Consider the following 107,767-nt stretch of genomic DNA (forward strand, 5'->3'; position numbering starts at 1 on the left):
CCGCCGACACATCCTAGCTTTCCCCCCAACCCCGAACCCAGCCCAAATCCCCCGGCCAGCCCCCGCTGCGTCCGGCCAAACCTGCTGCGTGAAACTCTTTTCCTCCGCCCACCCCTTCGTCACACTCGACGGGCGCAGCCCGTCTGAGTGCCTATCTCCCGCCCCATCCCCAGGCGCGCGCCTCTCGGCCCGGAGATAGGCCCTCAGATGCGCTGGCGCGCACCGAGGGTGACGACCCAATGATACCTCGGAAAAGCCGGCAGGGTCAGTTCCGGCTGATCCTGACCCGTCCCCCGCGCCCCCTCGGGAGGCTCGTCGCGAGCCCGAACCTCAAAAAAACCTGCAGGCCCCAATCCCCCTTAAACCATCGATCAAGGGTTCCCTCCCGCGCCTGATGCGGTATTCAGAAGAATACGGGCAGCCGGGGAGTATTCATGCGGTTTCTGATGGTAGCGATTGCGGCGGGCGTCTGCCTTCTGGGGGCCTGTGCCCAGCGCTCTGCCTGGACAGTCCCGGTCCAGCCTGTGGACGAAGCGGCCCTGGCGCGCGTGGCCCCGGCGGGCCGCCTGCCGGCCATGGCCCGGCCCAAGGCCTACCGCGTCGCCCTCGATCTGGACCCGCGCGAAACCCATTTCTCCGGCTATGTCGAGATTGATGTAGAGCTGGCCGCCGCCACCAATGGCATCTGGCTGCACGGCGATGATCTCGGCGTCTCCCGCGTCACGGCCACGGCCGGGGGCGAAACGGTCGAGGCGAGCTGGGCGGAAGTCCTTGATACCGGCGTCGTCTGGGTCGGCTTCCCCCGGCGCCTCGAAGCGCGCCGCGTCACGCTGGCGATCGACTATACCGCCGCCTTCGATACGGGCCTGGCCGGTCTTTTCCGCGTCGAATCCCAGGGCAACTGGTATGCCCTCGCCAAGTCCGAAAGCATTCAGGCGCGCCGCTTCCTGCCGGGCTTTGACGAGCCGGGCCTGAAGGCGCCCTTTGACGTGGCAATCACCGTGCCCGAAGGCATGCACGCCATCGCAAACACGCCGGAGGTCTCCCGCGCCCCGGCTCAGCCCGGCTTTGAAACCATCACTTTCGCGCCCACCCGTCCGCTCTCCACCTATCTGCTCTCCACCGCCGTCGGCAATTTCGACAAGGTGGATCGCGCGGCGCTTCCACCAAATGATGTGCGGCGTACGGAAATTCCGCTCACGGGCTATGCCCGCGCCGGGAAGGGGGAGGAGCTTGCCTTTGCGCTGGACCTGACGCCGGAAATGATGCGCGTCTTTGAAGAAATGCTGGGCCAGCCTTACCCCTATGAAAAGCTCGATATCATCGCCGCCCCGCAATGGCCCTCCGGCGCCACAGAGCTGGCCGCCGCCATCACCTATCGCGAAGGCCGCATTCTCGTGGGCCCCAATGCCGGGCCATCCCTGCTGCGCAGCGTCAAGGAAATCCATGCGCATGAGATTGCCCATATGTGGTTCGGCAATCTGGTCACGCCGCCCTGGTGGGATGATCTCTGGCTGAAGGAAGCTTTCGCCACCTGGAGTGAAACCGCCGTCCTGGAAATCATGGAGCCGCAGGGCAATCATGATCTGGCCGCCGTGGCCGATGGCATTCGCGCCATGTCGCTCGACAGCCTGCAAGGCGTGCGCGCCGTGGCAGAGCCGATCAGCCGCAATGAAGATGTGCGCAATGCCTATGATGCGATCACCTATTCCAAGGGCCAGTCGGTCATCCGGATGATCGACACCTATTTCGGCCCGGATGTGCTGCGCCCGGCGCTCGGGCGCTATATTGCGCAGTATGCAGATGGTGAGGCTGACAGCGCGCGCTTCTATTCCGCCATCGGCAAGGCCAGCGGCCAGCGCGCCATCGGCACTGTGTTCGAAAGCTTCGTCACCCAGCCCGGGGTTCCCCTGGTCACGGCGCGGCCCATGTGCGGCAGCGCCGCTGCCAAGATCGAATTCAGCCAGACGCGCTATCGCCCCATCGGCTCGGAAATTGCTCCCGGCGGCCTGTGGAACATTCCGGTCTGTGCCGCCTGGAAGGATGGCGCCAACACCGGCGAGGTCTGCACGCTCCTCAGCGCGCCTCAGCGCACGGTGGATGTGCGCGGCGCCATCTGCCCGGAAGTTGTCGTGCCCAATGCGAAAGGGGCAGGCTATTACCGGTTTGATCTGCCGGCGGTGTATTGGCATGCCCTGACGGATGATTTCGCCGCGCTTGAGCCGCGTGAGGCTCTGGCCGCCATCGACAGCGCCCAGGCCGCCTTCAATGCCGGGTCGATGGGCGGGGCAGAGTATCTCGGCCTTCTCGAAGCCAGCCTCTCCCATCCCCATGGCACGGTGCTGATCTTTGCGCTGAACGCCTGGGACGCGCTGCTCGCCCAGCTTGGCGAAGAGGCAGAGCCGGCAAAGGCCCGCGCGTCTGCCGCGCTCGCCCGGCGGGATGACCCTTCCGAGCTGGAAGCGGGGATGCGCCTGCGCGGTTTCCGGGCCGCGTCCCTGCAGGAGCCTGAGGCCCGCGCCGCCCTGGTCGCCGAGGCCGATGCGTTCCTCTCAGGCACGGGCGAACTCTCCAGCGACCTCTACACCTACGCCCTGCGCGCGGCGCTGGAGGAGGGGGGCACGGCGATGGTCGATAAGGTGCTCGCCGCCATCGCCCGCCTGGACGATGCCGTTTTCCTCCAGGCCGCTGCCGACAGCCTCGGCAGCGCCGCCTCGCCGGAGGATGCTGCCCGCGCGCTCGATCTCATCTATGAGGGCGGCATCAGCCAGCAGGTCACCTTCTCCCTCGCCCAGAGCCTGATGAACAACCCGGCCCATCGCGACAGGACCTGGGCCCGCCTCACCGGAGACTTCCCCGGCTTCACGGCCCGGGTGCCCTCCCAACTGCGCCGCAACACGCCGCGCCTGGCACGCGCCTTCTGCGACCCCGCCATGATCCCGGATCTGGAAGCCCTCTTCGCCGCCGGCAGCCGCGACCTTGCCGGGCATGAACGCGCGCTGGACGAAACGAAGGAATATCTGACGCTCTGCGCCGCGCAGAGAGAGAATGCCCGCGCGGTGATCCTGCCTGTCCTGGCGCGTCCCTGATCTGTCCGGAAATGTCCGGATTTGTCCGCTGGATGTCATCCCGTGTCCGCGCCATGACACGGGATGACGCCGGTTTGGCGCGGCTTCAGGCGTTCTTGATCGTCAGCCCGCCATCCACTGGAATGTGGACACCGTTGAGGAAACTCGCCGCCGGCAGCACGAGGGAAAGCGTCATGTGCGCCACCTCTTCGGGGATGCCATACCGGCGCAGCGGCACCCGGCGTTTGGCGTATATCTCCTTGTGTTCATCGGAGATTCCGGCGGTGATCCCGGTGATGATCGGGCCGGGGCAGATGCAGTTCACCGTGATGCCCTCGCGGCCCAGATCCACCGCCAGGCCGCGCGTCAGGCCGATCACGCCATGCTTGGCCGCCACGTAAGGGGAATTGCCCGGCGTTGCCCCCAGCCCTTCGGTGGACGCGATGTTGACAATCCGCCCCCAGCCATTCTTCCGCATATAGGGCAGGGCCGCCCGGATCGCCCGCTGGTGCGAGGTCAGCATGACATTGAGGGAGGGCCCCCAACTGTCCTCATAGCTTTCCTCTCCAACCTGGCCGGGGAGGGCGAACCCTGCATTGTTGACGAGGATATCCATGCCGCCAAAATGCGCGGCGGCCTCGTCCACCACCCGCTTGATCGCGGCGCCATCGCCCACATCCAGGGCCCAGCCTTTCACATGCTCGATGCCGGCCGCCTTGATTTCATTGACGACCTTGTCGACGTTTTCCTGGCGCAGGTCCGTCACCGCCACATTCGCGCCCTCGCGGGTAAAGAGATGGGCCGTCGCCCGCCCCATGCCGCTGGCCGCGCCGGTGATCAGCGCCGTCTTGCCTTTGATACTTCTGGATAATTCCTGATAAGGGGGTTGTTCGTTCATGCCTGTTTCCTCCGTTTTTTGATTGTGCCTGAAAAATTGAGAACCGGCCGGCCATCCTGGCCTGTCACCAGCCCGCGCACGAAGCTGAGAGATCCGCCCTTGCGCAGCGTATCCCCGCGCGCTTCCAGCCGTTCCCCCTCCAGCGCCCCGTCAAGGAATTCCGCGGTAAACGCCACCGTGACCCCGTAGGAGCCTTCCATGGCCTCATGGCCAATCGCGAACAGGGCAAAATCGGCAAAGGTCATCAGGCAGCCGCCATGCACAACGCCCCCGGCATTCATATGCTTGCGCGCCACCCGGAACGCCGCAACCGGGCCCTTCTCGTCGACCTTGAAATAGAACGGACCGGCCGTTTCATGCTCGAAGGGCTCCTCGGCCCATGTGGTCCAGCCTGCAAACTCACCGCTCTCGACAATCGTTGTGGACATGGGGCTCCATCTCTTTTTTTGACTGCGGCACCTTACCGTCAAGCGCCCCTTCGACAAGCGCCGCATTGGGGCATAGAGTGGGCGCCGAAGAGAAATGACGGGAGAAGAAACCCATGGCCTTTGACGCCGAAACCCGCGCCGCCCTGATCGAACAGGTGCGCCGCTTTGTGACCGAAACCTGCGTGCCGGTGGAGGCCCAGGTCTCAGAAGAAGACGCAGTTCCCCAGCATGTGGTTGACGCCATGAAGGAGCTTGGCCTGTTCGGCGTTGCGGTGCCGGAGGAATTCGGCGGGCTCGACCTCGACATGGAAACCGAATGTCTGGTTGCCATGGAACTGGGGCAAACCTCCCCGGCGTTCCGTTCCGTCGCCGGCACCAATATCGGCATCGGCAGCCAGGCCCTCGTCCTCTTCGGCACGCCCGAGCAGAAGCAGAAATGGCTGCCCGGTATCGCCTCCGGCGACCTGATCGCCAGCTTCGCGCTGACCGAGCCGGAAGCGGGCTCTGACGCCGCTGGCCTCAAGACCAAAGCCGTGCGCGACGGGGACCATTACATCCTCAACGGCACCAAGCGCTATATCACCAACGCCAACAAGGCCGACCTCTTCACCGTCATGGCACGGACAAATCAGGACGAGCCCGGCGCCAAGGGGGTCTCTGCCTTCATCGTGGAGCGCGGCACGCCTGGCCTCTCCGTCGGCAAGCCTGAGAAGAAGATGGGCCAGCAGGGCGCCCATATCTGCGACGTGATCTTCGAGAACGCCCGCGTGCCGGCCGCCAACATGATCGCCAAGGAAGGCGAGGGCTTCAAGGTGGCCATGAGCGTGCTGGACAAGGGCCGGCTGCACATCTCGGCGGTGGCGACCGGCGTTTCCAAACGCCTGATCCGCGAGATGGTGACCTACTCTCTGGAGCGCCGCCAGTTCGGCAAGCCGATCTTTGAGCATCAGATGCTGCAGGCGCTGATCGCCGACAGCCAGGCGGAAACCTATGCCGCCGAATGCATGATCCTGGACGCCGCGCGCCGCCGCGATGCGGGCGAGGACATCACCATGCTTGCTTCGTGCACGAAGCTTTTTGCGACTGAGGCCTGCGGGCGTGTGGCTGACCGCGCCGTGCAGATTTTCGGCGGGGCAGGCTATGTGGCCGATTACGGCATCGAGCGGTTTTACCGCGATGTGCGCATCTTCCGCCTCTATGAAGGCACCAGCCAGATTCAACAGATAATCATCGCGCGTGAACTGGCCCGCGCGGCCAAAGCGGGGAGCCTCTGATGTTTGAACATGACCTGACCGATCCGAGTGACGTTGGTTTGAATGCGGAGCGTCTGGATGCGATTCCGGACTTCTTCCAGAAAAACTATATCGACAGCGGCAAGGTCCCCTGCATGGCCACGCTGGTTTCGCGTGGGGGCGAGATTGCCCATGAGAGCTATATCGGCGCGACCGAGATGGGCGGCAGCCAGCCAATCAGTTCAGAAACGATCTTCCGCATCTATTCAATGACCAAGCCGGTCACCACACTGGCCATCATGATGTTGTTTGAGGAAGGCAGGCTGCGCCTCGAACATCCCGTCAGCCGCTACATTCCCGAATACAAGAATGTGAAGGTCTGGGCAGGCGGCTCGGCGGCAGCGCCGAAGCTGAAAGACCCTGACCGCGAGATGACGATCCTTGATCTGATCACGCACACGTCAGGTCTGACATACGGCTTCCTGATGCAGGATGAGACCGACGAGATCTATCGCCGTGAAAAGGTTGGCCATCCGAAACAGACCCTGCAGGAAATGGCGCGCCAGATGGCGGGCCTGCCGCTGGCCTTCTCGCCGGGAACCGAATGGCGCTACAGCCATTCCATCGACGTGCTCGGCGCGATCATCGAGATCATCACTGGCCAGGAGCTGGACGCCTTCTTCCGGGAACGGATCTTTGGTCCGCTGCAGATGAATGATACCGACTTCTGGGTGCCGGAAGACAAGATCGGCCGGCTGATGGCCTGTTACCAGAAAGACGCCAAGACCGGCGAGACCACGCTGGCTGATCCGGGCGGCGCGGCGTCCAAACTCTATGCCAAGCGGCCGGTTCAGCTGAATGGCGGCGGCGGGCTTGCCTCCACGGTGCGGGATTATCACCGTTTTGCCCTGATGCTGCTGCGCGGCGGCACTCTGGACGGCGCGCGGATCATCAGCCCCAAGACATGGGAATTCATGCGGCAGAACCATCTGCCCGGCGGGCAGACCATGCGCGGCATGGGGCGTTCGGCGTTCACCGAGGTGATGGCCGAGGGCGTGGGCTTCGGGCTGGGCGGATCGGTTGTCACCGACATCGTGCAGACCCGCCAGCCGGGCAGCGATGGCACGTTCAGCTGGGGCGGCCTTGCCTCCACCTTCTTCTGGATCGATCCGGAAGAGGAGCTGATCGCGGTTCAGGCCACCCAGTTGATGCCATCATCGACCTATCCGATGCGGATACAGCTTCAGCAACTTGTCTATGCGGCGATTGACTGGTGACATGAACGGGCTTCGGGTTCTAGTCTGCGCAACGGCAATACTGGCGACAGTATCGTCTGCTCAGGGGCAGGCACTCAGGGAACCAGGATTACTCTCTCGTTATCATCAGTTGATAGCGGAGTTTGATCGGCAGGGATTTGCAGCCTTCGAGAATGACTACCTTTCGGAGCTTGGGCCGCAGGGCGATCCTTGCCTTTTTGGTTGCAATTCGGGCTTCTCGGGGAATAGCCCTAATGTGCACGGTGACGGATACCGCGAATTCCTCATCCGCGCCGACCTTGTTACGCTTGCGCGAATGCTGCACTACCCGGAAAGCGCACTGATCAATCTGGAGCGGTCTACGGAACTTCTGCAAACGTATCACGAATCTTATCTTGCAAACGATCCATACGCCGAGTCATCGACCGGTCTTGATGAGCGCTTTTGGGATGCGGCATGGAAAGACTATGCAGGCTGCGTCGGCACTATCATTCCGCCGGTTCTTCCCGCAGCAGTCCTCCGCGGCGAAGTGCAGCAGTTGAGGTATCGCGTTTCTTTATCTCCTGAAGACAGGCTAAGACTTAACTTGATCGACCAGACACTTAGAAAGATGACGGCAGAAGATGACTGAGGCAAAGCCCGTTTCGGTTCGCGAGGCCATCCTGACGCTTACGGCGGCAAAAGGCGCCGGCAAGACCATCGCCCCAGAAGATGCCGCGAAAGCTATCAGCTCTGAACACTTCGTCCGGGTACTGAAGGATGTGCGTGCCGAAGCCATTCGCCTGCACAAGGCGGGCCTCATCACGATTTACCGCAAGGGTAAGCCGGTGGAAGACCTGGACACGTTCAAGGGTGTGTACCGCCTAGGGGTGCCGGTTTAGCCGCGCCGGGCGTTAGTGAGGATACATGCCGAAGCCGCCCGACCCATTTCACGAATTCGTGCTGGAACTGTTTTCCGGCGTTGGGCCGGTCAATATCCGGCGCATGTTCGGCGGGGCGGGCGTCTATCAGGATGGCGTGATGTTCGCGCTTCTTGCCGATGACCAGATATTCCTGAAGGTAGATCCGGCCCTGCGGGATGATCTGTCAGCGGAAGGGGGCGCGCCTTTTCTCTATCTGCGCTCAAGCGATGCCAGGCCGATAGACCTTGGCTATGTCAGCCTGCCGTCTTCAGCGATGGATGATCCGGATGAGGCCGCCCTCTGGGCGCGCCGGGCGCTGAGCGCGGCGCGGGCGGCAAAGGCCAAGAGCCCGCCGAAGAAGCGCAAGCCGAAATCGGCGTAAGCTCAGGCGACGGCTGGGCGCGGGGTGGGCTGTTCCAGAGAAAATGCGTAGTCGGATGATCCGTGGCGGCGCAGATGCTGCAGGCGCTGGAAGCCGTCTTCCAGGGTGAAGCGGTCGCCCTTGCGGGCCCACCACATGACGAAGCCGGGGCCGTCGCTGCGGTCGATCTCCTGGCCGAGGCGGCGCATGCCCGGCGGGTGGGTGCGGCCATTATAGGTAAAAGCTTTCAGATCTTCGAGCGAGCGCCAGACGGCCATGGTCGAGACTTCAGGCGAGCGCCAGTCTTCGGGGTAGGGGAAGGCGTCCTTGTACGTCCGCCAGCTCTGATCCGGGCAGCGCAGGCCGTGTTCGTGATAGTGAAGCCCTTCAAACTGATCGGCATCTGCAAAGATGCGCGGCAGAATGGACAGGAAGGTCAGAACATAAGGGTTTTCGAGCGTGAACGACCCGAGCGGGCGCACGCAGTTGAAGTGTATCAGCCGAAAATCCATCTTATCTCGTCCCCATGAGGTTCGATTTTTCGCGAACCCTATGGGGACAAGGTTGATTAATCTTTAAGGTGCAACCGATTTCAGTGGCGCAATCCTGGGTTACTTGCCTTTGAACTCTGCAGGCCGCTTTTGGAGGAAGGCGCTGACGCCTTCCTTGAAGTCGTCCGTGCGGCCGGCCGTGCGCTGGGCAACGCGCTCATTGTGCAGGGCGGCGCCGAAGTCTGCCTCGCTGGCGTCCCAGATGATCTTGCGGGTGAGGGCAAGGGCCACGGTCGGGCCGGCGGCGAGCTTGCCGGCAAATTCCAGCGCCGTTGGCAGCAGTTCGGCGTCATCGACGACCCGGTTGACGAGACCCCAGCTCAGCGCCTGATCAGCGGAAACCTTTTCGCCGAGAAGGGCCATTTCCATGGCGCGGACACGGCCGATGGTGCGGGCGAGCAGCCAGGTGGAGCCGCCATCGGGCACAAGGCCGATGCGGCGGAAGGCCTGGAGGAAGTAGGCGCTCTTGCCGGCGATCACGAGGTCGCCCATCAGACCGAGCGCGCAGCCGACCCCGGCGGCGGCACCATTCACCGCGGTGATGACCGGATGGGGATGCTCGCGAATGGCGGTGACCAGCGGATTGTAGAAAGCGTCCAGCGCCTTGCCGGCGTCGGGCTTGGAGCCGGGGAAAGCGATTTCGGGGCCAGAGCCCATGCCGCCGAGATTGGCGCCCGAGCAGAAGCCGCGGCCCTTGCCGGTGAAGATGGTGCAGCGGGCTTCATTGGCGGCCACTTCAAAGGCGTGCAGCAGCTCGATGGCGGTATCGACGCCGCAGGCATTCAGCGTCTTGTCATCATTGAAGGCGATGATCGCGGTGTCGCCATTGCGCTCATAGGAAATCTTTTCGTACGTCGCCATTGGCGTCTCCCTCTGTAAATCTGGTCTTGCTGGCAAGGTTCTAGAGGCAAGCTTTGCGTCCGTGAACGCCTCACGCCGGGTAAGCGGTTTTCGATGCCTCTTGGGGAAACGCTGAACAGGCGCTACAGTGTTCAACGACCATAAGGGATTGGGAGATATCAGCACATGGCCCTCGACGCCGCGCCGGCTTCCGGCATGAATGCACTGCTTGCCAAACAGAAGGCCGCGCATCTGCGCGACGGGATCCCGTCGGTGCAGAAACGGATCGAATGGCTCGACAAGTCTATTGACCTGTTGGCCACGCATGGCGCCGCGCTGAACGATGCGATGGCGGCTGATTTCGGCCACCGGTCGAAAGACCAGTCGAACCTGACCGACATTGCCGGCTCCATCGGCGCGTTGAAACATGCCAAGGCGCATGTGGCCAAATGGGTGAAGCCGGAGAAGCGCAAGGTGGAGTTTCCGCTGGGGCTGCTGGGCTCGAAGGCTGAGTTGCAGTTCCAGCCCAAGGGCGTGATCGGCGTGATCAGCCCGTGGAACTTCCCGGTGAACCTCACCTTCACGCCGCTGGCCGGCGTGTTTGCCGCTGGCAACCGCTGCATGATCAAGCCGTCCGAGTTCACCGAGGCGACTTCGGAGCTGATGAAAGAGCTGATCGCGAAATATTATGCGCCCGAAGAATGCGCCGTCGTCACCGGCGGGCCGGATGTGGGGGCGGAGTTCACCAAGCTTGCCTTCGATCACATCCTCTTCACGGGGGCGACCTCGGTGGCCAAGCATGTGATGCGGGCGGCGGCGGACAATCTGGTGCCGCTGACGCTGGAGCTGGGCGGCAAGAGCCCGGTGATCCTCGGCCGCTCGGCAGACCTGCAGAAGGCGGCAAACCGGATCATGGCCGGCAAGACGCTGAATGCCGGGCAGATTTGTCTGGCTCCGGACTATGCCTTCGTGCCGAAGGAGAAGACCCAGGACTTCGTGATGGCCGCGACCAAGGCGGTGGAGACGATGTATGCTTCCGGCCTGAAGGACAATGACGACTATACCTCCATCGTCAATCAACGCCATTTTGACCGGATTACCGGCTATGTCGAAGATGCCCGCGCCAAGGGCGCCCAGGTGATCGAACTCAACCCCAAGGGCGAGAACTTCTCCCAGCAGCCCCACCACAAGATCCCGCCGACGATCATTGTGGACCCGACCGATGATATGCGGGTGATGCAGGACGAGATTTTCGGGCCGATCCTGCCGATCAAATCCTATGGCGATGCCAAGGACGCGGTGGCCTATATCAACGCGCATGACCGCCCGCTGGGCCTCTATTATTTCGGTGAGGACGAGGGCGAGAAAAGCTTTGTGCTGAACAACACCACGTCGGGCGGGGTGACGGTGAATGATGTGATCTTCCATGTGGCGCAGGAAGAACTGCCCTTCGGTGGTATCGGCCCGTCGGGCATGGGTTCCTATCATGGCCGCGAGGGCTTCCTCGAATTCAGCCACAAGAAGGCGATCTATACCCAGACGAAGAGCGAATTGCTGGCCATGATGCGCCCGCCTTATGGCGACAAATACCGCGCGCAGGTGAAGGGCCGGATGAAGAAATAGGCTCTGGCCGGATTATTTCAGAAAGCGCCGGCGGGGCTCCGCCGGCGCTTTTGTTTTAGGGGGTAGTTGATGCGCTGACAGGAAGGTGTTTTGCGAGGAAGGCATCAAGTGCGCGCAGCATTTCGATCCGTGTCTCTGATCCTGACAGCCAGTGATCTTCACCCTTGAGGCGCACGAGAGTTACGTCTTTTCCGTATTTCTTCAGGGCGCGTTGCATTTTTTCGCTCTGCGCAATCGGCACAACAGTATCGTCTTCTCCGTGAACCATCAGTATAGGGATTTTGACCTGATCGGCAAAATTGATAGGAGAAACTTCGCGCATCCGTTTGGCGCGAGTGTCGCCATCGGCGATTACGCGCCGCCAGTAAGCGACGGCCCAATGGTCGTTTCCGTAGTTGCTGCGTGTATATAATACCATGTCATTCAAATCGGACACACCCGCGACAGCAACGCTGCATCGGTAGACATCTGGTGTCAGCGCCGCGCCGGCCAGCGCCGCATAGCCGCCATAGCTGGCGCCGACGATGCAGACCTTTTCAGGGTCGATGATGCCAAGCGAATTCAGCGCCGTAATACCGTCGGCGAGATCATCCTGCATCTTGCCACCCCATTCCCCGTTACCTGCCGTCTGGAATGCCATTCCGTAACCGCTGGAACCCCGGAAATTTGGCTGGAGGACGACATAGCCGCGGCTCGCCAGGAACTGGGCCATCCAGTCGAAGTTTGCGCTGTCATAAGAGGCGGGGCCTCCGTGCGGGAGAATGATCAGAGGACGTTTTACTTTCTCTTCTACCTCGACGCCCGGCGGCAGGGTGAGAACTGCTGGAATTCTCAGCCCATCGCGCGCGCTATATTCTATTCCGAGCGGGAACGAGACCTGTCCAAGCGGAATCTGGTCCCGTGACGTGGCGATGCGCTCAATCTTCTTGTTCGCCACGTCATGCACGATCCATGCCTCTCCGTAGGCGGGCGCGAAGACAAAGTAGAGCACGAACTTGCGATCCTGAGACCAGGAGTCGAGTTGGATGAATCCATCCGGAATTGAGGCGGAGACTTCCTTGAAACTTGCGCCAAGTTCCGGGTCAAGAAACTCGTAGGTGGGACGCATACCCGAATAGCGGACGCCGAGGACCCGGCGTTCGTCATCCTTGTAGATCATGTCGATGTCCCGGTTCGGGTGGTTGAGGATCGGGCCGGAGATCTGGCCATCAAAGCCAAGCACCATCAGGCCGCTGAAATTTTCCTCATCGTTCGTATAAACGAATACGAGGCCGGACCCGTCTGGCATGACCCCGGTAATGGAGAACGGCATCGTTTTGGCATCTTTCAGCTCAAAGATGGTTTTCCATCCTCCATCCCGGATTTGAACCTGATACTGGTTATTTTCGTTATTGTATCGTTCGCGCGCGATCACCTCGCCCTTGCCATCGGTAAACCAATCAATCGTGTCGTTGGTGCCTCTGTGTTTCGTTGATCCGCCGCCTGTCTCAAGGCTTACCTGGATAAGGTGGTTGTTCGGAACGGAAGCAAGGTTGCCAATGTAGGCCGGCATGAGGACGGTGCCCGGCGCGTCGCCTCTGCCAACAATGCGGCCGAGCCCGGTCTGCGAGGGGTAAAGGTTTCTGACACGGCTGAGCAGCGGGACGGGATTGCCGCCCAGGACGCCGATCGAGAATGCGCCGGAAAACTCGTTCCGGTGCCGCATACCGAAAGGCCGGGCCGTCGCGGAGACAAGCGCGATGACATGGTCCTCGTCATAAAAGGCAACTTCGCGGGCGCGGATAGTTTCAATGCCGAGCTGACGCAGCAACTCACCCGCTCGCGTCATGATGATCAGCCAGCTGTTCGCATTGGAATTGGCGACGACCGCAATCCGATCGCCGCTGGGGGAAAGTTCCGCGTCCGTGAAGAATGGCAGGGCGCCATATGCTTCCAAAGGTGGCGGTGGTTCGGCGCTGACAAAAGGGGCGGCGAGGAACAGCGCGCAGAAGCCCGCCAGCAGCTTTCGCATGAGAAGTGTCCCGGAATCGAAGGGAAATGTCGGATATGATGTTCTGTTTGAAGTGGATTTCCGGCCTCGTAAACAAAGAAACGTAAAGTGTTGTCCTGCGCCTCCAAAATTCGCGTGAAGCCCGGAGTTGGGGGGGCGGAATGAGCAGGAGCAGTGCAGCGCCATGGGACGCTTATACCTTCGCTACCGGAGGGGGCAGGCAGGAACACCCCTGTCGCGCGGCGGCGCAGTTATCGTGTCAGACTGTCTATTTTTTGAGCGTTTCAGGGACAGTTTGGGTCACTTCGGGGAGAGGTCAGGCGGTTTCCGGGGCGATGGTGCGTATGCCTTTGTCGCCCTTGTTGAGGATGGTGGTGACGGCGAGGTCTGCGGTGACGTTGCCGACGGTGCGGAAGATGTCGGGGATGACTTCCACGGCCAGGAGGAGGGGCAGAAGTTCGATCGGGGCGCCCATGGCGAAGCAGATGGGGGCGATCGAGACGAAGAAGCTGACCTGGCCGGGCAGGCCGACCGAGGAAATGGAGACAGCGAAGGCGACGAGGCCGGCGGCGATCATCTGGGCGGGCGACGGCGTGATGCCGGAGACATGGCAGATGAAGAGAACCACGGCGAGATTGGCCACCGGGCTGGTGAGGCGGAAGACGGCGACCGAGAGCGGCAGGACGAGGCCGGCGACATGTTCGGGCACGCCGAGATTGCGGCGGGCGGTTTCCACCATGACCGGCAGGGTGCCGATGGAGGACTGGGTGGAGAAGGCAACGACCTGCGCTTCGGCGACGGCGCGGGCAAAGCGCAGCGGACCCACGCCGCCGAAGAGCGCGGCGAGCGGATAGCAGAGCAGCACCACGGCGATACAGCCTGCCGACACCAGAACCACATAATGGAAAAGGGCGCCGGTGGCGCCGAGGCCACCCCGCAGGCCGAGCGTGAGCGCGAGAGCGAAGACGCCGAGGGGCGCGGCGAGCAGCACCCATTTGACGATGACGATCATCGCATCGGCCACCGCATCGAAGAACTTCACCAGCAGGACACGCTGTTCCTCCGGCAGGCGGGTGACGGCGAAGGCGAAGAAGAGGGCGAAGATCACCAGCGGCAGGATGGCATTGCTGGCTGCCGCCGCGAGCGGGTTGGATGGGATGAGCGAGGTGAGCCAGGCGGCAAAGTTGATCGTCTGGGGCGCGGCCACTTCACCCCCGGTGGCTCCGGCGATCAGGGCGCTGGCGCTTGCCTCATCCACCGGGAAGGCCGCGAGGGCCGCTTCGACGCCGATGAAGGTGAGCACGGTGGCCCCGGCCAGCAGCAGCGAGAACCAGAGGATGGCCCGCATGGCGAGGCGCCCGGCGGTCATGGCATCGGAGACGGCGGCCACGCCGACCACCAGCAGGGAGAAGACCAGCGGGATGACCGTCATCTGAAGGCAGCCGAGCCAGACCGAGCCGACGGCCTGGGCCGCTTCGGGCAGCCATTCGGGCACATCGCCCGTGCCCGCGACCAGCGCGCCGCCGACAAGGCCGAGCAGTAAGGCGGCGAGGACCTGTGCCGACAGCGATTTCAGAAAGGACATGGATTGGCTCCCGGCTTACCCTGCGTGTTTCTGAGCATCGCCGGGGCGAGGGCGCAAGCACTGATGGCCGGGAAGGGCGCGCGGGAGAAGGTATCTGACCCGATCAGGGGCGTGTGGGGGCAGGGTATCTCCCCTCTCCCCAGGGAGAGGGGGCTAGCAGGGAGTCAGCGGCGGCCGCGTTTCAGGTCTTCGGTGATCTGGATGTCGGCTTCCTGGCCGGAGATGCGGTGGCGGTAGACCTGAATGTTTTCGAGAACGCGCTGGATGTAATTGCGGGTCTCGGAGAAGGGGACGAACTCCACCCAGTCAACCGGGTCGATCTGGCCGGTGCGGGGGTCGCCATAATCGCGCACCCACTGGCTGGGGCGGGAGGGGCCGGCATTGTAGGCCGCAGCCGTCATGATGTAGCTGCCGCCGAACTGGCTGAGCAGCGTGTCGAGGTGCAGGCCGCCCAGGGTCATGTTATAGGCAGGGTCTGTGGTGAGCCAGGACTGCTCATAGGGCATGCCGCGCAGGCGGGCTTCAGCACGGGCGGTGGACGGCATGAACTGCATCAGGCCGAGGGCGCCGACGGGGCTGCGGGCGTTGGGGTTGAACTCGCTCTCCTGGCGCGTGATGGCGAGGATGAAGGCGCGCTCCACCTGCGGCTGGCGCGAGAGGGGATGCATCAGCACCGGATAGGCCGCTTCGGGCGCCAGTACGCCCTTGAAGAGACCGGCCTTGCCGGCGCGCACGGCCGTGTCGGGTTGGTCCATCTGGTGGTTGAGCTGGGCGAGCAGCTCGAACTCTGCGGGGGTGGAGAGCACGTCATCGAGATGGTGGGAGAAGGTGCGGTAGATGCCCATCTCGCCCGTGGCGCCGATCAGGCGCAGCGCGCGGACCATCGGGTTTGCCTCGAAGGCGGCGACTTCCTCCGGCGACGGAACAATTGCCGGGCCGAAATGGATATTGCGATCCCCGATACGCTCGGCCGAAAGCTGGCCGTAATAGGTGTATTTATGGGCGGCGGCGGCGCTGTAGGCGATCAGGGCCTGGTCTGACTGGCCGAGGGCGTCGCGGGCGCGGCCGGTCCAGTACTGGCCCCGGGTGAGGCTGACGGGTGAGGAGACGCCGTTGGTCATCGTCTCGAAATGCTTCACGCCGCGGGTGGCGTCGCCGTTCAGGCGCAGGGCGATCCAGCCGGCGAGCCATTCGGCCTCGGCAAAGTCCGAGCCGCTGGACATGCCATGGGGCGCGGTGAGGCTGTAGGCGCGGGCATAGTTGCGGGCTTTGAGATCATTGCGCACGGCGATGGCGCGTTCGCGCCAGAGACGGCTGCGCCCGGCAGCAGGCACATCCTTGCCGTTGATCTGGGTGAGCAGCGGGGCGACGGCATCGTCCATATTCTTGGCGCGGCGCCAGTTGGCGCGCTCATAGAGGAGGCCCGGATGGTTTTCGAGATTGGCCGGCACCGCGCGGATGGCGGCGTCGACATTGCTGGCGCGCTTCATCAGGGCGAGGCGGGCATCGGTGAGCTGGCGATAGTCGGCCGTGAGCTGGGGCTTGAGGGCTTCGGCATCCGAGCGCTGGCCGGTCCAGAGGAGGAAATCGACGCGGGCGCGGTGGTCGTCCTGGCTGAGGGACTGGCCCCAGCGGGCGAGCACCGTGCGCTGAAGCGAGGAGTCCAGCGTGTTGCCCCGCCAGACATCGCGGATCACCTCTTCGGCCTTCGCGCTCTGCCCGGTCTGGCGCAGGGCGTTGGCCAGGGCGACCTTGCCGGCGCCGGTGATGGGGCCGGACTCGGTCAGCCATTTGACCTTGGCTTCGGCCGATAGGGAGCTGTCGTCGATAATCTCCTCCGCGCGGCGGCGCATCTTGTCGGTCTGCGGCCAGGTGGAGAGGGTGGTGAGGGCGAAGTTCAACTCGTCGAACGTGGTGCCGGGCACGCCGTCTGCGGCGCGTTTCCAGAGGATGAGATCGCGCACGGTGGGGTCGGCAGCGTCATACTGGAGGCGGGTGGCCTCACTCCAGGCGCCGCGATTGATGGCGGTGAAGGCGGCCTGCAGCTGGGCAATGCTGGCCGGGCTGACGGGCTGGGCCGGCAGCAGGCTGGGCATGGCGGCAGGCAGGGGCGCGGGCGCGCCTGCGGGGGTGGCGAGCGGGGCAGCGCCCGGGCTGGCCGGAGCGGCGCCGGGCAGCTGAACGCCTGGGGTGAGCGCGCGCAGCACCGGGGCGGGCGTGGTTTCCTCGGCCAGAGCTGGCACCGGGGCCGGAGAATCGGCGCGCGGCTTCAGGCTGGGGCTTTCGGGCCGGGAGGCGGCCGACGTGCCCGTGAGCAGGAAAGAAATCGCCACAAAAACAGCGGAAATGCGGAGCATGGAACGGCTACCCGAGTTTATTTCTGCGCCAAAGCGTGACAAGTCAGCTTCCTGAGCCTAGCACGCAAATCCCAACCAATCCCTGAACGGCACGTTAAAATGTTTCACGGCTCAATCCCAGCCCTTGTAACACCCTTCAAGAACGGCGCGATCGACGAAACCGCCTTTGCGGCGCTGGTCGAACGCCAGATCGCGGGCGGATCGGCCGGCCTTGTGCCCGTCGGCACGACGGGGGAAACCTCGACGCTCTCCACCGAGGAGCACAAGCGGGTCGTCTCGCTTTGTGTTGAGGTGGCAGCAGGGCGCGTGCCGGTGATCGCCGGGGCGGGCTCCAACTCGACCGATGAGGCAATCGATCTGGTGGCCCATGCCAAGGCTGCCGGGGCGGATGCGGCCCTCGTCGTGTGTCCCTATTACAACAATCCCAATCAGGATGGGCTGTACGCTCACTTTCGCGCGATCAATGACGCGGTGGCCCTGCCGGTGGTGCTTTACAATGTGCCGAGCCGGACGGTGGTGGACCTGAAACCCGAAACCGTGGCGCGGCTGGCCGAGCTGCCCAACATCGTGGGCATCAAGGACGCCACCGGCGACATGGACCGGGTGACCTATCACTCCGCGCTGATCGGGGACCTGGAACAGTTCGTTCAGCTCTCGGGCGATGACCCGTCCGCGCTCGGCCATCTGGCCATGGGCGGGGCGGGGTGTATCTCTGTGACCGCGAATGTGGCGCCCGAAATGTGCGCGGCGATGCATGCGGCGTTCCAAGACGGAGACCTGGAAAGCGCCCGCGCCATCGAGCGGCGGCTGATCGCTCTGCACCGGGCAATGTTCTGCTCGCCCTCGCCGGGGCCGGCGAAATATGCGCTCTCCCGCCTGGGCCTCTGCGCGCCGGAGGTTCGCCTGCCGCTGACCGGGCCGGATGAAGCTGCGCGCGCGCAGATCGATGCCGCCATGGCGCTGGCGGGGATCAATACCTAAGTAGCGCGTATGGCGACCAAGAAGAACGAGCAGATCAAAGGGCGCACCGACGGGCTGGTGGCGGAGAACCGCCGCTCCCGGCGCGAGTATTCCGTGGAGGATACGCTGGAGGCCGGCATCATGCTGGTCGGCTCGGAAGTCAAATCCCTGCGCGAGGGGCGGGCGAACATTGCCGAAGCCTATGCCTCGGTGGAGCAGGGCGAGCTGTGGCTGATCAATGCCGAGATCCAGACCTATGGCGGGGCCAACCGGTTCAACCATGAACCGCGCCGGAAAAGGAAGCTGCTGGTTTCCCGGCGGGAACTGGTAAAGCTCAGCCAGGAAGTGGACCGGGCGGGGCGCACGATCGTGCCGCTGAAGCTCTATTTCAACGACAAGGGCCGGGCGAAACTGCTGATCGGCGTCGCCACAGGCCGCAAGGCGCATGACAAGCGCGAGCATGAGGCCAAGCGCGACTGGGCGCGCGACAAGGCGCGGATCATGAAGGCGGGGTAGGGCGAGGCCCTCACCTCCCACGCCCTTCGGGCGCGGGCCCCTCCTCTCCCGGAGGGAGAGGGGCTTTGGCGTGCCATCTTGAGGTAACAGTTTGGCCGGGTGCAACTTACCCCTCTCCCTCCGGGAGAGGAGGGGCCCATTGCGTAGCAATGGGAGGTGAGGGCCCTACAAGCTCAGATCAAACACCATCTTCATCGCGCCCTCTGTGCGCTTGTCGAAGATGTCGTAGGCGCGGGCGCCGTCTGAGAGCGGAAGATTGTGGGTGATGTATTTTTCCGGCTTGATGCGGCCGGACTGGACCAGCGGGATGAGTTCCGGCCATTCCTGGGGCACTGAACACGTCCCGATACGGAAGGTGAGGCCCATGCCGAAGGCTTTCGAGATGGGGAATTCCATCGTGCGATCCTGGGCAACGCCGATGACTGAGACCGTGGCGCGCTTGCCCGAGAGGCCGAGGGCGGCGCGGATGGTGGCGGTGTGGCCGACCGCTTCGATGACGCTGTCGCACATGCGGCCCTTTGTGGCCTCCTGAATGATCGCGCGGGCGTCCGCCGGGTCTGGTGTTTCGAGGCCGATGGCGCGGCCGGCGGCGCGGCGCTCTTCCACAAGGTCGATGCCGAAGACGCGCGAGGCGCCCATGATGAAGGCCGCTTCCGCCGCCAGAAGGCCAATCGGGCCGAGGCCGACGACGGCGACGGTGGCCCCGCGCTGGATATCGGCATTGCGGGCGCCGAACCAGGCGGTGGCGAGGGCGTCTGTCATCATCAGGGCTTGATCGAGGCTGACGCCGTCCGGGATTTTCTGGGCATTGAAATCGGCCGCGGGCACACGGACGAATTCGGCCTGGCAGCCTTGCAGCTTTGACGAGAGGCCGTAACAGCCGCTGGCATTATATTCACAGCGGTTGACGACCCCGGCAAGGCAGGCGCGGCACTGGCCGCAGCCGACGGCTGCCGAGATCATCACCTTGTCGCCCACCTTCAGCTGGCGCACACCCCGGCCAGCCTCAACCACTTCGCCGACCGCTTCATGGCCGACGCAATAGCCGGTATCCTCGGAGAAGGTTTCGCCATGATAGATGTGCAGGTCGCTGCCGCAGATGGCGCATTTGTCGACCTTGATGATCGCGTCGCGGTCATCATGCAGCTCAGGATCGTGCATCGTTTCATAGGCGATGTCGCGGGGGCCGCGATAGACGAGGGCTTTCATGGGAAACTTCTCCTTGAGCGGATGGGTCAGCGCGCCGGAAGGGCGTTGTATTCCTGGATCTTCATCTTGCCGAGCTGGGACATGTGGACCTCATCCGGGCCGTCCGCGATGCGCAGGAAGCGGTTAAGGGTGAAGAAGTCTGCCACCGGCGTATCGCCGCTGACACCCATGCCGCCATGGGCCTGGATGGCGCGGTCGCACACGGTTTGCGCCATTTGGGGCGCGATGACCTTGATGGCGGCGATGAGATCCTTGGCGATCTTGTTGCCATAGCGGTCCATCGCGTCGGCGGCTTTCAGCGTCAACAGGCGGGCCATCTCGATTTCGCAGAAGCTCTTGGCAACATCCTGGCGGATGGAGGATTGATCGGCCAGCTTGCGGCCGAAGGCGACACGGTTTTCCACGCGGCGGGCCATGATTTCCAGCGCGCGCTGGGCCTGGCCGATGGAGCGCATGCAATGGTGGATGCGGCCCGGCCCGAGGCGGCCTTGCGCGATTTCAAAGCCACGGCCTTCGCCGAGGATGAGGTTTTCCCTCGGCACGCGCACATTCTCAAAGCGCAGTTCGCACTCGCCGCCGGGGGAGTTCTTCGAGCCGAAGACCGTCTGCTGGCGGACGATGGTGATGCCGGGGGTAGAAGGTTCGACAAGAATTTGCGAGTGCTGGGCATGGCGCGGATTGTCGAGCAGGGTCTTGCCCATGACGATCCAGATCTTGCAGTTCGGGTTCATCGCGCCGGAGATCCACCATTTGCGGCCATTGAGGACGTAATGATCACCGTCCGGAATGATGGTGAGCTCAAGGTTTGTCGCGTCGGAGGAGGCTACCTGCGGCTCGGTCATCACATAGGCGGAACGGATGGTGCCTTCGAGCAGGGGCTTGAGCCAGCGTTCCTGCTGGGCGGGGGAGCCGAACTTGGCGAGGACTTCCATATTGCCGGTGTCAGGCGCCGAGCAGTTGAAGAATTCCGAAGAATGCGGCACGCGGCCCATGATTTCCGCCAGCGGAGCATATTCCAGATTGGTGAGACCGGGGCTGAACTCGCCATATTCATGCGGCAGGAAGAGATTCCAGAGGCCTTCGGCCTTGGCCTGATCCTTCAGCTTGTCGATACCCGGCCAGCGTTTCCAGAGATTTGCCGGATCGTCGTTCCAGTCCACCTGTTCCTGCTCGGAGGGGTAGACGTGCTTGTCGAAGAAGGCTTCGAGGCGGGCGATCAGGTCTTTGGTCTTGGTACTGTGTTCAAACTGCATGAGGTGGTCCTGTCTGCGTTTTCGTTTCTTGTGGGGAAGGGGTGTCAACTGATCCAGCGCAGGGCGCGTTCGAGCAGCCAGATAGTGCGGCGGTGGAGATCGTCACCGGTCTCCTTCGGGGCCTTGCCGGCGCAGGCGCGCGCATAGGTGCCCTCAAGGATGATGCCGAGCTTGTAGCAGGCGAGCACGCTGTACCAGTGGAGGCCGGAGAGATCTCGGGTGGTCTGCCCGGCATAATGGGCGACGAGTTCGTCCGCTGTCGGAAAACCTTCCCAGGGCTGGACAGCGACTGTGCCGGCGCTGGACCTGTCGGCCTCATCCGGCCAGGTGGCGAGGAGCCAGCCGAGATCGAGCAGCGGATCGCCGATGGTGGTCAGCTCCCAGTCCACGATGGCGGCAAGGCGGGGGGCATCGAAGCGGAACATGACATTGGCGAGGTGATAATCGCCATGGATGATGCCGGGCTGGAAGCTGCGGGGACGGTTTGCGTCCAGCCAGTCGCCCACGCGGTTCACGCCGGGAATGTCCTTGCGGCCATCCCATTCGGGGATTTCGGCATAGCTTTCCAGCTGCGCCTTCCAGCGGCCAACCTGACGCTCAAGATAATTGTCCACCTTGCCGAGGCCTTCGAGGCCCAGGGCGATATAGTCCTGCGCGCCGAGGGCGGCGATGCCATCGACGAGGGAGAGGCCCATCTGATGGCGCAGCTTCGGCGAGGTGGCGAAGGGCTCGGGCAGGCCCGTGGTGGCGTTATAGCCGTCGATGGGCTCCATCAGATAGAAGGCGGCGCCGAGGACGGTTTCATCCGGACACGCCGCAATCAGGCCGGGATGGGGGACGTTGGTACCTTTCAGGGCGGCGAGCATGCGCGCCTCGCGGCGCATCGTTTCGTTGGAATTGGCCCGCAGCACCGGTGGCGGGCGGCGCAGCACATAGGCGCGGCCGGCGCGGGTGAATTTCAGGAGGATGTTCTGCGTGCCGCCCGCGAGGCGGACATCATTTTCGATGGGCCCGCTGCCAAGGCCATGGCTGTCCATCCACGCCGCCAGCGCAGCGAGATCTACAGGATTGCTCACGATTTTCCTCCCGGCGATTATTCTTTTAAGTCAATTGGATAATATGGTTGACTGAAAGCACAGCTTTTTGCAAGCTTGCCGTATGGTCCGCCTGCACGAAAAAACCGAGAGTGAAGCCGTTGAGGCGCTGAAACGCGCGGCGATGAAGCTGTTTGCCGAGCGGGGTGTGGACGGGGTGACCGTGCGCGAGATTGCCGCCGCTGCGGGCCAGCGCAATCATGGCGCGGTGGGGTATCATTTCGGATCGAAGGCCGATCTTATCCGTGCGCTGATCGTGGACGGGGCCAGACTGATCAATGACCGGCGCCATGCGGCGCTGGACGCGCTGGAGGCGTCCGGCGAGGCGCTCACGCTGGAAGAGGTGCTGGGGATTATCGTGTATCCGTCCGTAGACCTCACGCCAGAGGGCGAAGAGGAATGCTATAACCGGTTCATCGTGCTGTTTGCGATGACGCACCGGGCGCTGTTCATGGAGGCCCTCGGCGGGCAATGGAACTCAGGCTTCAAGCGGTGCCTTGATCATCTGCGCGCGTTCATGGGGCATCTGCCCCGCGCCCGTCAGACCGAGCGGATCGTGTTTCTGGAGTCCTATCTCGGCTCTGTGCTGGCGGCGCGGGAAGCGCGGCTGGCCGATACAAGCCGGTCACACCCCACCTGGTCGCGGCCAGCGGTCCTGCAGCATCTGGTGGCGACGATGGCGGCGATCGTGCGGGCGCCCTGAGGGCGGGGGGATCTGCTTCAGGCGTGATCCGGGCCGATGCGGAACCAGTCACATATCTTCACCGCGAGCGCGTGGCCCTCGGCGCCGGAAATCTCCGTCAGCCAAGCGTCAAGGCGCAGGGCAAATTCGCTGAAGGTTTCCTCGACCCGTTCCAGCGCGGCGGCGAGTTCATCATAGGTGATCGGGAGGGTTTCATCCTCTGCCTCATTGTCTATGTCCGTATGCAGAAGGAGACCGCTGGGCAGGGGCTCGACACGGGGAGAGGGATCATGGCCGAGCCAGGGCGTGCCTTCGCCTTCCAGCGCCCAATACCACTCCCGCCAGCTTTCCAGGCCGCAGCAGCAGGACGGCTCGATCATGTAATCGCCCTTCAGGAGGATCAGGCCGCCGGGAAGGATCTGTTCCTCGCGGACAAGCAGGCCGGCTGCGATGGCGGGCAGGGTGGCGGGGGTTTCCTCATCGCGTTCCTTGCCATAGTCGAAGAGGGCGATGAGAAAAGCAGACAGCGCTTCCGGGGGCATGCTGCCATCAAGGAAATGAAACGGGGTGTGCCGGCCAGGATAGCTCTCGCCTTCATAGCAGGGGCGCAGCTGCAGGATCATGCCACCGCCTTGCGGGCCTCAGCGAAGACGGCTTCGAACATCTCTGCGGTGAGCCGGCCTGTGTTCGTGTTGTAACGCGAGCAGTGATAGGAGGAGAGCAGGGTGACGGGTTTGCCGTTTGCCGCGACCGCATACTTTGTTCCGTGGCCGAATGGATATTGAGCGACCTTCAGGCCGAGGGCGCGCAGGGTGGAATCATGGCTGATCTTGCCGAGGCAGAGGATGGCTTTCAGTTTCGGCAGGGAAGCGATGCGCGCCTCCAGAAACGGGCGGCATTGGTTGATCTCGGCGCCGACGGGCTTGTTTTCCGGGGGCACGCAGCGCACGGCGTTGGTGATCATCGCGCCGGTGAGTTTCAGACCGTCATTGGGATCGGCAGCAAAGGTGCCCTCTGAGAAACCGAACTTGTCGAGTGTGGCATAGAGCAGGTCTCCCGCCCAATCGCCCGTGAACGGACGGCCTGTGCGGTTGGCCCCTGTGACGCCGGGGGCGAGGCCGACGATGAGCAGTTCCGCATCGTCCTTGCCGAAGCTCGGGACCGCGCCGTTGAACCAAGTGGGTTCTTTCGCCTGTACGGCCTCGCGGTAGGCCACGAGGCGCGGGCAAAGGGGGCAGTCGCGAGGGGCTTCGGGGGCGGCAGTGATTTTTTTCATGGCCGCCTCTTAGCCCCTTCTCCCCTGAGGGAGAAGGGGTTGGGGTTGAGGGGGGAGAGGCAAAGGATAGAATGGAGACGTTCAGGACCCTCACCCCCAACCCCCTCTCCCTGTGAGGGAGAGGGGGCTTAGAGGCCGAGCTTTTCCTGCACGAGGCGCATCAGATGATCGGGGTGTAGGGCGTCTCCAGCGGGGATGCGGAGGATGGTCCAGCCGAGGCTTTCGAGCATCTTGTCACGTTCTTCATCGCGTTCCTGGACTTCGGGCCGCGCGTGAACGCCGCCATCAATCTCGATGACCAGCCGGGCGCGTGTGATGGCGAAATCTGCGATGACACCGTTGATCGGGTGCTGGCGGCGGACGGGGAAGCCGTGATCGCGCAAGGTGCGGAGCGTTTGCCAGGCGAAGTCTTCCGGCGCGTTGGAGGATTTGCGGAGGCGGCGGGCGCGTCGAATGGCGGGGTCGTCTGTCAAAGCCCCTTCTCCCCCTTGGGGAGAAGGGGTTGGGGATGAGGGGGGAGGCAGCGCACACAGTCTCGGGCGCCGCAAACCCTCACCCCCAACGCCGTCTCCCTTGAAAGAAAGAGGGGGCTCAAAGGGGTGGAGCCCTTAATACCCATCCGCGCTGCCGTCCTTGCGCATTTCGGTCGCGGCGATCCAGGCGCCGGAGCGGAAGTCGCGCATGATGGCCTGGTAGCCGCCATAGTTGGCTTCGCAGCAGGCGACTTCATAGCCGCGGGCTTCGAGCTCACCGGCGATGCCGGCGAAGCCGCGTTCCAGCATGACCTTGCCGGTGCCGGTGTTGCAATCGTCGCCGAGGGCGTTGGTGGGCTCGCAGCCGCCATCATGTTCCCAGCGGGCCGCGTCGCCCGCTTCCTGAAGGCCCATGCCGAAATCGATCAGGTTGGTGATGATCTGGACGTGGCCCTGCGGCTGGGTGGCGCCGCCCATCAGGCCGAAGCTGAGCCATGGCTCATAAGGGCAGGCGAGTTCCGGCGCGGTGGCGCGGACCTGGCAGCCAGGCAGGTCTTTCCGGAAGGCGAAAGCCGGGATGATGGTGTGGAAGGGCCGCTTGCCGGGGGCGAAGACGTTGGGATGATCCGGGTCGAGACTGAAAAGTTCGCCCCGGTCCTGGAACATGAAGCCCATGCCATCGGCCACGAGGCCGGAGCCCATGCCGCGATAGTTGGACTGGATCAGGGAGACCATCATGCCGTTCTTGTCGGTGACGGTAAGATAGGTGGTGTCACCCTGGCGCAGGACGGCGTCGGTGACTTCCGTGCCCGGAGCAACCTCCGGCATGGCGCGGGCGGGATCGATCAGCTCAGCCTTCCTGGAATTGTAGCCGGGGGCCACGAAGATTGACGGATCAACGCCGGAGAAGGCGGGGTCTGAATATCCGAGCGCCCGGTCTGCGAAGGCAAGGCGCTTGGCCTCGACCATGGCCGTGACCGTGTCTGCGGAGCCAAAGCCCATGGATTTCAGATCAAAGGTTTCCAGCATTTCCAGCATCTGGAGGGCGGCGACGCCTTGCGTGTTGGGGCCAAGCTCGCAGACCTTCACTTCGCCGCGATACTCGATACAGATCGGCTCCACCCATTCGCCCTTGTGGGCGGCGAAATCATCATAGTCGAGCTTGCTGCCGGCGCGGCCGAGATAGTTTGCCATGTTCCGGGCCATGACGCCCTTGTAGAATTCGTTGCGGCCTTTGGCGCCAATGGTTTCCAGCGTATTCGCCAGATCCGGATTCTGGAACAGGGAGTCGGCCACCGGGGCGGGGCTGAAATAGGTTTTCTTCGCGTTGGCGTATTCTTCCAGTTCGCCGCGCTCGAAAGCCGGCTCGAAACGGCTTTCGCCGCGCGACCAGTACCAGGCGATCATTTCCGGGATTGGGGCGCCGCTGCGGGCATAGCCGACCACGGGGGCGAGATTGTCCGCCATCGGACGCTTGCCGAACTTCTCATGCAGAGCGAACCAGCCATCGACCGCGCCGGGCACAGTGACGGTGATGGCGCCGTATTTGGGAAGTTTTTTTCCCTCTTCGAACTGATCGGCTTTGGCCTGGGCGTCAGCCAGTGTGGCATCCATCGCGGAGCGGCCCGATCCGTTATAGCCATAGAGTTTCTGCGTTTGCGGATCCCAGACGATGGCAAAGAGATCCCCGCCAATGCCGTTCCCGGTCGGCTCGACCAAGCCAAGCATGGCGTTGGCCGCGATGGCGGCGTCAACGGCCGAGCCGCCGGCTTTCAGCACGTCAATCGCGGTTTGCGTGGCCAGCGGGTGGGCCGTGGCGGCGGCGCCATTGGGGGCGACCACGGCAGACCGGGTGGCGATGGGGTGGCCGCTTTCGGGGCGCTGGCCGGTCATTGGAAAGGCGGCGTTGTCGAGTTGCGGCGCGGCGTCTGGCGCCGGGCTGACGGCCGCAGCGGCGACCGGCGCTTCCGGGGCGGGCGCTGGCGTCTGGGCACAGGCGGAAAGGGCGAAGGCGCAGGCGCCGCCGATGAGGGCGGGCAACAGGGCGGGTTTCATTCGAATCCTCCTCCGCCACGGCGGGCGTCTTTCGGGAAATAATGGCTGGCAAGGCGCCCGGCGATCTGTTCACCGGTGCGGGCAAAGCGGGCTTCTGCCTCGACCGCGCGGCCATCGCAGATGCGGAACTGGCCGCTGGTCTGAGAGTAGGTCTGGTTGAAGGCGGAAACGAGCGAGGCGCGCAGATTGCCAGGCTCGGGCGCTTCCACGGCCAGCAGGTCGGCCATATAGCGGCGCCAGTACTGGTCTTCATTGCCATTGCAGAGCACGCGGATGGCATGGGCCCCGCCCAAAACGCCTGCCAGATCGGCGGCATCGCGGAAATAATCTGGCCCCCGCACGGGCAGGTTTCCCTGCGGCAAGGCGGGCAGCGCGCTTGTGCTGGCCGCAAGGGCCAAGCTAAGCAGGCAGGCATGAAAACGCTTCTTCTTCATGCGCGGACTTTCGCGCGCATCGCGCCCCGGCTCAAGGGGCTGAACGCCGCTCTGAATATCGTGACGGTGGACGACGCCCAGCGCTTCCATGATGCCTGGACCTCCACAGCGCTGGAGACGCCGCCGGAGGTGCATCTGGCGTTTGGCAATATTGATGCCTTCTATTCCCCGTCTGTGCGGGACTTCATGACGGCGATCCTGAAAAGCCCGGACTTTGACTGGTTCCAGTCGGCCGCCGCCGGCATCGAAAACCCGGCCCTGGTGGCCATCGGCCAGAAGGCGAAGCGCTACACCACCAACCATACCCAAGCCGAAGCGATGGCCGAATGGGCCCTCTGGCAGGCGATGGATTTCTTCCGGGACGGGCCAGGCCACCGGGCAAACCAGGCCATCGCAAAATGGGAGCGCATCCGCGTGCGGGAGATGAACGGCTCGCGCTGGCTGATCGTCGGTTATGGCTCGATCGGCCAGGCGGTGGGCAAGCGGGTGAGCGCGCTGGGCGGGGTGGTGACGGGCATGCGGCGCACGCCGGGGCCGGCCGAGGGCGCCGCGCGGATTGCGCCGCCCGATGCGCTGCCAGCGGAGTTGCCAGGCGCGGATGTCGTGCTGCTCTGCCCGCCGCATACGCCGGAGACTGAGGGCATGGCGAACGCCGGCTTCTTTGCGGCGATGAACCCCGATGCCCTGTTCCTCAATCTGGGGCGCGGCGCGCTGGTGGATGAGGCGGCGCTGATGGCGGCGCTGGACGCGGGGCGGCCAGCTTTTGCCGCGCTGGATGTGACGCAGACTGAGCCCCTGCCGCCGGAAAATCCGCTGTGGCGACATCACAAGATCGTGATCACGCCGCATGACAGCTCCGATACGCCCGGAACCATTGCGCGCGGGGACGAGACTTTTCTTGCCAACCTGCGGCACTATCTGGACAATGAAACGTTGAAGCATCTTGTCGACCGGTCTGCCTTTGTGACCGGTTGATCCGGATACAGAGGAGTGACCCCAATGCGACATCTGAAGCTTGTTTCCGCCGCGGCCCTTGCGGCTGGCATGGCCCTTGCCGCCTGCGCAACGCCCGCAGAAAACTCAGCCGCCGGCGGGGAGGGGAGTTTTACCGTCACGGGCTCTGACCGGGTGAAGCTGAAGGCTACGCCGCTGGAAACCTTTGATGCGCCCTGGGCGATGACATTTCTTCCCGATGGCCGCGCGCTGGTGACCGAGAAGGCGGGCGCCTTCTGGCTGCTGAATAGCGATGGCACCAAGGCGGGCGAGATTACTGGCGGGCCGGACGTGCAGCCCTGGGGGCAGGGCGGGCTTGCCGATGTGATCCTGCATCCTGACTATGCCGAAACCGGCGAAATCTATCTTTCCTATTCGGCGCGCGAGCCGGAAGACATGGAACGCTCGAATGCCGTGGTAGAGCTTGCTAAGCTTAGACTGACAGAAACGGGCGGCGCGCTCAGTGAGCGGAAGATCATCTGGGAGCAGACGCCCAAACATACCGGCAGCGGGCATTATGCCCACCGGATGGTGGTCTCGCCGGACCGGCACCTCTTCATCACCTCGGGAGACCGGCAGCTGTTCACGCCCGCGCAGGATATGAACAGCAATATGGGCAAGATCGTCCGCCTCAATCTGGATGGCAGTGTGCCGGCGGATAATCCGTTTACCGATCAGGGCGGGGTGGCCGCGCAGGTCTGGACGCTGGGCCATCGCAACCCGCTGGGCATCGACTTTGACAGTTCCGGCCGCCTCTGGGCGCAGGAGATGGGCCCCCAGCATGGCGATGAGCTGAACCTCATCGTGCGCGGCGAGAATTACGGCTATCCGGAAGTTTCCAATGGCGACCATTATGACGGCACCAGAATTCCCGATCATGACACACGTCCGGAGTTTGCGGCGCCCGCCGTTTACTGGGTGCCGGCGATCAGCCCGGCAGGGCTCGTCATCTATTATGGCGGCGTGTTCCCGGACTGGAACGGCAATGCCTTCCTCGGCGGGCTTTCCTCTCAGGCGCTGATCCGCGTGGAGATCGATGAGGAGACCGCAAGCGCTTCGGAAGGTGGGCGGTATAGCTGGAACAAGCGTATCCGCGAGGTCGAAGAAGGGCCGGACGGGGCGATCTATGTGCTGGAAGATGGCGATAATGGCCGTCTGATCCGCCTGACGCCTGCCGGCAACTAGCCGGGCGGTTGCCATTCGGCGCGACTTTGCGCAGACATGGGCGGACCAGTTCCAGGGGCCGCCCATGATCCGCACCTTCACCAATATCGATGGCCGCTTCGTCCAGTCCGGCGATACGCTTGAGCATCTGGATGGAGCCGTCTGGGTGGATATCCTGCGGCCGAGCAGGGACGAAGAGAGCGCCGTTGAGCGCGCGCTTGGCATTGATGTGCCAACCATTGAGGAAATGAGCGAGATTGAAGTGTCCAGCCGTCTCTACACGGAGGATGGTGCTCCCTTCATGACCACCATGATGCTATCGCACACCGATGGGGACAATGTGCTGCTCTCTCCCATCACCTTCATTCTGAAGGGGGAGCAGCTGGTGACCGTGCGCTATGCCGAGCCGCGTTCCATCGATGCTTTTATTGCGCGCTGCCAGAAAAACGCGACCTATACCGCCGACGGCGTGGTGACCGGACTTCTGGAAGGGCTGATCGAGCGGATCGGGGATGTGCTTGAGCGGACGGGGCACGAGCTGGACGATCTCTCCGACAATATTTTCGCTATCCCGCAGCCCCAAGCGAAAGAGGCTGCGCCAGCGAGGAACCCTGCGAAGCCGGAAAAGCGCAAGCCGCGCAATTACCAGTCCGTACTCGAACATATTGGCCGCAAGGGGGATCTCTTGTCCAAGGTGCGCGAAAGCCTGGTGTCCTTTCAGCGGTTGCTGGCCTTCGGGGCCGAAATTGCCGCCAGCCGCAAGCCGGGCAAGGAATATGAAGGCCGCATCCGAACCCTGTCGCGCGATGTGCAGTCGCTGAGCGATCACACAACTTTCCTGACACAGAAGATCAACTTTCTGCTCGATGCCACGCTCGGCATGATCAATATCGAGCAGACGGGCATTATCAAGATTTTCTCGGTGGCGGCAGTCGTGTTCCTGCCGCCGACGCTGATTGCGTCGATCTACGGCATGAACTTCGCGCACATGCCGGAGCTTTCCTGGCCTTATGGCTATCCGATGGCGATTGGCCTGATGATCCTCTCGGCCATCGTGCCTTACCAGTTCTTCAAATGGCGCGGCTGGCTTTAGGCCCGCCGCGCCCTGAAGAGATCAGGCTGTCGTCTTCATGCGGAGCGCTGACATGCGGTCGATGGCGGCTTCGGCGTCGCGCATGATGTCGGCAACGATTTCGGCAACAGGCTTCACTTCCTTCACGCCGCCGGCCGACTGGCCCATGGCGAAGCAGGACTTGTCCATCGAGAGTTTCGCTTCGTCCGTAATCCCCCCGATGCCGCCGATAACACCGGTCTTGGTGGAGTGGATCGCCTGGAAGGGGAAGGGCTTAATGTCCTGCGGGCGGCTTTCCCAGTCATTGATATAGTCGTTCGTGCGGCAGCGCATCGGCTTGCCCGAATAGCAGCGGGTGCGGGTGGTGTCGGTGTCGTCTGCGGTGACGACGGCGTCTTTGTACATGTTGGCGGCGTGCGCTTCGGCCGAGGCGATGAAGCGGGTGCCCATCCAGACGCCCTGGGCGCCCAGCGCGAGGGAGGCGGCAAGGCCGCGGCCATCATAGATGCCGCCTGCGGCAATGACCGGGATCTTCACCGCTTCGACGGCCTGGGCAACGAGCGGCAGGGTGCCGACGAGACCGGTATGGCCGCCGCCTTCACCGCCCTGCAGGATCACGGCGTCGCATCCGGCCTGCTCGGCCTTGATGGCATGTTTGACAGCGCCGCCAACGACCATGACTTTCAGGCCCGCCTTTTTCAGGCGTTCCATGATCGGCATCGGCACGCCGAGGCCGGCGACGAAGGAATCGGCCCCGCCATTGATGATGACATCAACCGATTCTTCGAGGCTTTCGGGGCTGGCGGCCAGAAGGTCGACGCCGAACGGCTTGTCGGTCAGCTGGCGCACCTTTTTCATCTGCCCGGCAATGAAATCCGGCGAGGTGCCGGCCATGCCGAGCACGCCATATCCGCCTGCATTGCACATGGCCGCGCAGACTTCCGCATAGGAAACCCCGCCCATACCGGCGAGCATGATTGGATGCTGAACTTTCAGCAGATCAGTAAGGCGTGTCTTGATGGCCATCTTCTTAGTCCCTTTACCGGAGCGAATGCTTGGGTTGAGGGCTAAACCGCCGCCCCAGCGTCAACGCAAGAGCAGAAGCGAAGTGCCAATCTTGCCTTTTTTGCCGCCACTTTGCCGCAATCTGGCCGTGATCGCCCGCCAGAGTTTTGGACGTTGGCCGGGTTGATCCGGGTAACGGGTGTCATCAGACAATAAACTTTAAGAGGGGAAGCTCTTATGAAGAAACTTTTCGCAGGTGTTGCCGCTGCAGCTTTTGTCGCCGGTGTGGCCTTTGCCGCCGAACCGCCGGTTGAAGCCGAAGCAGCCGCAGAAGCCGCTGAAGTTGCTGAAGAGGCTGCTGAGGAAACTGCTGAAGTGGCTGAAGAAGCCGCCGATGAAGCTGAAGAAGCTGCTGATGTTGCCGAAGAGGCGGCCGAAGAAGCTGAAGAAGCCGCTGACGAGACTGCTGAATAAGCAGGCAAAGATTGCGATAATCGCCCCTTCCCGTAGCGGGAGGGGGCTTTTCCGTAACCAACCCGCGAAAGACCTTTCCGATCTGAAGAATGAACTTTCAGTAACGGGACAATGGTGCTAAAGCACCGGCCGTTCGCAAGAACACAACAGGGGTACTACCACATGAAAAATCTGTTCCTGATCGGCGCTGCTGCGCTCGTTCTGGCCGCTTGCGGCGCAACCGAAGAAGCTGCTCCGGCAGCTGAGCCGGCGACCGTCGAAGAAGCTGCTGCTGAAGCTGGCGAAGCCACTGAAGAAGCAGTCGTCGAAGCATACGAAGCAACTGAAGAAGCTGCTGTCGAAGCTGCTGACGCTGTCGAAGGCGCTGCTGAAGAAGCTGCTGAAGCGACCGAAGAAGCTGTCGAAGAAGTTGCTCCGCAGTAACCTGCGGGCCGGCTTGATCGGCTAAAAAGATAAGGCCGCTTCCCTCGGGAGGCGGCCTTTTTCTTTTGTGGTTAATTCCCATACGGATCGCCTGGCGGCGCGAGGATAGCCCCCGCGCCGGAAAGGCGAATCAGAACTTGGCGTAGCCGCCGTCGATGACCAGCGTGTCGCCCGAATGGTATTTCGAGGCGTCGGAGGCAAGGTAAACGGCCATCCCGCCAAAGTCTGCCGGCTCGCCCCAGCGGCGAATGGGGACGCGGGAAATCACTTTCGTCTGGAACACATCATTGCCCTGGGCGCCTTCCGTCATATCTGTGGCAATCCAGCCGGGAAGGATGGAATTGGCGCGGATTCCGTAGCGGCCATATTCGACGGCGCAGGCGTTCATCATGGCGATTAGGCCGCCTTTGGTGTGGGCATAGGCCTGGTTGCGGCCAGCGCCTTCGATGCCGGCGAGGGAGGCGGTGCCGACGAGGCTGCCGCCGAGGTCGCCAGCCTTGGCGCGGGCGACCATCGACTTGGCCGCTTCGCGCAGGGTGAAGAAGGCGCCGACGGAATTGATGCGGGCGTTATATTCCCAGGTCTCCAGCGTCATCGTCTCGAAGGAGGCCGCGCCCCGGCCGACGCCGGCGTTGGCAATGCAGCAATCGATGCGGCCGAACTCTTCCTCGGCTTCTTTCATGGCCTTGATAACCTGGGACTCTTCGCCGACATCGACGGCCCAGGCCTTGACCTTGCCAGTGCCGAGACCGGTGGCGGATTTGACGGCGGCGTCATTGTCGGCGGTCTTGCGGCCCCAGATCACCACATCGGCGTTCGAGGCGGCCAGGGCCTCCACCATGCCGAGGCCGATGCCCTTGTTGCCGCCGGTGACGACGCAAACCTTGCCGCTCAAATCGAAGGGTTTGTAGACCATGAACCTGATTCCTCCCTGGTATCTTCTGGATGACTGGAGCGTACAGACAGACCTGACGCAGGGGCGGGTCAAGAGTTTGGAAGGGTCATTTTCGAAAGAATAACGGCTTGCGTGATTTCAGTATCCATCTGATCGGCCAGAAAAAGACATATAGGCAAGCCTCTAGCCAGTTCGACTTCCCAGCGCCGGGAACCTTTGTGAGGAGTAGGTTCGCTATGTCCTCAGATTCTATGATGAGCAAGGACGGGGCATGCCTCAACTGTGCTTCCGCCTCTACAATATCTGTAAACTGAGAAGCCTTGGGAGCGCCGACCACGGGGCCCCGCAGGAATGCCTTTTCCGGCCGACTCAACGCTATAAAATCGATGCTCCCTTCTGGGCTCATTTGAAGACTTTCGACCCAGCCCCTGTATATAATTACTCCGCCATCGAGTGTCGTAGTGGTTATCACGGTCGCATAAGCTCCGGGTGGGAGAAAGCCGGTCAGGAGCCGTTCCAATGGAAGCCGGACTCCAAACCCAAACCATGAAAACCAATTGCGAAGGGGGCCATAAATCAACCCAAACAGAAGTGAGATGCCCGCGCCCCCAGTCAGTGCAATCGCAAACTCTGTCACGAACCCGCTATTCAGGATCGCACCTAGCGAGCCATCCCAACCTCTTGCCCAAACCATCATGTCACGTGACTGGTCAGGAAGCGTAAGCTGGATCGACCACAAAACGATGAATGCAAGTGGTATTGAAAAAAGTACGATTTCTCCTAGCGCAGCGAATATATCCCGCGCTTGCCTTTGATTGACGCGACTAATGACTCTCTTGCCGACGCCAAACAAAAGTCCGGGTGTGCTGAGCAGTAGAACAGCAACAACAAAGCTGCTCACGTCAACAACCCTCTTCCCGAAACTACAAGGTTAAGCGGCTTCCCGCTCCAAGCGTAGCCTCTCGATCGCGTCCTTTACCTTTTCAGGCTTAATCTTTCCTGGCCACAATTGCTGTTTGCGAATGTACTCAATGGCCAAAATAAGGTGACCGAGGTTTCCATCGGCAGCTTTCAAAAGCTCTGGCCCATTTGGGACATGGAAATTTCCGAACATTACTGCCTCCTATGAGTAAAACATGGTGGAACAAACCGTGGACGTCAAGGGGAAATAAATGGGGGATAAGGACCGCAAAAAACTCCAACGATTCCTCCAACCGATGGCGCAAAAACTCCAACGGTGAACCAATGGGGCGGCGTTTTTCAGAGGCCGGCGGCCATCACGCGGGCCTTTTCGATCACCCGGCGGGTCTCGTCCCAGAGGGGCAGGGCGGCGAGGCGGTCTGGTGAGATCCATTCGGCGTGGGCGGCATCATCGCCCGCGAACGGATCGCCCGAGACCCAGACGGCGGCAAAATCAAATAATACATAATGACGCGCGACCTCGCCCGAGCGGCGGGAGGTGAAGAGGGCATCGACCACATCGACCAGGCCAATGAGGCGGGCGTCCACCCCGGTTTCTTCTTTCAACTCGCGCAGGGCGGCGGCCTCGGTACGTTCGCCAAACTCGATACGGCCCCCGGGGAGCGACCAGTCTCCGGCGAGCGGGGGCGTGCCGCGCCGGATGAGCAGCACGTCGTCTCCCCGGAAGCAGACGGTGCCGACGGCGGGGGTGGGGCGGCCGGGCGCGGGCGCGGAGGGCGGGGCGGTCATGACTTCTCCAGAAGCGCAACGGCTTCGACATGGGCCGACCAGAGGAACTGGTCGATGGGATGAACGCGCAGAAGGCGATAGCCGCCATCGGCCAGCGTGCGCAGATCGCGCGCCAGGGTGGCCGGGTCGCAGGAGACATAGGCCACGCGCGGCACGGCGGATTTTGCGATTTCGGCACACTGGGCGGCCGCGCCAGCGCGAGCTGGGTCCAGCACCAGGGCGTCAAACCGGGCAAGTTCCGGCGCGGAGACGGGGTTGCGGAAGAGATCGCGCACTTCGGCAGTGACCGGATGCAAGCCCGGCGCAGCGCTGGCGGCGGCGCGCAGGGCGCCGATGGCCGCGCGCCCGCTTTCGGCGGCATAGACCGGCATATGCTCAGCCAGGCGCAGGGCAAATGTTCCGCAACCGGAGAAAAGGTCTGCGCTGTGCTTTGCGCCGCTGAGATGAGCGAGGACGAGGCGGGCCATCTCAGCCTCAGCCTCGGCGCTGGCCTGAAGGAAGCCGCCGGGCGGGGGCAGGAGGCTGGCGGCGCCCACGGGAATGCGCGGGGCGCGCTCGGTCAGCACGTCTGCGCCCTCCAGCGACACGCGGGCAAAGCCGGCACGCAGGGCCGCGCTGCTCGCCTCGGCGCGGGCGAGGGGTTTGGCCTCTTTCGAAATGCCGGTGATGTGGAGGTCCAGGCCCGTGGCGGTGTCGGTGACGAGGACGCTCAATTCTTCCTTGCCGGTGAAGAGGAGGGCGAGGATGTCTTTCAGCTTCGGGATAGCGGAGACAATCGGCGGGCGCAGGACGGGGCATTCTTCCAGCGCGATCAGATCATGGCTTTTGCGGCCATGGAAACCGAGAGCGACGGCCTTGCCAGATTTGCGCGCGGCGAAGGCGGCGCGGCGGCGGGAGGCAGGCGGGGTGACCCATGTGCCGGCCACCTCTGCCTCCAGCCCGCGAGCCTTCAGGGAGCGGATGATCAGATCGCGCTTGAAAGCGGCATAGGGCGCGGGCGCCATATGCTGAAGCGTGCAGCCGCCGCAGCGGGTGAAATGGCGGCAGGCCGGGGCGATCCGGTCTGGCGAGGGGGTGAGGACCCGTTCGAGTTTCAGCCGGTCGCCTTCGCCGCGGACCTCCACTCGCTCTCCGGGCAGGGTAAAGGGCACCGACACCCAGCGTTCCTGCTCGCGCGCGCGGCCATCGCCCTGGGCACCGGCATGATCAATGGTCAGCGTGCGGGCGGGGCTGGCGGACATCCGGTTTCCTGGAAGGGTGGGGGGTGGTGATTGTCAGCTTCCTCCGTTAGCAGGGAGGAGGCGCAGCCGGAAGGAGCCGCAACATGGCAAAAGCCAATGGCAACGGGAAAGCGCGGCCGATCAGCCTGGCCCTGCAGGGCGGGGGCGCGCATGGCGCCTATACCTGGGGCATTCTGGACCGGCTGAGCGGGGAAGAGAGCCTGGCGATCGAGGCGATTTCGGCCACCTCTGCCGGGGCGATCAATGCGGTGGCTTATGCGGCGGGCCTCGCGGCGGGCGGGCCGGAAGGCGCGCGTGCCTCGCTGGAGCAGGTATGGCGGGCTGTGTCCGATGCCGGGGCGGGCATGAATGTGTTCGGCGCGGCAGGCTTCCAGATGGCGAGCGCCTGGCAGAACTTTGCCAGCCCGTATGACTTCAACCCCTTCAACTTCAATCCGCTGCGCCGGGTGGTGGAGCGGCAGGTGAATTTCGAGGCGGTGCATGCCTCCGGCCTGAAGCTTTTCCTTTCGGCGACGAATGTGGAGACGGGCAAGGTGCGCGTTTTCTCCAAGGATGAGATTACCGCAGACGCGGTGCTGGCCTCGGCCTGCCTGCCGCAGACCTTCCAGGCCGTGGAAATTGGCGAGGAAGCTTTCTGGGATGGCGGCTTCATGGGCAATCCAAGCCTCTTTCCGCTGATCTATTCGGGCGCGCCTCAGGATGTGCTCCTTGTGCTGCTTAATCCGCTGGTGCGGCCGGGCGTGCCCAAGCGCGCCGCCGAAATTCAGGAGCGGCTGAACGAGATCAGCTTCAATGCCTCGCTGATCGGCGAGCTGCGCGCGATCGCCTTTGTGCAGCGGCTGCTTGATGACGGGATGTTGAAGGAGCCGATGCTGAAGAAATACCGTAGGCTGAACGTTCACGCCATTCGCGGCGGGCAGGATCTGCTGAGCTATGGGATGGCGACGAAATATGAGACGCGCTGGCGGTTTTTGCTGGAACTGCGCGACAGGGGGCGGGCCGCGGCAGAGCGGTGGCTGGCGAGCTGCGCGCAACATGTGGGCACGAAGACGTCGAGCTTTGATATACGGAAAGAGTTTCTGGAGGGGTGAGGCGGATAAGGCAGCGCCCCGCGATGACCCGCCGGGCGGACGCTGCAATTCTCCCCCGCACGCGGGGGAGGAGAGCACTGCGCGCCCGGATGAACAACCAGCTTGGCCGCGCCGGAGTTTGAAGTAGAATTGGCGCGGAAAGGATACGTCCATGCAGCGTTTTCTGATGTCTCTTCTTTTGGGCGGGCTGGTTGCGGGCAGCGCGCTGGGGGATCCCAAGCCTGTGGGGAACGAGCCGCTGACGGCAGACGCCATGAAGGCGGAGCTGTTCGGTATACAGATGTCCGGCATCGTGGTGCAGACGGGGCAGCGCTGGAGCGAATGTATCGAGCCTGGCGGGCGCACGCTGTATGAGTTTGAGGGATACCGGTCTGAAGGCGTGCTGGAGGTGACCGACAAGGCCGAGGCCTGTTTCACCTATCCGGGCACCGGCACCTCCTGCTTTCGCGGGCAGCGCGCGCCCAAGGGCTATATGTTCCGGCCGGTGGGCGGCGGAGCAACCTTCCATGCCAACAAGATCGAGCGTGGCGTGAAGAAGTGCATCACGAGTGATCTGGTGGGTTAGGCGCGCCTGAGGAATTGCACGCGGGCGGCGCCGAAGTCGCGCGTGTCGATGGCCTCCCAGCCGGGGAATATCAGGGCTTCATCTGAGCCGGTTTCGACCATGGCGATGGCGTCCTCGCTGAGCCAGGCGCCTTTTATCAGGCAGTCGAGCGCGGGGGCGACGAGGCCCTTGTGATAGGGCGGGTCGAGGAAGGCTAGGGTGAACGGGCTGCCGACGCCGGCGGGCTTCTCGCCAAGGTCTGTGGCCGAGCGGCGGTGAAGCCGGGTGTTCCCGAAGAGGCCGAGCGCTTCGATATTGTCTCGGATGGCGCCGCGCGCGCCGTGGTCTGTCTCCACGAACAGGCAGAAAGCGGCGCCCCGGCTCATCGCCTCAAGGCCGAGCGCGCCGGAGCCGGCGAAGAGGTCGATCACGCGGGCGCCTTCCAGCGGCGGGGCCCAAGGCGCATGGGCGAGGATGTTGAAAATGCTTTCGCGCGTGCGGTCGCTGGTGGGCCGCGTGGTCATGCCCTTGGGGGCGGAGAGGGCGCGGCCCTTGTGCTGTCCGGCTATGATGCGCATGGTTGGGGCACATATTCGAGCTGGCCGGGAATTGGAAGGGGATGGGAGAGTTTCCTAGCTTTAAGCAGCGATTGCTGGACTGCGGTGTTCCGCAAGAAATTGTTGCAGACATTACAGGTGAAGTATCGAGTACCCGGCAAGCGTTTGGGTTTATGGGCACGCTTGCCTTTGTGCGGTTCCTGAGTGTGCTTGCGCTGGCCGCAGTCCTGATACCGGTAGTCTATCTCGCTGCATTCTGGAATTGGGGAACCCTTCGGCCGTGTGGGGCAGGCTTTCTAACTTCGGCGCACTTTGTTGCCTTCTTGCAATTGGGGGCAATTCAAATCGGGACGGCGCTCTTACAATACCTCATGCTCCAAGGTGCATCGCATAAAACCCAGATGCATTATATTTCGGCCCGTCTGATGCAAGCGTACCTTAGTGGAGGTGGAGTGGGGTTGATGAATTGGCTCATCAAAAAGAATCCTGAGTGCGCGACACCAACAGGCCTGTATCGGCATCTTTTGAATGATTGGCGTATGTTCAAATTCAGCTTGTGCATCTGGCCGGTAGTCCAGCTCTCTGTGCCTGCCGCATTGTTTCTAATACCGCTCACCTGCTGACCCAACGCGAAGGCTTGATTTCTACTCTGACTAGAGTTTTATCTATGATTCAACCAGGGAGATGTGCCGCTGATGACCGCCAGCGTTAGACTCGAGAACGAGATTGCCGTGATCACCATGGATGATGGCAAGGCCAACGCCATCAGCCTGACCATGCTGGACGCGGTTAATGCGGCGCTGGATGAGGCGGAAGCGTCAGCCAAGGTGATCGTGCTGGCCGGGCGGCCGGAGCGGTTTTCGGCGGGGTTTGACCTCAAGTTTCTCGCTTCGTCCGAGCCGGAACAGGTGCGCAGGCTGGTGATGGGCGGGGGCAAGCTGGCCTTCCGGCTGTTTACCTCTGACAAGCCCATCGTCATTGCGTGTACGGGCCATGCGATTGCCATGGGGGCGTTCCTCCTGCTGGGCGGGGACAGCCGGATTGCGGCGCGCGGCGCCTACAAGATCGGCGCGAACGAGACGGTGAACGGCATGACGCTGCCGGGCTTTGGGGTGGAGCTGCCGCGGGCACGGCTCAATCCGATGTATCTGACGCAGGCGCTGGCGCAGGCGAAACTCTACACGCCGGATGAGGCGCTGCCCGTCGGCTGGGTGGATCAGGTGGTGGAGCCGGGCGAGGTGATGAGCGCGGCAATGGCCGAGGCAGAGCGCCTGCTGCCGATTGCGACCTATGCCTATGGGCGGAACAAGAAACTGGCGCGCCAGCCGGCGATTGACCTGATAGCGCCAACGCTGGAGGGGTGAGGGGCGCTCGACATTGAGCATCATCTGATGCTACAAATGATGCTCAATGGAGACGGCCCGTCATGCGAACAACCTTGAATCTGGACGATGATCTGATGGCGAAAGCCGCAGAACTGACCGGCATTGAGGAAAAGCCCGCGCTGATCCGCGAGGCGCTCAAGGCGCTGATTGCGCGGGAAGCGGCGCGGCGGCTGGCGCTGCTGGGCGGGAGTGATCCGAAAGCGGCGGCTGCGCCCCGGCGGCGGTATTGATCCTCGCCGATACTTCTGTCTGGATTGACCATCTGCACAAGACAGATGCCCGTCTCGTTACGCTGCTCACGGACGGACTGATTCTGGTTCATCAACATGTGACCGGCGAACTTGCGCTCGGCTCTATCAAGGGGCGGGCGGTGTTTCTCGATATGCTTGTGGCGTTGCCGGCTGCGTTCCCCGCTTCCCATGGGGAGGTTCTGTCGGTGGTCGAACAGAAGCAGCTATACGCGCGCGGCATTGGTTATTCTGATGCACATCTGCTGACCTCCTGCCTTCTGACGCCGGGTGCAACCCTCTGGACAAGGGATCGCCGGCTGGCAGAGGCTGCGCGTGAGCTTGGTATTTCGGCGGAGTTAGCATGACCCTTCCCATGGCCCGCGCGGTGGAACTTGCCCGCATGGCGGCGGCTGCGGGCGAGGTGCCTGTGGGCGCGGTGGTTGTGGACCCGGAGACGGGGGAGATTGTGGGTGAGGGGTATAACCACCCCGTCGCCAGCCATGACCCCAGCGCCCATGCCGAGATCGTGGCGATCCGCGCGGCGGCGCAGAAACTCGGCAATTACCGGCTGCCGGGGCTGGACCTCTATGTGACGCTGGAGCCGTGCGCGATGTGCGCCGGGGCGATCAGCTTTGCGCGGATCGGGCGGCTGATCTTTGCGGCGCAGGACATCAAGGGCGGGGCGGTGATGCATGGGCCCCGTTTCTTCGAGCAGCCGACCTGCCATTGGCGGCCCGAATGGCGGCAGGACCCGCTGCATGAGGCCGAGGCGGCAGATCTGCTGCGCGATTTCTTCCGGCAGCGCCGGGGCTGACAAGGCGCCATCCGCGCGCCATTACTTAACCTGGTAAACAGGGGACAGGTGCCGATGGAACATGGCGTAGCACACGGGCCAAGCCCGACCCTGATCAAGGATCTTCTGGTCTTCCTGCTGGCGGCGGGCATTCTGGTGCCGGTGCTGCGGCTTCTGAAGATGCCGACGATCATTGCCTTCATGCTGGCGGGGATCGCGCTGGGGCCGTTTGCGCTCGGGCATTTTGCGCAGGCTTACCCCATCCTGGAATATTTCTCGATTACCGAACCGGAAGCGGCCTTGCCCTTTGCCGAGCTGGGGGTGCTGTTCCTGCTGTTCCTTCTGGGCGTGGAGTTTTCCTTCCAGCGCCTCTGGGCGCTGCGCCGGGTGGTGCTGGGGGCAGGCTCGGTGCAGACCGGGCTGAGCGCGGCGGCAATTGCGGCGGCGGGCTGGGCGCTGGGGCTCGATCTGGCGGTGGCGATGATCATCGGCCTGGCGCTGGCGCTTTCCTCGACGGCCATCGTGATGCAGGTGCTGGTGGAGGAGCGGCGGGCAGCCCAGCCAGTGGGGCGCACCTCGCTGGGCGTGCTGCTGTTCCAGGACATGATGGTGGCGCCGATCCTGATCTTCGTTGGCTTTGCCGCCCTGAAAACCGGGGCCAATATTGGCGGGGTGCTGCTGGACGCGCTGATCCGTGGACTGATTGCCGTTGCCATCATCTGGGTGATCGGAAACTTCCTGTTGGACCGGATCTTCCGCCTGGCGGCGGCGAGCGGCGGGCGGGACTTCCTGATGGCGCTGACCCTGCTGACGGTGGTGGGCGCTGCCGCGATCACTTACAGCGCCGGGCTATCGGTAGCGCTGGGCGCATTTCTGGCCGGGCTGCTGGTGGGGGAGACCGAGTTCAAGCACCAGACCGAAGTGGACCTTGAGCCCTTCAAGGGGCTGCTGCTGGGCCTCTTTTTCATGACGGTGGGCATGGGCCTGAACCTGCCGCAGATTGCCAGCCAGATCGGCTGGATCCTGGCGGCGCTGGCGGGGCTGATCGCCATGAAAGTGGCGATTGCCTATCTTGCCTGCCGCGTGTTTGCCGGCGGCCATCCGGTGTCGCTGGAGGCGGCGCTGCTGCTGGCACCGGCGGGAGAGTTTGCGTTCGTCGTGCTGACGGCGGCGCAGGCAGGCGGGGCGGTGACGCCGGAACTGGCCGCCTTCATAGCGGCAATCGCCGGGCTCTCGATGTTGCTGACCCCGCTGCTCGGCGATATCGGGCGGCGGCTGGCCGGGCGGCCCTCCCGGCGCCAGGCGACGAGCGAGATGGCGCTGACCGAGGCGGCAGAGCTGCAGAACCATGTGATCCTCGCCGGATATGGCCGGGTGGGGCAGGCGGTGGCGCATGTGCTGCGTCAGGAGGGTGTCACTCTGCTGGCGCTCGACCGCGACCCGGAGAAGATCCACCGCGCGCGGCTGGACGGCCTTGCTGCCTTTGTTGGCGATGCCTCGCGCCCGGAAATCCTTACGCTGACGGGTATTTCCAAAGCCGATCAGTTCATCGTGACCGTGGACGATCCGGCGCGGGCCGAGGCGATGGTGCGCTGTGCCCGGGGGCTGCATGCGGAGATCCTCATCCTGGCGCGCGCGCATGACGGGGAACATGCCGACAAGCTGGAAGCAGCCGGGGCCGCGCATGTGGTGCCCGAAGCGGTGGAATCCGGCCTTCAGATGGGGGGCATGTCGCTGGAGGCCTTCGGCTATGAGCCCGAAACCGTGCGCGACCGGCTCGCCCTGATAAGGGACGAGGAATACCGGCGGGCCTGACCCGGCTTCAGAGCGTGACGGAGATGTCCCGGATCAGGCCGCGCAGCCAGGTGAGCGCCGGGTCTTGGGCAAACTCCCGGTGCCAGTAGAGCATCGAGCCGGGGGAGTGGAACTCAAAGGGCAGGTCCAGCATGGCGAGGCCCGACCCGGCCGCAACGGGCTTGGGCGCGGCAAGTGCAAGCCGGGTGCAGCGGACGATCTCCAGCGCCGGCTGGTAATGCGGGAGGCGGTGGACCGGGGTGATCCGCTGGCCCATGGAACGCGCCATTTCCTCGATCAGGCTGCGCCCCTCCCGGCGGCTGGAAACGGCGATATGGCGCATACTGAAGAAGCCTTCGGCAGTCAGCGGCGCCTGGGCAAGAGGGTGATCGGCGGCCAGGACACAGGTGTAGTCGGTTGACGAGAGCAGCACGCGCTCAAGGTCTGCCCCGCGCAGATCCTGGATGTCGATGGCAAGGTCCAGCCGGCCAGAAGCAAGCTCGCTGGAAATGGCCGAGCGGTGAAGCTGGCTCCAGGCGATGCGGATGCCGGGGGCCTGTGTTTCCAGCCGGCGGGCAATGGGCGGGGCGAGGATCAGCGCGCTGGCATCGCGGCAGGAGATATTGAAGACGCGGGTGGAGCGTGAGGGCTCAAACACCGAGCGCGGCTCCAGCCCGTTGCGCAGCTTGTCGAGCGCTTCGCGGACGGCCGGCATCAGCGCTTCGGTCATCGCGGTGGGTTTCACGCCGCGGCCTTCACGCACGAAGAGGGGATCTTCAAAATGCAGGCGCAGGCGGGAGAGGGCGTTGCTGACGGCAGGCTGGGTGATGTGCAGCATCTCGCTCGCCCGTGTCAGGCTGCGTTCGGCATAGATCGCCTCCAGCACGGGGAGGAGATTGAGATCAAGCGCGCGGAGGTTCATGGGCAGCCTGTGGGAGGAACAGGAGAGTTATCACGATGAGTGATGATATTGTTTCATAAAATAAAGTAGCCGAATAGTCATGGCCGTCGCATTATCGCGATTGTGATGTGGATGTCCCCGCCTGAATGCCCCGGAGCGCTGCCGGACGGCGCCGGTTTGGCTGGCTCAGAGCCAGCTGGCGGCGCGCGCGAGCATGAACAGGCCGACAGCGGTGACCAGCAGGCGCATCCAGCGGCGGAAGTCGATATCCGTCATTCTTTCCAGCAGCTTGCCGCCCAGCGTCGTGCCCAGCATGGACAGCGGCACGGCCGCCACAAAGAACCAGAGCGGGGGCAGGGAGCTCATCGTTTCAGCCGCCCAGAGGGCCGAGCCCCAGAAGGCCACCTTCACCAGATGGGCAAACACCTGCGTGATCGCCTTGGTGGCCACCACAGCGCGCCGGTCCATCACGGTGCGGGCGAAGAAGATATCCAGCAGCGGGCCGGTAACGCCGGCAAGCGTATTCATGGCCTGCAGCAGGAAACCGGCCACTTCCGCCTGGCCCCGGCGCTGCACGTCAATGTCGATCCAGGCCTTGGGAATCCATACCGTGAAGGCGGCGGCTGCCAGCAGCAGGTAAACGGCGGTCGCTTCGGGGCGCCAGGAAATGGCGAACAGAAGCAGGATCGCCGCAACCGAGCCGAGCGCGTAGCGGCGGAAGATCGCCCAGTCGATATATTTGCGCCAGAGGATCGCGCGGTAGCCATTGGACACCATCTGGACCGCGCCGTGAACGACCATGGCGGTGGCCACCGGCACAATCGCGGTCAGCACGGCCATCAGGATCAACCCGCCCGCCATGCCGAAAATGCCCGAGATGAAGGATGTGATCAGTACGGTGATCAGCAGGACAAGGGCGGTGATTGGGCTCATGCTCCGCGCCTTAGCGCATTTCTCCCCACCTCACGAGGGGGCGAAAGAATTTGCACGCGCCCCCTCATCTCAGCTACCCTGAAATCAGGGAAAAGAAACAAGCACACCCATCCAGAGAGGAAACACAGCCATGGCTGATACCCAACGCACCCCCGACGCTCTTGAAGAGCTCAACGACCTGCGCATGTCCGAAGGCGCCCGCCCGCTCTACGAGCATGTGAAGCGGTTCATCGCCGAAACCGTCGAGCCGATGTATGAGGAGTTCGAACGTCTCGGCGAAGGCAAGAAGGACATCTGGTCTTATGCCCCCGGCCAGCTTGAAGCGCTGGAAAAAGCCAAGGACGAGGCCAAGAAGCAGGGCCTCTGGAACTTCTTCCTGCCCGACGCCGAAACCGGCGAGGGCCTGAAAAACCTCGACTATGCCTATATCGCCGCTGAGCTTGGCAAATGCCCGCTGGCGTCTGAATCGATGAACTGTTCGGCCCCCGACACCGGCAATATGGAAGTGCTCGAGCGCGTCGGCACGCCCGCCCAGAAGGAACAGTGGCTGAAGCCACTGCTCGAAGGCAAAATCCGCTCCGCCTATGTGATGACTGAGCCGGGCATGGCCTCGTCGGACGCTAAGAACGTCTCGATGAGCGCTATTCTGGAAGGCGATGAGTGGGTGCTGAATGGCGAGAAATATTACATCTCCGGCGCCGGCGATCCGCGCTGCCGCATCATGATCTGCATGGTGAAGACCAATAACGGCCCGGATGTGAACCGCCAGCAGTCGCAGATCCTTGTGCCGCTGCCCCATCCCGGGGTCACCATCGTTGGTCCGATGCATGTCTTCGGCGATCCGGATGCGCCCCATGGCCACATGCACCTGCGCTTCGAAAACGTCCGTGTGCCGAAGGAAAACATGCTGCTTGGCGAAGGGCGCGGCTTCGAGATTTCGCAGCTGCGCCTTGGCCCTGGCCGTATCCACCACTGCATGCGCTCGCTCGGCGCGGCTGAGAAAGCACTCGACCTGATGTGCATTCGCGGTCTCTCGCGTGAGGCGTTCGGCAAGCAGCTGATCAAGCTCGGCGGCAATACCGAGATTGTGAGCCGCGCGCGGATCGAGATTGAGGCGATGCGCCTGATGGTGCTGAAAGCCGCCAAGGCGATGGATGTGCTGGGCAACAAGGAAGCCCGCATCTGGATTTCGATGGTGAAAGCTATGGTGCCCGAGCGCGTCTGCCAGATCATCGACCAGGCGATCCAGATCCATGGCGCCACCGGTGTTTCCCAATGGACGCCGCTCGCCCGCATGTATGCCAACCAGCGCACCCTGCGCCTGGCTGATGGCCCGGACGAAGTCCATCACATGGTCGTCGGCCGCCACGAGCTGCGCAAATATGAAGGCGGCGTGGAAGACCCGGCACTGGCTGCGATCTGGCGGAAGTAATCTGCTGCCTGATTGACAGGCCATAGGAAGAAGCGGGCGCCTTCGGGCGCCCGTTTTGTTTTTGGGACAGGTGAGCGTTTGCCAGACCCATTTCCCACCGGCGCGAAACCCGCTAACGCCTGCGGTTCATGACTGCCGCCATCCTCACCCGCGCCCGCGCGCTTCAGCTTGCCTGGCCGATCATGCTGGCGCAGGTGGCGATGGCGACAACCGGCATTGTCGATACCGCCGTCATGGGGCGTTATGGCACGGCGATTGAGCTGGCTGCCGTGGGGCTGGCGGCCGTTGTGTTCAATTTCCTCTATTGGGGTTTCGGCTTCCTGCGGATGGCGACGACCGGCCTCACCGCCCAGGCCGATGGGGCAGGGGACGGGTTGGAAGTGCGCGCGATCCTGATGCGCGCGCTGATGCTCGGCGCGGGCCTTGGCGTCATCCTCGTCCTCTCCTTTCCGCTGACCTCCCGGATTGCGCTGGCATTGTTCCAGGCAGAGAGCGCCGTCGAGATCGAAGCGTCGGGATATTTCTGGGCACGGATATGGGGCGCGCCGGCCATTCTGATGGGCTATGCCATTTCCGGCTGGCTGATCGGCACGGGGCGCACGCGCGCCCTGCTGGCCATGCAGATCGTGCTCAACGGGATCAATGCCGGGCTAGACTATGCCTTCGTGGCGATCTGGGACTGGGGCGCCACCGGCATCGGCGCGGGCACGGCGATTGCCGAATGGGCGGCGCTCGGTTTCGGTTTGATCATCGTGCGCAAAGGCCTTGACCCCGGCACGCGCCTCTTTGACCGGGCAAAGCTTCTGGCGCTGCTTAACGCCAACCGCGACATCATGATCCGTACACTGGCGCTGCTGTTCACTTTCGCCTGGTTCGTCAATTCCGGCGCAAGGCAGGGCACGGCGGCGCTGGCGGGCAATCAGGTGCTGTTGCAGTTTATCGCTGTCTCCGCTTTCGTGCTGGATGCCTTTGCCTTTGTGGCGGAGAAGGAAGCGGGCGCCGCCTATGGCGCGCGGGACAGGGCAAGGCTCAAGCGGGCGATGCGCGTGACGAGCGAGATCGCGGTCGTCTGCGGCGCGGCGTTTTCGCTGATCTTCTGGCTGGGCGGCGGCGCCGTGATCGAGGCCTTCATACTGGACCCGGCGGCGCGGGAAGCGGCCCTGGCCTATCTGCCCTGGTGCGCGGCTGTGCCGCTGATCGGTGTGGCCGCCTGGCAGCTGGACGGGCTGTTCCTGGGCACCACACAGGGGGAGGCGGTGCGCAATGCCGGCATGATGGCCATGCTCGCCTATCTGGCGAGTGATCTTCTGCTGGCGCCGTCCTTTGCGAATGCGGGCGTGTGGACGGCCTTTCTGCTGAGCTATGTTTACCGCGCCGGGGCATTGGCGCTCTACTGGCCGCGCCTGATGGGGCAGATGGCGCCGCGCGCAGCGGCGAGCTGACGCGGGCGCATCCGCAAACATCCGTATTCCCCCCATTGTCGCACCAGCGCAGGCTGACCCGGATCAGTGAGACCGGAGAAAGACGATGCAGTTCGACTACAGCCCGAAGACGAAGGAATACATGGCCCGCGTCACCCAGTTCATGGACGCGCATGTCTATCCTGCTGTGCCCGCCTACAAGGCCCATCATGAGAAAGACCGGTGGGGCGTCAATCCGGTGCTTGAAGGGCTGAAGGAGCGCGCGAAGGCGGAAGGGCTCTGGAACCTTTTCCTGCCGCCGAACGCCGATCATGATGAGGGCATGTTCCGCGGGGCCGGGCTGACGAATGCCGAATATGCGCCGCTTTCGGAAATCATGGGCCGTGTGGGCTTTGCCTCCGAAGTGTTCAACTGTTCGGCGCCTGACACCGGCAATATGGAAGTGCTGCACCGCTATGGCTCGACCTTCCAGAAAGAGCGCTGGCTGGGGCCGCTGCTGCGCGGGGAAATCCGCTCGGCCTTCCTGATGACAGAGCCGCTGGTTGCCTCTTCAGACGCAACCAATATCGAGACATCTATCGTCCGCGAGGGCGACGAATATGTGATCAACGGGCGCAAATGGTGGTCTTCCGGTGTGGGGGATCCGCGCTGCAAGGTGGCCATCGTGATGGGCAAGACAGACCCCGCCGCCGAGCGTCACCGCCAGCAGAGCCAGATCCTGGTGCCGATGGATGCGCCGGGGATGAAGATTATCCGTATGCTGCCTGTGTTTGGATATGATGACAGCCCGCATGGCCATGCCGAAGTGCTGCTGGAGAATGTGCGCGTGCCGGTGGCAAATCTGATTCTGGGCGAAGGGCGGGGATTTGAAATCGCGCAGGGCCGCCTTGGGCCCGGGCGTATCCACCATTGCATGCGCACCATCGGGGCCGCCGAAGTGGCGCTGGAAAAACTCTCCCGCCGCGTGCTGACGCGGGCTGTCTTCGGCAAGGCGCTCTATCAGCAGTCCATCTGGGAACAGAGGATTGGGGAAGCCCGGCTGGACATCGAGATGACGCGCCTGCTGACGCTGAAAGCGGCTTATATGATGGACACGGTGGGCAACAAGGGCGCGGCCAATGAGATCGCCATGATTAAGGTGGCCGCCCCGCGCGCCGCGCTGAAAGTGATCGATGACGCCATTCAGGCCCATGGCGGGGCGGGGGTTACCGATGATTTCGGCCTGGCTGAACTCTATGCCGGTATCCGCACGCTGCGCCTTGCGGATGGGCCGGACGAGGTTCACCTGCGCGCAATTGCCCGCAATGAACTGAAGAAATACCGGGAAGTGCCCGATTATCCCGCCCACCGCCCGGAGACCGGCATTGCCTGGCCGCCCACGCGCGAGATTGCATGATCAAAAGGGGACGTTCGGGTCGTCCTCGCCTTTGCCACCCAACATCAGCCCGGCAAAGTCGAACACCCGCGGATCATGCAGATGGCTCGGGCGCACATTCGTGAGCGCCCGGGCCATCACCTGCCGCGTGCCGGGTTTCTTCTGTTCCCACTCCGTCAGCAGGCGGTTCATCGCCACGCGCTGAAGCCCGTCCTGGCTGCCGCAGAGATTGCAGGGAATGATGGGAAATTCCATCGCCTCGGCAAACTTTGCCAGATCATCTTCGGCAGCGGTGATCAGGGGGCGGAACACCTGCACATCGCCCTCATCATTCAGCAGTTTGGCCGGCATGGCCGCCAGGCGCCCGCCATGGATGAGGTTCATCATGAAGGTGGCCAGGGCATCATCCCTATGGTGGCCAAGGACGATGGCTTCGCAGCCTTCTTCGCGCGCCACGCGGTAAAGGATACCCCGGCGCAGGCGGGAACACATGGAACAATAAGTGCGCCCCTCGGGCACCTTTTCCGTCACGATGGAATAGGTATCCTCGGTGATGATCTTGTGCGGCACGCCGTTTTTCGTCAGCCAGTCCGGCAGGATGTGTTTGGGGAAGCCCGGCTGGCCCTGATCGAGATTGCAGGCGATGAGGTCTACCGGAAGCGCGCCCTGCCATTGCAGGTCCAGCAGCACGGCCAGAAGCCCGTAGGAATCCTTGCCCCCGGAGAGACACACCAGCCATTTCGGGCGCGGCTTTTCGCCGGTTTCGATGGCGCGGCGATCTACAAGGCCGTAGGTGTCGATCACCTCCAGCGCCCCGCGCACCAGCCGCTTGCGCAGCTTCTTGAAGCTGACGCTGGAGGGCGTGTTCGCAAACAGCGGCAGGACGGGGGAGAGGGAGGTGTCGGGCATGATGTCTACTCCGCCGCTACGGCCGCTTCGCCCGCCAGCCAGGCATCAAAATCATTCAGAGCACGGATCGCCTGGGCTGCCTTCTTGGCGCGGCCCTTGTCCTTGCCGCGCAGGCGTTTGCCGTCCGGGCCCTTGCGGTCATACTCTTCTATGTCCGGGAAGAGGCCGAAATTCACGTTCATCGGCTGGAAGGTCTGGCCTTCGGCGAGATGCCCGCCGGTGATGTGGTTGACCAGGGCGCCGATGGCGGTGGTGGGTGGCGGCGGTTCGAGCTTGCGCCCAAGGCGCTCAGCCGCGGCGAGGCGCCCGGCGAGCAGGCCCATGGCGGCGCTTTCGACATAGCCTTCCACGCCCGTCACCTGGCCGGCAAAGCGCAAGCGCGGCATGGATTTCATCCGGAGCTGCCGGTCGAGCAGTTTGGGCGAATTGAGGAAGGTGTTGCGGTGGATGCCGCCAAGGCGGGCAAACTCCGCCTTCTCCAGGCCGGGGATCATCCGGAAAATGTCCGTCTGCGCCGCATATTTCAGCTTCGTCTGGAATCCGACCATGTTCCACAGCGTGCCCAGCGCATTGTCCTGGCGCAGCTGGACGATGGCATGGGCCTTGACGGTGGGGTTGTGCGGATTGGTGAGGCCAACCGGCTTCATCGGCCCGAAGCGCAGCGTCTCGCGCCCGCGCTCGGCCATCACTTCGATGGGCAGGCAGCCTTCAAAGTAAGGCGTATCTTTCTCCCAGTCGCGGAACTCTGTCTTCGGCCCGGCGAGCAGGGCATCGAGGAAGGCGTTATACTGTTCTTCCGTCATCGGACAGTTGATATAGGCGGCGGTGTCGCCCGAAGGGCCGGCTTTGTCATACCGGCTCTGGCGCCAAGCCTGGCCCATATCGATCGAGTCGAAATAGACGATCGGAGCAATGGCGTCGAAGAAGGCAAGGTCAGTCTCGCCGGTATGGGCGCGGATGGCTTCGGCGAGGGCAATGGAGGTCAGCGGCCCCGTGGCCACGATCACGCTGTCCCAGTCTTCGGGCGGGATGCCGGCGATTTCCTCACGCACGATGGTGACGAGGGGATGGGCTTCCAGCTTGGCCGTCACGGCCTGCGAGAAGCCTTCCCGGTCCACCGCCAGCGCGCTGCCGGCGGGCACCTGATGATCCTTCGCGGTGGTGATGATGATGCCGCCCGCGCGGCGCATCTCTTCATGGATCACGCCGACGGCATTGGTCGTGTGATCGTCCGAGCGGAAGGAGTTGGAACAGACGAGTTCGGCCAGCTTGTCGGTCTGGTGGGCATCGGTGCCGCGCACGCCCCGCATTTCGTGCAGGATGACGGGGACACCGGCAGACGCGATCTGCCAGGCCGCTTCGGAGCCGGCCATGCCGCCGCCGATAACATGGATGGGTTTCAGGGTCATGGGGCGGACATGAGGCCGCCGCTCCGGCGCGTCAAGATAGCGTTTGCCGGGCAGGGCGGGAGGCTTTAGGTGTGCGCCCCGAGATGAGACGAGACGAGATGACGACGCGCCTTGCCATTTTCCCCCTGATTTCGGCCGCCTGGAGCGGCGCGGGCCGCCTTCTTGTGCCCACCGCGCCCTGGTTGATCCTGTTCGCGCTCGCCGCCGGGCTGTACAGTTTTGCCCTGCGTTCGCAAAGCGGCCTCTGGCTGCCGCTGGGCGCGGCGATCCTGGCATTTCTGGCCGGAACGGAGCTGTCGCGCCGCGCCTATCAGCGGCTGATCCCCGGCGCGGTGGCAAAGTTGCTGCCGCTGGCCCATGCCAATCTGGCGGCCTATGCGGCGTTTCTGTTCATCGGCTTCTTCGTTGTTTTCTTCCTGATGATGCTGCCGGGCATCCTGATCAATGAGGCCGGGCAGTATCAGCTGAACGACGAGTCCGATCCGGCGCTGGTGCGCGAGGCGTTCATTGCGCTGTTGGGCACGCCCTATGGCGCGGTGTTCATCGCCTGCTGCGCGGTGGGGGCAGGGCTGCTCGGGTGGATCGCTCTGCGCCTGACGCTCTATGGCGCGGCGACCAGCGCGCTCGGCAAGGCCCAGGTATTCCGCAGCTGGGGGCGCACCAAAGGGCATCTCAAGACGCTCGGCCTGGCGAGCCTTGTGACGCATATCCTGCCCTTTGCACTCGGCGTGGCGGTCAATGGCGCGCTCCACCGGGCCCTGCCAGATGCTGGGCCTGGCCATTTCATTGGCGGGGCAGCGGGCGTTCTCGTCTTCGCGCCCTTCCTGCTGGCTGGCCATGGCATGGCGGCGGCGGCCTGGGAGAAGCTGAAACCGGCAGAGCCGGTGCCGGAGCCCCCCTCTTCGGGCGATTGATGCGGCGGCCCATTCAGGTTTAGGTGCGCGTGTACCGGCTGAAGGGGAGACCGAGATGAATACCGGATTTTCATTCGATCGCGCGCTGACCTACCCGTTCAAGGCGCCGCATTTCAAGAGTTTCCCCTGGCTGTTTGGGCTGGCCTATGCTGCGGTCTATGTGGCGCTTTTCCTGGTGATCGGCCTTCTGGGCTGGCAGGCGCTGGCCGAATGGATCCTGGCTTTGCAGCAGCTGGAGAACGATCCCAACCCCATGCCGGCGGATGTCTTTGGCCTCATCTTTGGCGGCTTGGGCAATCTTGTTCCGCTGATTCTCATTGGCTCGGTGGCCGGCTGGGTGGTCTGGGCGATGTTCGAAACGGCGTCCCAGCGGCGCTATATCTTCGGCGCGAAATTCTCCCTCGGTTTTGGCGGGGATGAAGTGCGGATGATGGTCGTGGGACTGCTCTGGGCGCTGATGAGCCTGGTGATCTTTGTTGTTCCCATCGTTCTTTTTGTGAGCGCCTTTGGCGCGCTGGCAGGAATGGACCCGAGCGGACAATTGGATGATCAGACTGCGGCCCGTTTCCTGGGCACCTTCTTCGCAGGCTTCGGCCTGATGTTTCTTTTCTTGCTCCTCTACATCTTCGTGGCGACGCGGCTTGCGCCCTGCTTCGGGCTGACGGTGAAGGATAAGGAGATCCGTTTCTTCGATGCCTGGAACGTGTCGCGCGGGCGTTTCTGGCCGATCCTGGGAGCTTATGTGATCATCGTGATCGTGGTCTCGGTGCTGTCGCAGATCATCTCAGCCATCGCGCAAATGCTGATGGTGCCTTTCATGATGCGCCTGCCCGTGGACGGCGACGTGCCGACAGAACAATTGGCGGCGATCTTCCTCTCGCCCGCCTTTATCGTGCCGATGGCGCTTATCTATTTCGGGCTGCTGTTTGTGCAGGGGCTGATGCAGCATTTCGTTGGCGCGCCGGCCGCGCTCGCCGCCCGGCATGACCCGCGCAATGATCTGGGCGACGCTGAGCGGGTCGCTATCTTCAGCTGAAGGAGCCGGGCAGGCGGGGCGCTTATTTCGCGCCCGCGCCGGCCTTGGTTTTCTTCACGGGCTTTTTCGCCTTCGGCTTTTCTTCGGGGGCGGCGCCTTTGGACTTTGTGGCCGCTTTCTCCCGCTTGTTGCGGGCGGCGCGGCGTTCGTCCTGGCGGCGGAAGGTTTCAGCAAGGAACTTTCCGGTCCAGCTTTCCTCCACCGCGATGATGTCTTCCGGCGTGCCTTCGGCGACCAGCCGGCCCCCGCCATCGCCGCCTTCCGGGCCAAGGTCGAGCACCCAGTCAGCCGTCTTCACCACGTCGAGGTTATGCTCGATCACCACCACCGTATTGCCTGCATCCACCAGTTCATGCAGCACTTCGAGCAGCTTCTTCACATCCTCGAAATGCAAGCCGGTCGTCGGCTCGTCGAGGATATACAGGGTACGGCCGGTTGCCCGCTTGGAGAGTTCCTTGGCGAGCTTCACCCGCTGCGCCTCCCCGCCCGACAGTGTGGTGGCCTGCTGGCCCACCTTGATATAGCCAAGGCCCACTTGGTTGAGCGTATCGAGCTTTGAGAAGATCGCCGGCATCGCGGCGAAGAATTTCGCTGCGTCTTCCACCGTCATGTCCAGCACATCGGCAATCGACTTGCCCTTGAACAGGACTTCCAGCGTTTCGCGATTATACCGTTTGCCCTTGCAGGTTTCGCAGGTGACATAGACATCCGGCAGGAAGTGCATCTCGATCTTGATGACGCCGTCGCCCTGGCACGCCTCGCAGCGCCCGCCCTTGACGTTGAAGCTGAACCGGCCGGGCGCATAGCCGCGGGCCTTGGCTTCCGGCAGGCCGGCATACCAGTCGCGGATCGGCCCGAAGGCGCCGGTATAGGTCGCCGGATTGGAGCGCGGTGTGCGCCCGATGGGCGACTGGTCGATGTCGATCACCTTGTCGAGATGCTGCAGCCCTTCGAGGCTTTCATAGGGCGAGGGCGCGTCCGACGCGCCGTTGAGCTTGCGGGCGAGCGCCTTGTAGAGCGTCTCGATGATCAGCGTGGACTTGCCCCCGCCCGAAACACCCGTGATGGCCGTGAACGTGCCCAGCGGGATCGAGGCGGTAACGTTCTTGAGGTTGTTGCCGCTTGCGCCCTTCAGCGTGATGCGGCGCGAGCCCTTGACCACCGGGCGGCGCTTCGGGATTGCAATCTCGCGCGTGCCGTTGAGATAATCCGCCGTCAGACTTTTGGGGTTCTGCATCACCTCATCCGGGGTGCCTGAGGCAATGATCTGCCCGCCATGCACGCCGGCCGCCGGCCCCATATCGATCACATGATCGGCCAGCAGGATCGCGTCCTCGTCATGCTCGACCACGATGACCGAGTTGCCAAGGTCGCGCAGGCGTTTCAGCGTTTCCAGCAGGCGCTCATTGTCCCGCTGGTGCAGGCCAATGGAGGGCTCGTCGAGCACATAGAGCACGCCGGTGAGGCCTGAGCCGATCTGGCTGGCAAGACGGATGCGCTGGCTTTCGCCGCCAGACAGCGTGCCCGAGCCGCGATTGAGCGTGAGGTAATCGAGGCCCACATCATTGAGGAAGATCAGCCGGTCGTTGATCTCCTTCAGGATGCGGCTGGCAATCTCATTTTGCTGTTTCGTCAGCGATTTGTGGACCTTGCCGAACCACTCGCCCGCCTTGCGGATCGAAAATTCTCCGGCCTCGGAGATATCGAGCCCGGCAATCTTTACCGCCAGGGCCTGCGGCTTCAGGCGTTTGCCGCCGCAATCGGGGCAGGGCGCGGCAGACTGGAAGCGGCTGATTTCCTCGCGCACCCAGGCAGAGTCCGTTTCCCGGTAGCGCCGGTCAAGATTGGGGATCACGCCTTCGAAGGTTTTCTTCACCTTGTAGCTGCGCATACCGTCATCATAGACGAACTGTATTTCTTCGTCGCCGGTGCCGTAGAGGATGATGTCCTGGACCTTTTCCGGCAGCTTGTTCCAAGGCTTGCCGAGGTCAAACCGGTAATGCGCCGAGAGGGCCTGCAGGGTCTGCGTCTGATAGGGGGAGGAAGATTTCGCCCAGGGCGCAATTGCGCCGTTCAGGAGATCAAGATCCTTGTCCGGAACAATCAGGGCCGGGTCGATCTTCAGCTGCTCGCCGAGACCATCGCAGGTCGGGCAGGCGCCGAAGGGATTGTTGAAGGAGAAGAGGCGCGGTTCGATCTCCGGAATGGAAAAGCCGGAAACCGGACAGGCGAAATTGGCGCTGAAGGTGATGCGTTTGGGTTCGGTTTCGCCCGGTGCAATATCGGCATACTCTGCCACGGCGATGCCCTGCGCCAAGCCGAGCGCAGTCTCGAAACTCTCGGCCAGGCGCTGTTCCATGCCGGCACGGACGACCACCCGGTCGACCACAACATCGATGTCATGCTTGAATTTCTTGTCGAGCTTCGGCGGATCTTCCAGCTCATGGAACTCGCCATTCACCTTGACCCGCTGAAAGCCGTTCTTCAGCAGCTCGGCAAATTCCTTGCGGAACTCGCCCTTGCGGCCGCGCACCATCGGGGCGAGCAGGTAAAGCCGCGTGCCGTCTTCCAGTTCCATCGTCCGGTCGACCATCTGGCTGACGGTCTGGCTCTCGATCGGCAGGCCGGTAGCGGGCGAATACGGAATGCCCGCGCGCGCCCAGAGGAGGCGCATATAGTCATAGATCTCGGTCACCGTGCCGACGGTTGAGCGCGGATTGCGGCTCGTCGTCTTCTGCTCGATGGAAATCGCCGGCGAGAGGCCCTCGATGCTCTCCACATCCGGCTTCTGCATCAGCTCCAGGAACTGGCGCGCATAAGCCGAAAGCGACTCCACATAGCGGCGCTGGCCCTCGGCATAGATCGTGTCAAAGGCGAGGGAGGATTTGCCCGAGCCCGACAGGCCGGTCATCACCACAAGCTCGCCGCGCGGGATGTCCACGTCGATGTTCTTGAGATTGTGTTCCTTGGCGCCGCGCACGCGGATGAAGGGGGATTCGGCCATGGGGGAGGGTCGCTCAACGGGTCAGAAGGGGATGGGGATCAGATGGGATATATGTTGGTCCGAGTCTGGCTTGACGACAAGAACAAAATGTGAACTTCATGTGCAAGCTGCTTTTGGACGCGGGCGGGGCGGTGGAATTTCATCGCTGTCAGGCGACAGGGCGCGCATAGCAGAGTAGAACAACTCGAATCGGACTCGAAACAGAATTTCAGCGCGGAGGCCCCATCATGGCGGGTTCAGTCAACAAGGTGATCCTGGTCGGCAATCTCGGGGCAGACCCGGAAGTGCGTCAGTTCCAGAATGGCGGCCAGGTGTGCAACCTGCGCATCGCCACCTCGGAAACCTGGCGCGACAAGGCCAGCGGCGAGCGCAAGGAAAAGACTGAATGGCACACCGTTGCCATCTTCTCCGAAGGCCTCATCAAGGTGGCCCAGAATTATCTAAAAAAAGGCTCGAAGGTTTATCTGGAAGGCAAGCTGCAGACCCGCAAATGGCAGGACAAGGACGGCAATGACCGTTACTCGACCGAGATTGTCCTGCAGGGCTTTGATGCCACGCTCGTGATGCTCGATGGCCGCGGCGAAGGCGGCGGCGCGAGTGCTGGCGGCGGTGGCCGTGACCGTGACATGGGCTATTCCGGCGGTGGCGGGCGCCAGCAGATGAGCGGCCCGAAGGAAAGCTTCAGCCAGGATCTCGACGACGAGATCCCGTTCTGATGCGGGGATGAGGGGGACGTGATGCTGGCTGCTGCCTCTTCTGCGGGTATGCGCCTCCGCGCCGCCCTGTTGATGCTTGCGGTGGCTTTGCTGGCCGCCTGCGCCAATTCCGGCTGGAACTTGCCGGCGCCGGAAGAAAACCCGCTCGAACAGGCGATGATGCTGGAAGGCGTGAGCCCGGCAAAATCCGCGCTGGTGATCTACCGGCTGGAGGATGAAAAGGTCTGGGCCAGCGGCGGCGCGCGTATCCGCGAGCGGTTTACGCCCGCCTCCACCTCCAAGATCCCCCACACCCTGCTCGCCTATGAGTTCGGCGCTGTCACAGGACCGGACGAGCGCTTCGAGTGGGACGGCCAGAAGCGCTTCGCCGACAGCTGGAACGAGGACCAGACTTTCAGCCAGGCCTTCCAGCGCTCCACCGTCTGGATCTACCAGATCGTTGTGCCGCGCATCGGTGCCGCGCGCCTGACCGAGGGCCTCAAGAGCTTTGGCTATGGCAATGCCGATATTGGCGGGCCGGAGCAGATCACGCGCTACTGGCTTGAGGGCCCGCTTGCCATTTCGGCCACCGAGCAGGTGGAGTTCCTCTCCCGCCTCGCGCGCCGCACGCTGCCGCTTTCGGCAAGCACGTATGATCTTGCCGTGCCGGTCATGGTGCTGGAGCGCGGCGAAGGCTGGACGCTTTATGGCAAGACCGGCTGGAAAAGCGTTGAGGGCCAGATGGACATTGGCTGGCTTGTCGGCTGGCTTGAGCAGTCCGCCGGAGACGCGCCCGGCACCTATGTCTTCGCCCTCAACATGGACATGCCCGGCGGCATGGAAGAGGCCCCCCGGCGGCGTGCTGCCGTCGAGCGCGCGCTGCGCTCACTGGGCGCTCTGCCGGCAGAGCGCTAATCCCGATCCGGCGCGCCGAGCGGGAAATAGGGCCGGAAATAGCGCGCTTCCTCCACCGCCCGCGCGAAGGCTGGCCGCGCCAGCAGCCGGGAGCGATAGGCGCGCAAGATAGGATAGCCGCCTGAAATCTCATGCACCCAATCGGCATAGAAGAGGGAGGGGGAGGCGGCGCAATCTGCCATCGTGAAGGCCTCACCCGCCGCCCAGTTGCGCCCCTGCAGCGCGCCCTCCAGCCAGGCATAGGCCCGCTCCAGCTTCTCCTTCGACAGCGCCGCGCCGTCTGCACGCTTGACCGGATCGCCGGTAAGCGCGCCGTTCACCGCATGCTGGGCCGCGTCCATCACATGCAGGTCGAAAAACCGGTCAAGGAAGCGCACGTCCAGCGCCGCTGCCGGATCATCCGGCAACAGGCGCACCGGGCCGGGATGGTGGAGGTGAAGATGTTCGATGATGATGCTCGTCTCGGCGATGTTCCGGCCGCCATCCACCAGCAACGGAAACTTGCCGATCGGCCAGCGCGCCAGCCAGCTTGCCGAGTGTTCCGGCGTTTCCGGGCTCACCGTCCGGAATTCAAACGGTGTGGCGTTCTCATAAAGGGCGATCAGCACCTTCTGGGTGTAGGAGGAGAAGGGGTGGCCATACAGCGCGAGCTTCATTGCGTTTTCCTTCAGTCAATCGGGTCTGGGTTCAGGGCCGGTAGATTTCAACCAGGGCGCTTGTCTGCACGCCGCTCGCTTTCAGCGCTCCGCCGATCACATAAATCGCGCCGTCCAGCGTCACCGCGCCAAGGCCATGACGGGGATGGGGCATCGGGGCGATGGCCTCCCAGCCATCGCGGGCCGGGTCATACGCCCAGGCTTCCGGATAGACCCCGCCGCCATTGTCGAAAAATTCCCCGCCGAAGGCGTAAAGCTTGCCGCCCGCTGCGGCCGCTGCCAACCCGCCCTGAGCCTGGGGCATTGGCGCGGCGCGGCGCCAGCGGTCCTCGCGCGGATCATAGATTTCGTGCTGGGCAGAATTGCCGGCGCGCACGCTGCGCCCGCCCACCACATGCAGGTTTCCGGCAATTTCTGCGCCCGCCGCGCTGTTGCGTGCTGTCAGGCAGGGCGCGGCTTCCTCCCACCGCCCGTCCGGGCCGGTCAGCATGAAATGATGCGTCTGGTCGGCCTGATCGGTCCAGGCAGCGTTCGATTGTCCGGATGGTGACCGCCCGCCCATCAGGTGCAGCGCGCCGGCCGTATCGGCCAGAACCACCGCTTCGGCGCAGGGCCGGGGCAGGGCAGGCGCCGTTTCCCAGCGCCCGGTGGCCGCATTCAGGCGCCAGCCGGTGCCCTGCATCTCCCACATGGCGGCGGGCGAGGAAGACTGGAACCCGCCGATGGCGTAAAGCGCCCCGGCATAGCTGACGAGGTGGGGGTGATGCCGGGCCACCGGCAGGGGCGCCTCTGCGCGCCATCCCCGCCCGTCTGGCCGCCAGGAATGATGTGCCGCCGTGGGCCCGGTAATCTGGCCGTTTTCCGCGATGAAGCCGCCTGCCAGATGGATCGCGCCCTCATGCCGGCAGGGATAAATCTCCTGCACCGGAAAGGGCAGTACCTCGCCCATGGACCAGCCTTCGGGCAGCAGCTGAAGGGCCCGGGCCGCCGGATCGCCGGGGCCAGTGCAGGCGGTTGCCGCAAGGGCGGCGCCCAGACCCAGGCAGGCCTCACGCCGCGAGAGGCGAAACTTCAATGATTCTGGCATGTTAGGCTCCTTGCGGCCGAGGACGAAAACCTGCCCGAAAGCCCGGATTTCACTGCAAATAAAGGCATCTGGACGGTAGCCCCCGGCGGGCGCGGCTGCTAGTCTGGAATCCAGCAAAAATGGCGATTCGAACGTCCCGTTCCGAACTTTGCCGGACCAATGCAGAAGGCCTTTCCATGAGCGATCCGACCACCCCTCCGGACGAGCCGGGAACCCCGGAAAATGGCGCGGGCAAGCCCCCGCCCGAGGACGGTATCGAAGCGATCTCCATCGAGACGGAGCTGAAATCCTCCTATCTCGATTATGCGATGAGCGTGATTGTCAGCCGCGCGCTGCCGGATGTGCGCGACGGCCTGAAGCCGGTTCACCGCCGCATCCTGTTTGCGATGAACGAAGGCGGCAACACGCCCGACAAGCCCTATTCGAAATCGGCCCGTATCGTCGGCGATGTGATCGGTAAGTATCACCCCCATGGCGACTCGGCAGTTTATGACGCGCTCGTGCGCATGGCCCAGCCCTTCTCGATGGGTGTGCCGCTGGTTGATGGCCAGGGCAATTTCGGCTCGATCGACAACGATCCGCCCGCCGCCATGCGCTACACCGAGAGCCGCATGACGAAGGAGGCGACTTATCTTCTTGCCGATCTCGACAAGGACACGGTCGACTTCCAGGACAACTATGACGGCAAGGAAAAAGAGCCCGTCGTCCTGCCGGCGCAGTTCCCGAACCTGCTGGTCAATGGCGGCGGCGGCATCGCGGTCGGCATGGCCACCAATATCCCGCCCCACAATCTGGGCGAGGTGATCGACGCCACGCTCGCGCTGATCGATGACCCGCAGATTTCCGAAGAAGCCCTGTGCGACATTGTTCCGGGGCCGGACTTCCCCACCGGCGCACTGATCATGGGCCGCTCGGGTAGCCGCAAGGCACTGCTCACCGGGCGGGGCAGCGTCATCATCCGCTCAAAGACAGACATCGAGCAGGCCAAGAATGGCCGCGAAGCAATCATCGTCAGCGAAATTCCCTATCAGGTGAACAAGGCGGCGATGATCACCAAGATCGCTGAACTTGTCCGTGAGAAGAAGATCGAGGGTATCTCGGATCTGCGCGACGAGTCCGACCGCAACGGCATCCGCGTCGTCATCGAGATCAAGCGCGATGCCAGCGCGGACGTTGTGCTCAACCAGCTTTACCGGTTCAGCCAGCTGCAAAGCTCCTTCGCCGTCAACATGCTGGCGCTGAATGGCGGCCGGCCGGAGCTGATGAACCTGCGCAAGGTTCTCGAATGCTTCATCGCCTTCCGTGAGGAAGTGATCGTCCGGCGCACGAAACATGAGCTGGGCAAGGCGCGCGACCGCGCCCACGTCCTCGTCGGCCTCGCGCTGGCCGTTGCCAACATCGATGAGGTCATCCGCCTCATCCGCACTTCGCCTGATCCGGCAACAGCGCGCCAGCGCCTGCTCGACAAGGCCTGGCCGCAGCAGGATATGGGCCCGCTGATCGACCTGATCGCCGACCGCCGCACGCGCCGCGGCACCGAAGACGGCACGATCTATCTCTCCGACGAGCAGGCCCGCTCGATCCTCAACCTGCCGCTTCACCGGCTCACCGGCCTTGGCCGCGACGAGATCGGCAATGAAGCCCGCGGCCTGGCTGAGAAGATCGCCGAATATCTCGACATTCTCCGTTCCCGCCCGCGCATTCTCGGCATCATCAAGGCCGAGCTGGGCGAGGTGAAGGAAAAGTTTGCCGTGCCGCGCCGCTCGCAATTTGTCGATGGCGGCGTCGATATGGACGATGAAGACCTCATCGAGGTCGAGGATATGGTCGTCACGGTGACCCATGGCGGCTATGTCAAGCGCACGCCGCTGTCGACTTACCGTACACAGAACAGGGGCGGGAAGGGCCGCTCCGGCATGTCGATGAAGGATGAGGATTTCATCGTCCGCGTCTTCTCGGCAACGACGCATACGGAAATCCTGTTCTTCTCCTCGGCCGGCATGGTCTACAAGGAGAAGGTGTGGCGCCTGCCTGTCGGCGGGCCGACCTCGCGCGGCAAGGCGCTGGTCAACATCTTCCCGCTGGCCACGGATGAACGCATCGAAAGCGTGATGCCGCTGCCCGACAGTGAAGAGGCCGCAGAACATCTCGATGTGATGTTCGCCACGCGCTCGGGCAATGTCCGCCGCAACCGGCTCGCTGATTTCACGCGCGTCAACCGCGCCGGCAAGATCGCGATGAAGCTGGATGAGGGCGATGGCATCGTCTCGGTCCAGCTCTGTTCGGAGAAGGATGATGTCCTGCTGACCACAGCGCTCGGCCAGGCCATCCGGTTTGAAGTAACCGATGTGCGCGTCTTCGCGGGCCGGGATTCCACCGGCGTACGCGGCATCCGTCTGGCCGGGGGGGATGAAGTCATCTCCATGGGCATCCTGCGCCATATGGGCGTCACCTCCGAAGAGGCGCGTGCCTATCTCAAGCACGCTGCGGCCATGCGACGCGCAGCCACCGGCGAGGAAGAGGAAATCTCCGACGACGAGGAAGAAGCCGTTGCCGAGGCCGCCCTGTCGGCCGAGCGGATTGCCGAGCTGGGCGCCGCCGAGGAGTTCATCTTCACCGTTGCCGATGATGGCATGGGCAAGCGCTCCTCCGCCTATGACTACCGGGTCACCGGCAGGGGCGGAAAAGGCCTCGTTGCCCAGAATATCTGGGGCCGCGACAAGAAAGGTGGGCCGGTCAAGAAGGTCGCCCAGTCCTTCCCGGTCGGTGATGGCGACGAGGTCATGCTGGTCACCGATGGCGGCCAGCTGATCCGCACGCCGGTCGATCAGATCCGCATCGCGGGCCGCTCCACGGCCGGCGTCTGGGTGCTGCGCACGGGCGTAGGCGAGCGGGTTGTCTCTGCGGCGCGGCTTGTCGATGACGGCGAAGGCAGTATGGATAAGGCGGAGGGTTGATGTTGCAGCGCGGCGGAAGGCTCTCGGTATAATTAACGAGAGGAGGCGCCCCGTGCATCGTATCGGCCTTTACCCCGGCACATTCGATCCGCCGACAGCCGGCCACATCGACATTTTCAGCCGTGCCATGAAGCTTGTGGACACGCTGATCATCGGTGTGGCCATCAATGAGGCGAAAAAACCGCTGTTCACCCTGGAAGAGCGTGTCGCCATGGTCGAATATGAGTGCGAAAAGCTGAAAGGGCCGGGCCTGGCTGAGATCAAGGTCCAGCCCATGCACGGCCTGCTGATGCACTTTGCCGAAAAGTGCAACGCCAACATCATCGTGCGCGGCCTGCGCGCCGTTCAGGACTTCGAATACGAGTTCCAGATGACGGCGATGAACGAGCAACTGAATCCGAACATTGAAACCGTCTTCCTGATGGCCGATGTTCGTCATCAGGCGGTGGCTTCGCGGCTGGTCAAGGAAATCGCGAGCCTCGGCGGCGATATCACGCCGTTCGTAACCCCGTCGGTGAAAAAGGCTCTGCTGGAGAAGTACAAGCAATGAAGATACGTGGCTTTGCAGCGGCGGTGGCTCTGGCGGGACTTTTCCTGCCGGCCTGCGCCGAACCGGTCGATGGCGCCTGGTCGTTCGAAACGCCGGAAAATGTCGCTGCCAGCCCCGATTGGCGCCCGGTTGATCCGGAGCGGCTGTTCATCTTCGACACCAATAAAGGCCGCATCCTGATCGAGGCTTTTCCCGAAGTGGCGCCCAACCATGTGGCGCATTTCGCGGCCATCACCCGTTCGGGCGATTATGACGGCACGAGCTTCCACCGCGTGATCGATGATTTCATGGCGCAGGGCGGAGATATCTTCGCGCTGAAGGGCAGGGAGTCCGGCCAGCCGAATGTGAAGGGCGAGTTCACCTTCCGCCGCGACGTAGCGAAGATGCCGCTGGAGGCCACCATCGGCCCGGAAGACAGCGCCAAGCATGGCTATTATCACGGTGTCCCGATCCAGACCCAGCCTTCCTTCTTTGCTGAAATGTCGGTGGACGGACTGGTTGAAAGCTCCATCCCGCACTGCGCCAGCATCGTCTCCACCGCGCGCACCAGCGATCCGGACTCGGCCAATGGCCAGTTCTTCCTGATGCGCGGTTATTCTCCGCATCTTGACCGCCTCTATTCCTCCTGGGGCCGCGTGATCGATGGCCAGGATGTGGTGATGTCCATCAAGACAGGCTCTGAGCAGAATAACGGATCGGTCAGAGATCCGGATATTCTGGAATCGGCAAGGATTGCCGCAGACCTTCCGGAGGCGGAGCGTCCGAAGGCTTATGTCCTGCGCACCGATACGGATACCTTCCGCGCGGCGCTTGAGGCAAAGGGCGAAGTCAACATCTGCGAGCTTGCCCCGGTTCCGGCCGTCATCCTGGAATAGAGAGGCCGCGCGCCGGCTGCTCCGGTATAGGCATCATGGACCTCTCCGTCTTCCAGTTCGATCTTCCCGAAGATCTCATCGCGCTCCGCCCGGCTGAGCCGCAGGATAGCGCGCGCCTGCTGGTCGTGCATGGCGATGGCCGGCTGGAAGATGCGGCCGTCCGTGATCTGCCGAAATATCTGAACGCCGGCGATGTTCTCGTCTTCAACGATACGCGCGTTCTGCCCGCCGCGCTCAAGGGCATCCGCCCGGCGCGCGACGGGGCGAGCCGCGATGTCGAGGTGGATGTAAACCTCGTCGAGCGGCAGGGCGATTGCGTCTGGCTGGCGCTGGCCCGGCCCGGCCGCCGCCTGAAGGAAGGCGATGAGATCCATTTCGCCGAAGGCTTTACCGCCACCATCGGCGCGCGCCGTGAAGGCGGCGAAATCCTCCTGAACTTCAACTGCGAGGGCGAGGCGATGATCGCCGCGCTGGACGCGCACGGCGCCATGCCGCTGCCGCCCTATATCGCCCGCCGCCGCCCGGCGGATGCGAAGGACCGGGAAACCTACCAGACGCGCTTTGCCGGGGAGGAGGCCGCCAGCGTGGCCGCCCCCACCGCCGGCCTGCATTTCACGCCTCGCCTTCTGGAGGAGGTGGAGGCGGCGGGCCTGAAGCGCGAAACCGTCCGCTTGCATGTTGGGCTCGGCACGTTCAAGCCGCTGGAAGAAAAACACCTCGCCGAAAACCGTCTGCATGAGGAATGGCGCCGCGTGACGCCGGAAGTGGCTGACCGCCTCAACGCCGCGCGCGCGGCCGGTGCCCGTATCGTACCAGTGGGCACCACCGCCATGCGCACGCTGGAAAGCTGCGCAGGGGAAGACGGCCACATCCACGCCGCGTCAGGGCCAACCGACATTTTCCTCAAGCCCGGTGACCCCATCTGCGCCACAGACGCGCTGATGACCAACTTCCACCTGCCGGGCTCCAGCCTCTTCATGCTCGTCTGTGCCCTGATGGGAACAGACATCATGCGCGCCGCCTACGCCCATGCGATCGCGGAAAGGTATCGCTTCTATTCCTATGGCGATGCCTGCCTGCTTTTGCCGTAAGGCCAGCCGGCCTCACCCCGCCTTGCGCTTGCCAAAGCCGATCAGCCCGGCAAAGAACTCAGCCCACCACCGGCGCCAGCGCCAGGCACGGCGCAGCTTGGCATTGCGCGGCGCGTCCAGCTCCCCGCGGGGAATGAGGATGTCGTTCATCTTGGGCTGATAGCGGCGGATCAGGTCTTCCTCGATGCGCGCCCGGTCCATCCCCCCACGGATGACCAGCACATGCCGCTCGGTAGCGCCGCGCTTCCACCAGGCTTCCCACCAGCGCTCATGCCCGTAGAGGCGGGACTTAAAGTTTGTCGCCTTGCCGATATAGAGCGGGAACAGGAAGAAGGCGAAGCGGCGCACCACGAAGATATAAACCCCGCCGCCCTCGGGAATGCCCTTGCGCGTCAGCGTGATCTTGAACCGGTAAGCCTGGCCGCTTTCGCCATACCAGGTGTGCCAGCCGAAAAGAAACCAGTTGAGAAGAAACATCTGCGGCGCGTCCCCATGAGAGCCTGCCGGGGAAACTCTCCGGTGCCGGTTAACAGTGTCTTAAAAGGGCCCGGACGGGGGCAAAGCTCTGGCGATGCACCGCGCACGGACCAAGCCGCGCCAGCGCCTCGGCATGGGCGGCGGTGCCATAGCCTTTGTGCCCAGAAAAGCCATAGCCTGGATACGAAATGCAGAGTGAGGCCATCTGCGCGTCCCGGTGCGTCTTGGCCAGGATCGAGGCCGCCGAAATGCAGGGCTCCGTCAGGTCGCCCTTGATGATCGCACGCGCCGGGGCAGGCAGGTCTGCTGGCAGGGCGTTGCCATCGATCAGAATGACCGCGCCGGTGCCCGGTCTTGTCCCGTATTGTCCGGATTTGTCCGCAAGTGTCCGGAAAGTGTCCGCGATTGCCCGCTGCATGGCCAGGAATGTGGCCTGCCGGATGTTCAGCGTGTCGATCTCTTCCACGCTCGCTTCGGCCACGCTCCAGGCTAGCGCCCGCTCCCGGATCAGCGGGGCCAGCCGGTCGCGGGCCTTTTCCGACAGCTTCTTGGAATCGGTCAGCCCCTCCACCGGCCGGGCCGGATCGAGCACCACCGCTGCCGCCGTCACCGGCCCCGCCCAGGGGCCCCGGCCTGCCTCGTCCACGCCGATAATCAAGGAGAAACTGCTCATCCCGCCATCACAGCAGGAGTCGCAGCGCTCTGCCAAGATCGCGGCTGTTGACGCCCACGCGGCCGGGGCCTACGCCTTGTCCCCATGCGCCGCGCCAAATGCCTGCTCCAGCAACAGACCCGCCTGCAATTGCTGGCGGCGCGCGGCCGTATGGGGAAACACAGGGCCGGTTAAGGCCCCTCTGATCCTCCGCTGAACGTCGCGCCCGCCCGGTTCTCCCCAGGCGGGTTTTTCAATTATGGAACAAGGAATTACAGACAATGTCTGAGATCACGGATGAAGAGATAGAGCATATCGCGCGCGGCGTTCTGGCCTGCACGCTGCCCAGGGAAGCGTGGACCCATGCGGCCCATTTCGCCTTCGCCATCTGGATGCAGGTAGAGCGGGGCGGGGATATTCTCCCGGCCGTCCGCACGGCGATCTGCGCTTATAATGTCGCGGTGGGTGGCGAGAACACCGACACGGCCGGCTATCACGAGACGATCACGGCCGCCTCGCTCGCGGTCGTTGCGGCGCATGTCGCGGCCCATCCGGGGGCCAGCAACGCTGCGCTTCTGGCCAGCCTGCTCGCCGGCCCCTGCGGCCGGTCAGACTGGATCTTCGCGCATTGGTCCAAAGAGCGTCTCTTGTCTGTGGAAGCCCGCCGCGAATGGACCCCGCCAGACCTTCAGCCGCTGCCCGCCTGAGGCCGCTTCGTGGTGGGGCCTCGCGTTGGGCCCTCGCGTTGGGGAAGGGCTGGCCATCCCCCTCGGCCTTGGCCAGCATGATCGCTGAAAAACTGGAGGAACACATGGATCTCGGCCTCACCGATAAAGTCGTCTTCATCGCCGGCGCCAGCCGGGGCATTGGCCACGGCATTGCCAAAAGCCTGCTGGAAGAGGGGGCAAAAGTCGCGCTTACCGCGCGCGGCGCCGAAGCTCTGGAGGCCACGCGGAAAGAGTTCGCCGCCGCCTATGGCGAGGGCAAGGTGTGGTCCTTTGCCGGCGATCTGACGCAATCGGAAGGCATCAATGCCGCTGTCGAGGCGTGTGAGAAAGCGTTCGGCCCCATTCGCGGCGCGGTCGCCAATGTCGGCCTGTCGCCCTCGCCGCTGGGGCTCGATGTCAGCGATGAGGAATGGCAGGGCGGGCTTGATCAGAACCTGAACTCCGCCTTCCGCCTCGCCCGCGCGGCCATCCCGCGCATCTCGGCCAATGGCGGGGGCAGCTTTCTCTTCATCTCTTCCATTGCGGGCCTTGCCTCGCTCGGCTCGCCGCTGATCTATGGCGCCACCAAGGCGGCGGTAAATCACCTCTCCACCTCGATTGCCCGTTTCTCGGGCAAGACGAATGTGCGTGTAAATACAATTGCGCCGGGCAATATCATCTTCCCCGGCGGGGACTGGGAGCGTAACGCCACCGGCCCGCGCGCTGAGGCCTGGGCCAAATGGATCAAACGCGAAGTGCCGCTCAATCGCTTCGGCACCCCGCAGGAAATCGGGGATACCGCCGCCTTCCTCCTGTCAGACCGGGCAAGCTTCATCAACGGCGCCGTCGTCGCCGTAGACGGCGGGCAAACGCGCTGAAGCGCCCGCTGACAGGGCGGCCTGCTGGCGTCAGCGGATGATGTTGAGTTCTTCCAGTTCAAACGTCCAGTTATAGGGCGCGGCCACGGCGCCCTTGACGAACAGGAAATCGCCATCCGTCGTCACCCAGAACTCATAGGGCGGATGATCATTGCTCGTCATCACGAAGGCGAATTTATAGCATTCGAACGTGCCCGCCGGCACGGTCACAGTCTCGACGCCGGAATATTGCAGGCTGCTGGTGGTCGTGCGCTGGAAGTCCGGCCCTGTGGCGCCGCGATGGTCGATGGAGCTCAGCAGGTTGTTCTTGAAGGTCTGAATGCCTTCACCTTTCGAGCGGTCAAACCGCGCGGCCAGCCAGGCATCGCCGGTCAGATTGTGTGTGCCGAAACCGCGGATATTGCGGTCAATCTCCACCGTCTCGCTGATGCGGCCGCGCTCGATATTGAAGCCCTGATATTCGGCCTGCGTATCCGTCCAGCGATACCAGGTGCTGCCATAGAATGTGTTGTCCTTGGTCAGGCGCACGAAGGTGTCATGCGGGTGGAAATCGGCGTCCACGGTGGCTACCACATCGCGGGTCAGGGCAACGTCATGCAGCTCGCAATAGGCGCGCATTACCCGGTGCCCGTCGCCATGATGGGTCATGTGAAACCGCTCGATGCCCCAGTTCCGGTCCGGAAAGTCCGGATGCCCGTCGATCTGATAGCTGATGGTGCCCGAAATCTCGCGGTGCTTGGGGCCAGATGCCATGGGGAGGAGCCTTTCTGCATAAGCTGAGCCTGCTGGCCCGGCATGCGCCGGGGCAGGCTTTGGTATAACCTTTGCAGACTTTGGTATATCTTTTGCGCGGATGCAAGCGCTGTCAGACAACCCGGCCCTTCAGCGAGGCCAGCCAGGGCACCAGCGCGGCATTGACCTCTGCCGGGCGCTCCTGCTGCGTCCAGTGCCCGCAACCCGGCAGCACTTCCGCCACTTCCAGGCCCGGCACAAAATTCCGCATACGGCCGATTGGATCGTCGATCATGCCGAAACCGGAATAGGCCGGGTCTTTATCCCCTGCAATGAACAGGGCGGGCTGTTCAATCTTCCGGTCCTTGTAGGCCTGCAGGAATTCCCAGTCGCGGGTGTGATTGCGGTAACGCGAGAGGGGGCCGAAAAAGCCCGATCCTTCAAATTCGCGCGTATAGTAATCAAGATCGGCTTCGCTCATCCACGCGCCGATGGTTTCGGGCGGATGGAGCCCGTCCATCAACGGGAAATCTGATGGCTGGTCCACCGGGAAATCCCCGCGTTTCGCTTCGCCGGAAATCGCATGGTAGAACCCCTTGAGGAACCGGCGCGGCTCCGCCTCGAAAGCCGCTTCGGCCCGGCCGGGCTCACGGAAATAGGACTGGTAGAAGAACTTATTCTTGTCGTCCCATACCTGCTTGATGACGAGATCGAAGGACATCTGCGGCACCCCGAAATAGGGCACCGACATTGCCGCTACCGCCGCGATGCGATCTGGGTGGATCAGGGACGTGTTCCATACCTGCGGCGCGCCCCAGTCATGGCCGACCAGAATGAAAGGTGCGTCCGGCGACAGCGCCTTGCCGACACCGAGAATATCCCCGATCAGCGCTTCCATCCGGTAATCCGGCACCGTGCCGGGCTTCGATGAGCCGCCATAGCCGCGCACATCCATTGCCGCCGCCGTGAACCCCGCCGCGGCCACCGGGCCGATCTGATGGCGCCAAGAATACCAGCTCTCCGGAAAGCCATGCACCATCAAGGCCAGCGGGCCTGAGCCCTCTAGCGCCACGCGGATCTGCGCCTCGCCCGCATCAATCGTCCGGAATTCCGGCATGGCTTATCCTCCCAATCTCTCCCCCGCAAAGCTGCGACAGGGCAGGGCCGCTGGCAAGCAGGGCCGCCGCGTAAAGCCGCGCGGGCGGGGAAGAGTTTACGCCGGGGCGGGGATTGCGCCCCGGCCTCGCCAGACGCAAGCTTTCCCAAAACAAGAACAACGACCCTGGGAGGAATGGATATGACAGCGCATCATATCAAGCTTGCAAAAGAGGAGGATGGCATTGCCATCCTGACCATCGACCGGCCGGAAAAACGCGGCGCGATGACCTTTGCCATGCTCTACGCCTTCATCGAAAAGGTGCGGGAGGTCTCCGCCGATGACGCCGTCCGTGTCCTGATCGTCACGGGCTCAGGCGGCAGCTTCTGCGCCGGAACGGACCTGGCCGATCTATCCACCAAGCCGGGCGAAACGCGCGGCGTACGCGGGGAGGCGCATGAGGGCGATGTGTGGTGGCCGCTCGTTTCCTGCCCGAAGCCGGTGATCGGGGCGATTGATGGCAATGCGGTCGGCATGGGCGCGGAATTTTCCAGCCAGTGTGATGTGCGCATCATCACGCCGCGCACGCGCTTTGCCTGGAACTTCGCCCATCGCGGCCTTGTGCCCGATACCGGTGCTGGCAGCTGGCTGCTGCCCCGCATCATCGGGCCAAGCCGGGCGCTGCGGCTGCTTTATTCCGGCGCCTTCCTCGAAGCCGAAGAAGCGCTCGCCATCGGCTATGCCAATGCCGTCGCCGAGCCCGAGACCCTGCTGGACGCCGCCCGCGCCGAAGCCCGCCGCTATCTGGCGTCCTCGCCTTTCTCCATCCGGCGGATGAAGGAGCTGGTGTGGAAGGGCCTCGAGCGCGACGTGGCCGATCACATGCAGGCACATGTCACCGCGCTCTCCGCCTGTTTCAAATCTGCCGACCACAAGGAAGGCGTTGCCTCCTTCCTTGAGAAACGGCCGGCAAAGTTCACGGGGAAGTGATGACGGACGATATGGTGGTGATCCCGTTGCCGATCGAGACGGGCGGTGTGACCTTTGCTGTCGCCCGCCTCATCTCCGTTGAAGGAGAGCCGTATGCCGAAGCGATCTATCCCATACCCGGAACGGGGTTCACGCCTCCTCGCCGCATTGCGCTGTCGCGATACGGGCTTGCGCGAATCCGTCCCGGCAATGCGGAGCGGCCAGACCTCTACCTCTATGAAGGCATGATCCTGCCACCCCCGCCCGCGTCCCACAATTAGGATGCCGTACGGACAATGGGATGATTTACCCCATCACGAAGGCGTTGAGCTTGTTGCCGTCGAGATCGCGGAAATAGCCGGCATAGAAGGTATCCCCGCGCGGGCCGGGCGGGCCTTCGCAGGTGCCGCCCTGGCTGAGCGCGATGGCGTGCAGCCGGTCGACCTGCGCTTTGTCCTTTGCCTGAAGGGCAACCATCACGCCATTGCCCACGCTCATCTTGTTGCCATCATGGGGATAGCAGAGGCCGATGCCGGCGGGGCCATCAGGCGTGCCCCAGGCAATGAAGGTGTCGGTGGCGAACATGCGAGGTGTGCCAAGCTCCTCCGCAATCGCGTCATAGAATTTTGCGGCCCGGTCGAGGTCCGTCGTTCCGAGTGTCACATAGCCGATCATGTTTGCCTCCTTCAGCCACGAATCGAACATAACAGGAACAAATTTGCCTGTCGAGCGGAATGATCGAAAATTGACGTTAGCGGGCATATGCGCTTCATAGCGGGCCCAAGAGGAGATACCCCATGACGCAGCCCGCCCCCTATGCCATCCGTATACAGAAAACCGGTGGGCCGGAGGTGCTCGAGGTTCAGGCCATGGAGCCGCGCGCGCCGGGCGCGGGCGAAGCGCTGGTGCGCCAGACCGCCGTGGGGCTCAACTTCATCGACACCTATCACCGCTCCGGCCTCTATCCGCTGAATCTTCCGGTGACGCTTGGCTCTGAAGCGGCCGGTGTGGTCGAGGCGGTGGGCGAAGGTGTGAGCGATGTGAAACCCGGCGACCGGGTGGCCTATCTGGCCGGGGGCACCTACGCGACCCACTATACCGGCCCGGCGGCGAGCATGGTGAAGCTGCCCGATTTCGTCAGCGATGAAGAGGGCGCGGCGATCATGCTGAAGGGCCTGACGGCCTGGATGCTGCTGTTCGAGATCCGCCCGGTCCAGCCGGGAGATACGGCGTTGATCTGGGCGCCGGTCGGCGGGGTCGGCTCTATCCTCACGCCCTGGGCGGCGCATCTGGGCGCCCGCGTGATCGGCGTGACCTCCAGCCCGGAGAAGGCAGAAAAGGCAAAGGCGCTCGGCGCGTCGGAAGTGGTGGTCGGCTATGACGGCGTTGCCACGAAAGTGCGTGAACTGAACGGTGGCAAGGGCGTTGATATTGCCTTCGACAGCGTCGGCAGGATTTCGGCGGAAGGCTCGCTTGGCAGTCTCAAGCCGCGCGGCTGGTTCATCACCTATGGCAACGCCTCCGGCCCAGTCGATCCGATCCCGCCCTCCCGCCTTGCCCAGGGGGGCAGCCTTGTGATGACGCGCCCCGGCGTGTTCAATTTCATCCAGGCGCCCGGCGCGCTGGCGCGCGGGGCGGGGCTCGTCTTTGATGCCCTGAAGGCGGGCGTGTTCAAGGCAGACATCGGCCAGCGCTTTGCCCTGAAAGATGCCGCCGAGGCCCACAAGGCGCTCGAAAGCGGCAAGACAACCGGCGCGACGATCCTTCAACCCTGAGCCATCACCTCCATTCCGCCGCAATCGGCGCACAGATTGCGGTGTGAACGGAGGAGGACGCAGGTTCATGAGGGTGGGAATTGCAGGGCTGGCTTTGCTGGTTGTCGCGGCGTGCGCCTATGGGGCCGGCAAGCCTCAGACGGTTGCCGGAATTCATCAGGACAATGACTGGCAGCATGGGGAAGGCGCGCGGTTGCAGGCGGCGCTGGCGAACGATTTCTCGCGCATCGCGCAGGAAGCCGGCCGCGCGGCAACGCTGGCCCAGATCCAGGCGGCGGGCTATGAATGCACCTATGGTGAAGGCCACGAAGACTATCCCGAGCCTGCTGCCGTCTGCACCTACAGCTTTGCCACACGGGCCTGCCAGATGGATTGGGAGCTGAGCCTGACCAGCGACCCGGCCCGCCCTGACAGTGTAGACTGGACCGATGCCACCTTCCGGCGCGACTGTGTGGGCACGGCTGATGACTGGCCCGAACCGGTCAGCTCCGAAATCGACAGCCATCTCGCCCCGATGATGCCGCCGGACGGGAATTAGCCTCCCGGATCACCTGTGTTGACGCGCTCTGCCGCCGGGGGGCAAGACCGATCCGGGATTACAGGAGCGAGCAGGCGGGGGCATTCGAGAGCTTGGCAGGCTTTATGAAGCGTGAGGCAGGCACACGCGCCGCTGGGCATCAATCAGAATATCTGCCCCCGGACGGCGCCCGCCGGAAAGCATCCGGCGGGTGATCCGCTCATAATGCTGGATGAAACGGGCCGCCCAGGCGCGCCGCTCTTGCGGCATAGCCTCGCCGCGCGCTTGCCAGAGGGCCTCTTCCTGCTCCAGCCGCCAGCCCAGCACCGTGTCGAAGCCGGGGGCAAGGATGTGGCAGAAGCCATCGGCGCTATTCCACAGCCCACCATAGTCCCCGGCAAGGGCGTCTTCCTGATAGCGGCGCCACACGCCGGAAGCATCTTCCGCCTCCACCGCATTGAGCGGCGGGGCATCGGCGGCGCCCGCATCGGGCAGCGCGCCCATCATCCAGCCTTCGATCACGATGGCTGCCGGACGCCCTGAGAAGCTCAGACATTTCTCGCGCGCGGACCGGTCGTCGGCGAGCTTGTCGAAAGCGGGGATCAATGTGCCGGAAGTGTCCGTAGCAGCGCGCAGATGGGCAACTGTTTCGCGCAGCAGGGACAGATCATGCGTGCCCGGAGGGCCGCGCGTCTCAAAGAGCGGGCTGATGCGGCGGGCAAGCTCTGCCCGCTCGGCTTTCTTCAGGTAAAAATCGTCAAGGCTCGCTGCGGCTACCGGCTCGGGCAGCATCGAAACAGCCTGGTGCAAGGCCGTTGACTTGCCCGAGCCTTGCGCCCCGGAGAGAAACAGCAGCGGGATATGTCCGGGGGGCGCGGCCTCCATAGCCCGGCGGATCCAGGCGGCGACATACGGCGCGATTTCGCTATTCGGCTCGCGGGCGGGGACGGCGGCGCCGGGCATGGCGTCAGTCGGTTACGGGCAGTTCGAGCAGCAGCGCAGGGTCGATATAATAGTCCCCGCCCCGGTTATCCGTATCCGGATTACGCCATTTTACCGCCCAGTGAAGATGCGGGCCTGTGCTGCGCCCTGTGTTTCCCGTCTTCGCGATCAGGTCGCCGCGTCTCACTTCATCGCCAGCGGCGACCGTGACTTCCGACAGGTGCATGAACACCGATAGCAGGCCATGGCCGTGATCGAGGAAAACCGTGCCGCCTTCATAATAAAGATCCGGGTCTGCCAGCGTCACGACCCCGGCGGCCGGGGCGACCACGGGTGTGCCAACTGGCGCAGCAAGGTCAAACCCCTGATGTACCGACAGCGACTCGCAGGGCTTGCCGCTGGTCTTGGAGACGCCGACATATTTCCGCGTCGGCCCGAAGGGGGAAGAGGGCGGCGCATTGGCCGGGAGGATGAACCCGTCCAGCGCGCCCCGGCCCGGATTGAGGCTGGCAAAGCCCGCCTGCTTCTTGGTCCAGCTGTCGGCGGCATGCGCCTTCTGGGCCGGCGTGCGCGCATCGATCTTGTCGCAGTCAAAGCCGGGCACGATGCGGAGTTCATCCTCGCGCGGCGCGATGGGCAGGTGCGTGGCGATCCCGTCCCGGCGGACTTCGATTTCCGGCGGCAGGGTGCGGGGCAGGCCATATTGCGCCGTTCCCGTTTCGCCCACGCTCAGGCGCATCTCGCCGAACTCGACAAGACTACCTGGCTCAGCCGGGCAGATGATCAGGCCGCCCTGCTTGAGAATGCCGAAACAGGTGGCCGCTTCTTCAGGGGCGATTGCCGCTTCGGTTTCCGGCGGCGCCAGGACGGGTGGCTCGGATGGGGTTGCCGCTACCGAGCACCCTGCAAGCAACAGCGCGGCAATCAGCGGTGTGGAAAAGCAGCCGGCTGCGGCCTGCATCAGCGCTTGGGCGCCAGCCTCTGGGAAGCGGCTTCGGCGTCCCAGTACGCTTCCTGAAGATCGACGCTCCAGTAGCGCAGGGCGCCGAGCGGGATTTTGCGGCCAGTGACCGCGCATGTGACGTAACTTCCGGCAGATAGCTGCTCGAAGTCGTTGTCTCCAAAAATCACGCGGGCTTCGCCGCCATCGGAACCGGGTCGTGTAAGCATAGACGCACCTTGCCTGAAAAAGGGGGGTAAGGAAAGTCAGGCTGTTCACAAGTTTCTGCTTTGTTCTCCAGAACAAACATGGTACATCCGCGATTGAGATGGCAATCGGGGGCCTTGCCAAACGGGCCCTCATGGTAGACCTAAGGAGACGACTCGTGACCAAACCCGCTCTCACTCTCGTGGACAAGGAATCCGGCGTGGATAAGCAGAAGGCCCTTGAAACTGCGCTCAGCAATATTGAGCGGTCCTTTGGCAAGGGCTCGGTCATGCGCCTGGGCGACAAGAAAGCCCTCGATATCGAGGCGGTTTCGACCGGCTCGCTCGGGCTGGATATCGCCCTTGGTATCGGCGGCCTGCCCAAAGGCCGTATCATCGAGATTTTCGGGCCGGAAAGCTCGGGCAAAACGACGCTGTCGCTGCATTGTGTGGCCGAAGCTCAGAAGAATGGCGGCGTCTGCGCCTTCATCGACGCGGAACACGCCCTGGATCCGGTCTATGCCTCCAAGCTCGGCGTGGACCTGGATGATCTGCTGGTGTCGCAGCCCGATACGGGCGAGCAGGCGCTGGAGATTGCCGATACCCTGGTGCGTTCGGGCGCGGTGGACCTTCTGGTCATCGACTCGGTGGCAGCCCTGACGCCGCGCGCCGAGATCGAAGGCGAGATGGGCGACCAGCTGCCGGGTCTGCAGGCCCGTCTGATGAGTCAGGCGCTGCGCAAGCTGACCGGCTCGATCTCCAAATCGAAATGCATGGTCATCTTCATCAACCAGATCCGGATGAAGATTGGCGTCATGTTCGGCAACCCGGAAACGACGACGGGCGGTAACGCCTTGAAATTCTACGCTTCCGTGCGCCTCGACATCCGCCGTATCGGCCAGATCAAGGACCGCGAGGAAGTCATCGGCAACCAAACGCGCGTCAAGGTGGTCAAGAACAAGGTGGCGCCGCCTTTCCGGCAGGTCGAGTTCGATATCATTTACGGGGAAGGCATCTCCAAGACGGGCGAGCTGATCGATCTCGGCGTCAAAGCGAATGTCGTGGAAAAATCCGGCTCCTGGTTCTCCTATAATGGGGAGCGGATTGGCCAGGGCCGTGAAAAGGCGCGGCAATTCCTCAAGGATAATCCGGCGATGGCCAACGAGATCGAAGATGCCGTCCGCCGGAATGCAGGGCTTCTGGCCGAGGAACTGCTCTCGGCTGGCATGGCAGCCGAAGAAGGCGATGACGGCGACGAAGCCGCCGAAGGCTGACATGACAAGGCTTCCGGTCCTCTATCTGATCTCCTGACCGGAAGATTCCCCCCTTTGCGGTACGCCGAGCTTGGCGGGCCGCAAAGGGGCCTTTATATCGCCGGTGTAATCATGTGCCGGTTTCCTGTCTGATTCCGGCATATCCTCTTGTTGAACCGGTAAGGGCCAGAAACGACACATGAACGGCGTCAATGATATCCGGGAAACTTTCCTCGGCTTTTTCGAGAAAAACGGGCATGCCCGGCGCCCCTCCGCGCCGCTGGTGCCGCAGAATGATCCCACGCTCCTGTTCGTGAATGCGGGCATGGTGCCCTTCAAGAATATCTTCACGGGCGCCGAGAAGCCGTTCGCGCCCCGCGCGACCACCTCGCAGAAATGCGTTCGCGCCGGCGGCAAGCATAACGACCTCGACAATGTCGGCTACACCGCCCGCCATCACACCTTCTTTGAAATGCTGGGGAACTTCTCCTTTGGCGACTATTTCAAGGATGACGCCATCGCGCTGGCCTGGGAGCTGGTGACAAAGGAATACGGCCTTGATGCCAAGCGTCTGCTGGTCACCGTCTATGCCGAAGATGACGAGGCCGCTGCCATCTGGAAGAAAGTGGCAGGCTTTGACGATTCCAAGATCATCCGCATCGCCACCAGCGACAATTTCTGGTCGATGGGCGATACGGGCCCCTGCGGTCCCTGTTCGGAAATCTTTTTCGATCATGGCGACAAGGTCTGGGGCGGCCCCCCCGGCAGCGCCGAGCAGGATGGCGACCGGTTCATAGAGATCTGGAACCTCGTTTTCATGCAGTTCGAGCAGCATGAAGGCGGCGCGCGCACCAACCTGCCCAAGCCCTCCATCGATACCGGCATGGGGCTCGAGCGGGTGGCCGCCGTGCTGCAGGGCGTTCACAACAATTACGACATTGATCTCTTCAAGGCGCTGATCGCGGCCGAGGAAGAGGTCTATGGCCAGCAGGCTGCCGGCGACAAGACCGCGTCCTTCCGCGTCATCGCCGACCATCTGCGCACCTCTGCTTTCCTTGTGGCTGATGGTGTGCTGCCGTCGAATGAGGGCCGCGGCTATGTGCTGCGCCGGATCATGCGCCGCGCCATGCGCCATGGCCACATGCTGGGCGCGCGCGAGCCGCTGATGCACAGGCTGGTGCCGGCGCTGATTGCCGAAATGGGCAAGGCCTATCCCGAGCTTGGCCGCGCCAAGGTGGCCATTGAAGCGGCGATTGAGCAGGAAGAAGCCCGCTTCCAGCGCACGCTGGGCAACGGCCTCAGCCTGCTGGACAAGGCGGTTTCGGAACTCGCTCCCGGCGCGGCGCTGCCCGGCGATGTGGCCTTCCGCCTGTCGGATACCTACGGCTTCCCGCTTGATCTGACGCAGGACATTCTGCGCGGCCGCGGCCTTGAGGTGGATGTCGCCGGCTTTGAAACGGCGCTGGACGCCCAGCGCGAGACCAGCCGCGCGGGGGGCTTCTCCTCGGGCGATCAGGCAACGGATGAAATCTGGTTCTCCGTACGCGACGGGAAGGGCGCCACGAAGTTCACCGGCTATGCCGCCACGTCGGGTGAGGGCAAGCTCGTGGCCATCGCCACCGGCGGCGCCCTGACCGATACGCTGGCCGCAGGCCCTGCCGAACTCGTGTTCGACACGACGCCCTTCTATGCCGAATCCGGCGGGCAGGCGGGTGACCATGGCGAAATCGTCTTCGAGGGCGGCGCCCGTTTCATCGTGCGCGACGTTCAGAAACGCGCGGGCGATCTGCATGTGCATATCGGCGAACTGGTGTCCGGCTCGGTGAAGACCGGCGCCAAGGCCCAGATGACGGTCAATACTGCCCGCCGCAAGGCCATCATGGCCAACCATTCGGCCACCCACCTGATGCATGCCGCGCTGCGCCGCGTGCTGGGCGAGCATGTCACGCAGAAGGGTTCGCTGGTGGAGGCAGACCGTTTCCGGTTTGACTTCTCGCATGGGGCGCCTGTCACCCCGGCCCAGCTGGAGGCGATCGAGGATCAGGTCAACGCCCAGATCCGCGCCAATATCGAAACGGGCATCAAGGTGACCACGCCGGAAAAGGCGATCGAAGCGGGCGCGCTGGCGCTCTTCGGCGAAAAGTATGGCGATGAAGTCCGTGTGCTGTCGATGGGCGAGACCGGCGACGGTGACCGGCCCTATTCGGTCGAGCTGTGCGGGGGAACGCATGTGTCCCGCTCCGGCGATATCGCCGTCTTCACGATCATTTCCGAAAGCGGCGTGTCTGCCGGCATCCGGCGGATCGAGGCGACAACCGGCGCCGAAGCGTTGGCCTATCTGAAGGGCCGCGCGCAGATTGCCGCAGATGTTGCCGAGAGCCTCAAAGTTCCGCTCAAGGATCTTCCGCGCCGCGTGGCCGCCCTCACCGAGGAGCGCCGCACGCTCGAGCGGGAGCTCAGCGAGGCCAAGCGCAAGCTGGCGATGGGCGGGGGCGGCGGCGCGCCGGCCGGGCCGGAAGTCATCAATGGCGTGAACCTGATCGCCCGCGTGGCAGAAGGCGTTGGCGGCAAGGAGCTGCGCGCGCTGGTGGATGAAGCCAAGTCGAAGATCGGCTCGGGCGTTGTGGTGTTTGTCGGCACCGATGGCGGAAAGGCCGGCGTCGCGATCGGTGTTACAAAAGATCTGACGGACAAATTCTCTGCCGTCGAACTGGTGAAGGCGGCCGCTGGCGCCATCGGTGGCCAGGGCGGTGGCGGACGTCCGGATATGGCGCAGGCCGGCGGCCCGGATGCCGACAAGGCCAATGACGCGCTTGAAGCAGTTCGCGCTGCGCTGAAGGGCTGATCCTTCGCGCCGCAAGGCAGATCCAGGACCAGGAGCGGCAGGGGGTAATTTCCCTGCCGCTCTTTTTTATGTGCTATCCCTTGAATGACGCCACTAACGTAATAAATGAAGTTACATGAAAAGAGACAGCCGCCTTTCTTCCGTGCTCCATGCCCTGCTGCACATGGCCGAGCAGGACCGCCCGATGACATCGGACGAGCTTGCTGCCTGTATGCGGACAAATCCGGTCGTGGTGCGCCGCACGATGGGCCTTCTGCGCGAGGCCGGCCTGGTCAGCTCCGAGCGCGGACATTCCGGCGGCTGGCGGATCGAGGCAGACCTTGCCAGCGTCACGCTTCGCCAGCTTCATGAGGCCCTGGGCGAGCCTACCGTATTTGCCATCGGCAACCGGCATGAGACGCCCGAATGCCTGGTCGAGCAGTCGGTCAATGCGGTGCTGGACGATGCCTTCGCGCAGGCCGAGGCGCTGCTGCTGGAGCGGTTTGCGTCCGTGACGCTGGCTGATCTGTCGGCGGAATTCACGCAGCGTTTCAAGGAAATCAAACTCCGAAAGGGATAGACCCATGGGCCATGACGTGATCGTCATCGGGGGCAGCTATGCCGGTATGGCCGCTGCCCTCCAGCTGCTGCGTGCGCGCCGCAAGGTTCTGATCATTGATGCGGGCCAGAGGCGGAACCGCGCGGCAGAAGCGTCGCACGGCTTCCTGGGGCAGGACGGGGCAGACCCCGCCCTCATCGCCAGCAAGGCGCGCCGCGAGCTTGAGGCGTATCCCACCCTGCAATGGCTGGATGATCTGGCCCTGGAAGCGGCGCGCAGCGAGGAGGACGCCAGCTTCACGGTGCGCAGCTGGAATGGCGCGCGTCATCAGGGCGCACGTCTGATCCTGGCCACCGGCGTCAGCGATACCCTGCCGGAAATCAGCGGCTTGGCCGAGCGCTGGGGCCAGCATGTGTTCCACTGCCCTTATTGCCATGGCTATGAACTCGATCAGGGAGAAATCGGCGTGATCGCTGCCGGCCCGATGTCGCTCCATCAGGCAGAGCTGCTGACGGAGTGGGGGGAGGTGACGCTGCTCGTCAACGGGGCCATCGCGCTGGACGAGGCAGCGCGCGCGAAACTCGCGGCGCGCCGTGTACGGATTGAAGAAGCGCCTATCTTCGGCATTGAGGGGGGCGCCGATGTCAGGCTGGCCGATGGGCGGCGGCTGCGCTTTGCCGGCCTGTTCACGGCGCCGCGCAATGCCCCCGCCACGCCGATTGCGCAGCAGCTCGGCTGCGAATTGGAGGCAACGGTAAGCGGCACGCAGATCCGCCGGAACGAGATGCACGAAACAAGCGTGCCCGGCGTGTTTGCTTGCGGAGATGCGGCGCACATCCCTCATTCGGTATCGATTGCCGTGGGTGATGGCGCCTTGACGGGCATCATGGTCCACAGGTCTCTGGTCTTCTGAAGGCGGGAGAAGCGGCGGCCGGGACCCGCAGCAGGGATCGATGGTCGGAGTGAGAGGATTCGAACCTCCGGCCCCTAGCTCCCGAAGCTAGTGCTCTACCAGGCTGAGCTACACTCCGCCGTCCATCGCCGGGCGGCCCTTGGGCTGCCCGAAGCCCGCGTGTTTACGCCGGGCCGGGGATTTTTCAAGGGGCAAAAGCGGTAGATTGGGCGCATTCGGCGCGAACCTCTCCGCTGGCACGAATTTAGATGTCCGCGATGTCGATGACCTTGTAAGTCAGGGGCGTTTCGCCGTGGAATTCGACCGTAATGTACTCGCCTTCGCGGAAAATATGGTCGCCGAGGCGGTGAACAGGCTCGTCGTCGCCCTCTTCTTCCTCGTCATAGCGGAAGAACCAGCGATTGCCCCGATGGGTCAGCCAGCCATCGGCGCGTTCGGCCGGGTCGGGATGCAGGCGGTAAACGCGGGCGTCTTTGCGGTTTTCGCGCCAGGCGTCCACATCAAGGCGTCCTTCCGCCGTCAGCGGCGCGATGATCGTATAGCCCTGGCCGGGCGCGGCCTCGGCGCCGGGATTGAGGGCAAGTTGCAGCGATATGCGCTTTAGCGACATGGCAGTCTCCTGAATATGAAACGGAAATCAGCGGGCGAGGGCCAGGGCCGGGGCTTCCTCGGCAGACAGCAGGCGTTTGCTTGTGCCGCCGAACAGCCGCTCGCCAATGCGTGAATGGCCATAGGCGCCCGCCACGATCAGGGTTGCGCCGCTGCCCTTGGCCAGCGCCAGCAGAGCGGCGGAGACCTCGCCTTCGATAGGCGAAATGCTGGTCTTGATACCTTTCCGCTTCAGCCAGTCTTCCAGCGAACCGGGCTCGATGCCCGGCCGGGCGCCGTCACGTTCGGCATCCTTGCGGTTTTGGGCGATGATCACCTCGCCGGCCGCCTTGAGCAGGGGCGTATGGAACCGCAGGGCGCGGGCCGCGCCGTTCGATCCGTCCCAGCCGATGATGACCGGTCCGGGAGTGTAGGGGGCCGTGCCGGCCAGTACCAGCGGCAGGCGCGCATCCATCATCACATAGTCAAAGGCGATGGAGAGCGGCTCGCCACTGCGCGCGGCGCTACGGGGAAAGACAATCGCATCGGCCAGGGTCGCCGCACTCGCCGCCGCTGCTTCGGCATTGGCAACCTGGTGAAGGAAAACACAGTCAATGCCGGGCGCAGAGCCAACCCCCTGCCGGAAGGCGGTCTCGGCCTTTTCAAGCATCTCTTTCTGCAGCTCTATGATGTTGGTCGCCGCAGCCGCCGTCAGGCCGGTCGATTCCGGTGTGGTGACGAGCATCACGGCGGCCTGCGGGTCGGGCAGGGCGCACAGGCCCGTCAGGCTGGTGCCGATGCGTTTGGCCATGGCCAAGGCAGACTGGGTGGTCTCGACATCCGTTTCCGGCGTGCCCTGAAGCATTGCGACGACTGACATGGGTTCTCTCCTGCTCCTGCCATCATCCCCCGCCGGGAATGTTAGCATAAACGTAGCAGCAGAGGCATGGTTCCTGAGTAAGGAACTCTACTTAGGCGCGCCGGTTTTCGCCTCGGCGATACGGCTGCGGGCAATCCGGTCGGCCACGGCGTTCGCGGGCTGATCGGTAGAGAGGGCTTCATCGAGCACCTGCCCAAGCGTTTCGATCAGGCGTTTGAGCTTCCCATCGACCCATTCGCGTGAATAGTTTCCGGAGATTTCAGCCGCCACATTGATGATGCCGCCGCCATTGATGACGTAATCGGGGGCGTAGAGTATGCCCTGGCGGCGCAGGAACTCGCCCATTTCCGGCACGATCAGCTGATTGTTGGCCGCGCCCGCCACGCCTTTGACTCGCAGGCGGCCAAGGGTTTTCTCATTGATCACGGCGCCCAGCGCGCAGGGGGAGAAGATGTCGGCATCCACATCATAGATATCGTCAGGCGGCACAATGGTGGCCCCGGTCACCGCCGAGACGGCCTTCAGGGCCTCTTCGTCGATGTCGGAAATGACGAGTTTGGCGCCGTCCCTGGCGAGATGCTCACAGACATGCCCGCCCACCGAGCCAACGCCCTGCACCGCGATGATGCGGCCGGAGAGATCATCGGACCCGTAAAGACGTTTGGCGACCTCCTTGATGCCGAGATAGACGCCCATGGCGGTGACCGGGGAGGGATCCCCGCTGGCGGCGGCGCCTTCGTCCAGCCCGGCCACATAGCGGGTTTCCTTGCGCACAAGCGCCATGTCAGAGGTGTCGATGCCGACATCTTCGGCCGTATAGTACGATCCGTTCAGGCTTTCGACCGCCCGGCCAAAGGCGCGGAACAGGGCTTCGGACTTGTCCTGGCGCGGGTCGCCCCAGATCACCGATTTGCCCCCGCCCAGCGGCAGGTCCGCCATCGCATTCTTGAAGCTCATGCCCTGGGAGAGGCGCAGGGCATCGGTCAGCATCGCGTCGCCGCTGGCATAGTTCCACATGCGGCAGCCCCCGGCCGCCGGGCCCAGAGCGGTGGAATGGACGGCAATGATGCATTTCAGCCCGCTCTCGGCATCGTGAAAAGCATGAACGCCCTCATGGGCGTCGAATGAGGGGTGATCGAACATGATGGGCCGGATTGGTTGCAACTGAAACGGGTTGCCAGCGCTCTAGCCGGGCGGGCGCCGTTAGGTCAACTGGCGGGCCCAGCCCCGCAGCGGGCGGCCCGTCCCATATTGACACCTTTTCAGGGAATAAGGCGTAAGGTGCCCGCCGAATGCAACTGCGCCCGGTCCTCCTCGCTCTCGGCATCATGACCGTCCTCCTTGCCGGGGCGATGGTCCCGTGCGCGCTGCTCGATCTCGCAGACCAGAACGAGGACGCGCATGTCTTCTGGTTCTCCTTCTTCGCCTCCGGTCTTGTCGGCGCTCTGCTCTGGGTGCTCGCGCGCGGCGGGGATACACGCATCGGCCAGCGGGAAACCTTTCTGCTGACGGTGGCAGTCTGGGTACTGGTGCCCGCGGTTGCCGCGGTCCCGTTTGTGGTGTCCGGCATTTCCTTCACCGACGCCATCTTTGAGGCTGTCTCGGGCCTCACCACCACAGGCGCGACGGCGCTGTCGGGTTTGGATAACATGCCGCGCGGCCTGCTGCTCTGGCGGGGGATCCTGCAATGGATCGGCGGCATCGGCATCGTCGTCACCGCCGTCGCCATCCTGCCCCAGCTGCGGGTTGGCGGCATGCAGCTTTTCCAGATCGAAAGCTCCGACATCACCGGCAAGTTCCTGCCCAGGATCACCGATATCGCCGCCTATATGGGCCTTACCTATCTGATCATTTCCTGCGCCTGCGCCTTTTCCTACGGCCTGGCGGGCATGGATTGGTTTGATGCCACCGTGCATGCCATGTCGACGGTCTCCGCCGGAGGCTTTGCCAATTACGATGCCTCCTTCGGTCATGAGAGCCTGCGCCCGGCGATGGGGCCGGCCATCTTCTTCATGGCGCTCGCCGGATTGCCGTTTTCGCTGCTGACGATGCTGGTGCTGCAGGGCCGGATCAAGCCGATGCTGCGCGATCCCCAGCCCCGGCTCTATTTCGCTTTGCTGCTGGCCTTCAGCGCCGTCATTGTCATCTGGCATGAGGCGGTGGTGGAGCCACCGATCTTCGATCACATCTTTCACGGGATCACGGAGACCACCTTCAACATTGTCTCCGTGATGACCGGCACAGGCTATGCCTCCACCGCTTACGACACCTGGGGGCAGCCCGCCGTGATCGTGTTCCTGCTGGCCACCTTCATGGGCGGCTGTGCGGGCTCTGCCTCCTGCGGCATGAAGATGTTCCGGCTGGAGATCACGGCCAAGGCGCTGGTCGCCTGGTCGCAGCGCATGGTGCAGCCCCACCGGCGCACGCCGGTGCGCTATGCCGGCAAGCCCGTGGATGAAGAAACGCTGCAGTCGGTGATGGTGTTCATGTTCCTCTACCTCACCACTTTCATGGTGGCCGCCGCGCTCCTGTCCTTCACGGGGCTGGATGCGCTGAGCGCCATTTCGGCCTCGGCCACGATGGTCTCGAATGTCGGGCCGGGGCTTGGGCCTATTGTCGGGCCCTCGTCCAACTTTGCCGGCGTCACAGACTTTGCCAAATGGGTCTGCTCGGCAGCCATGCTGCTCGGCCGGCTGGAATTCGTCGCGGTGTTCGTGGTGCTTACCGGCCGCTTCTGGCGCGGCTAGAGGCCCGCCGCCTGCCACAGCATCCGGGCGGAGACGACCGCCAGCAGAATGCCGAACAGGCGCCGCAGCCGGTCTGCATTGAGCTTGTGGGCGAGGGCCGCGCCCACCGGGGCCATCAGCACGGTAAACACCGAGATCAGGGCAAAGGCGGGCAGGTTGACGAAACCTGCGGAGAAGGGCGGCAGCCCGTCCCGTCCCCAGCCGACAATCATCGCGGCGATGGCGCCAGGCAGGCCGATGGCGACACCCCAGCCAGCGGCGGTGGCCACGGCCCGGTGCATGGGCATGGCGCACAGCGTCATCAGCGTGACGCCCAGCGTGCCCCCGCCAATGCCCATGATGGACGAAAGCGCGCCGTTCACTGAGCCGATGACGGCCCGGACGATGCCCTTCGGCATCTCGGGCGCCAGCTTCCAGCTCGGCCGGCCAAAATAGAACTGCGCGGCAAAGAGGATCAGGATCGTGCCGAAGATGCCCAGCATCACCTGCTTCGAGAAATACCCTGCCAGCAGCATGCCGATCACCGCGCCCAGCACGATCCAGGGAGACCAGCTGCGGATGATATACCAGTCGACGGCGCCGCGCTTGTTATGGGCCGCCACGCTGCGCAGCGAGGTTAGGATGATGGTGGCGAGCGATGTGGAAACGGCCACATGCATCGCTGTTTCCTGATAGCCCATGTTGGAGAGGAGGAAGAACAGCGTGGGCACAATCACCACGCCGCCACCAATGCCGAAGAGACCCGCGACGAGACCGGCAAACAGGCCCGCCGCCGCCAGGGCGAGCAGCATGGTCCCGTAGGTGCTGAGAAAATCCATCATCTTCCAGCCCTTAGCCGGGGCCGCCCCGGCTGTCGATTGAGCTTATCTCGCGCTGCAGTGAAGCGACGGGGCAGCGTCAGTGATGATGGTGATGGTGGGCTTCGGTGTTGAGGCGGCCGCATTTGCCGCACTGGATCACAACGCCGTGGACATCGTGGTGGGCGACATTGATCATCAGCTTGGTCTTGCAGGCGCCGCAGCGATGGGTCTCGTCACCGCCGCCTTCACGCACCGGCTTGCCGGCGGTATGCTCCAGAATCTCGGCGCCTTCAGCTTGTTTCGGGGTGAGGAGGATCATGTCGAACTGGGGCATGGCAGCACCTTTCTGAAGCCGGAAAACCGTATCCCTTCTCCTCTCTACCAGCCGCGCGGCTTTTTCAATGCCTCAGCCGGTCAGCGGGAGGACAAATCCGGACAGTTCCGGGACAGGCAGAGGTCTACCAGACACCGGCATTCTTGAGGGCTGCGTCGAGGTCAGCGGGCAGGTCTACCGCCTCGGCGCCGGACTTCAGATCGCGCGGAGCCTCTTCCGGTTTCAGATAGCGCCAGCCCTGGAAGGGCCGCTTGGGCTGGGCATAGGTGCGCACGAGTTCAGGATCGAAGACAAGCTCGCACATGTCCTTGCCTTCCTCATCCTTGATCGTGCGAATGTCGATGATGCGCTGGCGCACGCGGATGGCGCGCTTGATCACCCAATAGATCGATCCGCCCTTCAGCATCTCTTCGGCGCGCTTGGGATACATGCGGGTGTGGTGAACGGGAGCGGGCAGCTTCTTCAGCAGCCTTGCCTGCCAGTCGGCCAGGTCGTCGATGTCATCGGCACCGACACAGAGTTTCACCATGTGAATCGTCATGCGCCCTATCGTAGGGCGCGGCGAGGCGAGCGCAATGTGGTGTGTGCTGTCAGAGACCTGCGCGGGTGTTGGCCAGATAGGTCTGCTCGGCTTCCGGGCTGGCGAAGAAGAACTGCACGTCTGTGACGTTGGCTTCATAGCGGCGGGTGATGCGCTTGAAGGCGGCGCGCGCTTCCAGGTCGATGCTGAAACCGGAGACATAGGAGAAACCCCAGCGCGGCTCGGTGCTGAGAATGTAGGACTGATTGTATCTTGTCAGCTTCCCGCCCGAGGGGCCGTTAACGGCCTTGGGCAGGGTATAGTCGATCTGCAGGAAACGTTCGCCGACCGGATCGAGCAGGGCGATGGCCTGCAGCCGCTCGGCGGCCCAGCGGTCGAACTCGTTGTCATTATAATTGGGATGGTGGCGAAAGCCGACGCGCCAGGCATGGCCGGTGGTTTCCACCTGCACGGTCTGGCCAAGGCAGGCGCGCAGATCGTCCGGAAAGAGGCGCCCATCGGGGGCCGGTTCGCTCGCCCAATTGGCGGCGACCGCATCCAGCTCCTGATCCTGCCCCTGGCGGGAGACGAGCTGCCAGCGCTCTGCCTTCGGCAGGCGGGGGTCAAAGGTATAGACATGCCGGGCAGCCTGCGAGCGCAGCTCGACAGTAAACGCCGCGCGGAAGGTTTCCGGCGCTTCGGTGGCGGCCAGGGCTGCGTGCATCGGCCCCGTGCCCGTTGTCATCGTTAGAGACGCAAGGATTACCTGCAGGATCATCCGTCCACCCGTCGCATTCGGCGCCAACTCATCCCGGCTGATTGCGGCAACATCACGGCAGGAAAACCCTGCCGCGCGATTGCGTCCATAATCAGCGTCCGGAAGCCTGAACCTTGCCCGCCGAACATTTACGGGAGTTGAACAGAAGGCAACAACGGCCCAGTTTTAATGTTTGTAGGCCAGCGGGCGATCCGTGTGGTCGAGGCTCAGATACCGGTCGCGCAGCTTGGTCTGGCGGGATTCCATCGGTTCGCTCACCCCATCGATAAACACAGCCGTTGGCGCCGAGGTAATCTCCAGCGGGTCGCCGTCCCAGGCCACGACATCGGCGCGGGCGCCGGGCGCCAGCACGCCAAGACCGCTCATGCCGAAGATTTCCGCCGGCACGGTGGTCAGCGCTTTCATCGCCGTGTCGAAGGGCAGGCCATTGGCCACGGCGTTACCTGCAATCTGCGTGGCAAGGCGCGCCTGATGGCTGCTGTCATCCAGGTTCACGATGGCAACCGGAACACCGGCCTTCGCCAGGCGGCCAGCGTTCTCGCTGGTGGCGGCAAGCTGGGAAAAGCTCGCCGGCAGGTTCGAGAAGGCGTCCACGATCACCGGGATCTTCATTGCGGCCAGCCGGTCTGCCACCCGCCAGCCCTCATCGGCGCCGACAATGGCGATCTTCAGCATCGGGTTTTCCTGCTTGAAGTCCATGATGGCTTCCAGGTCGCTCGTCCGGCGGGCCTCGATCAGGATCAGCTGATCGCCTTTCACCGCCGGCATGAAAGCCTGCGCGTCCATGCGGGTCAGCACGTTGCCGTCATTATGCGTCATGTAGCGCGCGGTGAAGAAGCGCACATCGTCAAACGCGCCGCGCAGCGCCGCCCAGGCCGCAGGCCGCGAGCCGCCCGAGAGCGAGGCGCCCCGTTCCCCCAGCACGATGAAGGCAAAGGCGCGGTTCTTGAACACCGATCCGGGCAGGCCGCTTGTATCGGCCAGGAAGCCCTGACCAGCGAAGAGCTTGGCGCGCGCGTCCGGCGCCACGGCAATGCGCGTGAAGCCTTCAAGCCGGGTGACGGCGATCGGGGTGGCGTCGGGGTTGAACCCATCGGCAGCGTTCAGCGCAGCAGAGAAGGGCGAGCCGCCCGCGCCGGTGTCATTGGCAGATTTCTCGCCGGGTACTTCGGCAATGCCGGTGCGCGAGAAGGCGGAGATGAGGCCGGGGGTGACCCATTCTGCCTTCACCTGCGGCATGCCGGCAGGGGCCGCTCCGGTGCCGACCGAGACGATCCTGCCATTATCCATCACGACAACGCCATTGGTGAGCGTGCCCTGCGCGGTGCCCGTCCACACCTTTTCGCCGAGGATGGCGACAGGCTCAGCGGCAGCGGCGGGAGCCACGGAAAGGGCGGCAAGGCCAAGGGCCAGGGAGGAGATCAGGGAACGGATCATTTCTTGTCTCCTTCGCCGGGCTGGCCAAGTTCAAAGTCCATCACCGGCTGGCTGGCCGGGTCGTTACGGTCATACATCAGGGCGCCGTCGATATAGACCTGCTCGGCCTGGGCGTAGACGCTGAAGGGGTTGGCTGACCAGACGACCACATCGGCCATCTTGCCGGGCTCAAGCGTGCCGGTCTTGGCATCGATGCCGAGGGATTTGGCGGGGTTGAGCGAGAGCCATTGCCAGGCGATTTCAATGGGAATGTCGATCCCGGCCCGTTTGCCATCCGACCAGGCCTTGGCGGCTTCCTGGTTGAGGCGCTGGATGCCGATATCGCTGTCGGAATGCACGATGGCGCAGGCGCCCGCATTGTGGACCATCGGGATATTCTCGCGGATGCCGTCATAGGCTTCCATCTTGAAGCCCCACCAGTCTGCCCACATCGACGAGCAGGTGCCGTATTCGGCCAGTTTGTCGGCGATCTTGTAGGCTTCGACGGCATGGTGGAAGGAGGCGACCTTGTAGCCAAACTCCTTGGAGAGATCGAGGATCACGGCCATCTCGTCGGCGCGGTAGCAGTGCATGTGGACGAGGATGTCACCCGAAAGGGCCCCGGCCAGGGTTTCCAGTTCCAGATTGCGGGTAGGCTGTTCGCCTTCGCCGTCCAGGAACTTGTCCCACTTCTTCTTGTACTCGGCCGCCTCGATCCAGGCGGCGCGGTAGCCGGCAACATTGCCCATGCGCGAATAGGGCGCGCCGCCGGGGAAAGAGCCGCGGCCATAGCCATAGACCCGTTTGGGATTTTCACCGCAGGCCATCTTCAGCGTGTGCGGGGCGCCGGGAAACTTCATTTCCTGCACGCTCCGTGCAGGAACGTTTTTCAGCACCACGCCGCGCCCGCCGAAAAGGTTGGCGCTGCCCGGCAGGATCTGCAGGGAGGTGATGCCGCCGGCCAGCGCGCGGGTGAAACCGGGATCCTGCGGCCAGACCGAATGTTCCACCCAGACTTCCGCCGTCACCGGGCCGGAGACTTCATTGCCATCGCCATGCGCGTCCACGCTCGGTGAGGGGTAGGCGCCCAGATGGCTGTGATTGTCGATGATGCCGGGGGTCACCCATTTGCCCGCAGCGTTGACCGTGACGGCGCCTTCGGGCGCGGTCAGGTCTGTGCCGACCGCCTTGATCTGGCCGCCCTCGATCAGAACGCTGCCGCCCTCGATCAGCCCGCCCTTGCCGTCCAGCACGGTGGCATTGGTGATCAGCGTGGGGGCGGAAGGGTAGGCGGCATAGGTGGACGGAAAGGGATCGAAGACGCGCGGAACTTCATCCTTCTTCTTCCCATCGCCAGAGCCTCCGCACGCGCCAAGGGCGAGACAAACGCCCAGGCTGGCGCTCAACAGCAGCTTCTTCATAATTGCCCCGCAAGTCAGCTAATCCTTGCCCGGTATCAGGGCAAAGTTTGCTGCAGCTTGCAAGGGGCAGAGGGCAGGTTTGACCCCCGCAGGGAATTATTTGGACACGATCCGCTTTTCGCGGCCGAACACGCTGCGCATCAGCCAGCCGGGCGCGAACCGCTCGACCTGCGGATGACGGGCCATGACGCTTTCCATCCAGCGGCGGCCCCAGACCGCATTGCGGCCCAGCAGCACGGCGCCGACGATCGCCATCGGCAGACCGATCGGGAGGAAGGGGGTGGCGATGCCCACCGGGATGGCCAGCACGATCATGCCGAGCCCTGTCACCGCCAGCGTCTGGCGAGCAACGACATTCACGCCATTACGCAGGACGTGAATAGGTTTGGGCGGCGCGTAGACCGGTTCGTTCATCAGGGTGGTGTTTTCGTGCGACATGGCGATCAATATGGGTTTGCTGTTGATACTTACCAGAGTAACGCGCGAGATGTGTCGAAACTCTGGCAAGGGCGTGACCCCATTGCTACACTTTCAAAAAAATCCACATAACGAACCGGAAGTTGGCCCCACCAGACATGAAGCTTTACTCCATCCAGCTTCTTCGCGGTATCGCGGCCCTGCTTGTAGTCTTCTACCACGCCGTTGGTTTACAGCTCCTCACGATCGGCGCGGAAAAAGCGGACAATGCCGTACTCGGCGGCGTTTTTGCCAACGGCTTTGCGGGCGTGGACCTGTTCTTCGTGATCTCCGGCTTCATCATGGTGTGGGTCACACGGCGGGGTGAGCCGGGCCTGCCGGGGGTGGGGGAGTTCCTCTTCGCGCGCATCACGCGGATCTATCCGCTCTGGTGGGCCGCAGCGGCGCTGGCGGCGACATACTATATTTTCCTTCATGTTCCGGAAGCGGACGACCCGGCCTGGCGCGCCGCCGTGCAGAATGGCGGGGGGATAGGCTTCCTGATGAAGTCTTTTCTTCTGATCCCCCAGCCGGACCTGCCCGTGCTCAGCCTTGGCTGGACGCTGATGCACGAGCTGTATTTTTACGCCGTGTTCGCCTGCCTGCTGCTGGTTCCGCGCGCGGCTATCCCCTTCGCGCTTCTCGGCTGGGGCGGGCTGGTGGTCACCGCCTCCCTCCTAGGGCTGTCAGAGCCCATGGCGATCAATTTCCTCACTCTCGCCATCCACCCGCTGACGATGGAATTCATCTTCGGCGCAATGATCGGGCTGATGGTCAGTTCGGGCTTTGTCGCCCGCTCAGGTATCCTAACGCTTGTGGCCGCCCTTTGGTTCACCGCCAGCCTCTGCCTGCAGGGAGAGATGACGCCTTACACCCATCAATGGGGCAGGGTGCTGGCCTTCGGCATTCCCGGCGCGCTGCTGGTTTATGGCTTTGCCGCGCTGGAACAGCATGGGCGGCTGGTATGGCTGGTACCGGTGGCCGCCGCCGTGATCACCTGCGGGGCGGTTTACCAGATGCAGGGCGTTTCGCCGGCCGCAGACCTTGCCCTGCGCCAGAGCGCAACGCTGATCGCCCTGCCGGCAGGGGCGGTTACGGCGGGGATCGTGCTCGGCCTTGGCTGGCTCGGCGGGCGGTATGCGCCGGGGCTCATCTACGCGCTCGGCCGCCCGCTGGAGATGCTCTATGCCGCCGGCCGGCATATCGGCGACTGGTCCTATTCCATCTATCTGGGGCACATCTTTGCCATTGGCGGCCTGGTCTTCCTGCAGCGCTGGCTGGCAGGGGCTGGCGACTGGGCCGCGCCCTTCGTGCTGGGCGCGCCGGGCCTGCTGGACGATCTACTCTATATCGCGGGCGCCTTTGCCGGCGCGCTGCTGGCGGGCTGGTTCGGCTACATGCTGGTGGAGCGCCCGGCGCTTTCCCTGTTCCGGATGGTGAGACGGCGGCTGTTTCCCTACAGCCGCCGTGCCCGTGAAGATCAATTGCCTTAAGTCAGGCGCGGCCTATTCGGCCGCCACCTTGCTGGCGTCCGGCGCGGCCCATTTCAGCACCGGCTTGCGCGCCGCGCGCGTCTCGTCCAGGCGTTTGGCGGGGGCAAGGTAAGGCGCGCCCTTCAGCGTGTCATCGCCTTGCGCGGCGCGGCGGGCGATGGATTCCAGCGCGTCGCAGAACCGGTCCAGCTCAGCCTTGGACTCTGTCTCCGTCGGCTCGATCAGCATCGCGCCATGCACCACCAGCGGGAAATACATCGTCATCGGATGATACCCCTCATCGATCAGCGCCTTGGCGATGTCGATGGTCTCGACGCCGTCTGCGGTGAAGGCGTCAGAGAAAAGCGCCTCGTGCATGCAATAGCCATCAAAGGCCGGGCTCATCACATGCTTCAACCGCGCCTGAATGTAGTTGGCGTTGAGCACGGCATCTTCAGCGGCCTGCTTCAGCCCATCTGCGCCATGGCTGAGTATGTAGGCGAGCGCGCGCACGAACATGCCCATCTGGCCATGGAAAGCCACCATCCGGCCAAAGCTCTCGCTGGCTTCGCCCTCGGTCTGCTCAACGAGGCGGTAGATGCCGTCCTCATCCTTCGTCACGAAGGGCACAGGCGCGTAGGGGGCCAGCGCCTCGGACAGCACGGTCGGGCCAGAACCCGGTCCGCCGCCGCCATGGGGCGTGGAGAAGGTCTTGTGCAGGTTGATGTGCATCGCATCGACGCCGAGGTCGCCAGGGCGAACGCGCCCGACGATGGCGTTGAAGTTTGCCCCGTCGCAATAGAAATAGCCGCCCGCCTTGTGGATCAGATCGGCAATCTCGCGGATGTCGGTTTCAAACAGGCCACAGGTGTTCGGGTTGGTCAGCATGATGCCGGCCACGTCATCAGACTTCTCAAGTTTTGCCTTCAGGTCTGCCATATCGACACGGCCACGCTTGTTGGCCTTGATCTCGTCCACGATGAAACCGCACTGGGCGGCGGTCGCCGGGTTTGTTCCGTGGGCGGATTCCGGCACCAGCATCCGCTTGCGCACCTGGCCTTCGCCCCGCGCGATCAGCGCCTGGCGGATGGCCAGCAGGCCGCACAGCTCGCCATGCGCGCCGGCTTTCGGGCTCATGGCCACGGCAGGCATATTGGTCAGCGTCTTCAGCCAGGTTGCCAATTCGTCGATGAGTTCCAGCGCGCCCTGCACGGTTGCCTGCGGCTGCAGCGGGTGAATGTCGCCAAAGCCGGGCAGGCGGGCCATCTTCTCGTTGAGGCGCGGATTGTGCTTCATCGTGCACGATCCGAGAGGAAAAAGCCCAAGATCGATGGCATAATTCTTCTGGGAAAGGCGCATGTAGTGGCGCACAGCCTGCGGCTCGGAAAGGCCGGGCAGGCCGGTGTCCACCTTGCGGGCCACGCCGCCGAGGCGGGATTTGAGGCCCTTGGGTTTGGGCAGGTCGACACCGGTCGTTTCGGGTGTGCCGATCTCGAACAGAAGATCTTCATGCTGAAGAAGCCCGCGCGAGCCAGAAACGGTCTCGATGGCCGCGGCGGAGACGGAAACGGGCGCCGTGGGGCGGCCTTGGGAGTTCATGGTCATGTCGGTGTCACCTCAGCTGATACGGTGAAAGGGCAATCGGGATAAAGCGGGGCGAGGAAGGGCCAGATGGCTTCCTCATAAAGGCCATCGCGCACGAGTGTATTGTGGTCGGAGCCTTCGAAAAGTTTGTAGGTTTTGGGTTCGTTCGCCTTGTCGAAAAGGCGTCTAGATTGGCTGGCGGGGATAAGGCGGTCAGAAGTGCCATGCGCGACAAGCAAGGGTGCGTTCACGGCGCCGATATCGCGGTCGCTGTAGAAGGAATGCCGAACCAGCATCCCAACAGGCAGGTCGGCAGCTTTGCTGTTGAACAGGTCTCTGATGGAGTAATAGGGCGCTTCAAGGATGAGAGCGCCCGGATTTTGTTTCGATGCAAGCCGGACAGCTGGACCGCTCCCGATGGAGAAACCCTCTATCACAATGTCGCTAGGCGCATGACCGCTACTTATGAGCCAATCCCATGCGGCTGTTGCATCAAGATGGAAGCCTTGTTCTGAAGGCTTTCCAGTTGAGCCGGAATAGCCACGCCAGGCGAGAGCCAGCATGCCAGCGCCGTTTTCATGGATACGCTGATAACGCCATCTGTCACGGTCGAGGCGACTGGCATTGCCATGAAAGAAAAGAAGCACCGGACAACCAGCCTGTGGCGGGCTATACCATGCCACAAGCTGTTCGCCGTCGCCTGAAGGGAATTCCACCACCTCGATATAGTCTGCTTCCGGATCAAGTCTCTGTGGGTCTGGATGAAACAGCAGGGAATCCTGAGCGGCAAACAAGGCGCACGCCCCCATCAGAGGAATTGCCAGAGCAATCATGATGAGAACGCGCAGCGAAGGCATCACACGATCTCCTTCAGAGCGTCGGCATAGGCGGCGATATCGTCCGCTGTCGTGCATTCGGTGGCGGCGACGAGGATAACGTCACCCAGATGGCCGCCGGGGAAAAGGCGGGAGGCGCGCACGCCGCCCACGATGCCGGCTTCGTCCAGCATGGCGAGCACGGCTTCGGCGTCCATCGGTGTGCGGATGGCAAACTCGTTGAAGAAGCGCGGGGTGAGCACTTCAACGCCCTTCACCGAGGAGAGCGCGTCGGCCAACTCGATGGCCGCTTCATGGTTCAGCTCTGCCAGTTGCTTCAGGCCCTTGCCGCCCAGCAGCGTCATGTGAGACGTGAAGGCGAGGGCGCAGAGGCCGGAGTTTGTGCAGATGTTCGAGGTCGCCTTGTCGCGGCGGATATGCTGCTCGCGGGTGGAGAGCGTCAGCACGAAGCCGCGATTTCCGTCCGCGTCCACCGTTTCGCCGCAGAGGCGGCCCGGCATCTGGCGCACCAGCTTGTCGCGCACCGAGAAGAGGCCAACATAAGGCCCGCCGAAATTCAGGCCATTGCCGATGGACTGGCCTTCGCCGGCGGCAATGTCTGCGCCCATTTCGCCGGGCGGGGTGACGAGGCCAAGGCTGACCGCTTCGGTGAACACCGAGACGAGCAGGGCGCCCTTGCCATGGGCGGCGTCCGCCACAGAAGAGAGATCCGTCACCGTGCCGAACACGTTAGGGCTCTGGCCGATGACGCAGGCAGTCTCTCCGTCCACGGCCTTAGCCAGCTCGCCCTCGCCATCAATGGCCACGGGGAGCTGCACCACGTCCAGCCCCTGCGCTTCGCAGAGCAGGCGCGTGGCGGCGGCGTAGTGCGGATGCAGACCGCCGGAAAGGATCACCTTCTTGCGGCGGGTGACGCGCGCGGCCATCACGGCGGCCTCGGCGCAGGCGGTCGAGCCATCATACATCGAGGCGTTGGCCACATCCATGGCGGTCAGCGCGGCAACCTGGGTCTGGAATTCGAACAGGGTCTGCAGCGTGCCCTGCGCGATTTCCGGCTGATAGGGCGTGTAGGTCGTCAGGAATTCCGAGCGCTGGATGATCATGTCCACCGAAGCGGGCACATGATGCTTGTAGGCGCCCGCGCCGACGAAGAAGGGGCCGGAGGAGGCCGACCGGTTCTTCGCGGCGAGCCTGGTCAGGTGCCGCTCGACCGCGAGTTCGCCCTGATGGTCGGGTAGGCCGGCAACCTTGCCCTTCAGGCGGGCGGCTTCGGGAACATCCGTGTAAAAATCATCGACGGACTTTGCGCCGATGGTGGCCAGCATGCTGGCGCGATCCTCAGGCGTGAGCGGCAGGTAGCGCATGTATCAGAGACCTTCGCAATAGGCGGTGTAGGCAGCTTCATCCATCAGGCCGTCAAGCTCGCCGGCGTCGGCAATCTTGATGCGGACGAACCAGGCGTCGCCCTCGGCGGCTTCGTTGACCTTTTCCGGCGCATCGGCAAGCCCGGTATTGGCCTCAACCACGGAGCCGGAAATCGGGGCGTAAACGTCAGACGCGGCCTTGACGCTCTCGACCACGGCAAAGCCGTCGCCCTTGGCAATCTTGGCGCCGCTCTCGGGAAGCTCGACATAGACAACATCGCCCAGCTGGCCGGCGGCATAGGCGGTGATGCCCACGGTGCCGGTGTCGCCCTCGACGCGGATCCATTCATGGTCTTTGGTGTAATAGGTGGTCATGTGCGTGCCCCTTCTGGTCTAGCGTTTGTAATTTTGCGGAACGAATGGAAGGGCGGCCACTTCGGCGGGGCGTGCCTTTCCGCGAACGATGAGATCGATCTTTGTGCCGGGCGTGGCATACGCGGCGGCGATATAGCCCATGGCCACGGGGCCATCCACGCTGGGGCCGAAACCGCCGGAGGTGATGGTGCCAACGGTCTCGCCGCCCACCTGAATTTCAGTGCCTTCCCGCGCGGGCGCGCGCTCCAGCGGGCGGATGCCGACGCGCTTGCGGGCGGGGCCTTCCTTCAACTCGCGGAGAATGCGCGCCGCGCCGGGGAAATCTCCTGCCTCACGGCGGCGCTTCTGGATCACCCAGCCGAGGTCTGCTTCAATGGGGGAGATGTCCGGGGCGAGGTCGTGGCCATAGAGGCACAGCCCGGATTCCAGGCGCAGCGAATCGCGCGCGCCCAGGCCAATGGGCTTGACCCGCTCGTCCGTATACATCTCTTCAATCAGCGGCAGGCCGGCCTCTGCCGGGATCAGCACTTCAAAGCCGTCTTCGCCGGTATAGCCGCAGCGCGAGACGATACAGCGCTGGCCGTTCATTTCAAACGGCATGTGGTGCATGAATTTCAGCTCTTCGCAGCCGGGGAAGAAATCGGTCATCACATCCACGGCCTTCGGGCCCTGCAGCGCGAAGAGGATGCGGTCGTCCGCGCGCGTCAGCACGGCCTTGCCGGCCAGCGCCTTCTCGAAGATGCCCCAGTCCTGCTCCTTCATCGCGCCATTGACGACGATGTAGAGCGTGCCCTGGGCCTCGTCGCCAATCGGGCGGGTGATGATCAGGTCATCCAGGATGCCGCCGTCTTCATTCAGCAGAACCGTCAGGCGCGCCTGACCAGGCTTGAGGCTGGTGATGTCGGAGGGGACGAGCGTTTCGATCAGCGCGGCAATCTCGGCATGGGCCGCGTCGCCCCCGCCAATGCCCGCTTCCAGCGTCAGGAAGCAGGGGCCCATATGCGACACATCGAACAGGCCGGCCTGACTGCGGGTCCACAGGTGTTCGGCCATCACCCCTTCAAACTGGACGGGCATTTCATAACCGGCAAACGGCACGAGCTTGCCGCCCATCTTGACGTGGGAAGCGTAAAGCGGCGTGCGCTTCAGGTTTTCTGTTGAGGCCTCGGCCATGGCGCCCTTCCATAGAGTGACGGACACAGCGCGGCAGCGCTGCTTAGGTCCGTCGCCCCCGCTGTCCGGGCGCCTGAGAGATTCCGCTTTTCCCGACCCACTCATCCTGAGCGAAGTCGAAGGACAGCTTGCTCCTTCGGCGAGGCGTGTTGCAGCCTCTTTCCAGCGTGTTGACCCTCTTCCGGCCCTTTTGCCTGAGCGTTTCCGGGGCGGTTGCGCCTTCGGCGGCGGCTACCGAATGCCGCTCTCTCCCGGAAGAGGATGATGTCAGGGTCAGCTAGCCCGGATTCTCGGGCGCGGCAAGGGCCGGGCGTGTTAGCCCGCTTCGCCCGCGCGTTTTGCATAGGAAGTGAGCGTTGCCATCGCCGCCCGCCATGGGAACGGGCCATAGCTGATACGCCGCACGCCCGCCTCGGCCAGCGCCCGGAAGGAAACCGCCTCCGGCCCGGCCATCACATTCACCGGCAGGGGAGAGCCCGCGCACACCTGGCGGATGAGCGACATGTCCCGCAGGCCCGGCACGAAGAAGCTGCTGGCGCCCGCCTCGGCATACGCCTCTCCGCGCGCGATCACGCTGGCGATCAGCGCGTCATGCGCTTCGGGTTTGGCGTTGAGGCAGATATCGGTGCGCGCATTGATCCAGAAGCCGGGCAGCTTTGCCTCCGCCGCCTGGCGCGCGGCGCGGATGCGGGCGGCGGCCTCCTCCAGCGGGCGCACGCCTGCGCCATCGCCGGCCGGATAGCCATCCTCCAGATTGATGCCGACGGCGCCGGCATCGATGACGCGGCCAATATTCTCGCGGAGCCCCGCTTCCCCCGCCGCATAACCGGCTTCAAAGTCCAGCGAGACGGGCAGATCCACCGCGCCGGTAATCCGCGCGGCATTCTCCAGCACGGCGTCCAGCGGCACCGTCTCGCCATCGCCAAAGCCGAGCGCCCCGCCCACCGAGGCGCTGCCCGTGGCCAGCGCGGCAGCGCCGGCGGCGGCCACAGTGCGGGCAGAGCCGGCATCCCAGATGTTCACCAGCACCAGCGGCGTGTCCCCGCCATGCAACTGGCGGAACAGAGCAAGCTTCTCGGTCTGTGTGGGCATGGGGCGGCTCCTTATGTGGCGCGTGGCAAAGCAACGGCTTGCCAGCGCCTGCGTTCCGCCGCGACCCGTTTCTTGCGGGTTTGAGTGTCAGCAGAAGGCGGCGACCCGGCAATTGAGATTTGCTCAGGCCGCGCGGTGCATCAGGCGCAGCTCGAGGCGTTTGAGTTCACGCAAGGTGGCCAGGTGGTTCATCCGCAGCCAGAACCAGGTCTTGATCATGCCGGTCGCCACCATGGCGAAGACAAAGCCCGCCAGCCACAGGCCAACCTGCTGAACGCTGGCTGCCCGGCTGATCTCCACCGCGCACCAGATCATGCCCAAGAAAAAGACAAAGCCCAGCATGAAGGCAAAGCCGGTCCAGAATTTCATCGGGCCGGTAAAGGTTGCGCCCAACTGGCCGAACAGGCTTTCGCCTTCCTCCAGGGTTTTCAGGAACGCCTCGTCCTCGGCGCTGAGGCTTTCTTTCAGGCGTGTTTCAAAACTCGTCATGTCAGGTCTCCTTCAAGAAGCACTTTCAGGTGTTGGCGCGCATGAAAGATGCGCGATTTGGCCGTGCCGACCGGAACGCCGGTGGCGGCGGCTGTTTCGGCAAGGGTGAGGCCCTCGCTGAAATAGAGGATGGCGGCGATGCGATGCTCGGGGCTGAGTTGGCCCAGCGCCTCCAGGATCGCATGGCGCAGCGGCGCGGCCGCAGCGATGGCAGGCTCCGCAGTCTCCGCCTCCAGGGCCGGGGCGAAATACCGTCGCTCACCGCTTCGCCGCCGGATGCGGTCAGCGCATTTGCGGGTGAGGATGCCGTATGCCCAGCCCGGAAACATCGCCGGATCAGACAGGCGCATCCAGCCCCGGCAGATGCCGCCCCAGGCTTCCTGCGCCGCCTCGCGCGCTTCCTCACTATCGCCCAGCATCCGCCGCGCCGCGCGCAGCAGCCGGGGATGCCAGCGCGCCGCCAGGCGTTCGCCCGCCCGCACATCGCCCCCGCGCACGAGCGTGACGAGCAATTCGTCATAAATTCTGTCTGTATCGCTCAGTGCCATGCCGCGCCCTTGTCTTTCATAGGGATAGTCGCGCGGGGCCGCCGAAAGGTTCAATCCGCCGGAGGGCTGCTGTCTTCAGGCACGGGCTCATCGGTGCGCCGCAGCAGGGCCACCACGGGCTGGTGATCGGTAAACCGGAAACCAAGATCAATGCCGCGCACCTCATCCACCGCCACATTGGGGGAGGCGACAAAGCCGTCGATGATCGTCGTATAGTTCACGCCTGCCGTGTAAGGCTGCTCATTGGTGCGGGTGGTGGGCACGGCCGGGTCGATCAGGATCTGCCAGCCCCGGCGCAGGGTTTCCTGCGGAAAATCATGCACCCAGAAGAGGGCTTCCTCCGCGCTGGTATAGGCAAAGTCTGTCTGCGCCAGGCGCATGTTCCAGTCCCCGCCGATCACCACCGCCGCGCCCTGCTGGTAATAGGATTGCGCCAGATCCAGCACCTCGCGCAGCTGCCGCATCCGCGTATTGGCGCCCTCGTCAAAGGCGGAAAGATGCACATTGATGATCACCCAGGGCTGCCCGCTGACCTCCAGTTCGGTAACCTGCAGATGATAGCGCCGCTGGATGAAGCCCATGATCGGTTCAGGCTCCTCCGAAAGGCGCACCAGCTCTGTCTCGTCCGCCGCCACCTTCAGGAATGTGCCAAGCCCGTGGCGCATCGAAAGCGGGCCGGGGAAAAGCCGTGTGCGGATGTCTGAGGAAAAGACCATGCCATAACCGGGCAGCGCCGCCTTCACGCCGCCCAGCACATCGACATTGTGATTGAGGAAGCCCCGCGCGGCGAGTTCCTGCATCAGGAGGATGTCCGGCACTTCTTCCCGCAGCACGCCCTGAATGCCGGCCAGGTTTTTCTCCACCGCCTTGCGGCCCGGCGGGCGCAGCATCTCGCCGCCATCCATCTGGAAATCGGATTCTTCGCCAAGCCCCGAATAGCCGATATTCCAGATCATCAGCTTCAGCGGCGCCTGCGCGGCGGGCAGGGCAGAGGGCGCTGCCTCCCGCCGCTCCGGAATGCCTTCATCGGTCAGCGTCACGAAGATCGCCGCGCCCGCATAGAGCGCCGCCAGCATCACCAGCAGGGAGACGTAGACGAGTATCCTGCGCAGCCACATGTGCCCACCCGGTCAGCCATCATCCACCCGCGCCTATCTAGAACGGGGCAGGGCGCCTGTGTCCAGCCGCGCAGCTGACGCAGCGTTCACTTTATGCGCCGCCGGCCATTCTGCCGCCGCCAAACCAGCTGCGGATCAGTTCCCAGGTGCTGCGCGAGCCGGCCATCACGCGCTCTGTGGCGCGGGAAGCGTGGGTGGTGAGGCCGCCAACCCGTTTCAGAAGATCGCTAATCACCGAGCCCGATTCGGCCTTCACCTCCTGCAGCGCGCCTTCGGAAATCGCCGCAGCCTGCACCGCCGTCCAGCCCTTGAAGCTGCGGCAGCGGCGCTTGGCGAGATAGCCGAGCTTCAACGTCATCATGGCGTTGATGCCGCCATCCATCACCGGTCCGGCAATCAGCCCGCCCATCCGGCCGAGCAGGCTGCCGACAACCTCGCCGGTAATGTCGGTCACATCCTCCAGCGCGCGGGCGGCCACCACGATGGCGGCCACATCGCGCAGGATGCGCAGGCTGCCCATCAGGTGCGGCCGGCCGAAATAGATGCGCGAAACGCGCGCCACCAGATTGGCATTGCGCCACAGCACGATGAAGGCATCCACCGTGCCATTCATCGAGATGGCCGTCGCCACGCCCACGCCGACGGCCTCGGCATGGATGATCTGGTTCACGCGGCGGTCGAGCGGGGCGAGCAGCGCCTCGATATGCGCCCGCTCAAATGTCTGGAGTTCCAGAGACAGGGCGAGAGCTTCTTCCGGCTTGGCGCGGCCAGCGCGCGCGGCGAGGGCTTTCCCCTTGGCGATGGCGTCTTCGATGGCGGCGCGCTCGGCCTGCACTTCGGGATTGGCCGCCAGCATCTTCAGATAGCGGACGTCATAGCTGAGGCGCGCCGCAATCGCCTTCGGGTCCGGCGCCTTGGGATCAATCAGAATGTCCGGCGGCCGGGCCGCCACCGGCATGGAAAGAAACGCCGCAACGGGCCGCGCCACCAGCCAGGCCAGCGCCGCAGTCAGCGCCACAATGTAAACAAACCCCGCCACCGGATGGATATCATCAAACAGCCGGTAGAAGAGGTATCCCTGCCCAATCACCATCAGGAAAGCGATCCCCACCGCCACCGAGGCAGCCACCTTCAAAACCCGCCACCCCTGCGCCCATTGCGCGGCAAGCTCCCATTGCTGCGGCGGCTTCTCGGCAAGCGGCGAAGCAGGAACCGGAACGGGCGCGTTGGCCATGAGCAGTGTCCTCCAGGCTGAAGAAAAGGGCTTAACCTTCTTCAGGTGGGAAGACTGCGAGCGGCGGCAAGCGTTTCGCAGCAGTTAGGCAGCGCCTCGAACGGCTCATCCTGAGCGAAGTCGAAGGACGAGCCGGGGCTTGCGGAGCGCTGCTTGGTGCATCCTTCGACTTCGCTCAGGATGAGCGTTGGTCTGTGTCGCTATAGCTTCAATCAGGTGCCTGCACGCTCAGCGTGCTGCCGCTTGTGAATACCAATCTATAATTTCCTGAGCTTCCTTTTCGGCTTCCGCCAGTGTGGCATACAGGCCCGATTCAAAATCACTTGGCCAAAGGCCACCTACGACTGGTTCGTTTTCATCTGCTGGTGAGGGGCCGTAATATTTTTGCCAACGCTCATGGACAAATCTTGCGTGTCCTTGCTTGTCGACAAAAAATGCTACAGCTCGCCTTCCATCGTTACTTACGGTTCGATGATATAACGACCATGCTGGCATTCGAGATATCCTTAAACGGTCACATCCGCTCCGGCACATCAATCCCAAGCAGCCCCAGCCCCGTCTCCAGCTGGTGGCGCACAGCGTCTGCCAGCGCGAGCCGGCTAGCGCGTTTCTCGCTGTCTGTTTCCGAGGCAATCGGCAGCGCCGCGTAAAAGCTGCTGAACGCCTGAGCGAGGCTGTAAAGGTGCTCACACAGAATATGCGGCATCCGCTTTTCGCGGGCGCCGAGCAGGGCGGCGCCGAAGCCGTCGAGCTGCAGCACGAGGGCGCGTTCGGCGTCTTCGGAAACCATTACCTTGCCCGCAGAATGGCCGTTCTCGGCGGCCTTGCGCAGCACCGATTTCACGCGCACGGCGGCATACATCAGGTAAGGTCCGGTCTTGCCTTCAAAGCTCGTGAAGCGGTCAAGGTCGAACACATAATTCGTCGTCCGCGTGTTTACTAAGTCTGCAAATCGAAGCGCGGCCACCGCAATAGGCTGCACGTATCGATCCAGCAAGTATTCAGCAACCCCTCTGGCAAGCTTATCTTCTTGGAAAACAGGAAGAGGGTCAGCCAAAAACATATTGGCTAGAATATTTGAGATCTGGTTCCTTTTTTTTGCATCGTCATTCCACTCTTTTCGGTTCTGCCGCGCTTCTTTCAATACATCTAAGTCTGATGACAATTGTTCCAGTCGTTTCATCTCGTCCACAAGAACGGACATTAGACCTTCATGAATAATGATTTCACCAGTACTGGCTTCTTTTCTCATCAGCTTGGCTATTACAGCCTGAACGGTCATTTGACTTAAATCAGCCAGGCGCAGCACGCCGCCTTCGCGCGTCTTGAAGGGCTTGCCGTCCGGCCCGTTCACGGTGCCAAAGCCGATATGTTCCAGCCTGTCCTCGGCGATCAGGCCGAGCAGGCCCGCCGCGCGGAACACCTGCTCGAAGTGCAGCGCCTGGCGCTGGTCCACCACATAGAGCATCCGCTCCGGAAGCGGCTTCAGATTGTCCATCCGGTCAAGGATCGTGGCAAGGTCGGTCGTGTGATAGCCCGTGCCGCCCCGGCTGTTGACCAGCATGACAGGCGGCATCTCTTTCTTGTCACTTTCCCGCGCCACCGGCACGATCCATGCGCCATCGCTCAGCTCGGCAAGGCCGGCGTCCTTGAAGCGCTCGACCAGGCCGGGGATGAGGCCATCCACATCGCTCTCGCCCTTCCAGAGGTCGAACGAGACATTGAGGAAGCCATAGTCTTTCTTCAGCGCTTCCACCGAAACATCGATGAAATGGCGCAGCAGCGCGCGATAGCCCGCCCGGCCTGCCTGCATTTCGGCGACGGCCTTCTGGCTGCGCTCATTGCGCGCCTCATCCGCCTTCGCCTTGTTGCTCGCCTGCGGATAAAGCCGGCCGAGATCGTCGATGGTGACGGGCGGCTCAGCCGGGTAGGGGCCGGTATAGGCGTCGTCGAAATAGATCAGATCCGGCTGCTCGTCCTGCAGCTCGGTTACAAGGTGCCCCATCTGCAGGCCCCAGTCGCCAAGGTGCACGTCAGAGGTCACCTCATCGCCCAGGAAGCTGAGCAGGCGCTGCAGCGTATCGCCGATTACGGCAGAGCGCAGATGGCCCACATGCATGGGCTTGGCCACATTCGCCCCGCCAAAGTCGATCACCGTCACGGCTGCGTCCGCAGCCTTCTCCGCCCCCGCCATCGCGTCCCCGCGCACGCCCTCGGCCCGCGCAGACAGCGCCGCGTCCGATACCCGCAGGTTGATAAAGCCCGGCCCCGCCACTTCGGCAGACAGCACGCTGGGGTGTTCTTTCAGCTTCGCGGCAATCTCCCCGGCAATCTCGCGCGGGTTCTTGCCCGCTGCCTTCGCCGCCGCCATCGCGCCGTTGCACTGGAAGTCTGCCAGCTCCGGCTTGTCGCTGCGGCGCACCTCGCCGAAACGCGCCTCCAGCCCCATGGCGTCGAAGGCGGCGCCAGCGGCTGCCGATAGCTCCTTGGCAAGGCTGGCCATGGCTTACTCCGCCAGCTTCGCGCCCGCATCGAGGCGGAAACGCTTGCCGGCGCGGTTGAATTCCAGCTGCTCGGGCGTCAGGTCAAAGCCCACCACCACCTCGAAGTTCACCCCCGAGATCGAGCCATCGGCGCGCGGGATGGAGATACGGTTCACCAGTTCGGTCTTGCCGGTCACCGGTTTGCCGCGGAACTCGCCCTGGCTGGCGAAGGTCTCCTTGGCCAGAACCTTGCCATTGCGGCGCGTCACCGCCACGAAATACGGGTAGGTGTGGCTGTCGCCATCCGCCCTCGGGCCCTTGCCATAGGCAAAGTCGATCTCGATCTCGGCGGCCAGCGGAATGTCGTCGGTATAGCGGCAATAGATGCGCACATCGGTGATCTCGCCGGTAAAGGCGATATCCGAGTAAAGCTCGCCCGAACCATCGGCGAATTTCACATACCGGGCCGCGTCATAGACAGAGCCGACCACCGGGCAGGGGCCGGCGTTCGGCGTATTGTCGAGGCTCTGCGCCAGGCGGCTGCTGCGGCAGCCGGTCACCGCCGTGGCGGCCAGGAACGTAGCGGCGAGGATCAGGGCAGTTCTGCGCATGCGTCGGCGTGTCCATCTTGGCCTTATGCAAAGGCCTGTCCATGTGATAACCCGCCCCGTGTTAAAGGCCTTGCGGCGCCCACGCAACGCATTCGGCGCAGGAGACGTGCCCAGATGACGACGAAACCGCCCCTCACCCTGCGCCTGGCCGCCCCGCGCGGCTTCTGCGCCGGGGTGGACCGCGCCATCCAGATCGTCGAGGAGGCCCTGAAAAAGTGGGGCGCCCCGGTCTATGTGCGCCACGAAATCGTGCACAACCGGCATGTGGTGGAGCGGCTGGAGGCCCTGGGCGCCGTCTTCGTGGAGGAGCTGGAAGAATGCCCGGATGACCGCCCGGTCATCTTCTCCGCCCATGGCGTGCCCAAATCGGTCCCCGCCGAGGCGCGCCAGCGCAACATGATCTATGTCGACGCAACCTGCCCCCTCGTCTCCAAGGTACATGTCGAGGCGGCCCGCCATCATGACCAGGCCCGCGAGATCCTCCTCATCGGCCATGCCGGCCACCCCGAAGTCATCGGCACCATGGGCCAGCTTCCCGAAGGCGCCGTCACCTTGATCGAGACTGTGGAAGACGCGCGCGCCTACCAGCCGAAAAACCCCGCCAACCTGGCCTTCCTCACCCAGACAACGCTGAGCGTGGACGACACCGCCGAAATCGTCGGCGCCCTGCAGGAACGCTTCCCCGGCATCGCCGTGCCCCACAAGGAAGACATCTGCTACGCCACCACCAATCGTCAGGATGCTGTCAAAGTCCTCGCGCCGGGCGCGGGTCTTGTTCTGGTGATCGGTGCCCGGACGAGTTCAAACTCCGTCCGCCTCGTCGAAGTCGCCCTCCGCGCCGGCGCCGCAAGGGCAGAACTGATCGCCTCCGCCGAAAACATAGACTGGTCCTGGTTCGAAGGCGTTTCAGTGCTCGGCCTAACCGCCGGCGCCAGCGCCCCCGAAGACCTGGTGCAAGGCGTCATCGACGCCTGCCGCGAACGCTTCGACGTGACCGTGGAAACGGTGAAAACCGCAGACGAAACCGTGACATTCAAACTGCCGCGGGTGTTGGCGGGGTAATCCGTAGGGCGGGTCGAGCGAAGCGATACCCGCCATCCCACGCCGCCGCAAACCGGTGGGTATCGCTCCGCTCAACCCACCCGGCGATTGCCACCGGTCTCGGGGGCTTCAGTAACCAGCCCAGAAATCTATCAGTTCAAATCCGTCCGTATACTCAATACCATAAATAGACGTCCCAACTCCCAGGTATTCATATGTAGCCATAAGGCGTTGCCTAAAGTTTTTATCTCTTGTTATGAATGCGCTGCACAAACTGCCCCATGACGCGTGACTCAAGTCTGACGCGCTGGATTTGAACTGCCGCTCTTTTCGTAGTTTCTTGTCGGGGAAATACCCGATCATGTTCAACATTAGCATCATATTACGAACTTTGTCAGGAACCGTGTACGGTTCACGGGTGATCGGATTCAAACCTTTGATTTGAAAGAAGTCGTCGATATCAGTGTATCGAAGCTGTGTTGGCGAGGCCTGAATTAGTGCCCATATCCGCTCAATCACTTTGCTTGCTGTAATTTTGTTGAGTTCCTGCAAGTTTAGTCCAAGTGCTTTTTGGAACTGCAAGGCTGGCGAAGAGCTTGCTCCCGATCCCATCGCTTGCTCCAAAACGTCTTCGTCAAGAACTCCGGCCGAGTTTGGCAACAAGCTGACAAGTGCATCGATCTCACTTTGAGTTAGGCCAGTGTCATTCAGTGCGCTGCTCAAGGTGTGCGATAGGGCGATCATCTGATCGTCCAATATGTTTTGATAGCTCTTGTCTTGTTGACCTCCGAACGACTTATGTAGGCTCGCGAGGCCATTTAAACCCGGTGACATGAAGAATGGATCACTCCGCAGCTCTTCAAACCGCTGCCTAGGATTTTGTGGCCCCCATAGAAATCGATCAGTCTGCTTAAAATTGATCAACTCACGGCAAACTCGAACCGTATGGAATTTTTCGAGATTTCCAAGGATGCGATCCTCAAGTCCTACGGATCGGATAATCTCCAATATGGTTTCGTCAGAGTACGCAATACTTACGGTGTCTCTCCATATCTCATATTTATCTGAATTGATGATAGCCTCAATGGGCTCACAAAGCAGGTTCTGATCGAAATAAATAAGCGGGCGACTCATTCTTTGCCTCACGGTAATCTTATGCTGGATGTGACGCATGGGGCGCCTTAGGGGGCGCCCGGTCTCAATGCTCCGTCTTTGTCGTCCGATTCGCAGCGGTTCGGCTCAGCTTCCCGCATCAGGACAACAAAGAGGCGTCTTGCAAGTCCCGTATTCAATTCCCATGTCCTTATCGACAACCACTTCGGGGGTTGGGGCGGGTTCGAACCCCGCGACGGTCCTAGTTCTGATTGCCCTTCTGAGTCTCATTCGAGAAATCCTCGATAAACGAAAGGAGGACATCATGAACAAAAAGCGGAAGACGAAACTGAAGTCTAAAGCCTGCTCCGTTAAGAGTTGCAAAATTGAACTAGAAAAGGTCGCGCTAAGCGTTGTCGAAACAACCTGGGCGGTTGGGGCTAGTGTCGTTGCGGCTATTGGATACTCCTCCCTCACCCTTCGAGTTGAGCGCTCTTATGGCGCTCAACTCCTTCATTCTTTCGATTGAAATGGGGTAAGCCAATGAAGTCGGGCACGGGTAGCATTTCGCTTCACTTAATGTACCCTATGGCCATCCGATCTACCCCTCACCAAATCCCACTTCCAATCCCCGCCGCCATCCCCGCGCCCAGCTCCCGGCATTGCGCCAGCACATCCTCGCCCAGCACCTTCGGCGCCAGAATTTCCTCCGCCGTCTGAGCGCGGGTGTTGACGATCAGGGGCGGTTGCACGTCCCGCAATCGCCAGCCCTTGCAGATGCGCGCCGCTTGCCGCGCGGCGCCGTCTCCGTCGCTGCCCGCCGCGATCATCAGGGCGTAGGGGCGCCCTTCGATCCGTCCGAGCACGGGATAATAGCAGCGGTCAAAGAACTCCTTCATCTCGCCTGAAAGGCTGGCCAGGTTTTCCGGCGCGGCGAAGAGATAGCCATCGGCGGCCAGCAAATCCTCCGCCTGCGCCGCCCGCGCGGGCACGAGCCGCGCCCTGCACGCCTCCTCTCCCTCTGCCAGCGCCTGCGCCCCCTCAAACGCCGCCCGCGCCATCGCCTCGGCGGTCCCCGTACGCGAATGCCAGATGATCAGAAGCTGTTTCATGGGGGCAGGATAGGGGGCGCCGCGCGCCGTGTCACTTGGCTCCCCTCTCCCCCTGGGGAGAGGGGCTGGGGGTGAGGGGGCGCAACGCTAGGGGTGGTCTGCCTGGCTAGGGGCCCCCGGCCCCCCCCAACACCACCCCCAGGGGATAGGGGGGGGGGTTGGGTGTGGCCCCCCGGCGGCCGGCCGCCC

General features: G+C 63.5%; 109 protein-coding genes, 1 tRNA gene and 1 riboswitch. Of the genes, 47 read left to right on the forward strand and 63 right to left on the reverse strand.

Features of this window, described 5'->3' with window-relative positions:
• Positions 1–434 precede the first annotated feature (434 nt).
• Entirely contained in the window at positions 435–3,089 is a 2,655-nt protein-coding gene (locus tag ACQKI2_RS13800; RefSeq protein WP_427380183.1) for a M1 family aminopeptidase, read from the forward strand.
• Positions 3,090–3,174: 85 nt separating this feature from the next.
• Here the strand turns inward: ACQKI2_RS13800 and ACQKI2_RS13805 are convergent, their stop codons facing one another.
• Positions 3,175–3,966: an SDR family NAD(P)-dependent oxidoreductase gene (locus tag ACQKI2_RS13805; RefSeq protein WP_427380184.1), complete on the reverse strand. Its 792-nt coding sequence runs from the start codon at positions 3,964–3,966 to the stop codon at positions 3,175–3,177.
• Positions 3,963–4,394, reverse strand: coding sequence for a PaaI family thioesterase (locus tag ACQKI2_RS13810; RefSeq protein ID WP_427380185.1), 432 nt, complete (start codon positions 4,392–4,394; stop codon positions 3,963–3,965). The genes ACQKI2_RS13805 and ACQKI2_RS13810 overlap by 4 nt, the downstream gene beginning before the upstream one ends.
• A 113-nt stretch (positions 4,395–4,507) precedes the next feature.
• On the opposite strand from ACQKI2_RS13810, the gene ACQKI2_RS13815 reads away from it, so the two are divergent.
• From ACQKI2_RS13815 to ACQKI2_RS13835, 5 genes are read left to right on the forward strand one after another with little or no spacing between them, the layout of a single operon-like run.
• Positions 4,508–5,668 carry an acyl-CoA dehydrogenase family protein gene (locus ACQKI2_RS13815; protein ID WP_427380186.1) on the forward strand — a complete coding sequence of 387 codons (1,161 nt, stop codon included), beginning with the start codon at positions 4,508–4,510 and terminating at the stop codon, positions 5,666–5,668.
• Positions 5,668–6,903, forward strand: a complete 1,236-nt coding sequence (locus ACQKI2_RS13820; RefSeq protein WP_427380187.1) for a serine hydrolase domain-containing protein — start codon at positions 5,668–5,670, stop codon at positions 6,901–6,903. Before ACQKI2_RS13815 ends, ACQKI2_RS13820 begins: the two co-directional genes overlap by 1 nt.
• Before the next feature lies 1 nt (position 6,904).
• On the forward strand, positions 6,905–7,513 hold the full coding sequence (locus tag ACQKI2_RS13825) for a hypothetical protein (RefSeq protein WP_427380188.1): 609 nt from the start codon (positions 6,905–6,907) through the stop codon (positions 7,511–7,513).
• A complete protein-coding gene (locus ACQKI2_RS13830) occupies positions 7,506–7,763 on the forward strand; it encodes a DUF3253 domain-containing protein (RefSeq protein WP_427380189.1) in 258 nt (85 codons plus the stop codon). The genes ACQKI2_RS13825 and ACQKI2_RS13830 overlap by 8 nt, the downstream gene beginning before the upstream one ends.
• A gap of 25 nt (positions 7,764–7,788) precedes the next feature.
• Positions 7,789–8,166, forward strand: coding sequence for a TfoX/Sxy family protein (locus tag ACQKI2_RS13835; RefSeq protein ID WP_427380190.1), 378 nt, complete (start codon positions 7,789–7,791; stop codon positions 8,164–8,166).
• Positions 8,167–8,168: 2 nt separating this feature from the next.
• Here ACQKI2_RS13835 and ACQKI2_RS13840 read toward each other — a convergent pair whose 3' ends face one another.
• Both ACQKI2_RS13840 and ACQKI2_RS13845 read right to left on the reverse strand, forming a co-directional pair.
• Positions 8,169–8,657 carry a DUF3291 domain-containing protein gene (locus ACQKI2_RS13840; protein WP_427380191.1) on the reverse strand — a complete coding sequence of 163 codons (489 nt, stop codon included), beginning with the start codon at positions 8,655–8,657 and terminating at the stop codon, positions 8,169–8,171.
• A gap of 99 nt (positions 8,658–8,756) precedes the next feature.
• The gene (locus ACQKI2_RS13845) at positions 8,757–9,557 is read right to left on the reverse strand and encodes an enoyl-CoA hydratase/isomerase (RefSeq protein ID WP_427380192.1); all 801 of its coding nucleotides are present in this window, start codon (positions 9,555–9,557) and stop codon (positions 8,757–8,759) included.
• Between the two features lie 165 nt (positions 9,558–9,722).
• Here ACQKI2_RS13845 and ACQKI2_RS13850 point away from each other — a divergent pair, with 165 nt between their 5' ends.
• Positions 9,723–11,159, forward strand: a complete 1,437-nt coding sequence (locus tag ACQKI2_RS13850; protein WP_427380193.1) for a coniferyl aldehyde dehydrogenase — start codon at positions 9,723–9,725, stop codon at positions 11,157–11,159.
• Positions 11,160–11,214: 55 nt separating this feature from the next.
• Here ACQKI2_RS13850 and ACQKI2_RS13855 read toward each other — a convergent pair whose 3' ends face one another.
• From ACQKI2_RS13855 to ACQKI2_RS13865, 3 genes are all read right to left on the reverse strand, one after another.
• A complete protein-coding gene (locus tag ACQKI2_RS13855) occupies positions 11,215–13,335 on the reverse strand; it encodes an alpha/beta hydrolase family protein (protein WP_427380194.1) in 2,121 nt (706 codons plus the stop codon).
• Between the two features lie 130 nt (positions 13,336–13,465).
• Positions 13,466–14,734 carry a dicarboxylate/amino acid:cation symporter gene (locus ACQKI2_RS13860; RefSeq protein WP_427380195.1) on the reverse strand — a complete coding sequence of 423 codons (1,269 nt, stop codon included), beginning with the start codon at positions 14,732–14,734 and terminating at the stop codon, positions 13,466–13,468.
• Between the two features lie 164 nt (positions 14,735–14,898).
• The gene (locus ACQKI2_RS13865; protein WP_427380196.1) at positions 14,899–17,091 is read right to left on the reverse strand and encodes a lytic transglycosylase domain-containing protein; all 2,193 of its coding nucleotides are present in this window, start codon (positions 17,089–17,091) and stop codon (positions 14,899–14,901) included.
• 99 nt (positions 17,092–17,190) lie between these two features.
• Here ACQKI2_RS13865 and dapA point away from each other — a divergent pair, with 99 nt between their 5' ends.
• Positions 17,191–18,072, forward strand: coding sequence for a 4-hydroxy-tetrahydrodipicolinate synthase (dapA, locus tag ACQKI2_RS13870; RefSeq protein WP_427380197.1), 882 nt, complete (start codon positions 17,191–17,193; stop codon positions 18,070–18,072).
• A gap of 9 nt (positions 18,073–18,081) precedes the next feature.
• Positions 18,082–18,567, forward strand: coding sequence for an SsrA-binding protein SmpB (gene smpB / locus ACQKI2_RS13875; protein ID WP_427380198.1), 486 nt, complete (start codon positions 18,082–18,084; stop codon positions 18,565–18,567).
• Positions 18,568–18,732: 165 nt separating this feature from the next.
• Here the strand turns inward: smpB and ACQKI2_RS13880 are convergent, their stop codons facing one another.
• Genes ACQKI2_RS13880 through ACQKI2_RS13890 form a run of 3 tightly spaced genes read right to left on the reverse strand, consistent with a single transcriptional unit; the run spans position 18,733 to position 22,126 of the window.
• Positions 18,733–19,776, reverse strand: a complete 1,044-nt coding sequence (locus ACQKI2_RS13880; RefSeq protein WP_427380199.1) for an alcohol dehydrogenase family protein — start codon at positions 19,774–19,776, stop codon at positions 18,733–18,735.
• Positions 19,777–19,802: 26 nt separating this feature from the next.
• Positions 19,803–21,029, reverse strand: a complete 1,227-nt coding sequence (locus ACQKI2_RS13885; RefSeq protein WP_427380200.1) for an acyl-CoA dehydrogenase family protein — start codon at positions 21,027–21,029, stop codon at positions 19,803–19,805.
• A gap of 44 nt (positions 21,030–21,073) precedes the next feature.
• The gene (locus ACQKI2_RS13890) at positions 21,074–22,126 is read right to left on the reverse strand and encodes a phosphotransferase family protein (protein ID WP_427380286.1); all 1,053 of its coding nucleotides are present in this window, start codon (positions 22,124–22,126) and stop codon (positions 21,074–21,076) included.
• 61 nt (positions 22,127–22,187) lie between these two features.
• On the opposite strand from ACQKI2_RS13890, the gene ACQKI2_RS13895 reads away from it, so the two are divergent.
• Positions 22,188–22,826: a helix-turn-helix domain-containing protein gene (locus ACQKI2_RS13895; protein WP_427380201.1), complete on the forward strand. Its 639-nt coding sequence runs from the start codon at positions 22,188–22,190 to the stop codon at positions 22,824–22,826.
• Positions 22,827–22,843: 17 nt separating this feature from the next.
• Here ACQKI2_RS13895 and ACQKI2_RS13900 read toward each other — a convergent pair whose 3' ends face one another.
• The 5 genes from ACQKI2_RS13900 to ACQKI2_RS13920 all read right to left on the reverse strand — a co-directional run bounded on the left by ACQKI2_RS13900 (position 22,844) and on the right by ACQKI2_RS13920 (position 27,043).
• On the reverse strand, positions 22,844–23,428 hold the full coding sequence (locus ACQKI2_RS13900) for a hypothetical protein (protein WP_427380202.1): 585 nt from the start codon (positions 23,426–23,428) through the stop codon (positions 22,844–22,846).
• Positions 23,425–24,081, reverse strand: coding sequence for a uracil-DNA glycosylase (locus ACQKI2_RS13905; protein WP_427380203.1), 657 nt, complete (start codon positions 24,079–24,081; stop codon positions 23,425–23,427). The genes ACQKI2_RS13900 and ACQKI2_RS13905 overlap by 4 nt, the downstream gene beginning before the upstream one ends.
• A gap of 128 nt (positions 24,082–24,209) precedes the next feature.
• A complete protein-coding gene (locus ACQKI2_RS13910) occupies positions 24,210–24,554 on the reverse strand; it encodes an endonuclease domain-containing protein (RefSeq protein WP_427380204.1) in 345 nt (114 codons plus the stop codon).
• 135 nt (positions 24,555–24,689) lie between these two features.
• Positions 24,690–26,609 (reverse strand): gamma-glutamyltransferase family protein, encoded by a 1,920-nt coding sequence (locus ACQKI2_RS13915; protein ID WP_427380205.1) that lies wholly within the window; start codon positions 26,607–26,609, stop codon positions 24,690–24,692.
• Positions 26,606–27,043 (reverse strand): TIGR02301 family protein, encoded by a 438-nt coding sequence (locus tag ACQKI2_RS13920; RefSeq protein WP_427380206.1) that lies wholly within the window; start codon positions 27,041–27,043, stop codon positions 26,606–26,608. Before ACQKI2_RS13920 ends, ACQKI2_RS13915 begins: the two co-directional genes overlap by 4 nt.
• Here ACQKI2_RS13920 and ACQKI2_RS13925 point away from each other — a divergent pair.
• The 3 genes from ACQKI2_RS13925 to ACQKI2_RS13935 all read left to right on the forward strand — a co-directional run bounded on the left by ACQKI2_RS13925 (position 27,023) and on the right by ACQKI2_RS13935 (position 30,293).
• Positions 27,023–28,018, forward strand: a complete 996-nt coding sequence (locus ACQKI2_RS13925) for a D-2-hydroxyacid dehydrogenase (protein WP_427380207.1) — start codon at positions 27,023–27,025, stop codon at positions 28,016–28,018. The genes ACQKI2_RS13920 and ACQKI2_RS13925 overlap by 21 nt on opposite strands.
• A gap of 24 nt (positions 28,019–28,042) precedes the next feature.
• Entirely contained in the window at positions 28,043–29,221 is a 1,179-nt protein-coding gene (locus tag ACQKI2_RS13930) for a PQQ-dependent sugar dehydrogenase (RefSeq protein WP_427380208.1), read from the forward strand.
• A 64-nt stretch (positions 29,222–29,285) separates the two neighbouring features.
• The gene (locus ACQKI2_RS13935) at positions 29,286–30,293 is read left to right on the forward strand and encodes a magnesium transporter CorA family protein (protein WP_427380209.1); all 1,008 of its coding nucleotides are present in this window, start codon (positions 29,286–29,288) and stop codon (positions 30,291–30,293) included.
• Between the two features lie 21 nt (positions 30,294–30,314).
• On the opposite strand, the gene ACQKI2_RS13940 is transcribed toward ACQKI2_RS13935, so the two are convergent.
• Complete coding sequence (locus tag ACQKI2_RS13940) at positions 30,315–31,298, reverse strand: NAD(P)H-dependent flavin oxidoreductase (RefSeq protein ID WP_427380210.1); 984 nt, start codon at positions 31,296–31,298, stop codon at positions 30,315–30,317.
• A 216-nt stretch (positions 31,299–31,514) separates the two neighbouring features.
• Here ACQKI2_RS13940 and ACQKI2_RS13945 point away from each other — a divergent pair, with 216 nt between their 5' ends.
• Entirely contained in the window at positions 31,515–31,751 is a 237-nt protein-coding gene (locus ACQKI2_RS13945; RefSeq protein ID WP_427380211.1) for a hypothetical protein, read from the forward strand.
• A gap of 162 nt (positions 31,752–31,913) precedes the next feature.
• Positions 31,914–32,174 (forward strand): hypothetical protein, encoded by a 261-nt coding sequence (locus tag ACQKI2_RS13950; RefSeq protein WP_035598252.1) that lies wholly within the window; start codon positions 31,914–31,916, stop codon positions 32,172–32,174.
• Positions 32,175–32,304: 130 nt separating this feature from the next.
• Here ACQKI2_RS13950 and ACQKI2_RS13955 read toward each other — a convergent pair whose 3' ends face one another.
• The 5 genes from ACQKI2_RS13955 to ACQKI2_RS13975 form a co-directional block, all read right to left on the reverse strand.
• Entirely contained in the window at positions 32,305–33,090 is a 786-nt protein-coding gene (locus ACQKI2_RS13955) for an SDR family NAD(P)-dependent oxidoreductase (RefSeq protein WP_427380212.1), read from the reverse strand.
• 85 nt (positions 33,091–33,175) lie between these two features.
• Positions 33,176–33,970, reverse strand: a complete 795-nt coding sequence (locus ACQKI2_RS13960; RefSeq protein WP_427380213.1) for a hypothetical protein — start codon at positions 33,968–33,970, stop codon at positions 33,176–33,178.
• 30 nt (positions 33,971–34,000) lie between these two features.
• Positions 34,001–34,183 (reverse strand): hypothetical protein, encoded by a 183-nt coding sequence (locus tag ACQKI2_RS13965; RefSeq protein ID WP_427380214.1) that lies wholly within the window; start codon positions 34,181–34,183, stop codon positions 34,001–34,003.
• 146 nt (positions 34,184–34,329) lie between these two features.
• Entirely contained in the window at positions 34,330–34,779 is a 450-nt protein-coding gene (locus ACQKI2_RS13970; protein ID WP_427380215.1) for an NUDIX hydrolase, read from the reverse strand.
• Positions 34,776–36,020: a class I SAM-dependent RNA methyltransferase gene (locus ACQKI2_RS13975; RefSeq protein ID WP_427380216.1), complete on the reverse strand. Its 1,245-nt coding sequence runs from the start codon at positions 36,018–36,020 to the stop codon at positions 34,776–34,778. The genes ACQKI2_RS13970 and ACQKI2_RS13975 overlap by 4 nt, the downstream gene beginning before the upstream one ends.
• Positions 36,021–36,103: 83 nt before the next feature.
• Between ACQKI2_RS13975 and ACQKI2_RS13980 the strand changes: the two genes are divergently transcribed.
• A complete protein-coding gene (locus ACQKI2_RS13980) occupies positions 36,104–37,111 on the forward strand; it encodes a patatin-like phospholipase family protein (protein WP_427380217.1) in 1,008 nt (335 codons plus the stop codon).
• Positions 37,112–37,262: 151 nt separating this feature from the next.
• Positions 37,263–37,676 carry a hypothetical protein gene (locus ACQKI2_RS13985; RefSeq protein ID WP_427380218.1) on the forward strand — a complete coding sequence of 138 codons (414 nt, stop codon included), beginning with the start codon at positions 37,263–37,265 and terminating at the stop codon, positions 37,674–37,676.
• Here the strand turns inward: ACQKI2_RS13985 and rsmD are convergent.
• Positions 37,673–38,233: a 16S rRNA (guanine(966)-N(2))-methyltransferase RsmD gene (gene rsmD / locus ACQKI2_RS13990; RefSeq protein ID WP_427380219.1), complete on the reverse strand. Its 561-nt coding sequence runs from the start codon at positions 38,231–38,233 to the stop codon at positions 37,673–37,675. The genes ACQKI2_RS13985 and rsmD overlap by 4 nt on opposite strands.
• A gap of 41 nt (positions 38,234–38,274) precedes the next feature.
• On the opposite strand from rsmD, the gene ACQKI2_RS13995 reads away from it, so the two are divergent.
• From ACQKI2_RS13995 to ACQKI2_RS14020, 6 genes are all read left to right on the forward strand, one after another.
• Complete coding sequence (locus ACQKI2_RS13995; protein ID WP_427380220.1) at positions 38,275–38,835, forward strand: hypothetical protein; 561 nt, start codon at positions 38,275–38,277, stop codon at positions 38,833–38,835.
• A 72-nt stretch (positions 38,836–38,907) separates the two neighbouring features.
• On the forward strand, positions 38,908–39,576 hold the full coding sequence (locus ACQKI2_RS14000; RefSeq protein ID WP_427380221.1) for a crotonase/enoyl-CoA hydratase family protein: 669 nt from the start codon (positions 38,908–38,910) through the stop codon (positions 39,574–39,576).
• Between the two features lie 62 nt (positions 39,577–39,638).
• Positions 39,639–39,827, forward strand: a complete 189-nt coding sequence (locus tag ACQKI2_RS14005) for a type II toxin-antitoxin system VapB family antitoxin (RefSeq protein ID WP_427380222.1) — start codon at positions 39,639–39,641, stop codon at positions 39,825–39,827.
• Entirely contained in the window at positions 39,824–40,192 is a 369-nt protein-coding gene (locus tag ACQKI2_RS14010) for a type II toxin-antitoxin system VapC family toxin (protein WP_427380223.1), read from the forward strand. The genes ACQKI2_RS14005 and ACQKI2_RS14010 overlap by 4 nt, the downstream gene beginning before the upstream one ends.
• An 8-nt stretch (positions 40,193–40,200) precedes the next feature.
• The gene (locus ACQKI2_RS14015) at positions 40,201–40,641 is read left to right on the forward strand and encodes a nucleoside deaminase (RefSeq protein ID WP_427380287.1); all 441 of its coding nucleotides are present in this window, start codon (positions 40,201–40,203) and stop codon (positions 40,639–40,641) included.
• 54 nt (positions 40,642–40,695) lie between these two features.
• The gene (locus tag ACQKI2_RS14020; RefSeq protein ID WP_427380224.1) at positions 40,696–42,435 is read left to right on the forward strand and encodes a cation:proton antiporter; all 1,740 of its coding nucleotides are present in this window, start codon (positions 40,696–40,698) and stop codon (positions 42,433–42,435) included.
• A gap of 7 nt (positions 42,436–42,442) precedes the next feature.
• On the opposite strand, the gene ACQKI2_RS14025 is transcribed toward ACQKI2_RS14020, so the two are convergent.
• Both ACQKI2_RS14025 and ACQKI2_RS14030 read right to left on the reverse strand, forming a co-directional pair.
• A complete protein-coding gene (locus ACQKI2_RS14025; RefSeq protein ID WP_427380225.1) occupies positions 42,443–43,336 on the reverse strand; it encodes a LysR substrate-binding domain-containing protein in 894 nt (297 codons plus the stop codon).
• 165 nt (positions 43,337–43,501) lie between these two features.
• Positions 43,502–44,248 carry a TSUP family transporter gene (locus ACQKI2_RS14030; protein WP_427380226.1) on the reverse strand — a complete coding sequence of 249 codons (747 nt, stop codon included), beginning with the start codon at positions 44,246–44,248 and terminating at the stop codon, positions 43,502–43,504.
• A 130-nt stretch (positions 44,249–44,378) separates the two neighbouring features.
• Between ACQKI2_RS14030 and ACQKI2_RS14035 the strand changes: the two genes are divergently transcribed.
• The 3 genes from ACQKI2_RS14035 to ACQKI2_RS14045 all read left to right on the forward strand — a co-directional run bounded on the left by ACQKI2_RS14035 (position 44,379) and on the right by ACQKI2_RS14045 (position 48,497).
• A complete protein-coding gene (locus ACQKI2_RS14035; protein ID WP_427380227.1) occupies positions 44,379–45,680 on the forward strand; it encodes an acyl-CoA dehydrogenase family protein in 1,302 nt (433 codons plus the stop codon).
• Positions 45,681–45,808: 128 nt separating this feature from the next.
• Positions 45,809–47,122, forward strand: coding sequence for an MATE family efflux transporter (locus ACQKI2_RS14040; RefSeq protein ID WP_427380228.1), 1,314 nt, complete (start codon positions 45,809–45,811; stop codon positions 47,120–47,122).
• An 85-nt stretch (positions 47,123–47,207) separates the two neighbouring features.
• On the forward strand, positions 47,208–48,497 hold the full coding sequence (locus ACQKI2_RS14045) for an acyl-CoA dehydrogenase family protein (RefSeq protein ID WP_427380229.1): 1,290 nt from the start codon (positions 47,208–47,210) through the stop codon (positions 48,495–48,497).
• On the opposite strand, the gene ttcA is transcribed toward ACQKI2_RS14045, so the two are convergent.
• Both ttcA and trmFO read right to left on the reverse strand, forming a co-directional pair.
• Entirely contained in the window at positions 48,498–49,385 is an 888-nt protein-coding gene (gene ttcA / locus ACQKI2_RS14050) for a tRNA 2-thiocytidine(32) synthetase TtcA (protein ID WP_427380230.1), read from the reverse strand.
• A 5-nt stretch (positions 49,386–49,390) separates the two neighbouring features.
• Complete coding sequence (gene trmFO, locus ACQKI2_RS14055) at positions 49,391–50,794, reverse strand: methylenetetrahydrofolate--tRNA-(uracil(54)-C(5))-methyltransferase (FADH(2)-oxidizing) TrmFO (protein WP_427380231.1); 1,404 nt, start codon at positions 50,792–50,794, stop codon at positions 49,391–49,393.
• A 98-nt stretch (positions 50,795–50,892) separates the two neighbouring features.
• Between trmFO and ACQKI2_RS14060 the strand changes: the two genes are divergently transcribed.
• The gene (locus ACQKI2_RS14060; protein ID WP_427380232.1) at positions 50,893–51,708 is read left to right on the forward strand and encodes a hypothetical protein; all 816 of its coding nucleotides are present in this window, start codon (positions 50,893–50,895) and stop codon (positions 51,706–51,708) included.
• A gap of 55 nt (positions 51,709–51,763) precedes the next feature.
• On the forward strand, positions 51,764–52,744 hold the full coding sequence (locus ACQKI2_RS14065; RefSeq protein WP_427380233.1) for a hypothetical protein: 981 nt from the start codon (positions 51,764–51,766) through the stop codon (positions 52,742–52,744).
• 22 nt (positions 52,745–52,766) lie between these two features.
• Here ACQKI2_RS14065 and uvrA read toward each other — a convergent pair whose 3' ends face one another.
• Positions 52,767–55,748 (reverse strand): excinuclease ABC subunit UvrA, encoded by a 2,982-nt coding sequence (gene uvrA, locus ACQKI2_RS14070; RefSeq protein WP_427380234.1) that lies wholly within the window; start codon positions 55,746–55,748, stop codon positions 52,767–52,769.
• Between the two features lie 227 nt (positions 55,749–55,975).
• Here uvrA and ACQKI2_RS14075 point away from each other — a divergent pair, with 227 nt between their 5' ends.
• Positions 55,976–56,464 carry a single-stranded DNA-binding protein gene (locus ACQKI2_RS14075; protein WP_427380235.1) on the forward strand — a complete coding sequence of 163 codons (489 nt, stop codon included), beginning with the start codon at positions 55,976–55,978 and terminating at the stop codon, positions 56,462–56,464.
• A gap of 48 nt (positions 56,465–56,512) precedes the next feature.
• Positions 56,513–57,358, forward strand: a complete 846-nt coding sequence (gene blaOXA, locus ACQKI2_RS14080) for an OXA-1090 family carbapenem-hydrolyzing class D beta-lactamase (RefSeq protein WP_427380288.1) — start codon at positions 56,513–56,515, stop codon at positions 57,356–57,358.
• Here blaOXA and ACQKI2_RS14085 read toward each other — a convergent pair.
• Both ACQKI2_RS14085 and ACQKI2_RS14090 read right to left on the reverse strand, forming a co-directional pair.
• Complete coding sequence (locus ACQKI2_RS14085) at positions 57,355–58,014, reverse strand: glutathione S-transferase family protein (RefSeq protein ID WP_427380236.1); 660 nt, start codon at positions 58,012–58,014, stop codon at positions 57,355–57,357. The two genes, blaOXA and ACQKI2_RS14085, sit on opposite strands and share 4 nt — an antisense overlap.
• 31 nt (positions 58,015–58,045) lie before the next feature.
• On the reverse strand, positions 58,046–59,101 hold the full coding sequence (locus tag ACQKI2_RS14090; RefSeq protein WP_427380237.1) for a Kelch repeat-containing protein: 1,056 nt from the start codon (positions 59,099–59,101) through the stop codon (positions 58,046–58,048).
• Between the two features lie 176 nt (positions 59,102–59,277).
• Between ACQKI2_RS14090 and gyrA the strand changes: the two genes are divergently transcribed.
• Genes gyrA through queA form a run of 4 tightly spaced genes read left to right on the forward strand, consistent with a single transcriptional unit; the run spans position 59,278 to position 64,574 of the window.
• Positions 59,278–62,058 (forward strand): DNA gyrase subunit A, encoded by a 2,781-nt coding sequence (gene gyrA, locus ACQKI2_RS14095; RefSeq protein ID WP_427380238.1) that lies wholly within the window; start codon positions 59,278–59,280, stop codon positions 62,056–62,058.
• Positions 62,059–62,110: 52 nt separating this feature from the next.
• On the forward strand, positions 62,111–62,608 hold the full coding sequence (gene coaD / locus ACQKI2_RS14100; protein ID WP_427380239.1) for a pantetheine-phosphate adenylyltransferase: 498 nt from the start codon (positions 62,111–62,113) through the stop codon (positions 62,606–62,608).
• Positions 62,605–63,483 (forward strand): peptidylprolyl isomerase, encoded by an 879-nt coding sequence (locus ACQKI2_RS14105; RefSeq protein ID WP_427380240.1) that lies wholly within the window; start codon positions 62,605–62,607, stop codon positions 63,481–63,483. Before coaD ends, ACQKI2_RS14105 begins: the two co-directional genes overlap by 4 nt.
• A 35-nt stretch (positions 63,484–63,518) precedes the next feature.
• Positions 63,519–64,574 carry a tRNA preQ1(34) S-adenosylmethionine ribosyltransferase-isomerase QueA gene (gene queA, locus ACQKI2_RS14110; protein WP_427380241.1) on the forward strand — a complete coding sequence of 352 codons (1,056 nt, stop codon included), beginning with the start codon at positions 63,519–63,521 and terminating at the stop codon, positions 64,572–64,574.
• A 12-nt stretch (positions 64,575–64,586) separates the two neighbouring features.
• Here the strand turns inward: queA and ACQKI2_RS14115 are convergent, their stop codons facing one another.
• Positions 64,587–65,051: a GIY-YIG nuclease family protein gene (locus ACQKI2_RS14115; protein ID WP_427380242.1), complete on the reverse strand. Its 465-nt coding sequence runs from the start codon at positions 65,049–65,051 to the stop codon at positions 64,587–64,589.
• Positions 65,052–65,100: 49 nt separating this feature from the next.
• On the reverse strand, positions 65,101–65,724 hold the full coding sequence (locus ACQKI2_RS14120) for a ribonuclease HII (RefSeq protein ID WP_427380243.1): 624 nt from the start codon (positions 65,722–65,724) through the stop codon (positions 65,101–65,103).
• A gap of 260 nt (positions 65,725–65,984) precedes the next feature.
• Between ACQKI2_RS14120 and ACQKI2_RS14125 the strand changes: the two genes are divergently transcribed.
• Both ACQKI2_RS14125 and ACQKI2_RS14130 read left to right on the forward strand, forming a co-directional pair.
• Positions 65,985–66,410, forward strand: coding sequence for a hypothetical protein (locus ACQKI2_RS14125; protein ID WP_427380244.1), 426 nt, complete (start codon positions 65,985–65,987; stop codon positions 66,408–66,410).
• Between the two features lie 104 nt (positions 66,411–66,514).
• Complete coding sequence (locus ACQKI2_RS14130) at positions 66,515–67,288, forward strand: SDR family NAD(P)-dependent oxidoreductase (protein ID WP_427380245.1); 774 nt, start codon at positions 66,515–66,517, stop codon at positions 67,286–67,288.
• A gap of 30 nt (positions 67,289–67,318) precedes the next feature.
• Here the strand turns inward: ACQKI2_RS14130 and ACQKI2_RS14135 are convergent, their stop codons facing one another.
• Positions 67,319–68,041, reverse strand: coding sequence for a DUF3108 domain-containing protein (locus tag ACQKI2_RS14135; protein WP_427380246.1), 723 nt, complete (start codon positions 68,039–68,041; stop codon positions 67,319–67,321).
• Between the two features lie 112 nt (positions 68,042–68,153).
• Positions 68,154–69,137: an alpha/beta fold hydrolase gene (locus ACQKI2_RS14140; RefSeq protein WP_427380247.1), complete on the reverse strand. Its 984-nt coding sequence runs from the start codon at positions 69,135–69,137 to the stop codon at positions 68,154–68,156.
• 180 nt (positions 69,138–69,317) lie between these two features.
• Between ACQKI2_RS14140 and ACQKI2_RS14145 the strand changes: the two genes are divergently transcribed.
• Both ACQKI2_RS14145 and ACQKI2_RS14150 read left to right on the forward strand, forming a co-directional pair.
• Positions 69,318–70,106, forward strand: a complete 789-nt coding sequence (locus ACQKI2_RS14145) for an enoyl-CoA hydratase/isomerase family protein (protein ID WP_427380248.1) — start codon at positions 69,318–69,320, stop codon at positions 70,104–70,106.
• Positions 70,106–70,366, forward strand: coding sequence for a hypothetical protein (locus ACQKI2_RS14150; RefSeq protein WP_427380249.1), 261 nt, complete (start codon positions 70,106–70,108; stop codon positions 70,364–70,366). Before ACQKI2_RS14145 ends, ACQKI2_RS14150 begins: the two co-directional genes overlap by 1 nt.
• Before the next feature lie 25 nt (positions 70,367–70,391).
• Here ACQKI2_RS14150 and ACQKI2_RS14155 read toward each other — a convergent pair whose 3' ends face one another.
• On the reverse strand, positions 70,392–70,760 hold the full coding sequence (locus ACQKI2_RS14155; protein ID WP_427380250.1) for a VOC family protein: 369 nt from the start codon (positions 70,758–70,760) through the stop codon (positions 70,392–70,394).
• A gap of 122 nt (positions 70,761–70,882) precedes the next feature.
• On the opposite strand from ACQKI2_RS14155, the gene ACQKI2_RS14160 reads away from it, so the two are divergent.
• Positions 70,883–71,860, forward strand: coding sequence for a quinone oxidoreductase family protein (locus tag ACQKI2_RS14160; RefSeq protein WP_427380251.1), 978 nt, complete (start codon positions 70,883–70,885; stop codon positions 71,858–71,860).
• A 67-nt stretch (positions 71,861–71,927) separates the two neighbouring features.
• On the forward strand, positions 71,928–72,398 hold the full coding sequence (locus ACQKI2_RS14165) for a hypothetical protein (RefSeq protein WP_427380252.1): 471 nt from the start codon (positions 71,928–71,930) through the stop codon (positions 72,396–72,398).
• Positions 72,399–72,500: 102 nt separating this feature from the next.
• Here ACQKI2_RS14165 and ACQKI2_RS14170 read toward each other — a convergent pair whose 3' ends face one another.
• From ACQKI2_RS14170 to ACQKI2_RS14180, 3 genes are read right to left on the reverse strand one after another with little or no spacing between them, the layout of a single operon-like run.
• Positions 72,501–73,340 carry a hypothetical protein gene (locus ACQKI2_RS14170; RefSeq protein ID WP_427380253.1) on the reverse strand — a complete coding sequence of 280 codons (840 nt, stop codon included), beginning with the start codon at positions 73,338–73,340 and terminating at the stop codon, positions 72,501–72,503.
• 4 nt (positions 73,341–73,344) lie between these two features.
• Positions 73,345–74,280, reverse strand: a complete 936-nt coding sequence (locus ACQKI2_RS14175) for a M23 family metallopeptidase (RefSeq protein ID WP_427380254.1) — start codon at positions 74,278–74,280, stop codon at positions 73,345–73,347.
• Positions 74,280–74,489 (reverse strand): DUF2093 domain-containing protein, encoded by a 210-nt coding sequence (locus ACQKI2_RS14180; RefSeq protein ID WP_035598164.1) that lies wholly within the window; start codon positions 74,487–74,489, stop codon positions 74,280–74,282. The genes ACQKI2_RS14175 and ACQKI2_RS14180 overlap by 1 nt, the downstream gene beginning before the upstream one ends.
• Before the next feature lie 155 nt (positions 74,490–74,644).
• Between ACQKI2_RS14180 and recA the strand changes: the two genes are divergently transcribed.
• The 4 genes from recA to ACQKI2_RS14200 all read left to right on the forward strand — a co-directional run bounded on the left by recA (position 74,645) and on the right by ACQKI2_RS14200 (position 80,014).
• Positions 74,645–75,739, forward strand: a complete 1,095-nt coding sequence (gene recA / locus ACQKI2_RS14185; RefSeq protein ID WP_427380256.1) for a recombinase RecA — start codon at positions 74,645–74,647, stop codon at positions 75,737–75,739.
• 178 nt (positions 75,740–75,917) lie between these two features.
• Entirely contained in the window at positions 75,918–78,563 is a 2,646-nt protein-coding gene (gene alaS, locus ACQKI2_RS14190) for an alanine--tRNA ligase (protein WP_427380257.1), read from the forward strand.
• Between the two features lie 115 nt (positions 78,564–78,678).
• Positions 78,679–79,122, forward strand: coding sequence for an Rrf2 family transcriptional regulator (locus ACQKI2_RS14195; protein WP_427380258.1), 444 nt, complete (start codon positions 78,679–78,681; stop codon positions 79,120–79,122).
• Positions 79,123–79,126: 4 nt separating this feature from the next.
• The gene (locus ACQKI2_RS14200; RefSeq protein WP_427380259.1) at positions 79,127–80,014 is read left to right on the forward strand and encodes an NAD(P)/FAD-dependent oxidoreductase; all 888 of its coding nucleotides are present in this window, start codon (positions 79,127–79,129) and stop codon (positions 80,012–80,014) included.
• Positions 80,015–80,055: 41 nt separating this feature from the next.
• Here ACQKI2_RS14200 and ACQKI2_RS14205 read toward each other — a convergent pair.
• The 4 genes from ACQKI2_RS14205 to ACQKI2_RS14220 all read right to left on the reverse strand — a co-directional run bounded on the left by ACQKI2_RS14205 (position 80,056) and on the right by ACQKI2_RS14220 (position 82,625).
• Positions 80,056–80,132: transfer RNA gene (locus ACQKI2_RS14205), tRNA-Pro, on the reverse strand.
• A 126-nt stretch (positions 80,133–80,258) separates the two neighbouring features.
• Positions 80,259–80,624 (reverse strand): hypothetical protein, encoded by a 366-nt coding sequence (locus ACQKI2_RS14210; RefSeq protein WP_427380260.1) that lies wholly within the window; start codon positions 80,622–80,624, stop codon positions 80,259–80,261.
• A gap of 27 nt (positions 80,625–80,651) precedes the next feature.
• Complete coding sequence (locus tag ACQKI2_RS14215) at positions 80,652–81,482, reverse strand: universal stress protein (RefSeq protein ID WP_427380261.1); 831 nt, start codon at positions 81,480–81,482, stop codon at positions 80,652–80,654.
• Positions 81,483–81,569: 87 nt separating this feature from the next.
• On the reverse strand, positions 81,570–82,625 hold the full coding sequence (locus ACQKI2_RS14220; RefSeq protein ID WP_427380262.1) for a Glu/Leu/Phe/Val family dehydrogenase: 1,056 nt from the start codon (positions 82,623–82,625) through the stop codon (positions 81,570–81,572).
• A 149-nt stretch (positions 82,626–82,774) separates the two neighbouring features.
• Between ACQKI2_RS14220 and ACQKI2_RS14225 the strand changes: the two genes are divergently transcribed.
• The gene (locus tag ACQKI2_RS14225) at positions 82,775–84,229 is read left to right on the forward strand and encodes a TrkH family potassium uptake protein (protein ID WP_427380263.1); all 1,455 of its coding nucleotides are present in this window, start codon (positions 82,775–82,777) and stop codon (positions 84,227–84,229) included.
• Here ACQKI2_RS14225 and ACQKI2_RS14230 read toward each other — a convergent pair.
• From ACQKI2_RS14230 to ACQKI2_RS14260, 7 genes are all read right to left on the reverse strand, one after another.
• The gene (locus tag ACQKI2_RS14230; protein ID WP_427380264.1) at positions 84,226–85,050 is read right to left on the reverse strand and encodes a sulfite exporter TauE/SafE family protein; all 825 of its coding nucleotides are present in this window, start codon (positions 85,048–85,050) and stop codon (positions 84,226–84,228) included. The two genes, ACQKI2_RS14225 and ACQKI2_RS14230, sit on opposite strands and share 4 nt — an antisense overlap.
• Positions 85,051–85,126: 76 nt before the next feature.
• Complete coding sequence (locus tag ACQKI2_RS14235; RefSeq protein ID WP_427380265.1) at positions 85,127–85,363, reverse strand: hypothetical protein; 237 nt, start codon at positions 85,361–85,363, stop codon at positions 85,127–85,129.
• Positions 85,364–85,487: 124 nt separating this feature from the next.
• Positions 85,488–85,904, reverse strand: coding sequence for a DUF1489 family protein (locus tag ACQKI2_RS14240; protein ID WP_114106354.1), 417 nt, complete (start codon positions 85,902–85,904; stop codon positions 85,488–85,490).
• 49 nt (positions 85,905–85,953) lie between these two features.
• Complete coding sequence (locus ACQKI2_RS14245; RefSeq protein WP_427380266.1) at positions 85,954–86,661, reverse strand: hypothetical protein; 708 nt, start codon at positions 86,659–86,661, stop codon at positions 85,954–85,956.
• Between the two features lie 165 nt (positions 86,662–86,826).
• Positions 86,827–88,098 (reverse strand): amidohydrolase family protein, encoded by a 1,272-nt coding sequence (locus ACQKI2_RS14250; protein WP_427380267.1) that lies wholly within the window; start codon positions 88,096–88,098, stop codon positions 86,827–86,829.
• Entirely contained in the window at positions 88,095–89,498 is a 1,404-nt protein-coding gene (locus ACQKI2_RS14255; RefSeq protein ID WP_427380268.1) for an amidohydrolase, read from the reverse strand. The genes ACQKI2_RS14250 and ACQKI2_RS14255 overlap by 4 nt, the downstream gene beginning before the upstream one ends.
• 96 nt (positions 89,499–89,594) lie before the next feature.
• Positions 89,595–89,936 (reverse strand): hypothetical protein, encoded by a 342-nt coding sequence (locus ACQKI2_RS14260; RefSeq protein WP_427380269.1) that lies wholly within the window; start codon positions 89,934–89,936, stop codon positions 89,595–89,597.
• Between the two features lie 137 nt (positions 89,937–90,073).
• Here ACQKI2_RS14260 and ACQKI2_RS14265 point away from each other — a divergent pair, with 137 nt between their 5' ends.
• Positions 90,074–91,447 carry an acyltransferase family protein gene (locus ACQKI2_RS14265; protein WP_427380270.1) on the forward strand — a complete coding sequence of 458 codons (1,374 nt, stop codon included), beginning with the start codon at positions 90,074–90,076 and terminating at the stop codon, positions 91,445–91,447.
• 12 nt (positions 91,448–91,459) lie between these two features.
• On the opposite strand, the gene gcvPB is transcribed toward ACQKI2_RS14265, so the two are convergent.
• The 13 genes from gcvPB to ACQKI2_RS14330 form a co-directional block, all read right to left on the reverse strand.
• Entirely contained in the window at positions 91,460–93,031 is a 1,572-nt protein-coding gene (gene gcvPB, locus ACQKI2_RS14270) for an aminomethyl-transferring glycine dehydrogenase subunit GcvPB (RefSeq protein ID WP_427380271.1), read from the reverse strand.
• Complete coding sequence (locus tag ACQKI2_RS14275; protein WP_427380272.1) at positions 93,028–93,867, reverse strand: alpha/beta hydrolase; 840 nt, start codon at positions 93,865–93,867, stop codon at positions 93,028–93,030. Before ACQKI2_RS14275 ends, gcvPB begins: the two co-directional genes overlap by 4 nt.
• Positions 93,867–95,210: an aminomethyl-transferring glycine dehydrogenase subunit GcvPA gene (gcvPA, locus tag ACQKI2_RS14280; RefSeq protein ID WP_427380273.1), complete on the reverse strand. Its 1,344-nt coding sequence runs from the start codon at positions 95,208–95,210 to the stop codon at positions 93,867–93,869. Before gcvPA ends, ACQKI2_RS14275 begins: the two co-directional genes overlap by 1 nt.
• Before the next feature lie 3 nt (positions 95,211–95,213).
• Positions 95,214–95,585 (reverse strand): glycine cleavage system protein GcvH, encoded by a 372-nt coding sequence (gcvH, locus tag ACQKI2_RS14285; protein ID WP_035598119.1) that lies wholly within the window; start codon positions 95,583–95,585, stop codon positions 95,214–95,216.
• A gap of 18 nt (positions 95,586–95,603) precedes the next feature.
• Entirely contained in the window at positions 95,604–96,758 is a 1,155-nt protein-coding gene (gene gcvT, locus ACQKI2_RS14290) for a glycine cleavage system aminomethyltransferase GcvT (protein WP_427380274.1), read from the reverse strand.
• Between the two features lie 172 nt (positions 96,759–96,930).
• Positions 96,931–97,022, reverse strand: a riboswitch (glycine riboswitch).
• A 51-nt stretch (positions 97,023–97,073) separates the two neighbouring features.
• Positions 97,074–97,850 (reverse strand): isocitrate lyase/PEP mutase family protein, encoded by a 777-nt coding sequence (locus tag ACQKI2_RS14295; protein WP_427380275.1) that lies wholly within the window; start codon positions 97,848–97,850, stop codon positions 97,074–97,076.
• A gap of 123 nt (positions 97,851–97,973) precedes the next feature.
• Positions 97,974–98,339, reverse strand: coding sequence for a DUF6768 family protein (locus ACQKI2_RS14300; protein WP_427380276.1), 366 nt, complete (start codon positions 98,337–98,339; stop codon positions 97,974–97,976).
• The gene (locus ACQKI2_RS14305; protein WP_427380277.1) at positions 98,336–98,887 is read right to left on the reverse strand and encodes an RNA polymerase sigma factor; all 552 of its coding nucleotides are present in this window, start codon (positions 98,885–98,887) and stop codon (positions 98,336–98,338) included. Before ACQKI2_RS14305 ends, ACQKI2_RS14300 begins: the two co-directional genes overlap by 4 nt.
• 50 nt (positions 98,888–98,937) lie before the next feature.
• Positions 98,938–100,005, reverse strand: coding sequence for an endonuclease/exonuclease/phosphatase family protein (locus ACQKI2_RS14310; RefSeq protein ID WP_427380278.1), 1,068 nt, complete (start codon positions 100,003–100,005; stop codon positions 98,938–98,940).
• A gap of 91 nt (positions 100,006–100,096) precedes the next feature.
• Positions 100,097–101,239 carry a YcjF family protein gene (locus ACQKI2_RS14315; protein ID WP_427380279.1) on the reverse strand — a complete coding sequence of 381 codons (1,143 nt, stop codon included), beginning with the start codon at positions 101,237–101,239 and terminating at the stop codon, positions 100,097–100,099.
• A 228-nt stretch (positions 101,240–101,467) separates the two neighbouring features.
• Positions 101,468–101,734 carry a hypothetical protein gene (locus ACQKI2_RS14320; protein WP_427380280.1) on the reverse strand — a complete coding sequence of 89 codons (267 nt, stop codon included), beginning with the start codon at positions 101,732–101,734 and terminating at the stop codon, positions 101,468–101,470.
• 19 nt (positions 101,735–101,753) lie between these two features.
• Positions 101,754–103,742, reverse strand: a complete 1,989-nt coding sequence (locus ACQKI2_RS14325) for an arginine--tRNA ligase (RefSeq protein WP_427380281.1) — start codon at positions 103,740–103,742, stop codon at positions 101,754–101,756.
• A gap of 3 nt (positions 103,743–103,745) precedes the next feature.
• Positions 103,746–104,333: a hypothetical protein gene (locus ACQKI2_RS14330; protein WP_427380282.1), complete on the reverse strand. Its 588-nt coding sequence runs from the start codon at positions 104,331–104,333 to the stop codon at positions 103,746–103,748.
• A 114-nt stretch (positions 104,334–104,447) separates the two neighbouring features.
• On the opposite strand from ACQKI2_RS14330, the gene ispH reads away from it, so the two are divergent.
• The gene (ispH, locus tag ACQKI2_RS14335) at positions 104,448–105,395 is read left to right on the forward strand and encodes a 4-hydroxy-3-methylbut-2-enyl diphosphate reductase (protein WP_427380283.1); all 948 of its coding nucleotides are present in this window, start codon (positions 104,448–104,450) and stop codon (positions 105,393–105,395) included.
• 108 nt (positions 105,396–105,503) lie between these two features.
• On the opposite strand, the gene ACQKI2_RS14340 is transcribed toward ispH, so the two are convergent.
• Positions 105,504–106,508, reverse strand: coding sequence for a hypothetical protein (locus ACQKI2_RS14340; RefSeq protein WP_427380284.1), 1,005 nt, complete (start codon positions 106,506–106,508; stop codon positions 105,504–105,506).
• Between the two features lie 566 nt (positions 106,509–107,074).
• The gene (locus ACQKI2_RS14345) at positions 107,075–107,578 is read right to left on the reverse strand and encodes a flavodoxin family protein (RefSeq protein ID WP_427380285.1); all 504 of its coding nucleotides are present in this window, start codon (positions 107,576–107,578) and stop codon (positions 107,075–107,077) included.
• Between the last annotated feature and the right edge of the window lie 189 nt (positions 107,579–107,767).

This window comes from Hyphomonas sp. NPDC076881, assembly GCF_050269995.1.
GTDB lineage: Bacteria > Pseudomonadota > Alphaproteobacteria > Caulobacterales > Hyphomonadaceae > Hyphomonas.

What these genes read in the sequence shown, in the direction of transcription:
- ACQKI2_RS13800 (WP_427380183.1), top strand. Translation starts at nt 435, where the DNA reads ATGCGGTTTCTGATGGTAGCGATTGCGGCGGGCGTCTGCCTTCTGGGG.
- ACQKI2_RS13805 (WP_427380184.1), bottom strand. Translation starts at nt 3,966, where the DNA reads ATGAACGAACAACCCCCTTATCAGGAATTATCCAGAAGTATCAAAGGC.
- ACQKI2_RS13810 (WP_427380185.1), bottom strand. Translation starts at nt 4,394, where the DNA reads ATGTCCACAACGATTGTCGAGAGCGGTGAGTTTGCAGGCTGGACCACA.
- ACQKI2_RS13815 (WP_427380186.1), top strand. Translation starts at nt 4,508, where the DNA reads ATGGCCTTTGACGCCGAAACCCGCGCCGCCCTGATCGAACAGGTGCGC.
- ACQKI2_RS13820 (WP_427380187.1), top strand. Translation starts at nt 5,668, where the DNA reads ATGTTTGAACATGACCTGACCGATCCGAGTGACGTTGGTTTGAATGCG.
- ACQKI2_RS13825 (WP_427380188.1), top strand. Translation starts at nt 6,905, where the DNA reads ATGAACGGGCTTCGGGTTCTAGTCTGCGCAACGGCAATACTGGCGACA.
- ACQKI2_RS13830 (WP_427380189.1), top strand. Translation starts at nt 7,506, where the DNA reads ATGACTGAGGCAAAGCCCGTTTCGGTTCGCGAGGCCATCCTGACGCTT.
- ACQKI2_RS13835 (WP_427380190.1), top strand. Translation starts at nt 7,789, where the DNA reads ATGCCGAAGCCGCCCGACCCATTTCACGAATTCGTGCTGGAACTGTTT.
- ACQKI2_RS13840 (WP_427380191.1), bottom strand. Translation starts at nt 8,657, where the DNA reads ATGGATTTTCGGCTGATACACTTCAACTGCGTGCGCCCGCTCGGGTCG.
- ACQKI2_RS13845 (WP_427380192.1), bottom strand. Translation starts at nt 9,557, where the DNA reads ATGGCGACGTACGAAAAGATTTCCTATGAGCGCAATGGCGACACCGCG.
- ACQKI2_RS13850 (WP_427380193.1), top strand. Translation starts at nt 9,723, where the DNA reads ATGGCCCTCGACGCCGCGCCGGCTTCCGGCATGAATGCACTGCTTGCC.
- ACQKI2_RS13855 (WP_427380194.1), bottom strand. Translation starts at nt 13,335, where the DNA reads ATGGCGCTGCACTGCTCCTGCTCATTCCGCCCCCCCAACTCCGGGCTT.
- ACQKI2_RS13860 (WP_427380195.1), bottom strand. Translation starts at nt 14,734, where the DNA reads ATGTCCTTTCTGAAATCGCTGTCGGCACAGGTCCTCGCCGCCTTACTG.
- ACQKI2_RS13865 (WP_427380196.1), bottom strand. Translation starts at nt 17,091, where the DNA reads ATGCTCCGCATTTCCGCTGTTTTTGTGGCGATTTCTTTCCTGCTCACG.
- dapA (WP_427380197.1), top strand. Translation starts at nt 17,191, where the DNA reads ATGTTTCACGGCTCAATCCCAGCCCTTGTAACACCCTTCAAGAACGGC.
- smpB (WP_427380198.1), top strand. Translation starts at nt 18,082, where the DNA reads ATGGCGACCAAGAAGAACGAGCAGATCAAAGGGCGCACCGACGGGCTG.
- ACQKI2_RS13880 (WP_427380199.1), bottom strand. Translation starts at nt 19,776, where the DNA reads ATGAAAGCCCTCGTCTATCGCGGCCCCCGCGACATCGCCTATGAAACG.
- ACQKI2_RS13885 (WP_427380200.1), bottom strand. Translation starts at nt 21,029, where the DNA reads ATGCAGTTTGAACACAGTACCAAGACCAAAGACCTGATCGCCCGCCTC.
- ACQKI2_RS13895 (WP_427380201.1), top strand. Translation starts at nt 22,188, where the DNA reads ATGGTCCGCCTGCACGAAAAAACCGAGAGTGAAGCCGTTGAGGCGCTG.
- ACQKI2_RS13900 (WP_427380202.1), bottom strand. Translation starts at nt 23,428, where the DNA reads ATGATCCTGCAGCTGCGCCCCTGCTATGAAGGCGAGAGCTATCCTGGC.
- ACQKI2_RS13905 (WP_427380203.1), bottom strand. Translation starts at nt 24,081, where the DNA reads ATGAAAAAAATCACTGCCGCCCCCGAAGCCCCTCGCGACTGCCCCCTT.
- ACQKI2_RS13915 (WP_427380205.1), bottom strand. Translation starts at nt 26,609, where the DNA reads ATGAAACCCGCCCTGTTGCCCGCCCTCATCGGCGGCGCCTGCGCCTTC.
- ACQKI2_RS13925 (WP_427380207.1), top strand. Translation starts at nt 27,023, where the DNA reads ATGAAAACGCTTCTTCTTCATGCGCGGACTTTCGCGCGCATCGCGCCC.
- ACQKI2_RS13920 (WP_427380206.1), bottom strand. Translation starts at nt 27,043, where the DNA reads ATGAAGAAGAAGCGTTTTCATGCCTGCCTGCTTAGCTTGGCCCTTGCG.
- ACQKI2_RS13930 (WP_427380208.1), top strand. Translation starts at nt 28,043, where the DNA reads ATGCGACATCTGAAGCTTGTTTCCGCCGCGGCCCTTGCGGCTGGCATG.
- ACQKI2_RS13935 (WP_427380209.1), top strand. Translation starts at nt 29,286, where the DNA reads ATGATCCGCACCTTCACCAATATCGATGGCCGCTTCGTCCAGTCCGGC.
- ACQKI2_RS13940 (WP_427380210.1), bottom strand. Translation starts at nt 31,298, where the DNA reads ATGGCCATCAAGACACGCCTTACTGATCTGCTGAAAGTTCAGCATCCA.
- ACQKI2_RS13945 (WP_427380211.1), top strand. Translation starts at nt 31,515, where the DNA reads ATGAAGAAACTTTTCGCAGGTGTTGCCGCTGCAGCTTTTGTCGCCGGT.
- ACQKI2_RS13950 (WP_035598252.1), top strand. Translation starts at nt 31,914, where the DNA reads ATGAAAAATCTGTTCCTGATCGGCGCTGCTGCGCTCGTTCTGGCCGCT.
- ACQKI2_RS13955 (WP_427380212.1), bottom strand. Translation starts at nt 33,090, where the DNA reads ATGGTCTACAAACCCTTCGATTTGAGCGGCAAGGTTTGCGTCGTCACC.
- ACQKI2_RS13965 (WP_427380214.1), bottom strand. Translation starts at nt 34,183, where the DNA reads ATGTTCGGAAATTTCCATGTCCCAAATGGGCCAGAGCTTTTGAAAGCT.
- ACQKI2_RS13970 (WP_427380215.1), bottom strand. Translation starts at nt 34,779, where the DNA reads ATGACCGCCCCGCCCTCCGCGCCCGCGCCCGGCCGCCCCACCCCCGCC.
- ACQKI2_RS13975 (WP_427380216.1), bottom strand. Translation starts at nt 36,020, where the DNA reads ATGTCCGCCAGCCCCGCCCGCACGCTGACCATTGATCATGCCGGTGCC.
- ACQKI2_RS13980 (WP_427380217.1), top strand. Translation starts at nt 36,104, where the DNA reads ATGGCAAAAGCCAATGGCAACGGGAAAGCGCGGCCGATCAGCCTGGCC.
- ACQKI2_RS13985 (WP_427380218.1), top strand. Translation starts at nt 37,263, where the DNA reads ATGCAGCGTTTTCTGATGTCTCTTCTTTTGGGCGGGCTGGTTGCGGGC.
- rsmD (WP_427380219.1), bottom strand. Translation starts at nt 38,233, where the DNA reads ATGCGCATCATAGCCGGACAGCACAAGGGCCGCGCCCTCTCCGCCCCC.
- ACQKI2_RS13995 (WP_427380220.1), top strand. Translation starts at nt 38,275, where the DNA reads ATGGGAGAGTTTCCTAGCTTTAAGCAGCGATTGCTGGACTGCGGTGTT.
- ACQKI2_RS14000 (WP_427380221.1), top strand. Translation starts at nt 38,908, where the DNA reads ATGACCGCCAGCGTTAGACTCGAGAACGAGATTGCCGTGATCACCATG.
- ACQKI2_RS14005 (WP_427380222.1), top strand. Translation starts at nt 39,639, where the DNA reads ATGCGAACAACCTTGAATCTGGACGATGATCTGATGGCGAAAGCCGCA.
- ACQKI2_RS14015 (WP_427380287.1), top strand. Translation starts at nt 40,201, where the DNA reads ATGGCCCGCGCGGTGGAACTTGCCCGCATGGCGGCGGCTGCGGGCGAG.
- ACQKI2_RS14020 (WP_427380224.1), top strand. Translation starts at nt 40,696, where the DNA reads ATGGAACATGGCGTAGCACACGGGCCAAGCCCGACCCTGATCAAGGAT.
- ACQKI2_RS14025 (WP_427380225.1), bottom strand. Translation starts at nt 43,336, where the DNA reads ATGAACCTCCGCGCGCTTGATCTCAATCTCCTCCCCGTGCTGGAGGCG.
- ACQKI2_RS14030 (WP_427380226.1), bottom strand. Translation starts at nt 44,248, where the DNA reads ATGAGCCCAATCACCGCCCTTGTCCTGCTGATCACCGTACTGATCACA.
- ACQKI2_RS14035 (WP_427380227.1), top strand. Translation starts at nt 44,379, where the DNA reads ATGGCTGATACCCAACGCACCCCCGACGCTCTTGAAGAGCTCAACGAC.
- ACQKI2_RS14040 (WP_427380228.1), top strand. Translation starts at nt 45,809, where the DNA reads ATGACTGCCGCCATCCTCACCCGCGCCCGCGCGCTTCAGCTTGCCTGG.
- ACQKI2_RS14045 (WP_427380229.1), top strand. Translation starts at nt 47,208, where the DNA reads ATGCAGTTCGACTACAGCCCGAAGACGAAGGAATACATGGCCCGCGTC.
- ttcA (WP_427380230.1), bottom strand. Translation starts at nt 49,385, where the DNA reads ATGCCCGACACCTCCCTCTCCCCCGTCCTGCCGCTGTTTGCGAACACG.
- trmFO (WP_427380231.1), bottom strand. Translation starts at nt 50,794, where the DNA reads ATGACCCTGAAACCCATCCATGTTATCGGCGGCGGCATGGCCGGCTCC.
- ACQKI2_RS14060 (WP_427380232.1), top strand. Translation starts at nt 50,893, where the DNA reads ATGACGACGCGCCTTGCCATTTTCCCCCTGATTTCGGCCGCCTGGAGC.
- ACQKI2_RS14065 (WP_427380233.1), top strand. Translation starts at nt 51,764, where the DNA reads ATGAATACCGGATTTTCATTCGATCGCGCGCTGACCTACCCGTTCAAG.
- uvrA (WP_427380234.1), bottom strand. Translation starts at nt 55,748, where the DNA reads ATGGCCGAATCCCCCTTCATCCGCGTGCGCGGCGCCAAGGAACACAAT.
- ACQKI2_RS14075 (WP_427380235.1), top strand. Translation starts at nt 55,976, where the DNA reads ATGGCGGGTTCAGTCAACAAGGTGATCCTGGTCGGCAATCTCGGGGCA.
- blaOXA (WP_427380288.1), top strand. Translation starts at nt 56,513, where the DNA reads ATGCGCCTCCGCGCCGCCCTGTTGATGCTTGCGGTGGCTTTGCTGGCC.
- ACQKI2_RS14085 (WP_427380236.1), bottom strand. Translation starts at nt 58,014, where the DNA reads ATGAAGCTCGCGCTGTATGGCCACCCCTTCTCCTCCTACACCCAGAAG.
- ACQKI2_RS14090 (WP_427380237.1), bottom strand. Translation starts at nt 59,101, where the DNA reads ATGCCAGAATCATTGAAGTTTCGCCTCTCGCGGCGTGAGGCCTGCCTG.
- gyrA (WP_427380238.1), top strand. Translation starts at nt 59,278, where the DNA reads ATGAGCGATCCGACCACCCCTCCGGACGAGCCGGGAACCCCGGAAAAT.
- ACQKI2_RS14105 (WP_427380240.1), top strand. Translation starts at nt 62,605, where the DNA reads ATGAAGATACGTGGCTTTGCAGCGGCGGTGGCTCTGGCGGGACTTTTC.
- queA (WP_427380241.1), top strand. Translation starts at nt 63,519, where the DNA reads ATGGACCTCTCCGTCTTCCAGTTCGATCTTCCCGAAGATCTCATCGCG.
- ACQKI2_RS14115 (WP_427380242.1), bottom strand. Translation starts at nt 65,051, where the DNA reads ATGTTTCTTCTCAACTGGTTTCTTTTCGGCTGGCACACCTGGTATGGC.
- ACQKI2_RS14120 (WP_427380243.1), bottom strand. Translation starts at nt 65,724, where the DNA reads ATGAGCAGTTTCTCCTTGATTATCGGCGTGGACGAGGCAGGCCGGGGC.
- ACQKI2_RS14125 (WP_427380244.1), top strand. Translation starts at nt 65,985, where the DNA reads ATGTCTGAGATCACGGATGAAGAGATAGAGCATATCGCGCGCGGCGTT.
- ACQKI2_RS14130 (WP_427380245.1), top strand. Translation starts at nt 66,515, where the DNA reads ATGGATCTCGGCCTCACCGATAAAGTCGTCTTCATCGCCGGCGCCAGC.
- ACQKI2_RS14135 (WP_427380246.1), bottom strand. Translation starts at nt 68,041, where the DNA reads ATGGCATCTGGCCCCAAGCACCGCGAGATTTCGGGCACCATCAGCTAT.
- ACQKI2_RS14140 (WP_427380247.1), bottom strand. Translation starts at nt 69,137, where the DNA reads ATGCCGGAATTCCGGACGATTGATGCGGGCGAGGCGCAGATCCGCGTG.
- ACQKI2_RS14145 (WP_427380248.1), top strand. Translation starts at nt 69,318, where the DNA reads ATGACAGCGCATCATATCAAGCTTGCAAAAGAGGAGGATGGCATTGCC.
- ACQKI2_RS14150 (WP_427380249.1), top strand. Translation starts at nt 70,106, where the DNA reads ATGACGGACGATATGGTGGTGATCCCGTTGCCGATCGAGACGGGCGGT.
- ACQKI2_RS14155 (WP_427380250.1), bottom strand. Translation starts at nt 70,760, where the DNA reads ATGATCGGCTATGTGACACTCGGAACGACGGACCTCGACCGGGCCGCA.
- ACQKI2_RS14160 (WP_427380251.1), top strand. Translation starts at nt 70,883, where the DNA reads ATGACGCAGCCCGCCCCCTATGCCATCCGTATACAGAAAACCGGTGGG.
- ACQKI2_RS14165 (WP_427380252.1), top strand. Translation starts at nt 71,928, where the DNA reads ATGAGGGTGGGAATTGCAGGGCTGGCTTTGCTGGTTGTCGCGGCGTGC.
- ACQKI2_RS14170 (WP_427380253.1), bottom strand. Translation starts at nt 73,340, where the DNA reads ATGCCCGGCGCCGCCGTCCCCGCCCGCGAGCCGAATAGCGAAATCGCG.
- ACQKI2_RS14175 (WP_427380254.1), bottom strand. Translation starts at nt 74,280, where the DNA reads ATGCAGGCCGCAGCCGGCTGCTTTTCCACACCGCTGATTGCCGCGCTG.
- ACQKI2_RS14180 (WP_035598164.1), bottom strand. Translation starts at nt 74,489, where the DNA reads ATGCTTACACGACCCGGTTCCGATGGCGGCGAAGCCCGCGTGATTTTT.
- alaS (WP_427380257.1), top strand. Translation starts at nt 75,918, where the DNA reads ATGAACGGCGTCAATGATATCCGGGAAACTTTCCTCGGCTTTTTCGAG.
- ACQKI2_RS14195 (WP_427380258.1), top strand. Translation starts at nt 78,679, where the DNA reads ATGAAAAGAGACAGCCGCCTTTCTTCCGTGCTCCATGCCCTGCTGCAC.
- ACQKI2_RS14200 (WP_427380259.1), top strand. Translation starts at nt 79,127, where the DNA reads ATGGGCCATGACGTGATCGTCATCGGGGGCAGCTATGCCGGTATGGCC.
- ACQKI2_RS14210 (WP_427380260.1), bottom strand. Translation starts at nt 80,624, where the DNA reads ATGTCGCTAAAGCGCATATCGCTGCAACTTGCCCTCAATCCCGGCGCC.
- ACQKI2_RS14215 (WP_427380261.1), bottom strand. Translation starts at nt 81,482, where the DNA reads ATGTCAGTCGTCGCAATGCTTCAGGGCACGCCGGAAACGGATGTCGAG.
- ACQKI2_RS14220 (WP_427380262.1), bottom strand. Translation starts at nt 82,625, where the DNA reads ATGTTCGATCACCCCTCATTCGACGCCCATGAGGGCGTTCATGCTTTT.
- ACQKI2_RS14225 (WP_427380263.1), top strand. Translation starts at nt 82,775, where the DNA reads ATGCAACTGCGCCCGGTCCTCCTCGCTCTCGGCATCATGACCGTCCTC.
- ACQKI2_RS14230 (WP_427380264.1), bottom strand. Translation starts at nt 85,050, where the DNA reads ATGATGGATTTTCTCAGCACCTACGGGACCATGCTGCTCGCCCTGGCG.
- ACQKI2_RS14235 (WP_427380265.1), bottom strand. Translation starts at nt 85,363, where the DNA reads ATGCCCCAGTTCGACATGATCCTCCTCACCCCGAAACAAGCTGAAGGC.
- ACQKI2_RS14240 (WP_114106354.1), bottom strand. Translation starts at nt 85,904, where the DNA reads ATGACGATTCACATGGTGAAACTCTGTGTCGGTGCCGATGACATCGAC.
- ACQKI2_RS14245 (WP_427380266.1), bottom strand. Translation starts at nt 86,661, where the DNA reads ATGATCCTGCAGGTAATCCTTGCGTCTCTAACGATGACAACGGGCACG.
- ACQKI2_RS14250 (WP_427380267.1), bottom strand. Translation starts at nt 88,098, where the DNA reads ATGATCCGTTCCCTGATCTCCTCCCTGGCCCTTGGCCTTGCCGCCCTT.
- ACQKI2_RS14255 (WP_427380268.1), bottom strand. Translation starts at nt 89,498, where the DNA reads ATGAAGAAGCTGCTGTTGAGCGCCAGCCTGGGCGTTTGTCTCGCCCTT.
- ACQKI2_RS14260 (WP_427380269.1), bottom strand. Translation starts at nt 89,936, where the DNA reads ATGTCGCACGAAAACACCACCCTGATGAACGAACCGGTCTACGCGCCG.
- ACQKI2_RS14265 (WP_427380270.1), top strand. Translation starts at nt 90,074, where the DNA reads ATGAAGCTTTACTCCATCCAGCTTCTTCGCGGTATCGCGGCCCTGCTT.
- gcvPB (WP_427380271.1), bottom strand. Translation starts at nt 93,031, where the DNA reads ATGACCATGAACTCCCAAGGCCGCCCCACGGCGCCCGTTTCCGTCTCC.
- ACQKI2_RS14275 (WP_427380272.1), bottom strand. Translation starts at nt 93,867, where the DNA reads ATGCCTTCGCTGCGCGTTCTCATCATGATTGCTCTGGCAATTCCTCTG.
- gcvPA (WP_427380273.1), bottom strand. Translation starts at nt 95,210, where the DNA reads ATGCGCTACCTGCCGCTCACGCCTGAGGATCGCGCCAGCATGCTGGCC.
- gcvH (WP_035598119.1), bottom strand. Translation starts at nt 95,585, where the DNA reads ATGACCACCTATTACACCAAAGACCATGAATGGATCCGCGTCGAGGGC.
- gcvT (WP_427380274.1), bottom strand. Translation starts at nt 96,758, where the DNA reads ATGGCCGAGGCCTCAACAGAAAACCTGAAGCGCACGCCGCTTTACGCT.
- ACQKI2_RS14295 (WP_427380275.1), bottom strand. Translation starts at nt 97,850, where the DNA reads ATGCCCACACAGACCGAGAAGCTTGCTCTGTTCCGCCAGTTGCATGGC.
- ACQKI2_RS14300 (WP_427380276.1), bottom strand. Translation starts at nt 98,339, where the DNA reads ATGACGAGTTTTGAAACACGCCTGAAAGAAAGCCTCAGCGCCGAGGAC.
- ACQKI2_RS14305 (WP_427380277.1), bottom strand. Translation starts at nt 98,887, where the DNA reads ATGGCACTGAGCGATACAGACAGAATTTATGACGAATTGCTCGTCACG.
- ACQKI2_RS14310 (WP_427380278.1), bottom strand. Translation starts at nt 100,005, where the DNA reads ATGTGGCTGCGCAGGATACTCGTCTACGTCTCCCTGCTGGTGATGCTG.
- ACQKI2_RS14315 (WP_427380279.1), bottom strand. Translation starts at nt 101,239, where the DNA reads ATGGCCAACGCGCCCGTTCCGGTTCCTGCTTCGCCGCTTGCCGAGAAG.
- ACQKI2_RS14320 (WP_427380280.1), bottom strand. Translation starts at nt 101,734, where the DNA reads ATGCCAGCATGGTCGTTATATCATCGAACCGTAAGTAACGATGGAAGG.
- ACQKI2_RS14325 (WP_427380281.1), bottom strand. Translation starts at nt 103,742, where the DNA reads ATGGCCAGCCTTGCCAAGGAGCTATCGGCAGCCGCTGGCGCCGCCTTC.
- ACQKI2_RS14330 (WP_427380282.1), bottom strand. Translation starts at nt 104,333, where the DNA reads ATGCGCAGAACTGCCCTGATCCTCGCCGCTACGTTCCTGGCCGCCACG.
- ispH (WP_427380283.1), top strand. Translation starts at nt 104,448, where the DNA reads ATGACGACGAAACCGCCCCTCACCCTGCGCCTGGCCGCCCCGCGCGGC.
- ACQKI2_RS14340 (WP_427380284.1), bottom strand. Translation starts at nt 106,508, where the DNA reads ATGAGTCGCCCGCTTATTTATTTCGATCAGAACCTGCTTTGTGAGCCC.
- ACQKI2_RS14345 (WP_427380285.1), bottom strand. Translation starts at nt 107,578, where the DNA reads ATGAAACAGCTTCTGATCATCTGGCATTCGCGTACGGGGACCGCCGAG.